The 91,001-nt window shown below is 60.6% G+C and carries 82 protein-coding genes and 3 pseudogenes (1 of these 85 only partly in view); 33 read left to right on the forward strand and 52 right to left on the reverse strand.

The features are described from left to right. On the forward strand, window positions 1-389 hold the 3' end of the coding sequence (locus tag DN388_RS00700; RefSeq protein ID WP_254996352.1) for a hypothetical protein. 499 nt of this gene lie to the left of the window's left edge; only the last 389 of its 888 coding nucleotides appear in the window; its start codon lies off the left edge, out of view; it ends in the stop codon at window positions 387-389. An 84-nt stretch (window positions 390-473) separates the two neighbouring features. On the opposite strand, the pseudogene DN388_RS00705 reads toward DN388_RS00700, so the two are convergent. From DN388_RS00705 to DN388_RS25330, 19 genes and pseudogenes are all read right to left on the reverse strand, one after another. Then, a pseudogene (locus DN388_RS00705) lies at window positions 474-608 on the reverse strand (IS256 family transposase); the annotation flags it as partial. Further along, window positions 577-1,928: pseudogene (locus tag DN388_RS00710) on the reverse strand (IS66 family transposase). The pseudogenes DN388_RS00705 and DN388_RS00710, both read right to left, overlap by 32 nt. A 48-nt stretch (window positions 1,929-1,976) precedes the next feature. Then, window positions 1,977-2,106, reverse strand: a pseudogene (locus tag DN388_RS00715) (transposase); the annotation flags it as partial. A 234-nt stretch (window positions 2,107-2,340) separates the two neighbouring features. Further along, the gene (locus tag DN388_RS00720) at window positions 2,341-3,597 is read right to left on the reverse strand and encodes an O-antigen ligase (protein ID WP_254996353.1); all 1,257 of its coding nucleotides are present in this window, start codon (window positions 3,595-3,597) and stop codon (window positions 2,341-2,343) included. 26 nt (window positions 3,598-3,623) lie between these two features. After that, complete coding sequence (locus DN388_RS00725; protein WP_100634521.1) at window positions 3,624-5,003, reverse strand: undecaprenyl-phosphate glucose phosphotransferase; 1,380 nt, start codon at window positions 5,001-5,003, stop codon at window positions 3,624-3,626. Window positions 5,004-5,141: 138 nt separating this feature from the next. Then, the gene (locus DN388_RS00730) at window positions 5,142-6,563 is read right to left on the reverse strand and encodes a mannose-1-phosphate guanylyltransferase/mannose-6-phosphate isomerase (protein WP_229590028.1); all 1,422 of its coding nucleotides are present in this window, start codon (window positions 6,561-6,563) and stop codon (window positions 5,142-5,144) included. Window positions 6,564-6,650: 87 nt separating this feature from the next. Next, window positions 6,651-7,859, reverse strand: coding sequence for a glycosyltransferase WbuB (locus DN388_RS00735; RefSeq protein ID WP_100634484.1), 1,209 nt, complete (start codon window positions 7,857-7,859; stop codon window positions 6,651-6,653). After that, a complete protein-coding gene (locus DN388_RS00740; RefSeq protein WP_254996355.1) occupies window positions 7,859-8,836 on the reverse strand; it encodes a GDP-L-fucose synthase in 978 nt (325 codons plus the stop codon). The genes DN388_RS00735 and DN388_RS00740 overlap by 1 nt, the downstream gene beginning before the upstream one ends. A gap of 2 nt (window positions 8,837-8,838) precedes the next feature. Continuing rightward, the gene (gene gmd / locus DN388_RS00745) at window positions 8,839-9,966 is read right to left on the reverse strand and encodes a GDP-mannose 4,6-dehydratase (protein WP_100634480.1); all 1,128 of its coding nucleotides are present in this window, start codon (window positions 9,964-9,966) and stop codon (window positions 8,839-8,841) included. Next, window positions 9,966-10,520: a WcaF family extracellular polysaccharide biosynthesis acetyltransferase gene (locus DN388_RS00750; protein WP_100634478.1), complete on the reverse strand. Its 555-nt coding sequence runs from the start codon at window positions 10,518-10,520 to the stop codon at window positions 9,966-9,968. The genes gmd and DN388_RS00750 overlap by 1 nt, the downstream gene beginning before the upstream one ends. After that, window positions 10,517-11,584, reverse strand: coding sequence for a hypothetical protein (locus tag DN388_RS00755; protein WP_157811461.1), 1,068 nt, complete (start codon window positions 11,582-11,584; stop codon window positions 10,517-10,519). Before DN388_RS00755 ends, DN388_RS00750 begins: the two co-directional genes overlap by 4 nt. A gap of 104 nt (window positions 11,585-11,688) precedes the next feature. After that, complete coding sequence (locus DN388_RS00760) at window positions 11,689-12,867, reverse strand: hypothetical protein (RefSeq protein WP_157811460.1); 1,179 nt, start codon at window positions 12,865-12,867, stop codon at window positions 11,689-11,691. Further along, window positions 12,867-14,000, reverse strand: coding sequence for a hypothetical protein (locus DN388_RS00765; RefSeq protein WP_157811459.1), 1,134 nt, complete (start codon window positions 13,998-14,000; stop codon window positions 12,867-12,869). Before DN388_RS00765 ends, DN388_RS00760 begins: the two co-directional genes overlap by 1 nt. Before the next feature lie 190 nt (window positions 14,001-14,190). After that, window positions 14,191-16,464 carry an N-acetylneuraminate synthase family protein gene (locus DN388_RS00770; RefSeq protein WP_254996363.1) on the reverse strand — a complete coding sequence of 758 codons (2,274 nt, stop codon included), beginning with the start codon at window positions 16,462-16,464 and terminating at the stop codon, window positions 14,191-14,193. A gap of 2 nt (window positions 16,465-16,466) precedes the next feature. Then, on the reverse strand, window positions 16,467-17,153 hold the full coding sequence (locus DN388_RS00775; protein WP_254996365.1) for an acylneuraminate cytidylyltransferase family protein: 687 nt from the start codon (window positions 17,151-17,153) through the stop codon (window positions 16,467-16,469). 177 nt (window positions 17,154-17,330) lie between these two features. After that, window positions 17,331-17,819 (reverse strand): transcription/translation regulatory transformer protein RfaH, encoded by a 489-nt coding sequence (rfaH, locus tag DN388_RS00780; protein WP_254996368.1) that lies wholly within the window; start codon window positions 17,817-17,819, stop codon window positions 17,331-17,333. A 405-nt stretch (window positions 17,820-18,224) separates the two neighbouring features. Next, window positions 18,225-19,568 carry a Wzz/FepE/Etk N-terminal domain-containing protein gene (locus tag DN388_RS00785; protein WP_254996370.1) on the reverse strand — a complete coding sequence of 448 codons (1,344 nt, stop codon included), beginning with the start codon at window positions 19,566-19,568 and terminating at the stop codon, window positions 18,225-18,227. 182 nt (window positions 19,569-19,750) lie between these two features. Then, complete coding sequence (locus DN388_RS00790) at window positions 19,751-20,821, reverse strand: LPS O-antigen chain length determinant protein WzzB (RefSeq protein ID WP_058541039.1); 1,071 nt, start codon at window positions 20,819-20,821, stop codon at window positions 19,751-19,753. A gap of 348 nt (window positions 20,822-21,169) precedes the next feature. Beyond that, on the reverse strand, window positions 21,170-21,748 hold the full coding sequence (locus tag DN388_RS25330; protein ID WP_303626972.1) for an MBL fold metallo-hydrolase RNA specificity domain-containing protein: 579 nt from the start codon (window positions 21,746-21,748) through the stop codon (window positions 21,170-21,172). Between the two features lie 67 nt (window positions 21,749-21,815). On the opposite strand from DN388_RS25330, the gene DN388_RS25335 reads away from it, so the two are divergent. Further along, complete coding sequence (locus tag DN388_RS25335; RefSeq protein ID WP_303626973.1) at window positions 21,816-22,721, forward strand: hypothetical protein; 906 nt, start codon at window positions 21,816-21,818, stop codon at window positions 22,719-22,721. Window positions 22,722-22,734: 13 nt separating this feature from the next. Here DN388_RS25335 and DN388_RS00800 read toward each other — a convergent pair whose 3' ends face one another. The 9 genes from DN388_RS00800 to mtnA all read right to left on the reverse strand — a co-directional run bounded on the left by DN388_RS00800 (window position 22,735) and on the right by mtnA (window position 34,626). After that, a complete protein-coding gene (locus DN388_RS00800) occupies window positions 22,735-22,977 on the reverse strand; it encodes a lipopolysaccharide assembly protein LapA domain-containing protein (protein WP_058541036.1) in 243 nt (80 codons plus the stop codon). Between the two features lie 24 nt (window positions 22,978-23,001). After that, a complete protein-coding gene (gene ihfB / locus DN388_RS00805; RefSeq protein WP_043862681.1) occupies window positions 23,002-23,295 on the reverse strand; it encodes an integration host factor subunit beta in 294 nt (97 codons plus the stop codon). Between the two features lie 316 nt (window positions 23,296-23,611). Next, window positions 23,612-25,288 carry a 30S ribosomal protein S1 gene (rpsA, locus tag DN388_RS00810; protein ID WP_043862680.1) on the reverse strand — a complete coding sequence of 559 codons (1,677 nt, stop codon included), beginning with the start codon at window positions 25,286-25,288 and terminating at the stop codon, window positions 23,612-23,614. Between the two features lie 124 nt (window positions 25,289-25,412). After that, the gene (cmk, locus tag DN388_RS00815; protein ID WP_078479772.1) at window positions 25,413-26,099 is read right to left on the reverse strand and encodes a (d)CMP kinase; all 687 of its coding nucleotides are present in this window, start codon (window positions 26,097-26,099) and stop codon (window positions 25,413-25,415) included. Next, a complete protein-coding gene (locus tag DN388_RS00820; protein ID WP_043862678.1) occupies window positions 26,096-28,333 on the reverse strand; it encodes a bifunctional prephenate dehydrogenase/3-phosphoshikimate 1-carboxyvinyltransferase in 2,238 nt (745 codons plus the stop codon). Before DN388_RS00820 ends, cmk begins: the two co-directional genes overlap by 4 nt. Window positions 28,334-28,373: 40 nt before the next feature. Beyond that, window positions 28,374-29,468 (reverse strand): prephenate dehydratase, encoded by a 1,095-nt coding sequence (gene pheA, locus DN388_RS00825; RefSeq protein ID WP_043862677.1) that lies wholly within the window; start codon window positions 29,466-29,468, stop codon window positions 28,374-28,376. Further along, on the reverse strand, window positions 29,468-30,553 hold the full coding sequence (serC, locus tag DN388_RS00830; RefSeq protein ID WP_043862751.1) for a 3-phosphoserine/phosphohydroxythreonine transaminase: 1,086 nt from the start codon (window positions 30,551-30,553) through the stop codon (window positions 29,468-29,470). Before serC ends, pheA begins: the two co-directional genes overlap by 1 nt. A gap of 99 nt (window positions 30,554-30,652) precedes the next feature. Then, window positions 30,653-33,292: a DNA gyrase subunit A gene (gene gyrA, locus DN388_RS00835; protein WP_054915857.1), complete on the reverse strand. Its 2,640-nt coding sequence runs from the start codon at window positions 33,290-33,292 to the stop codon at window positions 30,653-30,655. 257 nt (window positions 33,293-33,549) lie between these two features. Beyond that, on the reverse strand, window positions 33,550-34,626 hold the full coding sequence (gene mtnA, locus DN388_RS00840) for an S-methyl-5-thioribose-1-phosphate isomerase (protein WP_254996385.1): 1,077 nt from the start codon (window positions 34,624-34,626) through the stop codon (window positions 33,550-33,552). A 109-nt stretch (window positions 34,627-34,735) separates the two neighbouring features. Here mtnA and DN388_RS00845 point away from each other — a divergent pair, with 109 nt between their 5' ends. The 4 genes from DN388_RS00845 (at window position 34,736) to DN388_RS00860 (ending at window position 38,355) form a co-directional block, all read left to right on the forward strand. After that, entirely contained in the window at window positions 34,736-36,067 is a 1,332-nt protein-coding gene (locus DN388_RS00845; protein WP_254996388.1) for a TRZ/ATZ family hydrolase, read from the forward strand. A 61-nt stretch (window positions 36,068-36,128) separates the two neighbouring features. Next, window positions 36,129-36,827: a bifunctional 2-polyprenyl-6-hydroxyphenol methylase/3-demethylubiquinol 3-O-methyltransferase UbiG gene (ubiG, locus tag DN388_RS00850; RefSeq protein ID WP_254996390.1), complete on the forward strand. Its 699-nt coding sequence runs from the start codon at window positions 36,129-36,131 to the stop codon at window positions 36,825-36,827. Window positions 36,828-36,829: 2 nt separating this feature from the next. Further along, window positions 36,830-37,501: an N-acetylmuramic acid 6-phosphate phosphatase MupP gene (mupP, locus tag DN388_RS00855; RefSeq protein ID WP_043862672.1), complete on the forward strand. Its 672-nt coding sequence runs from the start codon at window positions 36,830-36,832 to the stop codon at window positions 37,499-37,501. A 113-nt stretch (window positions 37,502-37,614) separates the two neighbouring features. Next, complete coding sequence (locus DN388_RS00860; RefSeq protein ID WP_054915860.1) at window positions 37,615-38,355, forward strand: YciK family oxidoreductase; 741 nt, start codon at window positions 37,615-37,617, stop codon at window positions 38,353-38,355. Window positions 38,356-38,358: 3 nt separating this feature from the next. Here DN388_RS00860 and DN388_RS00865 read toward each other — a convergent pair whose 3' ends face one another. From DN388_RS00865 to DN388_RS00895, 7 genes are all read right to left on the reverse strand, one after another. Continuing rightward, the gene (locus tag DN388_RS00865; RefSeq protein WP_254996394.1) at window positions 38,359-39,162 is read right to left on the reverse strand and encodes an iron-containing redox enzyme family protein; all 804 of its coding nucleotides are present in this window, start codon (window positions 39,160-39,162) and stop codon (window positions 38,359-38,361) included. 38 nt (window positions 39,163-39,200) lie between these two features. Beyond that, the gene (locus tag DN388_RS00870; RefSeq protein WP_043862670.1) at window positions 39,201-41,660 is read right to left on the reverse strand and encodes an EAL domain-containing protein; all 2,460 of its coding nucleotides are present in this window, start codon (window positions 41,658-41,660) and stop codon (window positions 39,201-39,203) included. A 122-nt stretch (window positions 41,661-41,782) separates the two neighbouring features. Beyond that, a complete protein-coding gene (locus DN388_RS00875; RefSeq protein WP_043862669.1) occupies window positions 41,783-43,615 on the reverse strand; it encodes an ABC transporter ATP-binding protein in 1,833 nt (610 codons plus the stop codon). Further along, window positions 43,608-44,240: a DsbA family protein gene (locus DN388_RS00880; protein ID WP_043862668.1), complete on the reverse strand. Its 633-nt coding sequence runs from the start codon at window positions 44,238-44,240 to the stop codon at window positions 43,608-43,610. The genes DN388_RS00875 and DN388_RS00880 overlap by 8 nt, the downstream gene beginning before the upstream one ends. 3 nt (window positions 44,241-44,243) lie before the next feature. Then, the gene (locus DN388_RS00885; protein ID WP_043862667.1) at window positions 44,244-45,179 is read right to left on the reverse strand and encodes a rhodanese-related sulfurtransferase; all 936 of its coding nucleotides are present in this window, start codon (window positions 45,177-45,179) and stop codon (window positions 44,244-44,246) included. A gap of 109 nt (window positions 45,180-45,288) precedes the next feature. Beyond that, window positions 45,289-45,588 carry a BolA family transcriptional regulator gene (locus DN388_RS00890; protein ID WP_043862666.1) on the reverse strand — a complete coding sequence of 100 codons (300 nt, stop codon included), beginning with the start codon at window positions 45,586-45,588 and terminating at the stop codon, window positions 45,289-45,291. Window positions 45,589-45,600: 12 nt separating this feature from the next. Next, window positions 45,601-46,128: a DUF2059 domain-containing protein gene (locus DN388_RS00895; protein ID WP_043862665.1), complete on the reverse strand. Its 528-nt coding sequence runs from the start codon at window positions 46,126-46,128 to the stop codon at window positions 45,601-45,603. 154 nt (window positions 46,129-46,282) lie between these two features. Between DN388_RS00895 and DN388_RS00900 the strand changes: the two genes are divergently transcribed. Beyond that, entirely contained in the window at window positions 46,283-47,677 is a 1,395-nt protein-coding gene (locus DN388_RS00900) for a class II fumarate hydratase (RefSeq protein WP_043862664.1), read from the forward strand. A gap of 98 nt (window positions 47,678-47,775) precedes the next feature. On the opposite strand, the gene pap is transcribed toward DN388_RS00900, so the two are convergent. Then, window positions 47,776-49,266, reverse strand: coding sequence for a polyphosphate:AMP phosphotransferase (gene pap / locus DN388_RS00905; protein ID WP_054915862.1), 1,491 nt, complete (start codon window positions 49,264-49,266; stop codon window positions 47,776-47,778). A gap of 100 nt (window positions 49,267-49,366) precedes the next feature. Here pap and mnmC point away from each other — a divergent pair, with 100 nt between their 5' ends. The 5 genes from mnmC (at window position 49,367) to DN388_RS00930 (ending at window position 56,524) form a co-directional block, all read left to right on the forward strand. Then, on the forward strand, window positions 49,367-51,370 hold the full coding sequence (gene mnmC / locus DN388_RS00910; RefSeq protein ID WP_196932754.1) for a bifunctional tRNA (5-methylaminomethyl-2-thiouridine)(34)-methyltransferase MnmD/FAD-dependent 5-carboxymethylaminomethyl-2-thiouridine(34) oxidoreductase MnmC: 2,004 nt from the start codon (window positions 49,367-49,369) through the stop codon (window positions 51,368-51,370). Between the two features lie 104 nt (window positions 51,371-51,474). Next, a complete protein-coding gene (locus DN388_RS00915) occupies window positions 51,475-53,262 on the forward strand; it encodes an N-acetylglutaminylglutamine amidotransferase (RefSeq protein WP_043862661.1) in 1,788 nt (595 codons plus the stop codon). Window positions 53,263-53,265: 3 nt separating this feature from the next. Continuing rightward, window positions 53,266-55,011 (forward strand): N-acetylglutaminylglutamine synthetase, encoded by a 1,746-nt coding sequence (gene ngg / locus DN388_RS00920; RefSeq protein WP_058541030.1) that lies wholly within the window; start codon window positions 53,266-53,268, stop codon window positions 55,009-55,011. Between the two features lie 22 nt (window positions 55,012-55,033). Then, window positions 55,034-56,218, forward strand: a complete 1,185-nt coding sequence (locus DN388_RS00925; RefSeq protein WP_043862659.1) for an osmoprotectant NAGGN system M42 family peptidase — start codon at window positions 55,034-55,036, stop codon at window positions 56,216-56,218. Window positions 56,219-56,290: 72 nt separating this feature from the next. Beyond that, on the forward strand, window positions 56,291-56,524 hold the full coding sequence (locus tag DN388_RS00930; protein ID WP_043862658.1) for a YheU family protein: 234 nt from the start codon (window positions 56,291-56,293) through the stop codon (window positions 56,522-56,524). Here DN388_RS00930 and csrA read toward each other — a convergent pair whose 3' ends face one another. The 3 genes from csrA to DN388_RS00945 all read right to left on the reverse strand — a co-directional run bounded on the left by csrA (window position 56,525) and on the right by DN388_RS00945 (window position 58,035). Next, window positions 56,525-56,713 carry a carbon storage regulator CsrA gene (gene csrA, locus DN388_RS00935; protein ID WP_043862657.1) on the reverse strand — a complete coding sequence of 63 codons (189 nt, stop codon included), beginning with the start codon at window positions 56,711-56,713 and terminating at the stop codon, window positions 56,525-56,527. It abuts the gene before it with no gap. A 125-nt stretch (window positions 56,714-56,838) separates the two neighbouring features. Next, window positions 56,839-57,171, reverse strand: a complete 333-nt coding sequence (locus tag DN388_RS00940; protein WP_054915866.1) for a YnfA family protein — start codon at window positions 57,169-57,171, stop codon at window positions 56,839-56,841. 48 nt (window positions 57,172-57,219) lie between these two features. Further along, window positions 57,220-58,035, reverse strand: coding sequence for an SDR family oxidoreductase (locus DN388_RS00945; protein WP_213606106.1), 816 nt, complete (start codon window positions 58,033-58,035; stop codon window positions 57,220-57,222). 221 nt (window positions 58,036-58,256) lie between these two features. Between DN388_RS00945 and DN388_RS00950 the strand changes: the two genes are divergently transcribed. Further along, window positions 58,257-58,409, forward strand: coding sequence for a DUF3309 family protein (locus DN388_RS00950; RefSeq protein WP_010224169.1), 153 nt, complete (start codon window positions 58,257-58,259; stop codon window positions 58,407-58,409). A 68-nt stretch (window positions 58,410-58,477) separates the two neighbouring features. On the opposite strand, the gene DN388_RS00955 is transcribed toward DN388_RS00950, so the two are convergent. The 3 genes from DN388_RS00955 to DN388_RS00965 form a co-directional block, all read right to left on the reverse strand. Further along, the gene (locus DN388_RS00955) at window positions 58,478-60,136 is read right to left on the reverse strand and encodes a cation acetate symporter (RefSeq protein WP_043862654.1); all 1,659 of its coding nucleotides are present in this window, start codon (window positions 60,134-60,136) and stop codon (window positions 58,478-58,480) included. Continuing rightward, window positions 60,133-60,444 carry a DUF485 domain-containing protein gene (locus DN388_RS00960; RefSeq protein ID WP_043862653.1) on the reverse strand — a complete coding sequence of 104 codons (312 nt, stop codon included), beginning with the start codon at window positions 60,442-60,444 and terminating at the stop codon, window positions 60,133-60,135. The genes DN388_RS00955 and DN388_RS00960 overlap by 4 nt, the downstream gene beginning before the upstream one ends. 191 nt (window positions 60,445-60,635) lie before the next feature. Then, window positions 60,636-61,484: a glycine betaine ABC transporter substrate-binding protein gene (locus tag DN388_RS00965; RefSeq protein ID WP_054915868.1), complete on the reverse strand. Its 849-nt coding sequence runs from the start codon at window positions 61,482-61,484 to the stop codon at window positions 60,636-60,638. Between the two features lie 176 nt (window positions 61,485-61,660). Between DN388_RS00965 and DN388_RS00970 the strand changes: the two genes are divergently transcribed. Next, complete coding sequence (locus DN388_RS00970) at window positions 61,661-63,214, forward strand: beta (1-6) glucans synthase (protein ID WP_254996422.1); 1,554 nt, start codon at window positions 61,661-61,663, stop codon at window positions 63,212-63,214. Window positions 63,215-63,305: 91 nt separating this feature from the next. Here the strand turns inward: DN388_RS00970 and DN388_RS00975 are convergent, their stop codons facing one another. Then, on the reverse strand, window positions 63,306-63,668 hold the full coding sequence (locus DN388_RS00975) for a hypothetical protein (RefSeq protein ID WP_254996424.1): 363 nt from the start codon (window positions 63,666-63,668) through the stop codon (window positions 63,306-63,308). Window positions 63,669-63,908: 240 nt separating this feature from the next. Here DN388_RS00975 and DN388_RS00980 point away from each other — a divergent pair, with 240 nt between their 5' ends. Both DN388_RS00980 and DN388_RS00985 read left to right on the forward strand, forming a co-directional pair. Then, a complete protein-coding gene (locus tag DN388_RS00980; protein WP_043862649.1) occupies window positions 63,909-65,207 on the forward strand; it encodes a serine/threonine protein kinase in 1,299 nt (432 codons plus the stop codon). Next, window positions 65,200-65,985: a VacJ family lipoprotein gene (locus DN388_RS00985; protein WP_054915870.1), complete on the forward strand. Its 786-nt coding sequence runs from the start codon at window positions 65,200-65,202 to the stop codon at window positions 65,983-65,985. Before DN388_RS00980 ends, DN388_RS00985 begins: the two co-directional genes overlap by 8 nt. Window positions 65,986-65,988: 3 nt before the next feature. Here DN388_RS00985 and DN388_RS00990 read toward each other — a convergent pair whose 3' ends face one another. Both DN388_RS00990 and DN388_RS00995 read right to left on the reverse strand, forming a co-directional pair. Then, window positions 65,989-67,155, reverse strand: coding sequence for a patatin-like phospholipase family protein (locus DN388_RS00990; RefSeq protein ID WP_043862647.1), 1,167 nt, complete (start codon window positions 67,153-67,155; stop codon window positions 65,989-65,991). A gap of 114 nt (window positions 67,156-67,269) precedes the next feature. After that, window positions 67,270-68,190 carry a lipid A biosynthesis lauroyl acyltransferase gene (locus DN388_RS00995; protein WP_043862646.1) on the reverse strand — a complete coding sequence of 307 codons (921 nt, stop codon included), beginning with the start codon at window positions 68,188-68,190 and terminating at the stop codon, window positions 67,270-67,272. Window positions 68,191-68,301: 111 nt separating this feature from the next. Between DN388_RS00995 and minC the strand changes: the two genes are divergently transcribed. The 7 genes from minC (at window position 68,302) to DN388_RS01030 (ending at window position 74,956) form a co-directional block, all read left to right on the forward strand. Next, window positions 68,302-69,069 carry a septum site-determining protein MinC gene (minC, locus tag DN388_RS01000; protein ID WP_054915872.1) on the forward strand — a complete coding sequence of 256 codons (768 nt, stop codon included), beginning with the start codon at window positions 68,302-68,304 and terminating at the stop codon, window positions 69,067-69,069. A 98-nt stretch (window positions 69,070-69,167) separates the two neighbouring features. Continuing rightward, a complete protein-coding gene (gene minD / locus DN388_RS01005) occupies window positions 69,168-69,980 on the forward strand; it encodes a septum site-determining protein MinD (RefSeq protein ID WP_043862644.1) in 813 nt (270 codons plus the stop codon). Window positions 69,981-69,983: 3 nt separating this feature from the next. After that, window positions 69,984-70,238: a cell division topological specificity factor MinE gene (gene minE, locus DN388_RS01010; protein WP_019693048.1), complete on the forward strand. Its 255-nt coding sequence runs from the start codon at window positions 69,984-69,986 to the stop codon at window positions 70,236-70,238. Between the two features lie 96 nt (window positions 70,239-70,334). Continuing rightward, complete coding sequence (locus DN388_RS01015; protein WP_054914663.1) at window positions 70,335-70,970, forward strand: RluA family pseudouridine synthase; 636 nt, start codon at window positions 70,335-70,337, stop codon at window positions 70,968-70,970. 145 nt (window positions 70,971-71,115) lie between these two features. Next, window positions 71,116-72,405: a M18 family aminopeptidase gene (locus DN388_RS01020; RefSeq protein ID WP_054914664.1), complete on the forward strand. Its 1,290-nt coding sequence runs from the start codon at window positions 71,116-71,118 to the stop codon at window positions 72,403-72,405. Window positions 72,406-72,575: 170 nt separating this feature from the next. Next, the gene (locus DN388_RS01025) at window positions 72,576-72,740 is read left to right on the forward strand and encodes a hypothetical protein (RefSeq protein WP_167400231.1); all 165 of its coding nucleotides are present in this window, start codon (window positions 72,576-72,578) and stop codon (window positions 72,738-72,740) included. Between the two features lie 47 nt (window positions 72,741-72,787). Further along, on the forward strand, window positions 72,788-74,956 hold the full coding sequence (locus tag DN388_RS01030) for a mechanosensitive ion channel family protein (protein WP_054914665.1): 2,169 nt from the start codon (window positions 72,788-72,790) through the stop codon (window positions 74,954-74,956). On the opposite strand, the gene DN388_RS01035 is transcribed toward DN388_RS01030, so the two are convergent. Beyond that, a complete protein-coding gene (locus DN388_RS01035) occupies window positions 74,953-75,666 on the reverse strand; it encodes a UTRA domain-containing protein (protein WP_043859984.1) in 714 nt (237 codons plus the stop codon). The genes DN388_RS01030 and DN388_RS01035 overlap by 4 nt on opposite strands. Before the next feature lie 346 nt (window positions 75,667-76,012). On the opposite strand from DN388_RS01035, the gene DN388_RS01040 reads away from it, so the two are divergent. The 6 genes from DN388_RS01040 (at window position 76,013) to DN388_RS01065 (ending at window position 81,255) form a co-directional block, all read left to right on the forward strand. Further along, complete coding sequence (locus DN388_RS01040) at window positions 76,013-77,077, forward strand: ABC transporter substrate-binding protein (protein WP_043859983.1); 1,065 nt, start codon at window positions 76,013-76,015, stop codon at window positions 77,075-77,077. A 79-nt stretch (window positions 77,078-77,156) separates the two neighbouring features. Next, entirely contained in the window at window positions 77,157-77,963 is an 807-nt protein-coding gene (locus DN388_RS01045) for an alkaline phosphatase family protein (RefSeq protein ID WP_104572067.1), read from the forward strand. Then, window positions 77,942-78,802, forward strand: coding sequence for an ABC transporter permease subunit (locus DN388_RS01050; RefSeq protein ID WP_177332933.1), 861 nt, complete (start codon window positions 77,942-77,944; stop codon window positions 78,800-78,802). Before DN388_RS01045 ends, DN388_RS01050 begins: the two co-directional genes overlap by 22 nt. After that, window positions 78,789-79,586, forward strand: coding sequence for an ABC transporter permease (locus DN388_RS01055; RefSeq protein WP_054914667.1), 798 nt, complete (start codon window positions 78,789-78,791; stop codon window positions 79,584-79,586). The genes DN388_RS01050 and DN388_RS01055 overlap by 14 nt, the downstream gene beginning before the upstream one ends. A gap of 1 nt (window position 79,587) precedes the next feature. Next, window positions 79,588-80,577: an ABC transporter ATP-binding protein gene (locus tag DN388_RS01060; RefSeq protein ID WP_043859980.1), complete on the forward strand. Its 990-nt coding sequence runs from the start codon at window positions 79,588-79,590 to the stop codon at window positions 80,575-80,577. Window positions 80,578-80,601: 24 nt separating this feature from the next. Continuing rightward, window positions 80,602-81,255 (forward strand): HAD family phosphatase, encoded by a 654-nt coding sequence (locus DN388_RS01065; RefSeq protein WP_043859979.1) that lies wholly within the window; start codon window positions 80,602-80,604, stop codon window positions 81,253-81,255. Window positions 81,256-81,314: 59 nt separating this feature from the next. Here the strand turns inward: DN388_RS01065 and DN388_RS01070 are convergent, their stop codons facing one another. After that, the gene (locus DN388_RS01070; RefSeq protein WP_043859978.1) at window positions 81,315-82,277 is read right to left on the reverse strand and encodes an NAD(P)H-quinone oxidoreductase; all 963 of its coding nucleotides are present in this window, start codon (window positions 82,275-82,277) and stop codon (window positions 81,315-81,317) included. A 139-nt stretch (window positions 82,278-82,416) separates the two neighbouring features. Here DN388_RS01070 and DN388_RS01075 point away from each other — a divergent pair, with 139 nt between their 5' ends. Then, the gene (locus tag DN388_RS01075) at window positions 82,417-84,498 is read left to right on the forward strand and encodes a carboxy terminal-processing peptidase (RefSeq protein WP_167400229.1); all 2,082 of its coding nucleotides are present in this window, start codon (window positions 82,417-82,419) and stop codon (window positions 84,496-84,498) included. Between the two features lie 123 nt (window positions 84,499-84,621). Next, complete coding sequence (locus DN388_RS01080) at window positions 84,622-86,397, forward strand: bifunctional diguanylate cyclase/phosphodiesterase (RefSeq protein WP_104572065.1); 1,776 nt, start codon at window positions 84,622-84,624, stop codon at window positions 86,395-86,397. Here the strand turns inward: DN388_RS01080 and DN388_RS01085 are convergent. The 5 genes from DN388_RS01085 to pcaQ all read right to left on the reverse strand — a co-directional run bounded on the left by DN388_RS01085 (window position 86,379) and on the right by pcaQ (window position 89,751). Beyond that, window positions 86,379-86,747, reverse strand: coding sequence for a hypothetical protein (locus DN388_RS01085; protein WP_043859975.1), 369 nt, complete (start codon window positions 86,745-86,747; stop codon window positions 86,379-86,381). The genes DN388_RS01080 and DN388_RS01085 overlap by 19 nt on opposite strands. Continuing rightward, entirely contained in the window at window positions 86,744-87,091 is a 348-nt protein-coding gene (locus DN388_RS01090; protein WP_058541022.1) for a helix-turn-helix transcriptional regulator, read from the reverse strand. Before DN388_RS01090 ends, DN388_RS01085 begins: the two co-directional genes overlap by 4 nt. 99 nt (window positions 87,092-87,190) lie before the next feature. Beyond that, the gene (locus DN388_RS01095; protein ID WP_043859973.1) at window positions 87,191-87,631 is read right to left on the reverse strand and encodes a YkvA family protein; all 441 of its coding nucleotides are present in this window, start codon (window positions 87,629-87,631) and stop codon (window positions 87,191-87,193) included. 276 nt (window positions 87,632-87,907) lie between these two features. Beyond that, window positions 87,908-88,630 carry an FKBP-type peptidyl-prolyl cis-trans isomerase gene (locus DN388_RS01100; protein WP_054914671.1) on the reverse strand — a complete coding sequence of 241 codons (723 nt, stop codon included), beginning with the start codon at window positions 88,628-88,630 and terminating at the stop codon, window positions 87,908-87,910. 188 nt (window positions 88,631-88,818) lie between these two features. Continuing rightward, window positions 88,819-89,751 carry a pca operon transcription factor PcaQ gene (gene pcaQ / locus DN388_RS01105; protein WP_043859971.1) on the reverse strand — a complete coding sequence of 311 codons (933 nt, stop codon included), beginning with the start codon at window positions 89,749-89,751 and terminating at the stop codon, window positions 88,819-88,821. A 102-nt stretch (window positions 89,752-89,853) separates the two neighbouring features. On the opposite strand from pcaQ, the gene DN388_RS01110 reads away from it, so the two are divergent. Further along, window positions 89,854-90,057, forward strand: coding sequence for a ParD-like family protein (locus tag DN388_RS01110; RefSeq protein WP_043859970.1), 204 nt, complete (start codon window positions 89,854-89,856; stop codon window positions 90,055-90,057). Beyond that, entirely contained in the window at window positions 90,054-90,836 is a 783-nt protein-coding gene (gene map / locus DN388_RS01115; RefSeq protein WP_043859969.1) for a type I methionyl aminopeptidase, read from the forward strand. Before DN388_RS01110 ends, map begins: the two co-directional genes overlap by 4 nt. Window positions 90,837-91,001: the final 165 nt, after the last annotated feature.

Raw genomic sequence — 91,001 nt, forward strand, 5'->3', positions numbered from 1 at the left:
TGGAGCGGGTGATCGGTGCGGCGTTCGAGTTGTTGCTTTCGCTGAACAGCAGCGGGATCTATCACATGGATCTATGGGCGGCGAATGTGATGATGTGTAACGACGGGGTGGGGGCAACGCATGCGATCGATTTAGAGAATTGCTTTGCCGCCGCACCACGGTTTTTGAGTGAAACCCTGGGCTTTCAACTGGGGTTCTTCTATCGCAGAGAGGTAGGGGGGCTGGTTGGGGAGTCGGCGTACGACGCTTTAGTAGCGCGAGCCCTGGAAACCTGCGAGGGGATTAATCGGGAACGATTTGATGCTGTGTACCAAATGGCCAAGCACCATCACATTGGTCGCAAGGAACGACGGGATATTTTTTCGAGTGGGCGAGTGGTATTGGGGTGACGACAAGAGGAAACGTATGGGGCGGCACTGTTTTTTTGTGAGGGCCGATAACGGCTAGCCGTCAGACAGGCCAAGCATATGGGGCACGAAAAATGTAATGACTCGTTCCCCGATCCGCCGCCCGGCAGTCGTTACCGCTGGATACTGTTAACCCCAAGGCCCGCTCTCAAAGATATACAGCGCCTGTTCAGCCGCTTCGGCATTGACGGCCTGATAGATCGTAAGCACTCCATAAACCCCACCTTGTCAAAGATGGTGCGGTGCGTTGCCGATACACTTGAGGCACGCACCTCCACGGCAGCAGGGCTTCGTAAGCCTCAACTGAGGACGCCTGTGGCAGGCGTTCCAGTGCGCAATAGGGCTTTTGGTCGTTAGCTTTGGCGGTTTCGACCAATCTGTAAAGTTGACCACTGGCCACCGCGCCGTTAGGCGTGTCGCTAAACAACCGGTTATTTCGTCCCATCACGAAGGGGGGATCGCGCGCTCTGCGACGTAGTTGTCGATCGGTAGGTAGCCTTTCTCCACCTACCGTTCAAGTCTGCTCCAGTTGCTTGCCAGATAACTAATGGCTTTTCCGAACGCGTTCTGAGCGCTAACTCGTGGTTGTGTCTTTTCGCTCCAGCTTTTCAATTGAGCAACTATCGGCAGGCTTTGTTCGTGAGGACCGGTTTTACGCTCAGCGTCGCTGCCGCCCTTCAAGTCGCGTTCGATCCCATAAAGCTTGTTGATCAAATTCAGCGCGATGTCGGCATTACCCGTCTTGCTTTTGGGCTGCACTTTTTGTGCTTTCACGAATTTGCGACGTGCGTCCGCCCAGCATCCCAAGCGCTCACTCTTGCTTGGGCGCCCAGTGCGTTGTAACCGGCATAATCATCGGTCATGACGTAGCCACGATAGCCATCGAACAGGCGTGTAGACACTTCCTGCGCTCGGCTGGTGGAGTAATCAAAAAGGATGACCTGCTTATTCGGTGGACCGCCGCTTTGCACCCACATCCACGACTGGTTGTTTGGCTCGCGGTCAGGTTCTTTCAACACCTGCACCCGCGTTTCATCGCAGTAGATGATGCGACTGGCTAGCAGGCGGTCGAGCATCAGCTTCAGCAGCGGCTGGAAGTGCTCGCTGCACTGGATAACCCACCTTGCCAAGGTTTGGCGCGGGATATCAATGCCGTGGCGACCCAGCACTGTTTCAAAGCGGTATGGCGGCAAACCGTCTACATATTTGGTGGTCAGCATCATCGCCAGTACGCTGGGGCTAGCTATGTTTTTTTCAATCACCTGAGTCGGTTTGTCCGCCGTGGCCGGTGCAGCCTCGCAGTCGCGGCAACTGTAGACTTTACGAACGTTTTTGATTACCCGTATCGGCTTCTGCGTCTTCGTCGGCAACGTCGGCAATGCTTTCTGCGTTATCGAAAAGGGCTAGCTGGGGTGTAGCAGGGTCAGCTGTCTGCTCGGACTTGCGCCCGAACAAGCGCTGACGCAGCAGCGCGTTTTCCTCTTCGAGAAAACCGACCCGTGACTGCGTCTTCGCAAGCATCTGCTTGAGTAGCTAAAGATAGAACGTGCCTCACCGAAACCGGGCCTACACAGTTGACCAGGGACCGAAGTGCTCTGGCATATCTCGCCATGCGGCACCCGCGAACAGCCCCCAGAGTAAGCCATCAAGCCTCAAACAGTCGCCTGGAGGGGGGCCGGCCCCCGCCATGGTTTTCGATAAAGAGATCGGCAACTACATCCCAGGCCTCATCCGAGAGTTCATAACGCTTTCACATCACAGAACTACTTTCCGTAGATGGCTGGAAACTCTACAAAATCGCAGCTTTCGAGGGGCGGTGATTAAATTTCTCGACATTTCGTACAGAGCCTAACCTATACACTGCAGGTATATATTGGTCAACAACAGCAAGATAAGACTGCTTCGCTGGGATTCGCTGACCATTATCGGGAAACTAGCTTGACGGCGCTGCTTGATCAGCTTGTTTAGACCGCATCGGCACCGCCAACAAAATCGCCACTGGCAACCAGAACAACGTCCAGTAGTCACCAGGTCGAGTAAAGACTCGCTCAACATCCGTCAGCATGGCGATCAGCGCAAAGACCAGTGCAGGAAATGCAAGGCGCACCCAATAGTTGCTGCGCAGTTTCCACGCTTTATGTGCCAACGCCAGCAGACCCGCACCGAGCAAGGCAAGCGAAACGATACCACTATCGTAGACCTGTTGGAGGTACAAGCTATGGGCATGAGGCGATTGGTGAACGCCATCTGGCCATATATATAAAAACTCAGTTCCTAGCCCGTGTCCGAAAATCCAATGACCGGACATTACTTCAAAATAATAAACCCAAATCGACCCGCGCCCAGACAACTGCTTTGTCTCAAATTCAACAACGAGTTGTGGCCACATAATCACAAACACACTAGTGACAGCAATGCTACTTATGAGTAACAGCCACCAACCACGCTTAGAGTTCTGAAAACAAACAGCAGCAATAAAGCCACCTAACAAAGCAAACCAAGCGCCTCGCGTATAAGTCAACAAAACATATACTGCCAGCACCGCAAAAACTGCCAACCAGAGCAGAGACTGCCTAGATGTATTTTTTCTATACAAGGCAAATGCTAATGCCCATGTAGCAACAGCACCATGAAAAATGCCAGACGCCACCGGATGACCATAGTTTATAAAATTACCTATACCTAGCTCTTTCATTCGATAAGCGCGATACGCAAATGAACGCCCTACATAACCGTACTGATAAATCAGACTAATCAAAGCACCTAACGCAACAACCACAACACCAGCAACTAGTGCACCACGCAAAAAAACCTCATCATACTTCAGTAAAAAAAATATGGCCATAAGATACAACCAAACCAAAAGCCCTCGCTTTGCAATTGAAACTGATGGGCTCTCAGAATTTGTAGCCCACAGTGTACTCAAAGCCACCCAAACTAAAAATGCCGCCCAGATTATATACTGTCGATTTAGACCAATACGAAGACGCGCGACAGCACTAACACAAAGACACACAAGCGCAGGCAGTAAAAGCCAGATATACACCTGTGCATTCCGCGCACTGCCAGACTCGATCCAAACCTTTCCACTCACCTGAATAAAAAGACCAATAGCCAGCATCCAAACCAAAACATAGCGCCACTTCATGTTTTGAGAAAAATCACACCGTAAAATTTCTATCCATCTCATAACTACGACTACTTCCTCAAGCAAAATCAAAATGCGTTTTTATTAATAAAGCCTTTAAAAACAGTAAGAAGTATAATTTTCAGATCGACCCAGAGTGACCAGTTATCGATATACCAGAGATCGTATTCAACACGCTTTTGCATTTTTTCAAGCGTATCCGTCTCTCCGCGGTAGCCACTGACCTGAGCCCAGCCGGTGATACCTGGCTTGACCTTATGCCGCTGCATGTAAGACTCGACCAAATCCTTGTAGTACTCGTTGTGCGCCAAAGCATGGGGGCGAGGCCCAACAATCGACATACGCCCTTGGAGCACATTGAAAAATTGCGGTAGTTCATCAAGGCTGGTACGCCTTAAAAACGCCCCGACTTTGGTCACTCGTACATCGTCGCGCGTGGCCTGGGTAACGCCACCTTCGCTATGCACTACCATTGAGCGAAATTTGTACACTTTGAAATGTTTGCCGTTGATGCCCGTTCGATACTGTTTAAACAAAATCGGCCCAGGGGACGACACCCTGATTGCAACAGCAATCACCAGGCAAGCCGGGAGTATCATAAGGCTGATCAAGCCTCCGATAATCAAGTCCTCAAGGCGCTTGACCACCAACGCCGAGCCATCCATCGGGCTGCAGCTAAGGTCCAATGAATACAAGCCAGCAATATGGCTCACCTTGTGATTCAGCAAGCGGATATCACCCCATTCCGGAATGAAGCGAACGGCAACGGTGTGGTGGCGAAGCGCATACATAATGGAGCGAATGACGCCCCCTTCACTGAGCGGCAGGCACAGCCATACTTCATGCACGCCTAACTCATCAACTTTGGCGACCAGGCTGTCCACCCAGTCGTCGTTTTGACTAAACGCAAGGCTTGTGGAAATACGAAAACCGTCTTCTTCCAAGGTGCGGCCACTGTTTAGCTGGCTGGCGGACTGCCCTCCGGAATCAACCAGCAGTACGCTCTTCAGGTTCAGTCCAGAGCCGCGTATGCGACGTAATATCAAAAATACGGAAAAGCGTAGCAACAAACACAGTGCCCCTCCCGTAAACAACATTACGCTGAACCAGATGCGGGAATAGTTATCTGAAATCTTCAGGAAAAACGTCAACGATAAAAGAACGCCTGCAGCAGACAGCCAGCAAACCACCAGGACACCGAGTTGGCGCCAGAAGGACTGACCTCGTTGCGAGCCATAAACACCGCCCAACGCCAGGCAGATCACGACCACAATGGCCGTAATCATCGTTGCGGTGTTGTAACGCCCCGTCATTTCAAAGTGCTGAAAACGGTAATGGAAGGCAAACAAGCCCGCCACCAAGACGATGACCATGTCCGTTAACGCGACAAAAAAAGGAACGGGATACCGTTCTGCAAATGTTGGTTGATACCGATGAGTGACTTGCATGTCTTTGAACAGGCCCCAATCTCTATAAAACACTGGTTAGCGTGCAATGCAGCCAGGCACCGCCCCGCAGCCAAAACCCCCAACCCTACGCAGCAACTCAGAGGCGCCAGCACCGCCTGAGTCACTATCAGTCATGCTTTACTTTTTGGGTTTGACACGCCCGTACTTGTCTTCAAAGCGAACGATATCGTCTTCACCCAGGTACGTACCTGATTGAACCTCGATGAGCTCCAACGGGATAACACCTGGATTTTCCAAAGCATGAACCTGGCCGATAGGGATGTAGGTGGATTGGTTCTCCGTGACCAGATAGGTTTTGTCGCCATTGGTGACACTCGCCGTACCACTCACCACAATCCAGTGCTCGGCTCGGTGATGGTGCATCTGAACGGATAGCTTGGCTCCGGGTTTTACGGTGATACGCTTGACCTGATAACGATGCCCACTGTCGATCGAATCGTACACACCCCAAGGACGATACACTTCACGGTGATTGGCATGCTCATGGCGCTGGTCCTGCTTGAGCTGCTCAACAATCTTTTTGACGTCTTGCACATGACTCTTGTGGGCAACCAGGACGGCGTCCTTGGTCTCGACAATAACAAGGTCCTCGACCCCTACCGTCGTCACCAGGCGATGCTCGGCATGCACATAGCTATGACGAGTAGCGTGTTGAAGAACATCCCCCTTCAAGACATTCCCGTTGATGTCCTTTTCGCTGACATCCCACAGTGCAGACCATGACCCGATGTCACTCCATCCAGCATCCAGCGGCACCATGGCGGCATCGGCCGTTTTTTCCATCACCGCATAATCGATCGAGTCGTCCGGGCACTCGCTAAATGCTTTTGCATCAATACGGGTGAAGTACAGGTCCTGCTCTGCACCTGCCAATGCCTGCTGGCACGCCTTGAGAATGTCGGGCTGGAACGCCTCCAGCTCTGCCAAATAGCGGCTGGCACGAAACATGAACATGCCACTGTTCCAAAAATAGTCCCCAGAAGCAACATAATGCTGGGCAGTGGACAAGTCCGGCTTCTCCACGAAACGGTTGACCTTGAACCCTTCACTACCAAGCACTTCGCCCTTCTGGATGTAGCCATAACCGGTTTCAGGGTAGGCCGGTACGATGCCAAAGGTCACAAGTTTGCCTGCTGTGGCTAACACCATGGCAGCCTCAATACTGGCATGGAACGCAGGCACGTCTTGAATCAAGTGATCGGCAGCCAAAACCAGCAGCAACGGATCCTGACCTTCCTCTATGGCCTGTAATGCCGCCAGAGCAATGGCAGGTGCCGTATTACGCCCCATTGGCTCCAGCAGAATGTTGGCCTGCTCCAGGCCAATCTGACGTAGCTGCTCTGCTGCAAGAAACCGATGCTGCTCGTTGCAAATCAAGCGCGGCGCTTGGGCGTCCAGCCCCTGCAGGCGCTCAATCGTTGCCTGCAGCATGGACTGATTTTGGTCGACCATCGGCAAAAATTGCTTAGGGTTAAGTTGACGCGAAAGCGGCCAGAGACGCGAGCCGGAACCGCCAGCCATGATTACCGGAAGCAACATGTGTTTTTGTCCTTTGAAGTCGTACTACCAAAAAATGAATTCTGCATGCCGTGCAGCACGCCCAACACATTACAACAAGAAAGAAAATTAAACCTCATCGATAAACCGAGCCAGAATCCGATCCTTGTCGAGAAAATCATGGGCATATGCTGTAGCAATCAGGTTAGGCAAGGGCATAGTCAGGCAACCCTCAATCCCCCTAAGCAATGCCTCGACAGACTCGGGCTCTACCCGTTCTGCAATGCCTGGATGGTCCAGACACAACAAGCCCAGACTGGTCTCAGGGTCTGCGGTTATTACTGCATTGCCGCCTACTGCAAGGATGTTGGTCAGTTTTGATGGCAGTACCGCATCTGCAGCCCCGCGTTTCTGAATGACCAAATGGCAATCGGCGCTGGCGAGCAGCGCGGGCAAGTCCTCATAGGGTTGCAAAGGTGCAAAGACCACATTCGACAGTTGCTTCGATGCTGCCAACGCTTGCAATCGGGCCTTACCTGCGCCTTCGCCAACGATCAGGAACACAAGCTCTGCCAGGCCCTTAAGGCGATCCGCAGCTTCGATTACACTTTCCAGCCCCTGCTTTTCGCCTATGTTACCGGAGTAAAGCAGCACCTTCTTGGCTGGATCAATGCCCAGCCGCGCAAGCAATGCATCATTACGCGCAACATTGGCAAACCGTGCGGTTTCAGACCAGTTCGGAAAAAAACGCAACTGCTCAACGCTGACACCTTTGCTTTGGGCGCGCCGCAGCATGGCCGCAGAAATGCTTGAAACACGGTCAAATGCACGCAAAATGAGCCGTTCTGCGCCATAAGCAATACGTTTTAACACGCCGCTGTTGGCAATCCCCAGACCAAACAATGCATCGACTTCAAAATCCTGAATGTGCAGAACGGACTTAGCGCCCGTCAGCTTAGCCAGCAGGAGCGTCTGAGGTGCACAAAATAGCGTCGGGACCACCAAAATGACCAGCTCTGGCTTCCACCTCAGCTGTGCCAGCATTGCCAACGAAGATGAGATAGAAAAACTTGCCAGGTGCAACAAGCGCGTTAGTGCCGCCGGTTTAGCCGGCACATAGAGCGGGCACCGGTAAATACTGACGCCCTCCTCTTGAGTACATTTGAAACGCCAGGACGAAAACGCAGGCCATACTTTCCAATCCGGATAGTACGGTGGTGCGGTAACAACCCGCACCTCATGGCCTTGCTCAGCAAGCCAGCGGGCCATTTCTCCGCTGTATTTACCGATTCCAGTCAGCTCTGGGCTGTAATTGATGCCATAAAGCAGAATTTTCATCAGTGAGCCCGAGCGTTTTGCACATTGTCGACGTACCACTGATAGGCACTCTGCAAGCCTTGTTCAAGGCCAATACTGGCTGTCCAGCCCAACGCGGCCAAACGCGAAACGTCCATCAGCTTGCGCGGAGCACCGTCAGGCTTCGTCGCATCGAACCTCAGCTCGCCCTGAAATCCGGTTACTTTGGCAACCGTGTTCGCCAACTCAGCAATCGTGCAATCGACGCCCGTACCAACGTTGATGTGAGAAAGCATTGGCTGTGTGTGTGCCTGATGTAGCTGGGGCTCGAGCTCCATGACATGCACGCAGGCAGCAGCCATATCGTCGACATGCAGAAATTCGCGCATTGGCTTGCCACTGCCCCAGATCACAACCTCGGTATCACCTCGCTGAGTAGCCTCGTGGAAGCGACGCAGTAACGCTGGAATAACATGGCTGTTTTCAGGGTGATAATTATCGTGCGGGCCATAGAGGTTAGTTGGCATCACACTACGATAATCGCGGCCATGTTGACGGTTGTAGCTTTCACAGAGCTTGATACCAGCAATTTTGGCCAATGCATAAGGCTCGTTCGTTGGTTCAAGCACACCTGTCAGCAACGCAGCCTCCGTCATAGGCTGCACTGCCAGCTTTGGATAGATGCAGGAAGAACCGAGAAATAGCAGCCTTTGAACACCACTCAGGTGGGCAGCCTGAATGATGTTGGCCTCAAGCATCAGGTTGTCAAAAATAAAATCGGCCGGATAGGTGTTATTCGCATGAATACCACCCACTTTGGCTGCGGCAAGATAAACCTGGTCAATGGCATGAGTTTGGAAAAATTGCCGAACCGCCGCCTGGTCGAGCAAATCCAACTCCTCCCGCGTTGCGGTGAGGATGTTCGAGTAGCCAAGCGTCTTGAGCCTGCGAACGATGGCTGAGCCAACCATTCCACGATGGCCGGCCACAAAAATCGACTGTTCCAGATTACGGGCCACAATCAGTTCTCCACAGATACAGGCAAGTCATGGCCGTGGGACTTCAGAAGCGCATGGCGCTGAGCTGCTTTCAAGTCCTCGCGCACCATCTCTTCGCACATTTGCTGTACGGTAATTTCCGGTACCCAACCCAATTTTTCTTTAGCCTTGGTTGGATCGCCCAACAAGGTTTCCACCTCTGCAGGTCGGAAATAACGTGCATCCACACGCACAACGACATCACCTACCTTCAGTGCCGGTGCCTTGTCACCTTCAATGTGTTCTACAATCGCATGTTCTTCGATGCCTTTACCTTCAAAGCGCAGTGTAAGACCAAGCTCAGCAGCCGACCACCGCACGAACTCACGCACCGAATATTGTACGCCGGTTGCAATCACGAAGTCTTCAGGTTGTTCTTGCTGCAACATCATCCATTGCATGCGGACGTAGTCCTTGGCATGACCCCAGTCACGTAGGGCATCCATATTACCGAGGAACAAACACTTTTCCAGGCCTTGGGCGATGTTAGCCAAGGCGCGTGTAATCTTACGTGTTACGAATGTTTCACCACGACGTGGCGACTCATGGTTGAACAAAATGCCGTTGCAGGCATACATACCGTAAGCTTCACGATAGTTTACTGTAATCCAGTAGGCATAAAGTTTGGCCACCGCATAAGGGGAGCGAGGGTAGAACGGTGTCGTTTCCTTTTGAGGAATCTCTTGCACCAGTCCATAGAGCTCAGACGTCGACGCTTGATAGAAACGTGTTTTTTTCTCCAGGCCCAACAAACGGATAGCTTCAAGAATACGCAGTGTGCCCATGGCATCAACGTCTGCGGTGTACTCCGGGGACTCAAAACTCACTGCAACATGGGACTGTGCCCCCAAGTTGTACACCTCATCAGGCTGTACTTCCTGAATAATACGGGTGAGGTTAGAAGAGTCACTCAAATCGCCATAGTGCAAAACAAAATTACGATTATCTACGTGCGGGTCCTGGTAGATATGGTCAACACGCTGAGTATTAAAAGACGAAGCACGGCGCTTAATACCGTGTACTTCATAGCCTTTCTCCAAGAGAAACTCTGCCAAGTAGGAACCATCTTGACCAGTAACACCCGTAATTAACGCAACTTTTTTTGACGACATTATTCCACCTTCCTCTTTGCAGGAGTTCCGAAGTACACGCCTGCCTCCTTAATGCTTTTAAACACTGAGCTTCTAGCGCCAACAATACTATTGGAAACAATTTCCACACCCGGTGCGACAAAAACGTCTGTAGCCAACCAGCAGGAGTCGCCTATCCTTATAGGTATCAACGTCAGATCGAAACTGGACTTGGTATAGTCATGCGCTCCAGCAGACAGATAGCAACGCTGAGAAATAACTGTATTTGATCCAATCACTATAGTGTCTAAGCTATAGAGCGAGGCGTCGTCTCCAATCCAACTATAATCACCTATATAAAGCTTCCATGGGTAGACCACTTTGACAGAGGGACGAATTAACACCCCCCTACCTATGTGCGCGCCAAATGCACGCAAAAGAAAACGTCTAAACCCATACATCGGCTGTGGCGACCAAGCGAATACGGTTGCTTGGCAGAGCCACCACAGAAGAACAACCAAGTGGGAACGGCCACGATAATGGTTAGGTGACGAAAAGGAAGACAAGTCAAAATCAACCTTTTTTGACTCACTCATAAAATGCTCCGTAATTGTTCAAGCGAATAGACCACCTTAAACTGATTCCCCTCTGAGTCAAAAGCACAAACTTGGTCATGCTGAGCAACAAAAACTCCTTTTACACCGAGAGAGCTATAGTCCAGCACGAGAGAAGAATACCGGGAAACGACTACATCAATGTTCAAATGCCGCTCCTTTAGAAAGACCTGCAGCCCTGGAAACCTCCAAGTTATCGTACGTAAGATTTTCTTAGGTGTAGCTGGATGTAGGTAAAGAGCAATGTAAGCCGCCGGCTTAAGATTTTGCAAATATTGGATATTTAAAAAATCTTCTTCATAGCAGTCATTTTGCAGCGCATATGCAATTTTCTCACTCTTATTACAGTCAAGCAACATTGCATTCGGTTTAAAAGTTGATTCTGCAAAAATTATTTTAACAGCAGGATTAGCATTCATATCGGAAAGAAAATATTTTTTCGACTGAACGTACCGCAAAACATAAGAATCTGAGAAAAAACGCCTTAGCATTTTCCCGGCCAGAAACTTTTCATACAACCCATGCTGATAGAGTCGCACGAATGCCAAAGCACCCTGCTCCCGCACAAGCGAAATCAAACCTGTGTACACATCAAAATGGCCGGCAGACTCTACATGAACAACATTTAAAAGCGCTGCATGAGCCAGGTTTAGTTCTAGATATCTAAAATAACCGAAGCCAACCATTTTTTTAAAATCGTTAGCACACACACCATAACTATCACACGAAGCTTTCAGAGCCTCACAAGCTTTATTGTAAGAACACAATGAAAGCAAAGCTATTTTAAATAACTGGACCCTGCCAATGAGCTGATAAACACTAAAAAATGAGGATCGAAAAAAAAGATGTGGGCCAACCCTAAAAGTTGGCAAACCAGATACATTATAGGAACTAAGCCGCGGATCTAATACAATAAAAATTTTCTTCTCGCAGACCCTACGACGAAACAAAGAGGAGAACATACCCAACGCAAGAAATAAATTATATACTACGACATAACAAAACTCGAAAACACAAGAGCCACGTTCATTCACCAAAACTGACATACCAGTGAGTCTAGGAGACCACCGGTGGTTACGCCGCTGACAATTAATCTTTACCGCATATTCATTAAAAAAAATACTAAATAACTGAGATTTTGATAGCATAACTAGCAAACACCTTTTCGAAAGCGCAAAACAAAAATATAAAAAAAGAAAAATATCACGACCAGTAATGCTCTCAACGAATAATAATAATTCAAAAACACATCAAGGCTTTTTGTCATGACAAGTCCTGCCAGAACCAAGCAAAGCGCTCCGTACAAAACAAGCAATAATACGGGTGAAAAAAACCTAACCGTCAATGTTCTAAAAGAAAGAAAAATTATATTGAAGAACACAACAAAAAAAACTGTAAATGAAGAAAACCCAATCGTCTTACCGTATAAAAAAAACTCAACATAGCCAAACAAAGCAGCAGCAGTGACAGAAATAAAGGCAGATAAAAACAGGACAACGGATAGAACCTTGAAAAAAACAATCAAATCAAAATCAACCTTTTGATTCACAAGAAGACTTAACAAGCCTGCCCCCGTAACAAGCGCCACTGGATTACAAAAGAAATTGACAACGGACATAAGCATTGCAAAGTCTGCATAATCAGCAGATGAATAAAAATATCCTATACCAGTAAAATCACCACGTTGCGAAAAACTTATAAAAATGTACGCAATGCAAAAAACCATTAACGCTTTTGAATTCAAACCGGAGGTTACTAAACTAGCACCACGCTCATATGCCGCTGTGATCCTAGAAAGCCTAAAAGAGTAGCACACCTCCGAGGCACTCAAACACAGACAGAAAAATGCGACCACCCAATAAGACTCAACCCAAACAATCATGAACAGCGAAAAATATGGGAAAATCCTATAAACGATATAATAATAGTTCTCCAGATAATCAAGCTTATTAAAGACAAGCTTAAGATTTAAAGCATTCCTACCTGAAAAAACAAAAAACGGAAACAACAAAAAAGAAAATAAAACATCAACCCCGAAAAACGGCAAGCAAAAGCAGATAATCGAGCCAAAATTATTCAAATACAACAAACGAGAAATTAGAGGAGTATTAACCTCACCACCACTGGAATTTTTAGCATAAAAATCTGGAAATGCGCCAATGAGCAGATACAGAAGGGCCTCAAACGTAAATACCAGAAATGTCACTTGAGAAAACGTGTCTACGTACTCACGAGCAAGCCAAGGAAAAACCAATAATTGCCTAACGACAGAAAATAATATCACTGCACCGGCAAACTGAATCATTTTCCTAAAAAAAAGAGCTTTCATTATGCGCCCCGCGTTTCCATTCCAAGCATCTCTCTTCTCTTGAGCGCATACCCCGCTCCTAGGTAAAACCAGGCGAAATATAGCGATATGTCTGGAATTAGAAACCCCATTACCGCCCAAAAAAACAAATAAGCCGCGACAAAACCATTCCAAATAAATAGAAATGATGCTGTAAGCAAAAGCGTGCCAATAGTACCCACTGAAATCAGCAAATTAAAAAATAACGTAGTAGGACGGTCAGAACCGAAAGCAAAGCCAAACCAAGGAGATTTTGAAATATTTTCTAAAGGCAATACTACACCGTAATACAATCGCTCATCCAACGAAGCGCTTTTCTGTGCAAAAAGCTCACTAAGAAGATCGAAATTCATCAATGAAAACATGACAACAACTGGAATTAGAAAAAATACTCCACAACCGACCAAGATCAACTTAGTTCTTTTACCAGCCCCCAAGAATACAAAAAGGCTCAGCAGCGCGACACCAATGTAAAAAGATCCTGACAAAGAGAAAAGCCCAACAACTAGAGCTAATAAAACTCTTCGACTTTTGAAAACAGCAACACCTTCAAGCAAATAAGCAACAAACACGCTTAGCGCAATATAAAAACCATAAACAGAGGGCTCAGTAAATGTGGCGTTTATTCTTTTTACACCCGCCAACTCATGGTATGCAAGGCGATTATATTCGGCTGCAGAAAAATTATAAAAAACATTTATATAAAACTGATAAAAATCGGAATAATAGCAAGCGACCTGGAGTATACCCACTACGCTAACAATAAAAATAGACCACTTCAGCGCGTTAACAAAGCGCTCACTGGTCATCCAGTTCCCAATATGAGCCCCCATAAAAAAAACCAGCAACGAAAACACCACATACAAAAACTGCGTGAAATTTGTCGAGGTGAGGCCATCTTTAAATGCAAGTTTATCCCACCAGTTCACCCTCTGTTCAGCGTTGATTTCCCAAACAAAAATTGGTTCAAAATTGACTAAATTTTTAATAATCGACAACAAGAAAGGAAGAATAAAAATCAAAACAAATATCAGAGATCGCCCATCGACCCTCTTTAATACCGAAAGAGCGAACAATGGGAAAACAAAAACGAAAAATAACTCTGGTGCTTTCAAATAGAACCCTCCTAAGGAAAGTTCTAATAAAGAAACCGTGCAAAAAGACATAGACAACACAAACAACGGATATGCACTGCGAAGCCCATGCCGCAAACTGAATAGCAACACGCAACTTGTCGCCAAAAGATGCCAATAATTTATCATAAAAAAGCGCTCATTACTGGCACCCTAAAGCGACGCAAAAAATTTATAAAAAACCTCTTCCGGGGGTCATAACCCCTTGAAGAAAGTCCAATGCCAACCAAAAACCCTCACCGCCGTTTTTATGCCCCTGCCAAACTTCAGGAATAAACTGAACACCTGGGTTCTTTTCTGCAAGCAATTTAGACAGCGCAGTAAAATCAACATCACCCTTACCAATCTCAATGCCTTCACCGTCAACGCCTTTGGCATCAACAATATGCATGTGGACATTGTATGGAGCTATGATTTCTACGAACTTCATGAGATCCCAACCATAGTAATTGCAGGACATCATTGAGTGAGAAACGTCCAAGCAAATCTTAATCTCAGGATTTTCTTCACAGAATGCTCTTATTTCCTCAGCGCAGACAAACAGATTATGGTAGCTCTGACCGCCAAAATGCCACGGATAAGGAGGCATGGTCTGCACAGCGATCTGAACACCGCTCAAGTCCATACAGTTGAACGCATCAGCAATCTTCTTATACATTGCCGGCTTCAGCGCTGGATCAATAAACCCTTTATTATCCCAACCACCCGCATTAACTACAATTACCGGCCGATCAGTTTTCGGGAAAATCTTCTTTAGTTCACGGGTAATGCCAACCACTCGCTCGAGTTCTCGAATTGAGTGCTGGCGATATTCCTCATCATCGGCGCATAGATCAAGAATATGGTCACCGGCAAACAGCTCAGGGCTATGTACTGCAAAGCCAATCGGCTCCTGGCCATCGAAGAAATCGCTCAGGTTCACTTCAAGGTCTTTGTAAGACAAGTGAAACTCGACAAAATCGAGGTTAGAGTCCGTCACGATTTTGCGATAATCGTGGTATCGAACTGGTACACCAAACGGGCGATCAAATTTATAATCCGCGCGTTTCTGCACTACGCCATTAATATCTGAGTCGTAAAAGAAACCACCGGCATCAATATCACGGTTGGCAACCTTGCCGACCAGTTCATCAATACGGTTTGGTTGAATACCTTGGCCAGGGCTCTTGATAGCCACCATTGACCGCGTGATGATAGCGCCCTGCTTGATGGGCGCATTTGCAACTAAGCTCTTCGCCAAGTTTTCCCGGTTCATGAGTTCGCCTTGTGTAATTTCTCTTGGCAACTCGTCTGATCCCAGCCCCTCTTCGACATTGCGAATCTGCCGTACCATCTCAGCAAACTCATCAGGCAGAAGACTGACTTTATGGTCAGTTCCCTCCAACCCCTGATCAACCGTCAAATGTTTTTCAATAACACAAGCACCTAATGCAATAGATGCGATAGGAACGCATATTCCACGCTCATGCCCAGAGTACCCAACGAGTTTTCCGGTAATTTTCTTCAACCGACTCAGGTACTTCAGATTTACGTCTTTGTACGGTGTCGGGTACGTAGAGTTGCAATGCAACAGTACATAATCCGCACCGAGGCGATCTAGAAACGCAACGGTACTTTTAATTTCACTTTCACTGGACATGCCAGTTGAGCACAAAAATGGTTTGCCCGTTTTAGCAATTGCTTCCAGCAACTCGTAGTTGGTGAAGTCCGCCGAGGCTACCTTGTAAGCAGGCATGCCATAGGCTTCCAGTGCTGCCAGTGAGTCATGGTCCCACGGTGTGCACAGTGGAAGTACATTCTTTTCTTTACAGTAATCAAAAACCTCATAGAGCGCTTCGTTACTCAACTGGAATTTCTCCAGCAGATCCATCGTATACTGTGCCCCCAAATCCACCGAGGCATCGTTGCTGTTACCTTCATTCTTGTAAAGCTGTTTGACGTTACGCATTTGGAATTTTGCGCAGTCCACGCCTGAAGCAACAGCGTGATCAACCAGTTGCTTAGCCAGTTTAATATCGCCTTGATGGTTGTTCCCTATCTCGGCAATGATAAAAGACGGCGACTTCTCGGAGATTTCACGAGAACCAATATAGAAGCCTTCAGACTTCTGAAATGCCAACTGCACCAGATGGCCTGCCTCATCAACAACTGGCAGGCAATCAACACCGCTGTGAAACAAAGAATTATAGGTGCTCTTCTCTTCACCTAGCACAACACGCTTGCATGCGGTGTTCATGATGCTATGTGCCGGCACGTTAAGGTCAATTTCAGTATTGTTGGTCAACCAGCGACGAACGTCTCCGTCAGAAATACTACCCATTAGGACTGCATGTTCTGAAACAACAAATGCAATTCTAGACTTGTTTTCATTAATTTTTTTTAAAACATCAACTAGGGAATCCTCAGAAAAGACAATATATTTCTGAGTGCTTTTTGTAATATACATATTTAATTCCCTTCCAACGCGGACATGATGCTTCCGCAAACGTTAAAATCTACCAAGGAGTCAATTTCATAGGACTCCTCTTCTGGTGTTATGTACATGCCGACCTTGCCACAAAGCCGGTTGCGCGTGCTAACCAGGTCATCCCAGCGGGTAATATAAAATGACCCTGTTTCCATGTATCTTCTATCAGACTCAGGAATATCCTGCCGACGAGGACGTTTCATGAAATCGTATGATGCTTCAGGCGCAGATGGATTTTTCCAGAAAAAACGATGGGACGGCGTAACCGTCAACAAGCTATTGAAATGCTCCGCTTCAAAAAACCGGATGGCATCGTCGAAACGCCCCGCTGCTCGAATGGGCGATGTTGCCTGCACCAGCAAAAAATTATCAAACTTCTCACCACGGGCACTTAGCCACTCGCAATAGTGCAGCATTGCGCTTTCAGTTGTAGCAGTATCACCCGAGATGTCAGCAGGCCTCATGTATGGCACTTCGGCACCGTACTGACGAGCACAGGCGGCGATTTCAGGGCAATCGGTAGACACAACAATCTTGTCAATCAAGCTAGCGCCTTTCGCCTGCTCAATACTCCATGCGAGGAGCGGCTTGCCAGCTATCAATTTGACATTCTTGCCAGGAACCCCTTTAGAGCCGCCACGGGCGGGTATAAATGCAACCGTTGTCATCCGAGATACTCACTAAATCATCATATTCATCAGGATTGGAACGCTGGAGACACTGCCTACCTAGATGCGCGATGCAGAAACCATAATTTAGGCACGCTACCGCCCCAGGATTTTTCGTCTGTTTCCTGAAAACGTTGCCACACCATTTCTAGCTCCAGCCTTCTGGCCAGATGCAACTCAATACGCTGAAACACTCGCCAACGGTAAACTCACCTGCTGCTGGCGGCTCAAAAGGTCAATCAACAACACGACACGCTCTTCTCCATCCATTGCCATGAATATGGCATCAAGCGCTGAAAAACTGCCTTCTATGATCCGAACATTTTCGCCTATTTGGAAATTCGCAAAACTATGACCCCCTGCTTGCTCTTGAAGGCGGGCAACCAGTTCATCCCCAACGGCCAGCGGCCGGCCTCCAAAACTGACAACACGGCTAACACCACGCGTTGAACGCAAAGGTGCCCAAGAAGACTCATCCGCCATTTGAATGAACAGATAGCCAGGGAACAATGACTCAGCCAGTGTATGACGCTTTCCACGGCTAATACGTTCGCGGGTACAGATTGGGCGAGCACAGACATAGCCTTGACGTGCCAAATTTTCTTCTGCCCTTTCGTCCTGGCGCGGCTTGCAATGCACCAGATACCAATTTTTTTGAGGAATCATGCAGTACCGTTTTTAGGCAGTGAATCAACACCGATAAACTCGATCCCGTTCAAGCTGCATACGCTCGTTGGATGATGCTGTATGACATCAAAATAACAGCGTCGCGACAGGCTTCTTCAGGCAAGGCTCAACCAAACCGCCTCAAACCTCTGCGGCATTGGTGGCATTCATCCCTTACCGTGGCACATCTCGACCCATCAAAAAGACATGTCAGCATAACAGAAGCGTGAGCGCGCTTGGACTGCCGGTGGCTACTCTGACCAAGCCCTATTGCCTCACGCCAGCGTCACTTCATCCAAGGCATACCAGAAAACAAAGCTCCGCACCACCAAACCGGTGCGTCTGATCTGAAATCACCACGCTAAGATGCCGCTCATACTCCTAATAATTCAACCATGCGGCGCATTATCGCAACGGGCTATCTGGCTGGATGGCAGCCCCGGTCATTTGAGACAATGCTGCAGGGCTGGAACGGAGTAGGTGCATATGGCGAACCACCAACAAATGGCGGAGGACAGCCATCAAAACGCCTAGCAAGCAACCCACTACCATCCCCAATGCAATGATCAGAGCTTTCTTGGGCTTGACTGGATCGGCTGGCTCGACTGCGAGCCGGTCAACATAAACCAGACTCAATCCACGCATATCGGTGCTGATACTCGACAAGCGCACACGCTCAGCTTTAAGTGGCGCGATATCACTCAAAAACACTTCTTCATTTGTCCGCTGGTTGAGCACCTCAACCTCGCGGTTTGTGTTCAACAACAAGAGTTCCTTGCGAATTTGCGCTACCCGCGGGTCGGCAAAATCGTCAGACGTACGTTGACGCAAAGCTTTACGCTCTGCTTCGAGGGCGTCGGTGCCCATGAAGTACAGGGGGATTTGCTGGTTGTTGACTTCGGTTCGAATGATATTGCTGCCCAACTCACCTTCACTGGCCATGGACGATGGCGTTGACGGCTTTTTCAGGCCGAGCGAACGCGCAATACTGATGGCTTCATCCAATTGGGCGATGCGGTCTTCACGGCGTACTTTTAGCTGCACGCGCAGCGCCTTAAGCTCGTCCTGCAGCTGCGCACGCTTGAGGTTATCGGCTTCTAGCAAGGTCGCAATCTTGCCTTCTTTCGCGGCATCATAGGCAGCACGGGCGGCGTTCAGCTTGGTGTCCACTTCGCTCAAGCGGTTACTGATGATGACCTTCAGGTCGTCAGCGATCTGTTTACGTTCATTTTCAATGGCGTATTGAACAAACCCATTGAGAATTTCATCACCCTCTACCCCTTTGGGGTAGCGCATCTCCAAGCCGATATAGGCGCTCAGCAGGTCGGCCTTTTGGGGGGCTGGCTGTACCAGCTTGAGTGAGTCGCGGTTGAACTCGTCAAACACCTGCTCGGGCGACTGCCCTGGCCTGCCAAACGCGTCAAACAGTTTGGGGTTGGCGCGAAAGTAGCTGAGGCGCGTGTCGTAGGAGTCCAGCGCTGCACCTACTCGCACCAAGGCCTTGCCAGGCGGCAGGGAATAGACCTCGGTACGGTTCAAGGCATCCAGGTCATTGAGGGCTGCAGGGCGCAGCAGCGTGCTCACTTCATATTCAGGTGTGGCCAAAAACGCATATGCGCCAGCAATGGCACCCATGACCAACGCCGTAGCCGCAATCAGCTTTTTTTGCTTCCAGATGGACTGCATCATTGCAAAAAGGTCAATTTCATCATGGGCGACAACGGAAGGTACGCGGGTAATACTGTTCACGCCAAATGCCTGTCTGATTGAGTTGAACTGACTCGCCCAAGACAGGCATAAAACGTCCATCGTCATCGCTGCCGACTACGATTCTCGAACACTCCCTGTCGTCAGACGACGCAAGGCGGCATTGTGACAGCTTCTGTAAAAGCGGACCACCCTTGAAACCCAGTAACGCTAACGACTCTCGTTCAGGTTCCCGCCAATGAGGAGGGCCTCTGCCTGAGCGCTTGCCGGAACAAGTGGCGCATCAAGGCCAACCCCACACCCACCACAACACCTGCAACCAGGCCGAGCAGCACAATCAGTAGCTTCTTGGGTTTTACCGGCTTGTCTGGCAGCTCTACCACACCGTCCTGCCGGTAAGCCGCAACCAACGCAGGGTCGATGCTCAGGTTGCGATAAAACGTCAAGGCAGCCTGTTGCTGGCGAAGATTCTGAATAAACGGGTCATCGGACTGGCGCTTCTGCAGGTTTTCAATTTCTGCCTCCAGTGCCTTGCTGCCACGCATGTAGGTCAGCGAACCTTCCATACCCGAAGATACTTCAGTAGAGAGGTTACCGAAAATGATCGGCGGCTTTTCCAGGCCAATGGACTTTGCAATCAGAAGCGCCTCTTTCAATTGCACGATGTCATCTTCGCGTTGCTTGCGCGAGGTTTCCTGCGCGGTCAGGATTTGCCGCTGCAGGTTGTTGGCCTTCACCGTGGCATCGCTTTTGATGTTCTTGAGCACTTCCTGCTTGGCGCGCTCTCCTGCCAACTGGGCATAGTTCGTCACCCATTCGGCAGCCTGCTGCGGGCTGTAAACGTTCGCGGTAATGGCAAAGCGCGTCGGGGTGTCCTTGGCGGCGACCGCCACAATCAGCAGCTTGTTGAAATCACTGTACAAGAGGTCCTGAGAACTTTTGCGCTCCTGCTCTGTGAGCGTAGGAAGGTAGGCGGTCTGGAAAAAGCTACGGCGCAGCGACTCAGACTGCAGGTGCTTCACGTAGACATCGTAGATATCCTTGACCGTAAGCGTGTCTAGCCCGGTGTCGGGGCCGCGCCCATAGTTGAAGTGTGCGATGTCATTCTGCGTCGGGGGCTGGACGAATACCTTGGCTTCATAAGCAGGCCTTGCCAGAAGCGCATAGGCAAGGGCTGACAGAAAAATCACGGCGGTCGTGACCATAATCAGCATTTTCTGCTGCCATAAGCCTTTGATCAGCTCAATTAGGTCGATGTCATCGGATGCGATCAAGCGTTCGCAGTCTTGGGCCATTTATTCTTTTTTCCTGGATCCACATTGTAAATGAGTTGTGATATCAACTCCTAAAACGTTTAGGGCACTCGCGAGCTGGAAATGACAGGAATATGGCAATAAGCCATGACTTGTAGAACTGCCTTTTACCTTGCTTGTTTCTGACCTTAGCGCTCGGTTTTATCTCCTGGTACCACAGTAAGGCCCCGCTATTTTGCGCGCTATTTACAACTGTTCCATGTCAGAAAAATATAGATAAATACGACTCGCCAGATGAAGTGAAGTTCATTTCAACTGGCTGCCGATCGTCAAAAGAACCGCATATCATTAATGATAATATCTAGCAGTAACGCTAGTCACCTTGGGCCTTTATGCGGGTATTTCCACCGAAAGTGCCTTTCCTTGCTCGTAATGGTACGCCAATGCGTGCGCCAATGCGGCCTTGGCCCCCTTCTCTCCGTGAACCAACAGCACCCTTTCAGGCCACTGTTGCATTCCGGTGACGAAATCCACTAGGCCTTTTTGGTCGGCGTGGGCCGAGTTGATTTCGTACATCTCTCCATCAAGATCAATCATCGCAAAGCCTTCGACGCCCTCGCTGGCCTGAATGTTCGCATACGGAGCGCCCCCAGCCTGATAGCCCACGAATAGCAATTGATACCGCGGGTCGCCGAGCATGGCCTTGAGGTAGTTGTTGATTCGCCCGCCTGAGCAAATACCGTTGCCTGCAATGAAGATAGCAGGCCTGCCGGTGCTCGCCAGGTAGTTGACGGTTTTCTGGTGCTCAATATGGCTGTCGAAGGTGATCAGTTGCCTGAAGCGCGTAGGTTTTCGCCCCTTGCTATGGCGTTGTTCGGCCTTATCGTTCCAGAAGTCGTTGAGCTCACGGTAGGCCTGGGTGAATCGGCTGGCCAGGGGCGAGTCAAGGTGATGCGCAGTTGTGGCCAATCGATGTACAGCTCTTACGGCGCTACCGCTCGCCCGTGCAAGGCTCGGCAGGCAGTAGCGCCTTGCGATGGAGGATGTCTTCGATTTCGTAGAGCAGTTCTTGGGTACGGCCGGCACTGAATGCCGGAATGAGGAAGGTGCCATGGTCAGCCAAGGCCTGATCTGTTGCCTGCTCGAGCCGTTGCTGGCGGTGAGTGTGGTCTTCATGCAGGCGGTCGCCGTAGATACTTTCCAGCACCAGGATGTCGGCGCGCTCTGGCGATTTAGGCGGATGCAACAACGGTGTGTGGGCCGCACCAAGGTCTCCGGAGAACACAACGCGCTTGCTGGTCGCGGCTTTCGGGTAGTCGATATCACACTCGATGCAAGCAGCCCCCTGCACATGCCCCGCACGCTGAAGGCAGATATTGCAGAGCAGCTCCGGGGAACTGATGAGCGCATGCCATTGGTCGTAAGCCACGGCAATGATGGCTTCCTCTACGTGCTTGAGGCAGTGGTCTACCGTGTTCTGGTCAAGTGTAACGCCGAGTTTGAATGTATCTTCCAACACCAGCGGCAACTGCCTGGCAGAAGGCTGGCTGCAGATGATCAGGCCATTGAAACCCGGGGCGAGCAGTTAGGGAATACACCCTACATGGTCGATGTGAACATGGCTGATCAACAGGGCCTCGATGCCCTCGACCGGGAAGTCGACTTCAAGGCTGGCGGCAGGGCTCGGCTTGTCACCCTGAAACAGGCCGCAATGGATCAGCAGGCTGTGGGCAACATTAAGATGAAGCTGGTGACAGGAGCCGGTTACGCCTTGGGTGGCGCCGCGGTGTGTAATAGCGGGAAAAACCATACGAGCCCGTTCAATGCGTGTTTATGGAGCGCTATTACTCCACAGAATCGTGCGGGCACGTTGCCAGAATCTGAGGGGACAGTTGTAGGAAAAGTCCTATTTTTTAGTGCTCTCCATTACTCCGCTAGCTGAAATCGGGCTGACCTCAGACACTGGAGCGGCGAACACGGCCTTTGACGCGCAGGGCAATGTACATTCCCAACAGTGGGCCTACAGCGAGCCCCATCAATAGCGCAACCAGCACAATCACCGCAACGGGCAACGCCGGCGCAGCCCACCCAAACAGCACCAATGCCACCGACTGCTGGTTCTCCAGCACAAACAGCAGCACCACCGCCGCAACGGCCAGCACCACCAGCGCCAGCACTACACGCTTGAGGTTACGCATGACTTGCTCCTTGCTCAGCGGCCATCATGCGCCCTCCTCCTCATCGTTGACCCGATCACGCAACTCTTTACCGGGCTTGAAATGCGGCACGAACTTGCCGTCCAGACTCACCGACTGCCCCGTCTTCGGGTTACGACCCAGGCGCGGCGCCCGGTAATGCAGCGAGAAGCTGCCAAAGCCGCGGATCTCGATTCGATCCCCTGTAGCCAGGCACTGGGACATCTGCTCAAGCATGGTCTTGATGGCCAACTCCACATCCTTCGATGAAAGCAGCCCTTGATGGGTGACAATACGTTCGATCAGCTCCGACTTCGTCATATTTTTCCCTTCTTTATCAAGCAGCTAGATCATTGCTTACTCTGTTTGTAGCACGCCCTAGCTGATTTGAACAGGGTGGTTCTTGACTTAATAAAATTTTCAAGATTTGCACACAAGGGTGACAAGTGAGTGCCGCTGCCCGCAGGTGAGGCGGGGCAAGGGATTGGCGCATTTGCTTCGCCCTGACGTGGACGAATCCGCCCTGGCGGAACACAGGAAGGCATGGGACCCCCTGCAGACTCATCCGCAAACAGACATGAATCGCAGGCACAAAAAAGGGCGACCGAAGTCGCCCTTTTTAATGATCAAGCAGAACTCAGTTCTGTTTGGCCATTGCTTCGCGCAGCAGTGCAGCCATGGTGGTATCGGCGGCAGCTTCCGGAGCGGCTTTCAGGCTCTGGATTGCTTCTTTCTCTTCAGCATCGTCTTTCGACTTGATGGAGAGGTTGATTACGCGGCTCTTGCGGTCAACGCTGATGATCTTGGCTTCAACTTCTTCGCCTTCCTTCAGGACGTTACGCGCGTCTTCAACGCGGTCACGGCTGATTTCGGAAGCTTTCAGAGTGGCTTCGATATCGTCGGCCAGGGTGATGATAGCGCCCTTGGCGTCAACTTCTTTAACGATACCTTTTACGATAGCGCCTTTGTCGTTGACAGCAACGTAGTTGGAGAACGGATCGTCTTCCAGCTGCTTGATACCCAGGGAGATACGCTCGCGCTCTGGGTCAACCGACAGGATGACGGTGTCCAGCTCGTCGCCCTTCTTGAAGCGACGTACGGCTTCTTCGCCAACTTCGTTCCAGGAGATGTCGGACAGGTGAACCAGACCGTCGATGCCGCCGTCCAGACCAATGAAGATACCGAAATCGGTGATCGACTTGATGGTGCCGGAGATCTTGTCGCCCTTGTTGAACTGGCCAGAGAAGTCTTCCCATGGGTTCGACTTGCACTGCTTGATGCCCAGGGAGATACGACGACGCTCTTCGTCGATGTCCAGAACCATGACTTCCACTTCGTCGCCGACTTGTACGACTTTCGAAGGGTGGATGTTCTTGTTGGTCCAGTCCATTTCGGAAACGTGTACCAGGCCTTCCACGCCTTCTTCCAGCTCTGCGAAGCAGCCGTAGTCGGTCAGGTTGGTGACGCGCGCCATGACGCGGGTGCTTTCTGGGTAACGTGCCTTGATAGCAACCCATGGGTCTTCGCCCAGTTGCTTCAGGCCCAGCGAAACGCGGTTACGCTCACGATCGTACTTCAGTACCTTGACGTCGATCTCGTCGCCAACGTTGACGATTTCCGACGGGTGCTTGATACGCTTCCAGGCCATGTCGGTGATGTGCAGCAGGCCATCAACGCCGCCCAGGTCAACGAATGCGCCGTAGTCGGTGAGGTTCTTGACGATACCTTTGACTTGCTGGCCTTCCTGCAGCGATTCCAGCAGAGCTTCGCGCTCGGCGCTGTTTTCGGCTTCCAGGACACTGCGACGGGAAACGACAACGTTGTTGCGCTTCTGGTCCAGCTTGATGACCTTGAATTCCAGCTCTTTGCCTTCGAGGTGGGTGGTGTCGCGCACAGGGCGGACATCAACCAGGGAGCCCGGCAGGAACGCACGGATACCGTTAACGTCGACAGTGAAGCCGCCTTTAACCTTACCGTTGATAACGCCCTTGACCACTTCTTCGGCGGCGAAAGCTGCTTCCAGAACAATCCAGCACTCGGCGCGCTTGGCTTTTTCACGGGACAGCTTGGTTTCGCCAAAGCCGTCTTCGACCGCGTCCAGCGCAACGTGAACTTCGTCACCGACCTTGATGGTCAGCTCGCCAGCTTCGTTGTAGAACTGCTCGAGCGGGATGACGCCCTCGGACTTCAGACCGGCGTGGACAGTAACCCAGTCACCGTCGATATCGACAACGATACCGGTGATGATCGCACCTGGTTGAAGGTTGAGGGTTTTCAGGCTTTCTTCAAAGAGTTCTGCAAAGCTTTCGCTCATTTTAATTCCTGTAGATTAGGGCGAGACATACGCCCATCAGCCACATTCCAGACAATGTGGGTTTCGTTCATATAAAGGGAAAGCCTGCAGGACGTTGACTGGTGCCCCTGCATGCCGCCCTGTATCAGGCGATATCGCGAAGTGCGATCTCGCTTCTGATGCGTTGCAACACCTGTTCGATGGACAATTCCGTGGAATCCAGCTGGATTGCATCGGCCGCCGGCTTGAGCGGGGCCACTGCGCGCTGGGTGTCGCGCTCATCACGCGCACGTATCTCATCTAGCAGACTCGACAGACTAACATCATCGCCCTTGCCCTTCAACTGCAAGTAACGACGACGCGCCCGTTCCTCGGCGCTGGCCGTGAGGAAAATCTTCAAGGGCGCGCCTGGAAACACCACCGTCCCCATGTCGCGCCCATCAGCGATCAGGCCGGGCGACTCCTGAAACGCCCGCTGGCGCTGCAGCAGCGCATCACGCACCGCCGGCAGCGAAGCCACCATCGATGCGCCAGCGCCCACGGTTTCGGTACGGATCACATTGCTCACATCATCCCCCTCGAGGATGATCTGCTGCAACTTGCCCGGCTCGGCGGCGATGAATTGCACGTCCAGATGGGCGGCCAGCTTGACCAGCAGTTCTTCATTGGTCAGGTCGACACCGTGGTTGCCGGCGGCGAATGCCAGGAGGCGGTACAGAGCCCCGGAATCCAGCAGCTTCCAGCCCAGCTCGCGGGCCAGCATGCCGGCAACGGTACCCTTGCCAGAACCGCTAGGCCCGTCGATGGTGATGACCGGTGCCAGCGCGTTCACGACTTGCCCTCTTCAGCTACGCGGATGCCGACTTCGGCACACAGCGCGAGGAAGTTGGGGAACGAGGTGGCGACGTTGGCACAGTCATGGATGCGAATCGGCGCGCAAGCGCGCAGCGAGGCGACGCTGAAGGCCATGGAGATACGGTGGTCGCCATGCCCATGCACTTCGCCACCACCGATGCTGCCGCCGTCGATGATGATGCCGTCCGGGGTAGGTTCGCACTTCACGCCCAGCGCCAGCAGGCCGTCGGCCATGACCTGGATGCGATCCGACTCCTTCACCCGCAGCTCTTCGGCGCCGCGCAGCACGGTACGCCCTTCGGCACAGGCCGCAGCCACGAACAGCACCGGGAACTCGTCGATCGCCAGGGGCACCAGGTGCTCCGGAATCTCGATACCCTTGAGCCTGGCGCCGCGCACTCGCAGGTCGGCCACCGGCTCGCCGCCGACTTCACGCTGGTTTTCCAGGGTGATATCGCCGCCCATCAGCTGCAGAATGTCGATGACACCAGTGCGGGTCGGGTTGATGCCGACGTGCTCCAGTACCAGCTCCGAACCCTCGGCAATCGAGGCCGCGACCAGGAAGAAGGCCGCCGAGGAGATATCGGCCGGCACCTCGATGTGGGTGGCGGTCAGCTTGCCACCGGACTCCAGCGAGGCGGTAGGGCCATCGACGCTCACGCTGTAGCCAAAACCGCGCAGCATGCGCTCGGTATGGTCACGGGTAGGCGCAGGCTCGGTGACAGTAGTCTTGCCCTGGGCATACAGGCCGGCCAGCAACAGGCAGGATTTGACCTGGGCACTGGCCATCGGCAGTTTGTAATCCAGCGCCTTGAGCGTATGGCCACCGCGGATGGTCATCGGCGGGCGGCCCTCGGCGGCGGTCTCGATGACCGCACCCATTTCGCGCAGCGGGTTGGCCACACGGTTCATCGGGCGCTTGGACAGCGAAGCATCGCCGGTCAGCACGGTGTCGAACGGCTGCGCGGCCAGCAGGCCGGACAGCAGGCGCATCGAGGTACCCGAGTTGCCCAGGTAGATCGGGCCAGGCGGCGGCTTGAGGCCATTGAGCCCCACCCCGTGAATGGTCACGCGACCATGGTGCGGGCCTTCGATGACCACGCCCATGTCGCGGAACGCCTGCAGGGTCGCCAGCGCATCCTCACCCTCGAGGAAGCCTTCCACCTCGGTGGTGCCTTCGGCCAGGGAGCCGAGCATGATCGAGCGGTGGGAAATCGATTTGTCGCCTGGTACGCGAATACGGCCGGACAGGCGGCCACCAGGTTGTGCCAGGAAAATCAGGTCGTTGGAGTTCATAGCGTCCACATAGGCCCGACGGGCCAGGATTTTACTGAAATGCTCGCGGGCAACCCGGGCGCGGGTGAAAACGCCCAGCAGCTGGTGCCCATCCCCTGCATCGACCGCGTCGCGCAAGGCGTCGAGGTCGCTGCGAAATGTATCCAGTGTGCGCAGGACAGCCTCGCGATTGGCGAGGAAGATGTCATGCCACATGACCGGGTCGCTTCCGGCGATTCTTGTGAAATCGCGGAACCCACCGGCAGCGTAACGGAAGATATCGAGGTTTTCATTGCGCTTGGCCAGCGAATCGACCAGGCCGAAAGCCAGCAGATGCGGCAGATGACTGGTTGCCGCCAGCACTTCGTCGTGGCGCTCCACCTGCATGTGCTCGACATCGGCATCCAGTGCACGCCACAGGCGATCGACCAGCGCCAGGGCGGCCGGGTCGGTTTCTGCCAGCGGCGTGAGAATCACCTTGTGACGACGGAACAGGGCGGCATTGGAGGCCTCCACCCCACTCTGCTCGGAGCCCGCGATCGGATGGCCAGGCACGAAACGCGGCAGTTTCTCGGCAAAGGCTTCGCGCGCAGCACGCACCACGTTGCCCTTGGCGCTGCCCACATCAGTCAGCACCGCCGCACCCAGGTCAAGCTGCGCCAGGCGCGCCAGGAGCTTTTCCATGGCCAGGATCGGCACCGCCAGCTGGATCACGTCAGCCCCGACACAGGCCGCAGCCAGGTCCTCTTCACAACGGTCGACCACACCCAGCTCGACCGCCAGCTTGCGCGACTGCGGGTCCAGGTCGACACCGACCACCTCGCGGCACAGGCCACTTTCGCGCAGGCCCTTGGCGAACGAGCCGCCAATCAGGCCCAGGCCCACCACCACCAGCCGGCCAATGACGGGCCCGCCTTGCTTTACGACTTCAACCACGGAGCAGGACCCTGTTCAGAACATCACGCATTGGCATACCTCAGAGCACCGCCTTCGGATACGAGCCCAGTACCTTCAGGGCCACCGCCTCCTGGCTGATCTGCTCCAGCACCGCCTTGATCAACGGGTCACGATGGTGGCCGACGAAGTCGATGAAGAACACGTAGGTCCACTTGCCGCTGCGCGACGGACGGGTCTCGATGCGGGTCAGGTCGATGCCGTTCTCGTGGAACGGTACCAGCAGTTCGTGCAGCGCACCCGGCTTGTTGCTCATCGAAACGATGATCGAGGTCTTGTCATCACCGGTCGGCGGCACTTCCTGGTTGCCGATCATCAGGAAGCGCGTGGCATTGTCCGGACGGTCTTCGATTTTCTCCGCCAGGCGTGTCAGACCGTACAGGCCGGCCGCCATGTCACCGGCGATCGCCGCCGAATTCCACTCGCCCTTGACCCGCTTGGCAGCTTCGGCATTGCTCGATACCGCCACCCGCTCGACGTTCGGATAATGAGCATCCAGCCACTTGCGGCACTGGGCCAGCGACTGGGCGTGGGAGTAGATACGGCTGATGCTGTCGGTCTTGGTATTCTCGCCCACCAGCAGGTGGTGGTGAATGCGCAGCTCGACTTCGCCGCAGATCACCATGTCGTGCTCGAGGAAGCTGTCCAGGGTGTGGTTGACCGCACCTTCGGTGGAGTTTTCCACAGGCACCACGCCGAAATTGACCGCGCCGGCGACCACTTCGCGGAATACCTCGTCGATGGCCGCCATCGGCTTGCTGATCACGGCATGGCCAAAGTGCTTCATGGCTGCGGCCTGGGTAAAGGTGCCCTCAGGCCCCAGGTAGGCGACCTTGAGCGGTTGCTCCAGGGCCAGGCACGACGACATGATTTCACGGAACAGCCGGGCCATTTCCTCGTTGCCCAGCGGGCCCTTGTTGCGCTCCATCACGCGCTTGAGCACCTGCGCCTCGCGCTCGGGCCGGTAGAACACCGGCACCTCGCCTTCTGCCAGGGTCGCAGTCTTGACCCGGGCGACTTCCTGGGCGCAGCGCGCACGGTCGCTGATCAACTCGAGGATCTTCTCGTCGAGGCTGTCGATGCGCACGCGCAGGGCCTTGAGTTCCTGTTCGGACATCAGGCGTGTTCCTTCTCGAATTCACCCATGTAGGCCACCAGTGCCTCCACGGCATCCAGGCCCAGGGCGTTGTAGATCGAGGCACGCATGCCGCCCACCGAACGGTGACCCTTGAGGTTGAGCAGGCCACGCTCGTCGGCGCCCGCCAGGAACGCCTTGTCCAGGCGCTCGTCGGCCAGGCGGAACGGCACGTTCATCCAGGAACGGGCATTGCTGCTGATCGGGTTGGTATAGAAGTCGCTCTTGTCGATGAAGCCGTACAGGCGGTCCTTCTTGGCGCGGTTGCGCTGCTCCATGGCAGCGACACCGCCCTGCTCCTTGAGCCACTCGAACACCAGGCCCGAGAGGTACCAGGAATAGGTTGCCGGGGTGTTGTACATCGAGCCGTTGTCGGCCGCGACCTTGTAGTCGAGCATGGTCGGGCAACTGCTGCGGGCACGGCCCAGCAGGTCTTCACGCACGATCACCACCACCAGGCCGCTGGGGCCGATGTTCTTCTGCGCACCGGCGTAGATCAGACCGAACTGCGACACGTCGACCGGACGCGAGAGGATGTCCGAGGACATGTCCACCACCAGCGGCACGTCACCGGTCTGCGGCACCCAGTCGAATTCCAGACCACCGATGGTCTCGTTCGAGGCGTAATGCAGGTAGGCGGCGTCCTTGGTCAGGTTCCACTCGTTCTGACCCGGGATGGCCAGGTAATCGTAAGGCTTGGCGCTGGCGGCGACATTGATGTTGCCATAGCGACGCGCTTCCTCGATCGCCTTTTTCGACCAGATGCCGGTCTCGATGTAGTCGGCCGTACCGCCCTCGGGCAGCAGGTTCAACGGGATCTCGGCAAACTGCTGGCTGGCGCCGCCCTGCAGGAACAGCACCTTGTAGTTGGAGGGGATGGACATCAGGTCGCGCAGGTCCTGCTCGGCCTTCTCGGCAATGGCCACGTAGTCGTCGCTACGGTGGCTCATCTCCATGACCGACAGGCCTTTGCCGCGCCAGTTCAGCATTTCTGCCTGGGCACGCTGTAGCACAGCTTCAGGAAGCGCAGCAGGGCCTGCGCAGAAGTTAAAGGCTCGTTTGCTCACATCCACTCTCGCTCTGCTCTTGATGTCTGTGGGAGCAGACACCGCAGTGGCGGGCCTGCCCGCCCCCACAGCCGCTCCCATAGGTTGCGCTACTACAATTTATTCCTGCGGCGTCTCTTCGTCAGCTGCAGCGTCCAGTGGCGACCCTTCGCCGGCGTCCACGTCAGCCTCGGCATCCGCCACGAAGTCTTCGTCGTCTTCCTCGTCGGACGGCTCCTGCACCCGCTCCAGACCCACCAGGGTCTCGTCGCTGGCCAGCTTGATGAGCGTCACGCCCTGGGTATTGCGGCCCAGGCTGGAGACTTCGCCGACACGGGTACGCACCAGGGTGCCCTGGTCGGAAATCAGCATGATCTCCTCGCCTTCCTGCACCTGTACCGCACCCACCAGACGGCCGTTGCGATCGTTGCTGACCATGGCGATGACGCCCTGGCCACCACGCTTGTACTCGGGGAACTCGGCGATGGCGGTACGCTTGCCGAAACCACGCTCGGAAGCGGTGAGGATCTGGCTGCCTTCTTCGGGGATGATCATCGAAATCAGCTTCTGCCCCTCGGCCAGGCGCATGCCGCGCACACCGCGGGCGGTACGCCCCATGGCACGCACGTCGGACTCCTTGAAGCGGGTGACCTTGCCGGCATCGGAGAACAGCATGACCTCGCGCTCACCATCGGTGATGGAGGCGGAAATCAGGATGTCGCCTTCGTCCAGCTCCAGCGCGATCAGGCCGACACTGCGCTGACGACTGAACTGCTCCAGCGGGGTCTTCTTCACGGTGCCGTTGGCGGTGGCCATGAAGATGAAGTGACCTTCGGTGTATTCCTCCACCGGCAGCATGGTGGTGATGACCTCGCCCTCGCCCAGCGGCAGCAGGTTCACCAGCGGACGGCCACGTGCGGCACGCGACGCCTCGGGGATTTCGTAGGTCTTGAGCCAGTACACCTTGCCCTTGCTGGAGAACAGCAGCAGCGTGGTGTGGCTGTTGGCGACCAGCAGGTGCGAGATGTAGTCCTCGTCCTTGACGCCGGTGGCCGACTTGCCCTTGCCGCCACGGCGCTGGGCCTGGTAGGCCGCCAGCGGCTGGGTCTTGGCGTAGCCGCCGTGGGAGATGGTCACCACGCGGTCCTCTTCCGGGATCATGTCACCCAGGGTCAGGTCCAGGCGTGCATCGAGAATCTCGGTGCGGCGCACGTCGCCATATTCGGCGCGGATCAGCTCCAGCTCTTCGCGGATCACTTCCATCAAGCGCTCGGCGTTGTTCAGGATGCGAATCAGCTCGCCGATCTGCTTGAGAATCTCCTGGTACTCGGCCAGCAGCTTCTCGTGCTCCAGGCCGGTCAGGCGGTGCAGGCGCAGGTCCAGGATGGCCTGGGCCTGTTCGGGCGAAAGGTAGTACTTGCCATCACGCAGGCCGTACTGCTCGTCGAGGGTTTCCGGGCGGCAGGAATCGGCGCCGGCGCGCTCGACCATCACCTGCACGGCGCTGGACTCCCACGGCGTGCCGATCAGCGCTTCCTTGGCCTCGGACGGCGTCGGCGAAGCCTTGATCAGGGCGATGACCGGGTCGATGTTGGACAGTGCGACCGCCTGGCCCTCGAGGATATGACCGCGTTCACGGGCCTTGCGCAGCTCGAACACGGTACGGCGGGTGACCACCTCGCGGCGGTGACGCACGAACGCCTCGAGCAGGTCCTTGAGGTTCAGCACCCGCGGACGGCCGTCGATCAGCGCCACGATGTTGATGCCGAACACGGCCTGCAGCTGGGTCTGGGCATAGAGGTTGTTGAGGATCACCTCCGGCACTTCGCCACGGCGCAGCTCGATGACGATGCGCATGCCGTCCTTGTCGGACTCGTCGCGCAGCTCGGTGATGCCCTCGAGTTTCTTTTCCTTGACCAGCTCGGCGATCTTCTCGATCAGCCGCGCCTTGTTCAGCTGGTACGGCAGCTCGGTGATCACGATCTGCTGGCGGCCACCGACCTTGTCGATGTCCTCGACCGTCGAGCGGGCACGCATGTAGATGCGCCCGCGACCGGTGCGGTAGGCCTCGATGATGCCCTGGCGACCGTTGATGATCGCGGCAGTCGGGAAGTCCGGCCCCGGAATGAACTGCATCAGCTCATCGACCGTGATGTCGGCGTTGTCGATCAGCGCCAGGCAACCGTCGATGACTTCACCGAGGTTGTGCGGCGGAATGTTGGTCGCCATGCCCACGGCGATACCGCTGGAGCCGTTGACCAGCAGGTTCGGGATCTTGGTCGGCATGACCGCCGGAATCTGCTCGGTGCCGTCGTAGTTGGGCACCCAGTCGACGGTTTCCTTGTGCAGGTCTGCCAGCAGCTCGTGCGCCAGCTTGGTCATGCGCACTTCGGTGTATCGCATGGCCGCGGCATTGTCGCCGTCCACCGAACCGAAGTTGCCCTGGCCGTCCACCAGCAGGTAGCGCAGCGAGAACGGCTGGGCCATACGGACGATGGTGTCGTAGACCGCAGTATCACCGTGGGGGTGATACTTACCGATCACGTCACCGACCACACGGGCGGATTTCTTGTACGGTTTGTTCCAGTCGTTACCCAGTTCACTCATCGCAAACAGAACGCGGCGATGCACGGGCTTCAAGCCATCACGCGCATCGGGCAGTGCACGCCCGACAATGACGCTCATCGCGTAGTCGAGGTAGGACTGTCTCAGTTCGTCTTCGATATTGACCGGTAGGATTTCTTTGGCCAGTTCGCCCATGAGAAGCCTGATTCCTTTTTCTGGTGAAACCTCGTCACATCCATATGGGACGAACGAAGCTCGCCGCTGCAAGCAGATGACCGGCAGCGACTTACGACAAATCAACGAGTTATGCCATGGATCTGCGCAGTAAAGACCGCCTCGGGAGGCGGTCTTGGAAACCGTCGGATGTTACCACAGTCCCGATAGGCTTGGGAGTATGGCAAACCGCCGCCGGATCTGAGGTCGGCTTGCCGGCAAAGGGCGCGGCGCGGACCTCAATGCAACCGCTTGCGGCACATCAACTGCGCCATCTTGGCCGCGTCCGGACGCTCGACGATGCCCTTTTCGGTCACGATCACGTCGATCAGGTCTGCCGGCGTCACATCGAACACCGGATTGAAGGCCTCTACCCCGGCCCCGACCCGTTCGCCGCCCACCTCCAGCAGCTCGCTGACATCCCGCTCCTCCAGCGCCACCTCCTCGCCACTGGCCAGGTTGAGGTCGATGCTCGAACTGGGCGCCACCACCATGAAGCGAACCCCATGGTGCATGGCATTGACCGCCAGCTGGTAGGTGCCGATCTTGCTGACCACGTCGCCATTGGCAGTGATGCGGTCGGCGCCGACGATCACCCAGGTGATGCCCTTGGTCTTCATCAGGTGTGCGGCGGCGGAATCGACGCCAATGGTCACCGGCACCCCTTCGCCGGCAAGCTCCCAGGCGGTCAGCCGCGACCCTTGCAGCCAGGGCCGGGTCTCGGCCACGTACACCCGCTCCACCATGCCTTCCAGGTACGCGGCGCGAATCACCCCCAGCGCAGTGCCGAACCCGCCCGTGGCCAGCGCGCCGGCATTGCAGTGGGTGAGGATGGCCTGCTCGCTGCCCTGGTGCCTGCGGATCAGCTCGGCGCCCAGTTGGGCCATGGTCAGGTTGGCTTCACGGTCGCTTTCGTGGATGGCCTCGGCTTCGGCCAGCATGATCGCCAGCACGTCATCCCCGGCCTTTATCCGCAACAGCCGCTCGCGCATGCGGTTCAGTGCCCAGAACAGGTTGACGGCGGTGGGACGGGCTTCGCCCAGCAGCTCGAAGTCCTCTTCCAGAGCCATTTCCCAGTCATCGCCATCCGCCAGGCGCTGGCGCAGCGCCATCACCAGGCCATAGGCCGCACTGATGCCGATGGCCGGGGCGCCGCGCACCACCATGGTGCGGATGGCCTCGGCCACCCCGACGGCATCGTTATACGCCAGCCAGCGCTGCTCGAACGGCAGCGCACGCTGGTCGAGCAGATACAGGGCACCATCCCGCCAATCGATGGCCGTCACCTTCTCCGCAGCCAACAGTCGATCGCGCATGCCTCACCCCGTCATTCGGACATCAAAAGCGCACGATTATAACGAGCCCCAGCCGCGGACGCTCGGGTATACTTCGCCCCCACCTTCCGCGATACCGGGATTTTCGCACATGCCCAAGCCTGCCCCTCCCCTCGACCTGTTGCTCCTGCCCTCGTGGCTGGTGCCCGTCGAACCGGCCGGGGTGGTTCTCAAGGGCCACGGCATCGGTATCCGCGACGGCCTTATCGCCTTCATCGGCCCGCGCGAAGACGCCCTGCGCCTGCAGGCCACCGAGGTGCGCGAGCTGCCCGGCTGCCTGCTCGCCCCCGGCCTGATCAACGCCCACGGCCACGCCGCGATGACGCTGTTTCGCGGCCTGGCCGACGACCTGCCGCTGATGACCTGGCTGCAGGAGCACATCTGGCCCGCCGAAGCCCGCTGGGTCGATGAAGCCTTCGTGCGTGACGGCACCAACCTGGCCATTGCCGAACAGCTCAAGGGTGGCATCACCTGCTTCTCGGACATGTACTTCTTCCCCAAGATCGCCAGCGAATGCGTGCACGACAGCGGCATGCGCGCGCAGATCGCAGTGCCGTTGCTGGACTTCCCGATTCCCGGCGCCCGCACCTTCGACGAAGGCCTGCACTTGGGCGTGGAGCTGTTCGGCGACCTGCGCCACCATCCGCGCATCACCGTGGCCCTGGGCCCGCACGCACCGTACACGGTCAGCGACGCCAACCTGGAAAAGGTCCGGGTGATCGCCGAAGAGCTGGACGCGCCGGTGCACATGCACCTGCACGAGACCGCCTTCGAGGTGCAGCAGTCCATCGACCAGTGCGGCGAGCGGCCATTGGCGCGCCTGGCACGCATCGGCCTGCTGGGCCCGCGCCTGCAGGCCGTGCACATGACCCAGGTCAGCGACGACGACCTGGCCCTGCTGGTAGAAAGCAACACCAGCGTGGTGCACTGCCCTGAATCCAACCTCAAGCTGGCCAGCGGCTTCTGCCCGGTGGAACGCCTGTGGCAGGCTGGCGTCAACGTAGCCATAGGCACCGATGGCGCCGCCAGCAACAACGACCTCGACCTGCTGGGCGAAACCCGTACCGCGGCCCTGCTGGCCAAGGCCGTGTCAGGTTCGGCCAGCGCCCTGGATGCCCATCGCGCATTGCGCATGGCAACCCTCAACGGCGCCCGCGCCCTGGGCCTGGAGGCCGTAACCGGCTCGCTGGAGCTGGGCAAGGCTGCCGACCTGGTGGCATTCGACCTGTCGGGCCTGGCCCAGCAGCCGATCTACGACCCGGTCTCGCAACTGGTGTATGCCAGCGGGCGGGACTGCGCAAGACACGTCTGGGTGGCCGGCCGGCAACTGCTCGATGAGCGCCGCCTCACCCGGCTCGACGAACAGGCCCTGCATGCCAGCGCCTGTGGCTGGGGCCAGCGTATCGGCGGCCAGCACGAATAACCCGTCGGCAGCCACGGCTGCCGACCTGTAGCGAATTATCAAAGTTTCTGAGGACCGTTCCATGAGCAACGTCGACCACGCCGAAATCGCCAAATTCGAAGCCCTGGCCCACCGCTGGTGGGACCGCGAAAGCGAATTCAAGCCACTGCACGACATCAATCCGCTGCGGGTCAACTGGGTCGACGAGCGGGTCAAGCTGGCCGGCAAGAAAGTGCTCGACGTCGGTTGCGGCGGCGGCATTCTCAGCGAGGCCATGGCCCTGCGGGGTGCCACCGTCACCGGCATCGACATGGGTGAAGCGCCGCTGGCCGTCGCCCGCCTGCACCAGCTGGAGTCCGGCGTCGAGGTGGAGTACCGGCAGATCACCGCCGAAGCCCTGGCCGAGGAAATGCCCGAGCAGTTCGACGTGGTCACCTGCCTGGAGATGCTCGAGCACGTACCCGACCCCTCCTCGGTGATCCGCGCCTGCTACCGCATGGTCAAGCCCGGCGGCCAGGTATTCTTCTCCACCATCAACCGCAACCCCAAGGCCTACCTGTTCGCCATCATCGGTGCGGAATACATCATGAAGCTGCTGCCGCGCGGCACCCATGACTTCAAGAAATTCATCCGACCGTCCGAACTGGGCGCCTGGAGCCGCGAAGCGGGCCTGAGCGTCAAGGACATCATCGGCCTGACCTACAACCCGCTGGCCAAGCACTACAAACTGGCCAGCGACGTCGACGTCAACTACATGATCCAGACCCTGCGCGAGGAATGAGCATGCGTTTGCGAGCAGTACTTTTCGACATGGACGGCACCCTGCTCGACACGGCGCCGGATTTCATCGCCATCTGCCAGGCCATGCTGGCCGACCGCAGCCTGCCGGCAATCGACGATGAACGGATTCGCGAGGTGATTTCCGGTGGCGCCCGAGCCATGGTCGCCGCCGCGTTCGCGATGAGCCCCGAAGCCCCCGAGTTCGAGGCGCTGCGCCTGGAATTCCTCGAGCGCTACCAGAAGGATTGCGCGGTGCACAGCAAGCTGTTCGACGGCATGGCCGAGCTGCTGGCCGACATCGAAAAAGGCAACCTGCTGTGGGGCGTGGTCACCAACAAGCCGGTACGCTTCGCCGAGCCGATCATGCAGCAGCTGGGCCTGGCCGAGCGTTCGTCGCTGCTGATCTGTCCGGATCACGTGAAGAACAGCAAGCCCGACCCCGAGCCGCTGATCCTGGCCTGCAAGACCCTGAACCTGGACCCGGCCAGCGTGCTGTTCGTGGGTGACGACCTGCGCGACATCGAGTCGGGCCGCGACGCCGGCACCCGCACCGCAGCGGTGCGCTACGGCTATATTCATCCAGAGGACAACCCCAACAACTGGGGCGCGGACGTGGTGGTCGATCATCCGCTGGACCTGCGCAAGGTGCTCGACAGCGCCCTGTGCGGCTGCTGATCGCCGACACCCGCCAAAAGCTTCGCCGGCACAGCCGGCTCCTGCAACACCGCATCGATTTGTAGGAGCCGGCCGTGCCGGCGAATGCCTCACCACGATCTCGAGGGAATCCCATGTTCGACTACACCGCCCGCCCCGGCCTGCTCAACGGCCGGGTCATCCTGGTCACCGGCGCCGGTCGCGGCATCGGCGCCGCTGCTGCCAAGGCCTACGCCGCCCATGGCGCCACGGTACTGCTGCTGGGCAAGACCGAAGCCAACCTCAACGAGGTGCACGACCAGATCACCGCAGCCGGCCATCCGGCACCGGTGGTCGTGCCCTTCAACCTCGAAACCGCCCTGCCCCATCAGTACGATGAGCTGGCAGTGATGGTGGAAAACGAATTCGGTCGTCTCGACGGGTTGCTGCACAACGCCTCCATCATCGGCCCGCGCACCCCACTGGAGCAGTTGTCGGGCGAAAACTTCATGCGCGTCATGCACATCAACGTCAACGCCATGTTCATGCTCACCAGCACCCTGCTGCCGCTGCTCAAGCTGTCGGAGGATGCCTCGGTGGTGTTCACCTCCAGCAGCGTCGGGCGCAAGGGCCGGGCCTACTGGGGTGCCTATGGCGTATCGAAATTCGCCACCGAAGGCCTGATGCAGACCCTCGCCGACGAGCTGGAGAACGTTGCCCCCGTGCGCGCCAACAGCGTCAACCCGGGCGCCACACGCACCAGCATGCGCGCCCAGGCCTACCCTGCCGAGGCACCGGAGAACAACCCGCTGCCCGAGCAGATCATGCCGGTCTACCTCTACCTGATGGGCCCGGACAGCAAGGGCATCAACGGCCAGGCGCTCAACGCACAGTAGCCCTCAGGCACCGACCAGGGCCGAGCGCGACCGGGCAGTGGAGCCCGGCTCGGCCTGTGGGGACTGCTCCAGCTGCAGACAGCGCTCCAGAAACAGGTACATGTAGTCGTAGCTCTTGCAGATCGCACGACGCAGCTGGGTCTGCAGCGCCTGTGGTGGGTTGTTGCCCGCCAGCGTGCAGATGATCTCCAACGCCTCCCAAGGGTGCTCGTCGTCATACTGCGCGTGCATCCTCAGCCATTTCATGGCGCGTTTGCGCCCGCTTTCGGGAAAGCCGTTGGCGTAGGTATCCGTCGAACACACCAGCGCCGACCATTCCCCCACCGCGCCTTCGATCGCATAGTTGGTCGCGGCCATGGCCACGATCAGCGAATCGGCCGCACAGGTATGCCAGCACCAGTCACTCAGCGCCTGCAACTCGGTCGGCACGTTCTGCTCGTTCAGATCGTCCAGGCTGACCCCGTGCGCCTGGGCCCAGTGCACCCAGTAGTCGGCATGGTTGAGCTCGACACGGATATTGCGCATCAGCCAGCGACGCGCCATGTCTTCCCCCGGGTGGCGGGCAAAACTGGTCTTGGCCAGGTTCTGCGCCATGTGAACCGAAAACTGTTCGACTACCGGCCAGCCGCCGATCAGATACTGGCGCAGGGTGCGCTGGCTCAGCTTGCCGTCGCGCAGGCGGTGATAGATTTCATGCTCTACCACCCGCTGCTTGCTCGCACTGCAATCCTCGATCAGTTTCTGAGCCCAGCGTGGGTAACTTTGCGCGTCCATCAATGGACCCACTCGCTCAAATGCATCAATCACTGTCATATCCCTACATCCTTGTGATTTGAAGTGAACGCTCAGCGAAACGTCCCCGGCGTCCTGAACAGCAAGGGTCGCGAACGGATACGCCGGCGTTGCAAGCTTTCACAGGTGAACACCTGCGGCCGCTCGATCAGGTAGCCCTGGGCGTAATCGACACCAATTTCATGCAGCGCCTGTTCGATCAGGGGCGTCTCGACAAACTCGGCAATGGTGCGCTTGCCCATGACGTGGCCAATATGGTTGATCACTTCGACCATAGCCCGGTTAATCGGATCGTCAAGCATGTCCTTGACGAAACTCCCGTCGATTTTCAGGAAGTCCACGGGCAGGTGTTTGAGGTAGGCAAACGACGACATCCCGGCGCAGAAGTCGTCCAGCGAAAAGTGGCAACCCAGCCCTTTCAATTCGTTGATGAAACGGATGGCGCTGCCCAGGTTGGCAATCGCACTGGTTTCGGTGATCTCGAAACAGATCATTTCAGGCGGTATGGCGTACTCGACGAACTGGCGCTGCAGATAATCCAGAAACTTGTCATCGCCGATGCTGCTGCCCGACAGGTTGATGGCGCACATTGCCAATGGCCCCTTCCGCCCCTCATCCAGAGCCTGGCGAATCACCTTGAACACTCTGTTCACCACCCAGCGATCCAGGGCCGTCATGAGCCCATAGCGTTCGGCGGCCGGGATGAAGCTGTCGGGCAGGATGATGCGCCCGCTCTCATCATGCAGGCGCAGCAGTATTTCCAGATGACCGGCATCCGACTCACCGGCCGCCAGTGGCGCGATTTCCTGGGCATACAGGCAGAAGCGGTCTTCCTCCAGGGCGATGTGCAGGCGTTGGATCCAGGCCATCTCGCCAAAGCGCATGGACAGCTCGGTGTCGTCGGGGTGGTACACCTGCACCCGGTTGCGCCCCTTCTCCTTGGCCATGTAGCACGCCATGTCGGCCGCACGCAGCGAGGCCTCCAGCGTATGGGGTGCCAGTTGCAGGTGGACCAGCCCCACGCTCACGGTGGTCATGAACGGGCGCCCCTTCCACACGAAGTGCAGGCTCTGCACGGTCTGGCGCAGATTCTCGGCAATGCGCTCGGCCTGCTCGGGCAGGCAGTTCTCCAGCAGGATACCGAACTCGTCGCCGCCCAGGCGCGCCAGGGTATCGCCCTCGCGAACGCCCGCCTGCAGCACCGCGCAAATGTGACGCAGCAATTCGTCGCCCGCCGCATGGCCACAGGTGTCGTTGACCAGCTTGAACTGATCCAGGTCCAGAAACAGCAGGGTGTGGCGCGCCGCCTGGCGGCCCAAGTCGCCCAGCGCCAGCTCCAGCCGGTATTCGAATTCGCGCCGGTTGGCCAGCCCGGTGAGGGCATCATGGGTGGCCTGCCACGACAGGTTGGCGATGTACTGGCGCTCCTGGGTCATGTCGTGCAGCACCAGCACGATGCCGCTGACCTGACCGTCACTGATGATCGGCGAGCCCACCAGGGCCACCGACACCGTGCTGCCGTCCAGCCGCTGGATCAGCTTGGCGTGCTCGCTGCCGCCCTTGAGGGTACCGCTCAGAATGCGCTCGGTAAGGGACAGGCTGTCTTTTTCGGCGTTGTCGTCCAGCAGGCTGAACAGCGCCGCCAGCGGCAGGCCCTGGGCCTGTCCGGCGCTCCAGTGGGTCAACTGCTCGGCGGCAGGGTTCATGTAGGCGATACAGCCCTCGACATCGGTGGTGATCACCCCATCGCCAATCGACTGCAAGGTGATCTGCGCCCGATCCTTCTCCACCTGCAGGGCACTGGCAAAGGCCTGGCGCTGCGCCAGCAGCTTGTGCGTGCGCAGGCAGGCCAGCGCAATCAGAAACAGTGCCGTGGCCAGGTTGACCACCAGCAGCAGGCGCAACAGCATGCGCGATCCTTCGCCCAGGGCATCGCTGAACGCCATGGCGGCGGGGGTTACCGCCTCGTTGATCGCGGCGATCTCACCCTTCCAGGCTGCAACCCGCTGCGCAGTGACATTCCCGGTGACGATACCCTGGTGGATCCGGTTGGCCAGCGCATCCAGCTGCTGCAGGTAGTCGTCCCCCACCGACCAGCGTTCGATGGCGCGTTCCATGTAACTGACATGACGGAAATTCAGGTAGAGCCAGATGACGCTGTCGATGTCATCCGGGTGGTTGCCGCCCCTGAGGATGCCCTGGCGCGCAGCGGCCAGGTCCAGGGGCTTGGCATCCAGCGCGGTGCGCAGCTGGTGACCACCCTGGGGGATGGCGATGGCCTGCCGGTACTTCTGGTAGGCCGCCTCGTCGCGGCTGTCGGTATACAGGCTCAGGAAGTAGATGGCGTCCTTCTGCCCCTTGGACCACAGACTCTCGCCCGCCACGTAACCGCGCACGGCCGACAAGGCATAGAGGCTGATGCCCCCCAGCAAGGCCTGGAACAGTACGACCGCCACAAAAGGCCAGATGATGCCCAACAACCTGGGCGCTTCGAGAGTCCGTTTCTGCTTCATGAGGTCCCTTGCAGCAATGCGCAGCCCGATGAGTCTCATCCTGCACAGACACAGCCTAGGCCATTTGCCACCTGCCATCAGGCCCTTTTTCACCTGTACAACAGTTGTACAGTAGAAGGCCCTCAGCTCTGTTGCAAATGCCCATAGAGCTTGGCGTACAACCCGCCCTCGGCGATCAGCTGCTGGTGACCGCCATCCTCGGCGACATGCCCGCCGTCGAACACCAGCACGCGGTCGGCCTGCTTCACTGCCGACAGGCGGTGAGCGATGATCAGGGTGGTACGGGCGCTGAGGAAGCGGCTCAGCGCCTGATGCAGGTTGTACTCGGTGGCCGCGTCCAGCGCCGAGGTGGCCTCATCGAGAATGACGACCTTGGGCTCGGCCAGCACCATGCGCGCTATCGCCAGACGCTGGCGCTGCCCGCCGGACAGACGCACGCCCGAACGTCCCACCACACTGTCCAGGCCCTGCGGCAGCGCGGCAATGGTGGCGTCGAGCTGGGCAATGCGCAGCGCCTGCCAGCAGGCCTCATCGGTACTCTCGCGGCCCATGGTCAGGTTGGCGCGCACGGTGTCGTTGAACAGCGACGGGTGCTGCAACACCACCGCCACATGCTCGCGCAGGGTTTCCAGGCCGATCTCCTGCAAGGTCGAACCGCCGAAGCGGATGCTGCCGGCCTGGGCGCTGTACAGGCCCAGCAACAGCTGCACCAGGGTGCTCTTGCCGCCGCCGCTGGCGCCGACGATGGCCACCTTCTCGCCGGGTGCGATGGACAGGTTCAACTGGTCCAGCACCGGCTCCTCGCCATAGCCGAAACGCAGCCCGCGCACCTCGATGCCCACGGTGGTCTGCCCCGCGAAAGGGTCGATGCCGCCGGGATACTGCGGCTCGTCGCTGCGCGCCAGCAGCTCGTTGATCCGGCTCAGCGCACCACCTGCCGCGTAGTAGGCGTACTGCAGGTTGAGCAACTGCTCCACCGGGCCGATCATGAACCACAGGTAGCTGAACACCGCCAGCATCTGGCCGATGCTGAGGTCGGAGAACAGCACCGTGAGCATGGCCGCTGCGCGAAAGATGTCGATGCCGAACTGGAACAGCAAGCCACTGGCGCGGCTGCTGGCATCGCTCTTCCATTGCGAGGACACCGCATAGTTGCGCACCTCCTGGGCACGCATGCCCAGGCGCCCGAGAAAGTAGCCCTGGCGGTTACCGGCACGGATTTCCTGGATCGCATCCAGGGTTTCGGTCAGTGCCTGGGTGAAGCGCGAGGTGCTGTCGTTCTCGAGTTTCTTCAGGTGCTTGACCCGCTTGCCCAACTGCACCGTGGCAAAGATCACCAGCGGGTTGAACAGCAGGATCAGCAGCGCCAGCTGCCAGTGCATCCACAACAGGATCGCCGAGGTGCCGGCCAGCGTGAGCATGGCCACCAGAAAGCGGCTGAGGGTTTCACCGACGAACTTGTCCACGGTGTCCAGATCGGTGACCAGGTGCGTGGTCACCGTACCGCTGCCCAGGCTCTCGTACTCGCTCAGCGAGATGCGCTTGAGCCGCTCGATCAGGCGGATGCGCAGCCGGTAGACGATGTCCTTGGCCAGCCCGGCGAACAGCTTGGCCTGCACCACGTTGAAGGCCAGTGCCGCACAGCGCAGCGTCAGGGTGAAGACCAGCATCAGGCCGATGTAGCCGGCCGCCACCTGCCAGCTGGCGGGCAGCAGGTTGTTCATCCACTTGAGCGCCGCATCGCCGTGCCCCAGCAGCACTTCGTCGACCAGCAACGGCAGCAGCAGCGGAATCGGCACACTGCACAGGGCCGCCAGCACGGCCACGCCGTTGGCAGTCCACAGGGCTTTCTTGTGGTGTTGCGCCAGGCGCCGGATCTCGGCCCAGCTCAAGCGATCGACAGGTGCCGGCGTCGGCCCGGGCACCGGGTCGGGGGAGCCAGGCAGGTCAAGCATTGACCGCATGCTCCAGCCAGCGCCCCAGCAGCGGCTGCAGCGCCCCCAGGGCCTGGTAGCCGTTGGTCAGCAGGGCCAGTTGGCCATTGCGCTCGGCGAGCAGGGTCGGGAAGCCCGCGATGCCCAGGTCCTGCACCCAGGTGAAGTCGGCGGCGGTGGCGCTGCGGGTGTCGCCGCTGCTGAAGGCCTCGGCGAAGGCGGCGCGGTCGAAACCGGCCTGCTCGGCCAGCTCCACCAGCTTGACCGGCAGGGTCACGTCTTCGCTGCGCTGGTAGAACGCCTGCTGGATCATCCCCAGCAGCGTCCAGGCCCGCTGCGGGTCCAGGCTGCGTGCAGCCACCAGCGCGCGGCAGGCAGGTTCGGTGTCGTAGACAAAGCCTTCGGGCATCGCGCCCTCGAGCTGGAACGGCTGGCCGGTGGCCTGGTTGACCGCCTGCCAGTGTTCAAGAATGTAGCGCCGGGTGGAGGCATCCAGCGCACTGCTGCCCGAGCGCAGGCCGCCGGGCACCAGGTGGGTGTCCACGCCGGCCTCGCGCGCCTGCCGTATCAGGGCCTCGGCCACGGGTGCGAAACCCCAGCACCAGGAGCACATCGGGTCCATTACATACAGCAGGCGAGCGGTCATCCATCACACCTCGGCTTTGCGATAGTTGTGGCCGATCGGGTGCGGCATGTTGCGGGCCTTGGCCAACTCGATCTGCTTCTGCCGATCGATGGCACTGCGCCGGGTCTTCTCGCTCAGGCTGTCCCAGCAATGCGGGCAGCTGATGCCTGGCGAATAATGCTCGGAGGCCCGTTCTTCCACGCTGATCGGGGTACGACAGGCGTGGCACTGGTCGTAGTCGCCTTCGCTGAGGTCGTGACGCACGGTCACGCGGTTGTCGAAGACAAAGCAGTCGCCCTGCCAGCGCGTTTCTTCCTGGGGAACCTCCTCGAGGTACTTCAGGATGCCACCCTTAAGATGATAGACCGCTTCGAAACCCTCGCCGAGCATATAGCTGGAGGCTTTTTCGCAGCGGATGCCACCGGTGCAGAACATCGCCACCTTCTTGTGCCGGGCAGGGTCGAAGTTGGCCTTGATGTACTCGGGAAACTCACGAAAGGTGGTGGTCTTGGGGTCGATGGCGCCCTCGAAGGTACCAATCGCCACTTCATAGTCGTTGCGGGTGTCGATCAGCAGCACTTCGGGGTCGCTGATCAGCGCGTTCCAGTCCTTGGGCTCGACATAGGTACCGACCGTCCGGTTCGGGTCCACGCCCGGCACGCCGAGGGTCACGATCTCTTTCTTGAGCTTGACCTTGGTGCGGTAGAACGGCTGTTCGTCGCAGTACGATTCCTTGTGATCGATGTCCACCAGGCGTGCATCGCTGCGCAGCCAGGCCAGCAGGCCATCGATGCCTTCGCGGGTACCCGACACGGTGCCGTTGATACCCTCTTCGGCCAGCAGCAGGGTGCCCTTGACCCCGTTGCGCTCCATGGTCTCGAGCAGCGGCTCGCGCAGCTCGACGTAATCTTTCAGGGTGACGAACTTGTACAGCGCCGCCACGACGATAGCTTGGGTCATGCCTTGATTCTCCAGGTGGTCACCCTCGCAAAGGGCGGACCGGGTCGACAATAAAAAACGCGCCGACAGGCGGCGCGTTGCGGATTCTAGCAAAAACCTGAAAGGGATTTCAGTGTTTGCTGCCTCCGGCGCAGGTGGGCGAAGCCGGCGCGCTGCCGACTTTCTGCCATTCCTGCGGGGTGTAGGTGTGCAACGCCAGGGCATGGAACTGCCCCATCAGGTCACCCAGGGTGGCGTAGACCTTCTGGTGGCGCTTGACGCTGTTCAAGCCATCGAACTGTTCGCTGACCAGCACGGCCTTGTAGTGGGTCTGCTGGCCCCGGCTGTGCATGTGGCTCTCGTCCAGCACCTCGAGGTGCTGCGGGGCGAGCGCCGCCAGGCTCTGTTCGATCTTCTGCTGCATCGACATGCTGGGCTCCGCTTAAGGTTTCTTGGCCGGTGCGGCCGCCTTGCCGGCGGACGGGTCCAGCTCGTTGGTCATGTCGGCCAGCAGCTTGTTGACCACCGGCACGGCGCTTTCAAGCTTCTGCTGGGTCAGCTGGGCCGACTGCTGGGTAACGGCAGGCATCTTTTCCAGGACTTTCTTGCCCAGTGGCGACTGGTAGAAGGCGACCAGATCCTTGAGCTCGGATTCGCTGAAGGTGCTGGTGTACAGCTTGATCATGTCCGGCTTGAGCTTGTTCCAGCCGATGGCCTGGTCCAGGGCGGCGTTGGCCTTGGCCTGGTAGGTTTCAAGCACGGCCTTTTTGGACGCCGGCGCCTTGGTCTGCTCGAAGCGCTGGGCAAACATCTGCTGCACCTGCATGTAGACCGGGGTACCCAGTTTGTCGGCGTGCGCCATCACCAGGAATTTTTCAGCGCTGGCGTTGTGGCTGGCGGTATCGGCGAGTGCCTGGCCGCTGGCGCAGACCAGCGCGACAGCCGTGCAGAGGGCGCGAAGACGGGTCATCGAAATTCCTTAAAATAAAAAGAGGGCGTACCCAGAGTAGAGCATTCTGCGCCGACTGGGGCAGCCTGCTCAAGAGGGACGACAGGCAATGGAACCGCCATGCCGAATCAGGGCCTAAACTGCGCAAACAAGCCATTGAAGGAGTGCGTACCGCATGAGCCGTATCGAAACTGACAGCCTGGGCCCGGTTGAAGTTCCTGACGAGGCCTACTGGGGTGCCCAGACCCAGCGCTCGCTGATCAACTTTGCCATCGGCAAGGAACGCATGCCGCTGGCGGTACTGCACGCGCTGGTGCTGATCAAGAAAGCCGCAGCGCGGGTCAATGACCGCAACGGCGACCTGCCGGCCGACATCGCCCGCCTGATCGAACAGGCCGCCGACGAGGTGCTGGCCGGCGAGCATGACGACCAGTTCCCGCTGGTGGTGTGGCAGACCGGCAGCGGCACCCAGAGCAACATGAACGCCAACGAAGTGCTGGCCGGGCGCGCCAACGAGCTGGCCGGCAAGGGCCGCGGCGGAAAGGTGCCGGTACACCCCAACGACCACGTCAACCGCTCGCAGAGCTCCAACGACTGCTTCCCGACCGCCATGCACATTGCCGCCGCACAGGCGGTCAACCAGCAACTGCTGCCGGCCATCGCCGAGCTGTCGGGCGGGTTGGCCGAACTGGCCGCACGCCACATGCAACTGGTCAAGACCGGGCGAACCCACATGATGGACGCCACCCCGATCACCTTCGGCCAGGAGGTCTCGGCCTACGTGGCCCAGCTGGACTACGCCCAGCGCGCCATCCGCGCGGCGCTGCCGGCGGTGTGCGAACTGGCCCAGGGCGGTACCGCCGTGGGTACCGGGCTGAACGCACCGCACGGGTTTGCCGAGGCGATCGCCGCCGAGCTTGCCGCCTTGTCGGGACTGCCGTTCGTCACCGCGCCCAACAAGTTTGCCGCGCTGGCCGGGCACGAGCCGCTGATCACCCTGGCCGGTGCGCTGAAAACCCTGGCCGTGGCCCTGATGAAGCTGGCCAACGACCTGCGCCTGCTCGGCTCCGGGCCGCGCGCGGGGCTGGCCGAGGTGCGCCTGCCGGCCAACGAGCCGGGCAGCTCGATCATGCCCGGCAAGGTCAACCCGACCCAGTGCGAGGCACTGTCGATGCTGGCCTGCCAGGTGCTGGGCAACGACACCACCATCGGCTTTGCCGCCAGCCAGGGCCACCTGCAGCTCAACGTGTTCAAGCCGGTGATCATCCACAACCTGCTGCAGTCGATCGAACTGCTGGCCGATGGCTGCCGCAACTTCCAGCAGCACTGCGTGGCGGGCATCGAGCCAGACCCGCAGCAGATGGCCGAGCACCTGGAGCGCGGGCTGATGCTGGTGACGGCGCTCAACCCGCATATCGGTTACGACAAGTCGGCGCAGATCGCCAAGAAGGCCTACGCCGAAGGCACCACCCTGCGCGAGGCAGCGCTGGAACTGGGGTATCTGACCGATGCGCAGTTCGATGAATGGGTAAGGCCGGAGCAGATGCTCGAGGCCGGCGGCAAAGGCTGAAAAAAGCTCTGCTACGCAGCCCGTCGCGGGTCAAGCCGCTCCCACAAGGCTGTTGGAGTGCCTGTGGGAGCGGGCTTGCCCCGCGATGCGGCCAATGATCACTTCTTGTCTTTCTTGAACGCCGCCTCCAGCGCCTCGTTGATGGTGCGCAGCACCTTCACTCGCGCCCAACGCTTGTCATTGGCCTCCACCAGCGTCCAGGGCGCCACTTCGGTGCTGGTGCGGTCGACCATGTCGCCCACCGCCTCGGAGTACGCGTCCCACTTGTCGCGGTTGCGCCAGTCTTCCTCGGTGATCTTGAAGCGTTTGAACGGTATCTGCTCGCGCTCCTGAAAACGCTCCAGCTGGGTCTGCTCGTCGATCGACAGCCAGAACTTGACCACCACCACGCCAGCGTCGTGCAGTTGCTCCTCGAAATCGTTGATCTCGCCATAGGCGCGCATCCAGTCGGCCTGGCTGCAAAAACCCTCGATACGCTCCACCAGCACCCGCCCGTACCACGAGCGGTCGAACACCGTGAACTTGCCGCGCGCCGGAATGTGCCGCCAGAACCGCCACAGGTAGGGCTGCGCCCGCTCCTCCTCGGTAGGGGCGGCAATCGGCACGATGCGGTACTGACGCGGGTCCAGCGCGGCGGCCACGCGCCGAATGGCACCGCCCTTGCCCGCCGCGTCGTTGCCCTCGAACACCGCCACCAGCGCGTGGCGACGCATGCGCTTGTCACGCAGCAGGCCCGCCAGACGGGCCTGCTCGACAATCAGCTGCTCCTGGTAGTCGTTCTTGTCCAGGCGCAGGGTCATGTCCAGGCTGCCCAGCAGGCTGCGTCCGTCGATGGATTCGCCCAGCGGCGCGATGTTGGTCTGGCGCCCCAGGGTCTTGGCCTTCAAGGCGTTCTGCAGGCCCTCGAGCAGGATCTTGCCCACTGCCAGGCTGCGGTAGTTCGGGTCCACGCCCTCGATGATGTGCCAGGGTGCATAGTCACGGCTGGTGCGGCGCAGCACCCGTTCGCCGAAGCGCACGAACCGGTCATAGGTCTGCGATTGCTGCCAATCCAGCGGGCTGATCTTCCAGCTGTGCAGCGGGTCATCCTTGAGCGACTTGAGCCGCGCCTTCATCTGCTTCTTGGACAGGTGAAACCAGAACTTGAAGATCAGCGCGCCTTCGTCGCACAGCATCTTTTCCAGCCGTTCGGCACCGTTGATGGCCTGGTCGAGCACCGCGTCCTTGAACTGGCCATGCACCCGCCCCTGCAGCATCTGGCTGTACCAGTTGCCGAAGAAGACGCCCATGCGCCCCTTGCTCGGCAAGGCCCGCCAGTAGCGCCAGGCCGGCGGCCGGGCCAGCTCCTCGTCGGTCTGCTGGTCGAAGGTGCGCACCTCGATCAGGCGCGGGTCCATCCACTCGTTGAGCAGCTTGACGGTTTCGCCCTTGCCGGCCCCCTCGATGCCATTGATCAGCACGATGACCGGAAAGCGAGACTGCTGCTTGAGCTCGAACTGGGCTTCGAGCAAGGCTTCGCGCAACGCCGGCACTTCGGCGTCATAGGTTTCTTTGTCGATGGCGTGACCAATTTCGGCGGATTCGAACATACCAGGCTCCCTTCTTGGATAAGCAAGACTAGCGGATCACGCAGCCCTTTGTCGCAAGGCGATCGGCTAGAATGCACGCTTCGCTGTTGCCGAGCCGAACATGAACGACACCCCCGCCACCCCGACCCAGTACGCCCAGATCGAGTGGGATGAACAGGGCCGCCCGTATTCACGCCAGTACGACGACATCTATTTCTCCAAGGAGCAGAGCCTGGAGGAAACCCGTCATGTGTTCATCGAGCAGAACGACCTGCGCCAGCGCTTCGCCGCGATGGCCGACGGCAGTTGCCTGGTGATCGGGGAAACCGGCTTCGGCACCGGCCTGAATTTCTTCTGCGCCTGGCAGGTGTTCGCCGACTGTGCACCGGCCGGGGCACGCCTGCATTTCGTCAGCGTCGAAAAATACCCCCTCAGCCATGCCGACCTGGCCAAGGCCCTGGCCCTGTGGCCCGAGCTGACGCCGTTCAGCCAGCCACTGCTGGCGCAGTACGTGGCGGTGCACGAAGGTTTCCAGCAGTTCGTCTTCGACCAGGGTCGGGTGACCCTGACCCTGATGATCGGCGATGCGCGGGAACAGCTGCCGCAGTTGGACGCCCCCATCGACGCCTGGTTTCTCGATGGCTTTGCCCCGGCCAAGAACCCCGACATGTGGACCCCCGAGCTGTTCGCCCAGCTCGGCCGCCTGTCGGCGCCGGGTGCCACCCTTGGCACCTTCACCAGCACCGGCTGGGTGCGTCGCGGGCTGATTGCGGTGGGCTTCAAGATGAAGCGCATTCCGGGTATCGGCAAAAAATGGGAAGTGCTGCGCGGCGCATTCACCGGCTGGCCCGCCGAGCAAGCGCCGCTCGCGCCGGTTGCCCCATGGTTCGCGCGCCCCGCGCCGCTGGCCGGCCCCCGCGAGGCGCTGGTGATCGGCGCCGGCCTGGCCGGTTGCACCACCGCCGCCAGCCTGGCGGCGCGCGGCTGGCAGGTACGCCTGCTGGAGCGCCACGCCGCCCCTGCCGGTGAAGCCTCGGGCAACCCCCAGGGCGTGCTGTACCTGAAGCTGTCGGCCCACGGCACCGCGCTGTCGCGGCTGATCGTCGCCGGCTTCGGCTACACCCGCCGCCTGCTCGAACAGTTGCAGCGCGGCACCGACTGGGACGCCTGCGGGGTGCTGCAACTGGCCTTCGACGACAAGGAAGACCAGCGCCAGATCAAGCTCGACCAGGCGTTCAGCGACACCCTGCTGCGGCGCCTCGACCAGCCGCAGGCCGAAGCCGTGGCCAGGGTCGGCCTGCCCAGTGGCGGTCTGTACTACCCCGAGGGCGGCTGGGTGCATCCGCCCGCGCTGTGCCAATGGCAGGCCGGGCAACCGAACATCACCCTGCTGCCCCACCATGACGTGGTACAGCTGCGCAAGGTCGACGGCTTGTGGCAGGCATGGGACGGCGAGCGCCTGCTGGCCAGCGCGCCGCTGGTGGTGCTGGCCAGCGCAGCGGACATCCATCGTTTCGAGCCGTGCGCCGAGCTGCCGCTCAAGCGCATCCGCGGGCAGATCACCCGCCTGCCGGCCACCAACGCCAGCCGCGCGCTGGGCACCGTGGTGTGCGCCGACGGTTACGTCGCGCCGCCGCGCCTGGGCGAACACACCCTGGGGGCGAGCTTCGACTTCCACAGCACCGACCTCGCCCCCACCGCTGCCGAACATGCGAGCAACCTGGAGCTGCTGCGGGAAATCTCCGGCGACCTGGCAGAACGCCTTGGCGCTGCCGAGCTGGAACCTGCCAGCCTGCAGGGCCGCGCGGCGTTTCGCTGCACCAGCCCCGACTACCTGCCGATCGTCGGCCCGTTGGCCGACAAGGCGGCGTTCAACCAGGCGTATGCCGTGCTCGGCAAGGACGCGCGACAGCTGCCGGACAGTTCGTGCCCCTGGCTGGAGGGGCTGTATGTGAACAGCGGCCATGGTTCGCGCGGCCTGATCACCGCGCCTCTGGCGGGTGAACTGATCGCCGCCTGGGTCGACAACGCACCCTTGCCGGTGCCGCGCGACGTGGCCGAGGCCTGCCACCCGAATCGTTTCATGTTGCGCGAACTGATACGCGGCAAGGGCAAGCAAGGCTGAAGGCTTATAACAGATTGATCTAAAACTCACAGGATCCGCACCGGTCAGTTCCTATGTGCCCGAATTCAGGGCACCTTCCCCAACGGAAAAACCGGTAAGGACTTATGTGCGGATTAGCTGGAGAGTTTCGTTTCACCCCTGTAGCCAACACACCACGCCCAGCGGACCTGGCCGCGGTCGAACGGATGACCCATCACCTGGCGCCCCGCGGCCCGGATGCCTGGGGCTTCCATAGCCAGGGGCCCATCGCCCTGGGCCATCGGCGCCTGAAGATCATGGACCTGTCCGACGGCTCGGCCCAGCCCATGATCGACAGCCAGCTGGGCCTGTCGCTGGCATTCAACGGCGCCATCTACAACTTCCCCGAACTGCGCGCCGAACTCGAAAGCCTGGGCTATGCCTTCTACTCGGACGGCGACACCGAAGTGCTGCTCAAGGGCTACCACGCCTGGGGCGCCGATCTGCTGCCGCGCCTGAACGGCATGTTCGCCCTGGCGATCTGGGAACGTGACAGCCAGCAGCTGTTCCTCGCCCGCGACCGCCTGGGGGTCAAGCCGCTGTACCTGTCGCGCACCGGCGAACGCCTGCGCTTCGCATCGAGCCTGCCGGCCCTGCTCAAGGGCGGCGACATCAACCCGGTGCTCGACCCGGTGGCACTCAACCACTACCTGAACTTCCACGCCGTGGTGCCCGCCCCGCGGACCCTGCTGGCGAACATCGAAAAGCTGCCACCGGCCACCTGGATGCGCATCGACGCCCAGGGCCGCGCCGAGCAGCACGTGTGGTGGAACCTGCACTACGGCCCACGCACCGATGAACAGCACCTGACCCTGGAAGACTGGCGCGACCGCGTGCTCGACAGCACCCGCGAAGCCGTTGCAATCCGTCAGCGCGCGGCCGTGGATGTCGGCGTGCTGCTCTCGGGCGGCGTCGACTCCAGCCTGCTGGTCGGCCTGCTGCGCGAAGTCGGGGTCGAGGACCTGTCGACCTTCTCCATCGGCTTCGAAGATGCCGGCGGCGAACGTGGCGACGAGTTCCAGTATTCGGACCTGATCGCCAAGCACTACGGCACCCGCCACCACCAGTTGCGCATCGACGAGCGCGAAATCATCGAGCAACTGCCAGCCGCGTTCCGCGCCATGAGCGAGCCGATGGTCAGCCACGACTGCATCGCCTTCTACCTGCTCTCGCGGGAAGTGGCCAAGCACTGCAAGGTGGTGCAGAGCGGCCAGGGTGCCGACGAGCTGTTCGCCGGCTACCACTGGTACCCGCAGGTGGACGGCGCCAAGGACCCGTACGCGGCCTACCGCGAGGCCTTCTTCGACCGCAGCTACGACGAGTACCGCGACACCGTGCAGCCGGCCTGGCTGCTGGGCAATGACGCCGCCGGCGACTTCGTGCGCCAGCACTTCGCCCAGCCCGGCGCCAGCGCGGCAGTCGACAAGGCCCTGCGCCTGGACAGCACGGTGATGCTGGTCGACGACCCGGTCAAACGGGTCGATAACATGACCATGGCCTGGGGCCTGGAGGCTCGCACGCCGTTCCTCGACTACCGGCTGGTGGAGCTGTCGGCGCGGGTGCCGGCCCAGTTCAAGCTGCCCGATGGCGGCAAGCAGGTGCTCAAGGAAGCCGCGCGACTGGTCATCCCCAGTGAAGTCATCGACCGCAAGAAGGGCTACTTCCCGGTACCGGGCCTCAAGCACCTGCAAGGCGCCACCCTGGACTGGGTACGCGAGCTGCTGCTGGACCCGAGCCAGGACCGCGGCCTGTTCAACCCGGCCATGCTCGACCGCCTGCTCAGCGACCCGCATGGGCAACTGACGCCGCTGCGCGGCTCCAAGCTGTGGCAACTGGCCGCGCTGAACCTGTGGCTCAGCGAACAAGGAATCTGATCGATGAAAGCCCATGCCTCACCCTATGGCCAGCGCCTGCTGCGCGGCCAGGTGCCGTCCTATGAACGCCTGCAGGCGCAACTGGCCGGCGACGGCAGCGACCCGCACGACCAGCCGCGCTGGTTGCATTGCGGTTGGGGCCGGCTGCTGATCGGCCACACCTACCCCGACCCGGCCAGCCTGGCGGCGGCCCTGGCCAAGGAGCAGCCCGGCGAGCGCGATATCGCGCTGTACGTGGCCGCCCCCCAGCAGGTACTGGCCCAGGCGCCGCAACAGCTGTTTCTCGACCCCTCCGACACCTTGCGCCTGTGGTTCAGCGACTACCGCCAGGCGCAGCGAGTGTTTCGCGGCTTTCGTATCCGCCGCGCACAGAGCGACAGCGACTGGGCAGCCATCAACGAGCTGTACGTGGCCCGTGGCATGCTGCCGGTCGACCCGGCGCTGATCACTCCGCGCCACCAGGGCGGCCCGGTGTACTGGCTGGCCGAAGACGAGGACAACGGTGCGGTGATCGGCAGCGTGATGGGCCTGAATCATCAAAAGGCCTTCGACGACCCGGAGCACGGCAGCAGCCTGTGGTGCCTGGCCGTGGACCCCAACTGCACCCGGCCCGGGGTCGGCGAAGTACTGGTACGCCACCTGATCGAACACTTCATGAGCCGCGGGCTGAGCCACCTCGACCTGTCGGTGCTGCACGACAATCGCCAGGCCAAGCGGCTGTACGCCAAGCTGGGCTTTCGCACCCTGCCCACCTTCGCGGTCAAGCGCAAGAACGGCATCAACCAGCCGCTGTTCCTGGGGCCGGGGCCGGAGGCCGGGCTCAACCCCTATGCGCGGATCATCGTCGAGGAAGCCTACAAGCGCGGCATCGATGTGCAGGTGGACGATGCCACCGCCGGGCTGTTCACCCTCAACCACGGCGGACGCCGGGTGCGCTGCCGCGAGTCGCTCAGCGACCTGACCACCGCCGTGAGCATGACCCTGTGCCAGGACAAGAGCCTGACCCACAAGGTGCTCGAAGCCGCCGGCCTGAGCCTGCCGGCGCAACAGCTGGCGGGCAACGCCGCCGACAACCTGGCCTTTCTGGAAGACCACGGCGCGGTGGTGGTCAAGCCGCTGGATGGCGAACAGGGCAACGGCGTGGCGGTCAACCTGACCTGCCTGCAAGACCTGGACGCCGCCATCGAGCACGCGCGCCAGTACGACAGCCGCGTGTTGCTGGAAAGCTTTCATGAAGGGCTGGACCTGCGCATCGTGGTCATCGGCTACGAGGTGGTGGCCGCCGCGATTCGTCACCCGGCCTCGATCGTCGGCGACGGCCAGCACGCCATCGGTGCGCTGATCGAAGCCCAGAGCCGCAGGCGCCAGGCCGCCACCGGTGGCGAAAGCAAGATCCCGCTCGACGCCGAGACCCAGCGCACCCTGCACGCCGCCGGGGTCGACTACGACACCATTCTGCCCGCCGGCCAGCGCCTGGCCGTACGGCGTACCGCCAACCTGCACACCGGCGGCTGCCTGGAGGACGTCACCGCACGCCTGCACCCGACCCTGGTGGATGCCGCCGTGCGGGCCGCCCGCGCCCTGGACATTCCGGTGGTCGGCCTGGACCTGATGGTCAAGGCCGCCGACCAGCCCGACTACGTGTTCATCGAAGCCAATGAACGGGTCGGTCTGGCCAACCACGAACCCCAACCCACTGCCGAACGCTTCGTCGACCTGCTGTTCCCGCACAGCCGGCCGGTGCCGTGACAACGCCCCACGAGGAGTCCGCATGCCTGATCAATTGCCCGAACCGGACCTGACCTATCTGCAGAAGGTCCTGCTGGAAATGCTCGCCATCCCCAGCCCCACCGGCTTCACCGACACCATCGTGCGCTACGTGGCCGAGCGCCTGGAAGAACTGGGTATCCCCTTCGAGCTGACCCGGCGCGGCACCATCCGCGCCACCCTCAAGGGCCGCAAGAGCTCGCCCGACCGCGCCGTTTCGGCGCACCTGGACACCATCGGCGCCAGCGTGCGCACCTTGCAGGACAACGGCCGCCTGGGCCTGGCCCCGGTCGGCTGCTGGTCGAGCCGTTTCGCCGAGGGCAGCCGGGTCAGCGTGTTCACCGACACCGGCGTGTTTCGCGGCAGCGTGTTGCCGCTGATGGCAAGCGGGCACGCCTTCAATACCGCGGTCGACCAGATGCCGGTGAGCTGGGAGCACGTCGAGCTGCGCCTGGATGCCTACTGCACCACCCGCGCCGACTGTGAAACCCTGGGCATCGGCATCGGTGACTTCGTGGCCTTCGACCCGTTGCCCGAGTTCACCGAAAGCGGCCATATCAGCGCCCGTCACCTGGACGACAAGGCCGGCGTCGCGGCGCTGCTGGCCTCGCTCAAGGCCATCGTCGAAAGCGGCATCCAGCCACAGATCGACTGCCATCCGCTGTTCACCATCACCGAAGAAACCGGCTCGGGGGCCGCCGCCGCATTGCCGTGGGACGTCAGCGAATTCGTCGGCATCGACATCGCCCCGGTCGCCCCCGGCCAGCACTCCAGCGAACACGCGGTCAGCGTGGCCATGCAGGACTCCGCCGGCCCCTACGACTACCACCTGTCGCGCCACCTGCTGAGCCTGGGCCGCGAGCACAACCTGCCGGTGCGCCGCGACCTGTTCCGCTACTACTTCAGCGACGCGCATTCGGCGATCACCGCCGGGCATGACATCCGTACCGCGCTGCTGGCGTTCGGCTGCGACGCCACCCACGGCTACGAGCGCACCCATATCGACAGCCTGGCTGCCCTCAGCCGCCTGCTCAGCGCCTACCTGCTCAGCCCGCCGGTGTTCGCCAGCGATTCCAAGCCCACCGGCAGTTCGCTGGAAAGCTTCAGCCACCAGCTGGAACACGACGCACAAATGGAAAGTGATACCCGCGTACCGGCGGTGGACAGCCTGGTTGGCCAAAAAGGCTAGCCACTGCAGGCCACATGCAGGAAAGGTTTCGCGTAGCATGTGCGAAACCTTTCCTGATTCTGTAGCTTTTTTATGTTGATACCCTACGACCAGCTCGAAGCCGACACCCTCACCCGCCTGATCGAAGACTTCGTCACCCGCGACGGTACCGACAATGGCGACGACACCCCGCTGGAAACCCGTGTACTGCGCGTGCGCCAGGCGCTGGCCAAGGGGCAGGCGGTGATCCTGTTCGACCTGGACAGCCAGCAGTGCCAACTGCTCGCCAGGCATGAAGTGCCCCGCGAGCTGCTCGACGATCAGTGATCAGGCGCCCAGGCCGCCCTTGCCCAGTTGCTCGGCGATACGCCGATAGATTTCTGCACGGTGCACCTCCACATCGCGTGGTGCGCAGATGCCGAAACGCACCGTGTTGCCGTCTACCGACAGTACCTTGATCTTGATGTCGTCATCGATGGTGATGACCTCGCCGACTTCGCGCCCTATGACCAGCATTCTCCAATCCTCCACATCAGGGGAGAGTGAAGACTGAACCGGGTGCTGAAACGGTTCAACGCTCTGACAGGCAAATAGACAATTCCCACAACTTTGCGGGAATTTGCCTACAAGATCCTACCCGCTCAGCTGTTTTGCAGACGTGGTCCGATCACGATGATGGTGGCGCCGATCACGCACAGCAGCGCACCGAGCCAGTCGCTGCCCATCGGCCGGGCACGCTCCACCACCGCCAGCCACAGCAGCGAAGTGACGATATAGATGCCGCCATAGGCGGCGTAGGCGCGCCCGGCGTAGGCCGCCTCGACGCGGGTCAGCAGCAGGCCGAACAGGGTCAGGCTGAGCAGCGCGGGGGCGATCCACCAGCCGCTCTTGCCCAGCCGCAGCCACATGTAGAAGGCATAACAGCCGGCGATCTCGAACACCGCCGCCAGAAAGAACCACACATAATTCATCACGTCCGCTGCTACCCGCGCAAAAGCGCCTAGCATACCGTAGCGAACAGCCTACGCCTGCGTCTGACGCCCCTTGGCACGCATTCGCACGGCCATCTCGGCCATTTCGTCATACAGCGCCTGCGGGTCGCGCTGCTTGAGCTGCCAGGCCAGGCACCCCTGCTCGTGGGGCAGAATCATGAAGTCACCGCGCGCCACCCCCTCGTAGATATAGCCGGCAATGTCGCTGGCGCTGATCGGCGAGCTTTCCAGCAGTTTGCCCACCTGGGCCTTCATTGCCGGGGTGGGGCCGCGGAACGAATCCAGCAGGTTGGTCTGGAAGAACGACGGGCACACCACGTGCACCGCCACCTGCTGCTGGCGCAGCTCCACCAGCAGGCTTTCGGACAGCGCCACCACCCCGGCCTTGGCCACGTTGTAGTTGCTCATGGCCGGCCCCTGCATCAGCGCCGCCATGGACGCGATGTTGATGATGCGGCCCTTGCTGCGTTCGAGCAGCGGCAGGAACGCCTTGCAGCCCTTGACCACGCCCATCAGGTTGATCGCGATCTGCCAGTCCCAGTCTTCCAGCGACAGCTCGGCAAAAAAACCGCCCGACGCCACCCCGGCGTTGTTGACGATCACATCGATGCCGCCGAGCTTTTCTTCGCAGGCCTGGGCCAGGGCGGTGAGCTGGCTGTAGTCGCGCACGTCGCAACGCTGGACGAAGCCCTCGCCGCCCGCCTCGCGCACCAGCGCGAGGGTCTGCTGCAGGCCGGCCTCGCCGATGTCGCTCAGGGCCAGTTGCCAACCCTCGCGGGCCCAGCGTAGGGCAATCTCGCGGCCAAGGCCGGACCCGGCGCCAGTGATCATCATGCGGTTTTGCATAGCCGGATGCCTTGTTCCTGAAGTTGAAGGCCAGTGTAGCGAAGGGTGCAGCGACGCCCACGCTGTATCAGGATGCTGAATGGCGCGGGCAAACACATATCGAACTAAACTTTTAGTTGCCTGTGGGAGTCCGAATTAACAGGCGGACATGAACGTCATGACCGAAGAGATGGATCGCAACTGCACACGCTGATTACCGTACTCAACAAAAGGACTCTGCCATGGGCACCATACTTATCATCATCCTGATTTTGCTGTTGATCGGTGGCTTACCCGTTTTCCCGCACTCCAGAAGTTGGGGCTACGGCCCGTCCGGCATCATTGGTACCGTGCTGATCATCCTGTTGATCCTGTTGTTGCTCGGCAAGATATAGAAACCCGGGGGTGCAATGGCCCCCACATAAAAAAACGGCCCGAAGGCCGTTTTTTTATTGCTCAGGACTCAGTGCGAAACAGCACCGCTTGCCCCCAGGCCGGTTTGCGACCGGACAAACTGCGGGAAGAACAGCGCACGCTCGTCATCCGCTGCCTTGGACTTGTCGGTAACCGAGAAGAACCAGATACCGGCAAAGGCAATCAGCATCGAGAACAGCGCCGGGTACTCATACGGGTAGATGGCTTTCTCGTGACCCAGGATCTGCACCCAGATGGTCGGACCGAGCACCATCAGGCCCACCGCACTTACCAGCCCCATCCAGCCGCCGATCATGGCGCCACGGGTGGTCAGCTTCTTCCAGTACATCGAAAGCAGCAGTACCGGGAAGTTGCAGCTGGCCGCGATCGAGAACGCCAGGCCGACCATGAACGCGATGTTCTGGCTTTCGAACAGGATACCCAGGCCGATGGCCAGCACACCCAGTGCGACGGTGGTGATCTTCGACACGCGGATCTCGTCCTTGTCGTTGACCTTGCCCTTGCGCCATACGCTGGCATACAGGTCATGGGACACCGCCGAGGCACCGGCCAGGGTCAGGCCGGCAACCACTGCCAGGATGGTGGCGAAGGCCACTGCCGAGATGAAGCCCAGGAAGATGCTGCCGCCCACGGCGTCGGCCAGGTGCACCGCAGCCATGTTGTTGCCGCCCAGCAAGGCGCCTGCTGCGTCCTTGAAGTCCGGGTTGGTGCTGACCAGCAGGATCGCGCCGAAGCCGATGATGAAGGTCAGGATGTAGAAGTAGCCGATGAAGCCGGTTGCATACAGCACGCTCTTGCGCGCTTCCTTGGCGTCGCTCACGGTGAAGAAGCGCATCAGGATGTGCGGCAGGCCAGCGGTACCGAACATCAGCGCCAGGCCCAGCGAGAACGCGGAGATCGGGTCTTTGACCAGGCCGCCCGGGCTCATGATCGCCTCACCCTTGGGGTGAACCTTGATCGCTTCGGAGAACAGCGCATTGAAGTCGAAGTTGACGTGCTTCATCACCATCAGCGCCATGAAGCTGGCACCGGACAGCAGCAGCACCGCCTTGATGATCTGTACCCAGGTGGTTGCGAGCATGCCGCCGAACAGCACGTACATGCACATCAGGATACCCACCAGGATGACCGCCACGTGGTAGTCCAGGCCGAACAGCAGCTGGATCAGCTTGCCGGCGCCGACCATCTGCGCGATCAGGTAGAACGCCACCACCACCAGCGAGCCGGAGGCCGACAGGGTGCGGATCTGCTTTTGCCCGAGGCGATACGAGGCCACGTCGGCAAAGGTGTACTTGCCCAGGTTGCGCAGGCGTTCGGCGATCAGGAACAGAATGATCGGCCAGCCCACCAGGAAGCCGATCGAGTAGATCAGGCCATCGTAGCCGGAGGTGTATACCAGTGCGGAAATACCCAGGAAGGAGGCTGCCGACATGTAGTCGCCGGCAATCGCCAGGCCGTTCTGGAAGCCCGTGATTCGCCCGCCTGCGGCGTAGTAGTCAGAGGCCGACTTGTTGCGCTTGGAAGCCCAGTAGGTGATGCACAGGGTGGCACCGACGAAGGCGACGAACATCAGGATCGCCGAGACGTTCAGGGGTTGTTTGTGCACCTCGCCGGTCAGGGCGTCGGCGGCCCAGACGGCAGGCGCGAAAGCGCCAAAGGCCAGTGTTGCCAGTAGACGCCGGATCATTGCTGAGCCTCCTTCAGGATCGCGTTGTTCAGCTCGTCGAACTCACCGTTGGCACGACGTACGTAGATGCCGGTCAGCACGAAAGCCGAAACGATCAGACCCACACCCAGCGGGATACCCCAGGTAATCGAGGAGCCGGGGCTGAGCTTGGCACCCAGAATCTGCGGGCCGTAGGCAATCAACAGGATAAAGGCGGCGTAGAGGCCGAGCATGATCGCCGAGAGAATCCAGGCGAAGCGTTCACGTTTTGAAACCAGCTCCTTGAACCGCGGGCTGTTTTGTATCGAGAGATAAATGCTGTCGTTCATTGTTTTTGTCCTCGCAGCACAGATTGGGTAGTACCACGCCACTTTATGCTGCCTTGGGACGCACTCCAGACGACCTTAGTCTTAGATGTAAAACTCTTTTACCGGCTACGTAACAGCCGCCCATGCAAAGGGCCGCGCGGTGGCAAAACACCGCGCGGCCCTGGAAGGTGCCAGATAGAGGCCTTAGGCCATTATTTTGCGGTCCACTCGGCGACCCGCTCGGGGTGCTTGGCGACCCACTCCTTCGCCGCAGCGTCCGGCTTTGCGCCTTCCTGGATGGCCAGCATGACTTCGCCGATCTCGTCCTTGGATTGCCACGAGAACTTCTTCAGGAACGCTGCGACTTCCGGCGCCTTCGTATCGAGTTCCTTGCTGCCGATGCTGTTGACCGTCTCGGCGGCGCCGTACACGCCTTTGGGGTCTTCGAGAAAACGCAGCTTCCACTTGGCGAACATCCAGTGCGGCACCCAGCCGGTGACCACGATGGGCTGCTGCTTGGCGTAGGCGCGCCCCAGTTCAGAGGTCATGGCAGCGCCGGAGCTGGCCTGCAGCTTGTAGCCGGCAAGGTCGTAGTCCTTGATCGCCTGGTCGGTCTTGAGCATCACCCCGGACCCGGCGTCGATGCCGACGATCTTCTTCTTGAAGCCGGCATCGCTTCCGAGGTCGGCGATCGACTGCGCCTTGACGTATTCGGGCACGATCAGGCCAATCCTGGCGTCCTTGAAGTTGGGGCCGTAGTCGACCACGTTGTCCTTGTTCTTGGCCCAGTATTCGCCATGGGTCACCGGCAGCCAGGCCGACAGCATCGCATCGAGCTTTCCGGTGGCCACCCCCTGCCACATGATGCCGGTGGCCACCGGCATCAGCTTGACGTCATAACCGAGCTTCTGCTTGATCACCTCGGCCGCCACATGGGTGGTCGCCACGCTGTCGGACCACCCATCGACGTAGCCGATGCTTACTTCCTTGGCCATGGCCAGGCTGGTGCCCATGGCCAGTATCAGGGCAGTGCCCGCCCCCAGGAGTCGTCGCATTTTCATCAAGGCATCCCCTCGTCACGTCACGGAACCTGCATCATCAACCGCCACTGGCGGCCAACCTGCTCTGTCAGCGACGTCGAAACATCGAGAAACGACATCACAACGCCAGCCAGGCCCGCTACCGGCCGGCATTTGCAGGTAGTATTGGCGGCTTTGTTTCCTGACCGGTCCGCGCCATGCCCTCGACTGCCCGCTTCCCGCTGCTGCCCTACCTGTTTGCCTGCCTGCTTGGCCTGTTCGCGTTGGGCGGGCTCTGGTACGGGCTCGGCAAGCCGGTATCGCTGCCGGACGCCGCCAGCCCCACGCACAAGCTGCAATGCGTCTCCTACACGCCCTTCGACAAGGACCAGTCGCCGTTCGACCAGCCCTTCACCCTGCGCCCGGAGCGCGTGGAGGCCGACCTCGCCCTGCTTGCACAGCGCTTCGAATGCATCCGCACCTACTCGATGACGGGCCTGGAAGCGATCCCGCAGCTGGCGCGCAAGTACGGCCTGAAGGTGATGTTCGGGGCCTGGGTGAGTGCCGACCCGCTGGTCACGGCCAAGGAGATCAAGGCCCTGATCGCCACCGCCAATGCCAACCCGGACATCACCCGCGCCGTGATCGTGGGCAACGAGGTGCTGTTGCGCAAGGAAGTGACGGGCGATCACCTGGCCGATCTGATCCACCAGGTGAAAAGCCAGGTGCAGGTACCGGTGACCTACGCCGACGTGTGGGAGTTCTGGCTGCAGCACCCACAGATCGCGCCGCAGGTGGACTTCGTGACCATTCACCTGCTGCCCTACTGGGAAGATGATCCCAAGGGCATCGACGAAGCGCTGGCCCACGTTGGCGAGATCCGCCAGGTGTTCGGCAACCGCTTCGCGCCCAAGGACGTGATGATCGGCGAAACCGGCTGGCCCAGCGAAGGGCGCCAGCGCGAGACCGCCCTGCCCAGCCGGGTCAACGAAGCGCGCTTCATTCGCGGGTTCGTCGCCATGGCCGAGCAGAATGGCTGGCATTACAACCTGATCGAAGCCTTCGACCAGCCGTGGAAGCGCGCCAGCGAAGGCGCGGTGGGCGGTTACTGGGGGCTGTACGATGCCGACCGGCAGGACAAGGGCATACTCGAAGGCCCGGTGAGCAACCTGCCGTTCTGGCCGCAGTGGCTGGGCATCGGCGTGCTGCTGTTCGCCGCCACCCTGGCCCTGGCCGGGCCGGTGCGCGGCGTGCGTGGCGCCCTGGCGCTGCCCTTGCTGGCCGCACTGGGGGCCGCCAGCCTGGGGTTGTGGGGCGAGCTGGTACGGGTCAACAGCCGCTTCGTTGGCGAGTGGTTGTGGGCCGTGCTGCTGGCGGGGCTCAACCTGGTGGTACTGGCCCATGGCGCGCTGGCGCTGGCACAGCGCAGTGGCTGGCGTGAGCGCCTGTTCGCCTGGCTGCAGGCGCGTGCCGGCTGGTGGGTGATGGCGGCCGGCTTCGCGGCGGCGGTGAGCATGCTGGCGCTGGTGTTCGACCCGCGCTACCGCAGCTTCCCGAGCCCGGCGCTGGTGCTGCCGGCGGTGGTGTACCTGCTGCGACCGGTGCGGGTGGCGCGCGCCGAGGTGGCCTTGCTGACCTTCATCGTCGGCGCCGGGATTGCGCCGCAGCTGTTCATCGAGGGCTTGAGCAGCCAGCAGGCGCTGGTGTGGGCCCTGGTGAGCGCGCTGATGGCCGCGGCGCTGTGGCGCTGCCTGCGGATCAGGCAGGGCTGAGCGTCGGCTCTTCGCCGGCAAGGCCGGCTCTGCAGGGAGGCGTTGAACCCGGTAGGCGCCGGCCTTGCCGGCGAACGATACAGCGTGAGCCTCAGGCCGTGCGCCGCACCAGCCGCAACCCCGCCAGCACCAGCGCGAACGCCGCCAGGCTCACGGTGTACAGCGCCAGTGCCGGCAGCCCGAACACCAGTGACAGCACCGCCAGCCACCAGCCGGCCCGACGCGGCATCAGCGTCGCCACCACGGCCAACGCCAGGGCGACCCAGCCCGGCACCCGCAAGTGGATCATCAGGCCCAGCGTGGCGCGCAACTGGCACTCCCAGCTCACCTGGGGCGAGCTGCACACACCGACCCACCTGACATCCTCCATGAAGCCGTAACGCACCCCATAGCAGGCCGCAGCCCACAGCGACAGGCACACAAGCAAGGCAATCAGCGGCAAACGGCGGGACATGACAACTCCGGAAACAGGAAAACGGCGCCCAGCATAATCCCCCACCGGGCCTGTGCAAGGCAAAAGCGGCGGCCTGAGCTACTTTTATCAGCAAAGAAACAAAACCCGCTGTTGCCCTGGCACTGGCCCGCACGGCAACATCGGGGACGGTAAATGCCGGGGCACAAGGCAACTTTGCCGATAGCACGAGTGTCCTAGCCTGCAGTACACACTTTGCCTTGCCTTTCCTGGGGATCCGTCATGCTTCGATCACTGCGCCTTGCTGCCCTGCTGGGTGGCCTCTTGATGAGTGCGGCCGCGTCTGCGGTGGATGTCGATGCGGCCACCTATGGCTACCCGCTGACCAATCCCTTCGAGGCGACGATCGCCTCCACACCGCCCGACCTGCGCCCCGAACTGCCGACCGACGATGACATCGATCAGTCCGACTACAGCCTCAACCTGCGCCCCGAACGCGAGTTCACCCTTCCGGACAACTTCTGGGCGGTCAAGAAGCTGCGCTATCGCCTGGCCCGACAGGACCACGAGGCGCCGCTGATCTTCCTGATCGCCGGTACCGGCGCGCCCTACACCAGCAGCCTCAACGAGTACCTCAAGCGCCTCTACTACAAGGCCGGCTACCACGTGGTGCAGCTGTCATCGCCCACCAGCTTCGACTTCATCAGCGCCGCCTCGCGCTTCGCCACCCCGGGCGTGAGCGCCGAAGACGCCGAAGACCTGTACCGGGTGATGCAGGGCGTGCGCGCCCAGCACCCGCGCCTGCCTGTCAGCGAGTACTACCTCACCGGCTACAGCCTCGGTGCCCTCGACGCAGCCTTCGTCAGCCACCTGGACGAAACCCGGCGCAGCTTCAACTTCAAGCGCGTGCTGCTGCTCAACCCGCCGGTCAACCTCTACACCTCGATCAGCAACCTCGACAAGCTGGTGCAGACCGAGGTCAAGGGCGTGAACAACAGCACCACCTTCTATGAACTGGTGCTGACCAAACTCACCCGCTACTTCCAGCAAAAAGGCTACATCGACCTCAACGACGCACTGCTCTACGACTTCCAGCAGTCGCGCCAGCACCTGAGCAACGAGCAGATGGCGATGCTGATCGGCACCTCGTTCCGCTTCTCGTCCGCCGATATCGCCTTTACCTCCGACCTGATCAACCGCCGCGGCCTGATCACCCCGCCCAAGTACCCGATCACCGAAGGCAGCAGCCTCACGCCGTTCTTCAAGCGTGCGCTGCAATGCGACTTCGACTGCTACCTGACCGAGCAGGTCATTCCCATGTGGCGCGCGCGCACCGATGGCGGCAGCCTGCTGCAGCTGATCGACCAGGTGAGCCTGTATGCCCTCAAGGACTACCTGCAAAACAGCCCGAAAATCGCCGTGATGCACAACGCCGACGATGTGATCCTGGGCCCCGGCGACATCGGCTTTCTGCGCAGCACCTTTGGCGACCGCCTGACCCTGTACCCGCATGGCGGGCACTGCGGCAATATCAATTACCGCGTCAACAGCGACGCGATGCTGGAGTTTTTCCGTGGTTAAAAAACTTCTGATCGTGACGGCGTTGCTCGCCGCAGGCCTGGTACAGGCCGATGAGATCCCGGCGCGAGCCAGCGTGATCGAAGCCGACGGCTTCACCGATCCGCTCAAGGAACTCAAGTTCAACCCCGGCCTGGACCAGCGCGAGTTCGAGCGTTCGACCCTGACCGCGCTGAACGTCTACGACCCGTTCGAGTCGGTGAACCGCCGGCTGTACCACTTCAACTACCGCTTCGACCAGTGGGTGTTCCTGCCGGTGGTCAATGGCTACCGCTACATCACCCCAAGCTTCGTGCGCACCGGGGTCAGCAACTTCTTCAGCAACCTGGGCGATGTGCCCAACCTGCTCAACAGCCTGCTGCAGTTCAAGGGCAAGCGCTCGATGGAGATCACCGCGCGCCTGCTCTTCAACACCACCCTGGGCGTCGCCGGCCTGTGGGACCCGGCGACCAAGATGGGGCTACCGCACCAGAGCGAAGACTTCGGCCAGACCCTGGGCTTCTATGGCGTGCCGGACGGCCCGTACCTGATGCTGCCGATCCTGGGCCCGTCGAACCTGCGCGACACCGGCGGGCTGGTGGTGGACTACAGCGCCGAGAACTGGATCAACTTCCTCAACATGGCCGAGGTCAGCAGCGACAACCCGGAGGTCTGGGTACTGCGCGCCATCGACAAGCGCTATACCACCAGCTTTCGCTACGGCCAGCTGAACTCGCCGTTCGAGTATGAAAAGGTGCGCTACGTGTACACCGAGGCACGCCGCCTGCAGATCGCCGAGTAGCGCTCAGGGCCGGGGCAGAGGCAGGCCGAGAAAGCGGCACAGCTCGCCCTGCTTGGTCAGCGCGTCGCGCCGGCCCAGTTCGATCAGCTCGCTGCAATAGCCGGCTTCGAACAACAGGTAGCTGAGCACCCCGGCGCCGCTGGTCTTGGTCGCCCCCGGGCCGCGCAGGAACATGCGCAGCGCGGCGGGCAGTTCACGCCGATGGCGGGCGGCGATCTCGTCCAGCGGCTGGCTGGGCGCAACCACAAGCACCTCCACCGGGGCCAGGCCCAGGCGCCGGGGCTGCACGTCGCTGGGCAGCAGGTGGCTCAGGTGGTTGAGCCGCTGCAACAGCTCCAGGTCGTCTTCCAGGCTGTCGATGAACGTGCTGTTGAGCAGATGCCCGCCGATCTGCGCCAGGCTCGGCTGCTTGCCGCTGAACACCCGCTCGCGTGGATCACCCGGCGTCGGCCCCTGGGGGTTGCCGCTGACCCCCACCACCAGCACGCGGTTGGCGCCCAGGTGCAGCGCCGGGCTGATCGGCGCCGACTGGCGCACCGCACCGTCACCATAGAATTCGTGGCCCAGCCTGATCGGCGCAAACAGCAACGGGATGGCCGAACTGGCCAGCAGGTGCTCGACGCTCAGGCGGGTCGGCATGCCGATGCGTCGATGGCGCAGCCACGGGTCGATGGCGCCCTTGCCCTGGTAGAAGGTCACCGCCTGGCCCGACTCGTAGCCGAACGCGGTCACCGCCACCGCGCGCAGGTGCTGCTGGTCGATGGCATGGCCGATGCCGTCCAGGTCCAGGTGCTGGTTGAGCAGTTTGCGCAGCGGCGAGCTGTCGAGCAGCGCCACCGGTACCTGGGCCCCCAGGCCCAGCAGGCTGTGGCCGACGAAACGGCTGGCCTGGCGGATCACCCCGGGCCAGTCGCTGCGCAGTACCTGGTGGCTGCGAAAGCCCTGCCAGAAGCCGGTGAGGCGGCGGATGGCGTCGGCAAAATGCATCGCACCGCTGGCCAGGGTCACCGCATTGATGGCCCCGGCCGAGGTGCCGACGATCACCGGGAACGGGTTGCCGGCGCCGGCGGGCAGCAGGTCGGCGATGCCGGCGAGCACGCCGACCTGGTAGGCGGCACGGGCGCCACCGCCCGAGAGGATCAGGCCGGTGACCGGTTGGGGTGCTGGCATGGGGTACTCCCTGAGATCCCTATCGACTGCATCGCGGGCCAAGCCCGCTCCCACAGGTTTGTGGCTACCCTTGTGGGAGCGGGCTTGACCCGCGATAGCCACCCCACGATTGTCCTAGTACAGCTTGGGCGCCCCCGGCGGGCGCGACTTGAAGCGTCGGTGTGCCCACAGGTACTGCTCGGGGCATTCGCGCAGCACCGACTCGATCCACTGGTTGATGCGCAGGCAGTCGGCCTCTTCGCTCTCCCCCGGAAAATCCTGCAGCGGCGCATGGATCACCAGCCGGTAGCCACTGCCGTCCGCCAGGCGCTGCTGGGTGAACGGGATCACCCGCGCCCGCCCCAGGCGGGCGAACTTGGTGGTGGCGGTCACGGTAGCCGCCTCGATCCCGAACAGCGGCACGAACACGCTCTGCTTGGCGCCGTAGTCCTGGTCGGGCGCATACCAGATGGCGCGCCCCGAGCGCAACAGCTTGAGCATGCCGCGCACGTCCTCGCGCTCCACGGCCAGCGAGTCGAGGTTGTGCCGCTCGCGCCCACGGCGCTGCACGAAGTCGAACAACGGGTTCTTGTGCTCGCGGTACATGCCATCGATGGTGTGTTCCTGGCCCAGCAGCGCCGCACCGATCTCCAGCGTGGTGAAGTGCAGGGCCATCAGGATGGCCCCCTGCCCGTCACGCTGCGCCGCCTGCAGGTGCTCCAGCCCCTCGATGTGCGCCAGGCGCGCCAACCGGGCCTTTGGCCACCACCAGCTCATGGCCATTTCGAAGAAGGCGATGCCGGTGGAAGCGAAGTTTTCCTTGAGCAGACGGGTTCGTTCGACAGACGGTAATTCGGGGAAACACAGTTCCAGGTTGCGCGCAGCAATGCGTCGACGGTCACCGGCAACACGGTACATCAGCGCGCCCAGCAGGCGGCCCAGCACCAGCAAAGCCCGGTAGGGCAGCTGCACGATCAGCCACAGCAGGGCCAGGCCCAGCCACAGCGGCCAGAAGCGTGGATGAAGAAAATAAAGGCGAAAACGCGGGCGATCCATTAAACATTCCGCAAAGACGATGGCCGGGCATTCTACAACGGTTCGCTGCGGGTTGCGGCTAACCGGCGTTCTCGTTATAAGTCTGAGCACTTTTTCGTAACAAGCTGCCTTATGCCAACCATGAGCCAAACCCAGACGCCAGACCAAGCCCCCGTGTTCCAGCTCAAGGGCAGCATGCTCGCCATCACGGTGCTCGAGCTTGCGCAGAACGACCTCGAAGGCCTCGATCGGCAACTGGCGGCCAAAGTCGCCCAGGCCCCCAACTTCTTCAGCAACACCCCGCTGGTGCTGGCGCTGGACAAGCTGCCGGCCGGCGAAGGCGCGGTCGACCTGCCCGGGCTGATGCGCGTATGCCGCCACCATGGCCTGCGTACCCTGGCCATTCGCGCCAGCCGTATCGAGGACATCGCCGCCGCCATTGCCATCGACCTGCCGGTGCTGCCGCCGTCCGGTGCCCGCGAACGTGCGCTGGAGCCTGCGGTGGAGGTGCCACCGGCGCCCAAGCCCGAGCCGGCCCCGGCCCCGGCCCCGCCGCCGGAGCCTGCGGTAAAACCGACAAAAATCATCACCTCGCCGGTGCGTGGCGGCCAACAGATCTATGCTCAGGGCGGCGACCTGGTGGTACTGGCTTCGGTCAGCCCCGGTGCGGAACTTCTGGCCGATGGCAACATCCATGTTTACGGCGCGATGCGCGGTCGCGCCCTCGCCGGTATCAAGGGCAACACCAGGGCACGTATTTTCTGTCAGCAGCTGACCGCCGAAATGGTCTCGATCGCCGGGCAGTACAAGGTGGCCGAAGACCTGCGTCGCGACCCGTTGTGGGGGGCCAACGTGCAGGTCAGCCTGTCCGGTGACGTGTTGAACATCACCCGTCTTTAACGGATACTTGCCGCCATTTTCAGCGCAACTTTTCCATATGTTGCCGGTTTGGATATTTCTGGGACCTCAACGTCCTTTTTCTTTAGGGGTGATACACCTTGGCCAAGATTCTAGTGGTTACATCCGGCAAGGGTGGTGTGGGTAAGACCACCACCAGCGCCGCTATCGGTACCGGCCTCGCACTGCGCGGCCACAAGACGGTCATCGTCGACTTCGACGTCGGCCTGCGTAACCTCGATCTGATCATGGGCTGCGAACGCCGCGTGGTGTACGACTTCGTCAACGTGGTCAACGGCGAAGCCAACCTGCAGCAGGCCCTGATCAAGGACAAGCGCCTCGAGAACCTGTACGTGCTGGCCGCCAGCCAGACCCGTGACAAGGATGCCCTCACGCTCGAAGGCGTGGAGCGGGTCCTGATGGAGCTCAAGGAGCAATTCGAATACGTGGTCTGCGACTCGCCGGCCGGTATCGAGAAAGGCGCCCACCTGGCCATGTACTTCGCCGACGAAGCCATCGTGGTGACCAACCCGGAAGTCTCCTCGGTACGTGACTCGGACCGCATGCTGGGCCTGCTGGCCAGCAAGTCGCGCCGTTCCGAACGCAACGAAGACCCGATCAAGGAACACCTGCTGATCACCCGCTACCATCCAGAGCGCGTGAGCAAGGGCGAAATGCTCGGTGTCGAGGACGTCAAGGAAATCCTCGCCGTCGCGCTGCTGGGCGTGATCCCCGAATCCCAGGCGGTGCTCAAGGCATCCAACCAGGGTGTGCCGGTGATCCTCGACGACCAGAGCGATGCCGGCCAGGCCTACAGCGACACCGTCGACCGCCTGCTGGGCAAAACCGTGGAACACCGGTTCCTCGATGTACAGAAGAAGGGATTCTTCGAGCGCCTGTTTGGAGGCAACTGACCAATGAACCTTTTTGACTTCTTTCGTGCCAACAAAAAAGTAAGCACCGCGTCGGTCGCGAAAGAGCGTCTACAGATCATCGTGGCGCACGAGCGCGGCCAGCGCAGTACTCCGGACTACCTGCCAGCCTTGCAGAAGGAACTGGTCGAGGTGATCCGCAAGTACGTCAACATCGGCTCGGATGATGTGCACGTCGCTCTGGAGAACCAGGGCAGCTGCTCCATCCTGGAACTCAATATCACCCTGCCCGATCGTTGATCGGCGCACAGGGGTAACCTGCCACGGCGGCGGCCGGGCCCGGGCTCATACAGCCCGGGCCCGGCCGCCGCCGTTGGCGTTTGCAGAGAACACGCAATGCCGCTGTCCAACGTTCACATCCTTCACCAGGATGCCGCCATCCTGGTGGTCAACAAGCCGACCCTGCTGCTGTCCGTGCCGGGGCGCGCCGACGACAACAAGGATTGCCTGATCACCCGCCTGCAGGAAAACGGCTACCCCGACGCCCTGATCGTGCACCGTCTGGATTGGGAAACCTCGGGGATCATCCTGCTGGCGCGCGACGCCGACAGCCACCGCGAGCTGTCGCGCCAGTTCCATGACCGTGAAACCGAGAAGGCCTACACCGCGCTGTGCTGGGGCCAGCCTGCGCTGGACAGCGGCAGCATCGACCTGCCGTTGCGCTACGACCCGCCCACCAAGCCACGGCACGTGGTGGACCACGAGCAGGGCAAGCATGCGCTGACCTTCTGGCGCATCGTCGAGCGCTGTGGCGATCATTGCCGGGTGGAGCTCACGCCGATTACCGGGCGTTCGCACCAGTTGCGCGTGCACATGCTGTCGATCGGGCATCCGCTGCTGGGGGATCGACTGTACGCCTACCCCGAGGCCCTGGCGGCGCATGAGCGGTTGTGTCTGCATGCCAGCATGCTGAGCTTCACCCACCCGGTGAGCGGCGAACGACTGCGCTTCGAGTGCCCGGCGCCGTTCTGATACACCGCGGCGCGGCCATCGCGGGTCAGCCCGCTCCCACAACGATCACCCTGAACGCTGTGGGAGCGGGCTTGCCCCGCGATAGGGCCCACGCAAATCCGTGATCAATACGTTAAACTCGCGCCACTGCTGTCTGGAGTGACCTATGCGCGATGCACTGAACCAAGGCCTGATCGACTTTCTCAAGGCCTCCCCCACGCCGTTCCACGCCACCGCCAGCCTGTCGCAGCGCCTCGAGGCCGCCGGCTACCAGCGCCTGGACGAACGTGACAGCTGGGCCACCACGCCCGGCGGACGCTACTACCTGACCCGCAACGACTCCTCGATCATCGCCATCAAGCTCGGCCGCCATTCGCCGCTGCTCGACGGCATTCGCCTGGTCGGCGCCCACACCGACAGCCCCTGCCTGCGCGTCAAGCCACAGCCCGAACTGCAGCGCCAGGGCTTCTGGCAGCTGGGCGTGGAAGTCTACGGTGGCGCCCTGCTGGCGCCCTGGTTCGACCGCGACCTGTCGCTGGCCGGGCGCGTGACCTTCCGCCGTGACGGCAAGGTCGAAAGCCAGCTGATCGACTTCAAGCAGCCCATCGCGGTGATCCCCAACCTGGCGATCCACCTCAACCGCAGCGCCAACGAAGGCTGGGCGATCAACCCGCAGACCGAGCTGCCACCGATCCTGGCCCAGGTGGCCGGTGACGAGCGCGTCGACTTTCGCGCCCTGCTCACCGAGCAACTGGCCCGCGAACATGGCCTGAACGCCGACGTGGTGCTGGACTACGAGCTGAGCTTCTACGACACCCAGGACGCCGCCGTGGTCGGCCTGCATGGCGACTTCATCGCCGGCGCGCGGCTGGACAACCTGCTGTCGTGCTACGCCGGCCTGCAGGCCCTGCTGGCCGCCGACAGCGACGAGACCTGCGTACTGGTGTGCAACGACCACGAAGAGGTCGGCTCCAGCTCCGCCTGCGGCGCCGACGGCCCGATGCTGGAACAGACCCTGCGCCGCCTGCTGCCCGACGGTGACGATTTCGTCCGGGCCATCCAGCGCTCGCTGCTGGTGTCGGCCGACAATGCCCACGGCGTGCACCCCAACTACGCCGACCGGCACGACGGCAACCACGGGCCCAAGCTCAACGCCGGCCCGGTGATCAAGGTCAACAACAACCAGCGCTACGCCACCAACAGCGAAACCGCCGGTTTCTTCCGCCACCTGTGCATGGCCGAGGAAGTGCCGGTGCAGAGCTTCGTGGTGCGCAGCGACATGGGCTGCGGCTCGACCATCGGCCCGATCACCGCCAGCCACCTGGGTGTGCGCACGGTGGACATCGGCCTGCCGACGTTTGCCATGCACTCGATCCGCGAGCTGTGCGGCAGCCAGGACCTGGCGCACCTGGTCAAGGTGCTGACCGCGTTCTACCTGAGCCGCGATCTGCCCTGACCTGACAGGCCTGCGCCCACAGCACTGCGGTGATCGCCAAACAGGCGCCGTACCTGTGGGCGCTGGCTTGCCAGCGAAGAGGCCACGACTGACCCCCATCAACCCGCGCGCAAACATTTGGCGCTATGCTTGCCCATCATTACACCTCCTACAGCATAAGGACCTTGCGCATGTCCGAGTTTCAAACGATGTTCCTCCCGGTGATCGCCGGGTTGATCCTGCTCACCGTCGGCTTCAGCATGCGCGAGCGCAACAGCGGGGTGCTGATGATGTGGATCGGCATGCTGGGCATCCTGGGCATCATGGTGTGGAAGATCCTCGAGAAACTCACCTGACAAATGCTCTACACTCGGGCGATTGAGTGTTCGAGGTTGATCGTCCGGTGCCTGCCTTCCTGCGTTTCCTGTCCCTGCTGCTGATTCTGTTCCTGCCCCTGGGCCACGCACACGCGGCCGGCCTTCCGGGCCTGCTTGGCGGTTCGAGCAAACCCCAGCCCGAGGCGACTGAACCCCTCGCGCAATCGCTCGACGATGTCATCAAGAACCTCGAGAACGACCAGCAACGCAGCAAGCTGCTGGCCGACCTGAAGAAGCTGCGCGACGCCACCAGGCAAGCCCAGCCCAGTGCCGAGCAAGGTGTGCTGGGCCTGATCGGCACCACCTTCAATGAACTGGAAAAGCAGTTCAGCGGCGAGGCCAGCCCGTTCAACCGCTGGAGCCGCGAACTGGAGCTGGCCCAGATCGAGCTCAGTGCGCGGGTGGTGCCGGTGCATGAATGGCCGACGATCCTGTTCGGTTTCGCCGCCATCATCGCGCTCTGGAGCCTGCTGGCCTACGCGCTGAACTGGGTAAGCCACCAGGTACGCCTGCGCTTCGGCCTCACCGAAGAGCTGCCGCAACACCCGCGCACCTGGGACCTGGTGCGCTTCGCCCTGCGCAAGCTCGGGCCTTGGCTGGTGGCGCTGATCATCACCGTGTACCTGAGCTTTGCCCTGCCCTCTTCGCTGGGCAAGTCGATGGCCATGGTACTGGCCTACGCCCTGGTGGTCGGCACCTGCTTCTCGGCCATCTGCGTGATCGCCTTCTCGCTGCTCGATGGGCCGCACCGCCACCGCGCCCTGTACATCCTGCGCCACCGCGCGTTCCGTCCGCTGTGGCTGATCGGCAGCTTTGCCGCCTTCGGCGAGGCGATGAACGACCCACGCATGGCGGCCGCCCTGGGCGACCACCTGGCGCACACCCTGGCGACCCTGGCCAACATTCTGGCGGCGCTGTCCACCGGGCTGTTCATCCTGCGCTTTCGCCGCCCCATCGCGCACCTCATTCGCAACCAGCCGCTGTCTCGGCGCCTGACGCGCCGCGCCCTGAGCGACACCATCGAGATCCTCGGCACCTTCTGGTACCTGCCGGCCCTGGTGCTGGTGGGCATTTCGCTGTTTGCCACGTTCGTGTCCGCCGGCGACACCAGCACGGCCCTGCGCCAGTCGCTGATGTGCACGGTGCTGGTGGTGATGTGCATGGTGGTCAACGGCCTGGTGCGCCGCCATGCGCTCAAGCCGCAGCGGGCCAACCGGCGCCAGGCGGTCTACGCCGAACGTCTCAAGAGCTTTGGCTACACCCTGGTGCACCTGCTCATCTGGCTGGTGTTCATCGAGCTGGGCCTGCGTGTATGGGGCTTCTCGCTGATCGGTTTCACCGAGGGCGAAGGCCACGAGGTGGCGGTGCGCGTGTTCGGCCTGGCCGGTACGCTGATCGCCGCCTGGCTGGTGTGGATCCTCAGCGACACCGCCGTGCACCACGCACTGACCCGCTCGCGCAAGGGCCTGGCCAATGCCCGTGCGCAAACCATGATGCCGCTGATCCGCAACGTGCTGTTCGTGGCCATCTTCATCATCGCGGTGATCGTGGCCCTGGCCAACATGGGCATGAACGTCACGCCGCTGCTGGCCGGTGCCGGTGTGATCGGCCTGGCCATCGGCTTTGGTGCGCAATCGCTGGTGGCCGACCTGATCACCGGCCTGTTCATCATCATCGAGGACTCCCTGGCCATCGATGATTATGTGGATGTCGGCGGCCACCTGGGGACCGTCGAAGGCCTGACCATCCGTACCGTGCGCCTGCGCGACATCGACGGCATCGTGCACACCATCCCGTTCAGCGAGATCAAGAGCATCAAGAACTACTCGCGCGAATTCGGCTACGCGATCTTCCGCATCGCCATCCCCTACAACATGAGCATCGACAAGGCCATCGGCCTGGTTCGCGACGTGGGCCAGAAGATGCGCAGCGATCCGCTGCAACGGCGCAATATCTGGTCGCCGCTGGAGTTCCAGGGGGTGGAGAGCTTCGAGTCCGGCTCGGCGGTGCTGCGCGCGCGCTTCAAGACCGCGCCGATCAAGCAATGGGAGGTGTCGCGGGCATTCAACCTGGCGCTCAAGCGCCAGCTCGACGAAGCCGGGCTGGACCTGGCTACCCCGCGTCTTTCGGTGCAGGTGGTGACCGCCGGCGGTGGCCCCGCGCAGGACACCGCCCCCGCCGACAGCAACGCCTAGCCCGCCTCGGCCACGATGCGAATCGCATCGTGGCGCCAGTACTCCAGGTCGCAGTCGATCAGCCGCCCGTGCTGGTCGCTGTTGACCCGGGTGATATGCAGGCCGGCACTGCCGGCCGACACCTTCAGTGCCATCGCCGCCGCTACCGGCAACGCGGTGGGCAGCGTCTCGAAACGCACCCGGCCATAGGCGATGCCGTAGTGCAGCGCGTACAGCTCGGTCAGCGACTGGCTCAGGTCGAAATCCAGAATCCCGGCAAAGTACTCGGGGTTGAGGTAATGCTCGGCATAGAGCACCGCGCGCCCATCGATACGCCGCAGGCGGCAGATCTGGATCACGCTGGACAGCGCCGGCAATTGCAGGCGCGCACAGATCGCCGCCGGCGCCGGCTGCAGGCGGGCCGACAACAGTTCGGTAGCCGGCTGTCGACCCTGGTCGCGCACCATGGCATGGAAGTGGCTGCGCTCGATCAGGTCATAGCTCAGGCGCTGGGGCGCCACGAACCAGCCACGGCGTTCCTCGCGGTAGATCAGCCCGCAGGCCTCCAGTTGCACCAGCGCCTCGCGCAGGGTGATGCGCGTGGTATCGAACACCTCGCTGAGCTTGCGTTCGGCCGGCAACTTGCAGCCGGGCGCCAGCAGGCCATGCTCGATCTGCTCTTGCAGGGCATTGCATATGGCTGTTACTGCACGCGTGGGCAGTCGATGCATCAAGGGTTACCTATCTGGACTAGTCCAGCCTGGTGCGTGTGCCAGAACGGCGCAGCGACGATGGCCGGGCGGAGTAACCAAAGCCTAGGCAATCCACATGAACGGCACATGACAGCGCGCCGGACGGTCACGCACAGGCCCGGTCGAGCGCGGTCAAGGCGTTGCGGATCAAGCACTTGAAACTGGTCTACGCTCTATTTTCAGGGCCGCTGCACACACCTGGCGCGGCGCCTTCGACATCAAACTGTCATGCAACCGGCCTACCTTGGCTCGGGTATTGCTGACCTAGACCAACCGAATCGAAACCCTCTCAGCGTTTTGCACGGCACCCATCAAGGAGCTTCGGATGAAACAGCTTTTTCTGGCCTCACTGTTAGGCACCAGTATTGCCCTGTGCACCTCGGCCATGGCCGCGGACACCGACCTCAAGGCCCTCGAGGACGCCGCCCGCAAGGAAGGCGTCGTCAACAGCGTCGGCATGCCCGATGCCTGGGCCAACTGGAAGGGCACCTGGGCGGACCTGGCAAGCAAGTACGGCCTCAAGCACATGGACACCGACATGAGCTCGGCCCAGGAAGTGGCCAAGTTCGATGCCGAGAAAGACAACGCCAGCGCCGATATCGGCGACGTCGGCGCCGCCTTCGGCCCCATTGCGCTGGCCAAGGGCGTGACCCAGCCGTACAAGCCCAGCACCTGGGAGCAGATACCGACCTGGGCCAAGGACCAGGACGGACACTGGGCACTGGCCTATACCGGCACCATCGCCTTCATCATCAACAAGCAGCTGGTCAAGGAAGAAGACATTCCCAAGACCTGGCACGACCTGGAAAAGGGCAAGTACAAGGTCGCCATCGGTGACGTCGGCACCGCTGCCCAGGCGGCCAACGGCGTACTGGCTGCAGCCATTGCCTACAAGGGCGACGAGTCCAACATCGAGCCGGGCCTGCAACTGTTCACCAAGCTGGCCCAGCAGAAGCGCCTGTCGCTGGCCAACCCGACCATCCAGACCCTTGAGAAGGGCGAGATCGAGGTCGGCGTGGTGTGGGACTTCAACGGCCTGAGCTACCGCGAGCAGATCGACCCGAAACGCTTCGAGGTGCTGATCCCGTCCGACGGCTCGGTGATGTCCGGCTACACCACCATCATCAACAAGTACGCCAAGCATCCGAACGCCGCCAAGCTGACCCGTGAATACATCTTCAGCGATGCCGGGCAGACCAACCTGGCCATCGGCCATGCGCGGCCGATTCGTGCCGAGCACCTGAAGCTGCCGGCGGACGTGCAGGCCAAGCTGCTGCCCAACGAGCAGTACGCGCCGGCGCAGCCGATCAAGGATGCAGCGGCATGGGAAGCCACCTCCAAGGCCCTGCCGCAGAAGTGGCAGGAGCAGGTCATCATCGAGATGGAGTGAAACCATCGCGGGTCAGGCCCACTCCCACAAGGAGCGGGCTTGACCCGCGATGTGGTCATCGCTGTCACCGGAGCCACCCATGAACCACAACGTCATCCTCGTCATCCTCGACGGCCTCAACCACCAGGTGGCCCACCACGCCATGGGCCACCTGCATGCCTATGTAGAAGCAGACCGCGCCGCCCTGTACCGCCTGGAATGCGAACTGCCGGCACTGTCGCGACCACTCTACGAATGCATCCTCACCGGTGTGCCGCCGATCGACAGCGGCATCGTGCACAACAACGTCACGCGCCTGTCCACCCAACGCAGCATTTTCCACTACGCCCGCGACGCCGGGCTGAGCACCGCCGCCGCGGCCTACCACTGGGTCAGCGAGCTGTACAACCGCTCCCCTTTCGAACCGCTGCGTGACCGCCACACCCATGCGCCGAAACTGCCGATCCAGCATGGCCTGTTCTACTACGCCGACCACTACCCCGACTCGCACCTGTTCGCCGACGCCGAGTACCTGCGGCGCAAGCACGCACCGAACTTCCTGCTGGTGCATCCGATGAACATCGACGATGCCGGGCACAAGCATGGCCTGGACAGCAGCCAGTACCGCAACAGCGCACGCAGCGCCGATATCCTGCTGGCCGACTACCTCAGCACCTGGCTGCAGGACGGCTACCAGGTGCTGATCACCGCCGACCACGGCATGAACAACGACCGCTCGCACAACGGCGTGTTGCCCGAGGAGCGCGAAGTGCCGCTGTTCGTGTTCGGCGATGCGTTCAGCCTCGACCCGGCCGCCAAGCCCCTGCAGACCGAACTGTGCGGCACCGTATGCGAACTGCTCGGCATCCCCCACGACAAGCCGGTATGCCGGGAGCTGCTCTCGTGAACTCGATCACCCGTGGCAAATGGCTGGCGCTGTTGTGCCTGCTGCCCTTCGCGGTATTTTTCATCATCTTCCAGATCGCCCCGCTGACCTGGGTGGCCGTGCACAGCCTGCAGGCCGAAAGCGGCTGGGGCCTGGACAATTTCAGCAAGGTGCTCGGCTCGAAGTTCTACCGCCAGGCCATCCAGCACAGCCTGGAGATCAGCTTCTGGTCGAGTCTGTTCGGCATCCTGATCGCCATCCTGGGCAGCTATTCGCTGCGCAAGGTGGACTCGCGCCTGCGCGACTTCGTCAACGCCTTCGCCAACATGACCAGCAACTTCTCCGGCGTGCCGCTGGCCTTCGCCTTCATCATCCTGCTCGGCTTCAACGGCGCGCTGACCCTGCTGCTCAAGCAGGCCGGGATCATCGAGGACTTCAACCTCTACTCCAAGACCGGGCTGATCATCCTCTATACCTACTTCCAGATCCCGCTGGGCGTACTGCTGCTGTACCCGGCGTTCGACGCCCTGCGCGAAGACTGGCGCGAATCGGCCGCCCTGCTGGGCGCCAGCGCCTGGGACTACTGGCGCCTGATCGGCCTGCCGGTGCTGACCCCGGCGCTGCTGGGCACCTTCGTGATCCTGCTGGCCAACGCACTGGGCGCCTACGCCACGGTGTACGCACTGACCACCGGCAACTTCAACGTGCTGCCGATCCGCATCGCCGCGCTGGTGTCCGGCGACATCTCGCTGGACCCGAACCTGGCCAGCGCGCTGGCGATGATCCTGGTGGGGCTGATGACCCTGGTCACGCTGGTGCACCAGTGGCTGTTGAAGAGGAGCTACCATGTCTCGCGCTGAATCGGGCCCGGCCGGGCTCTACCACCGCGTGGTGGTGTACGTGCTGTTCGTGATCCTGCTGCTGCCGCTGGCCGGCACCCTGCTCTACTCGTTGTCCACCAGCTGGTCGGCGAGCCTGCTGCCCAGCGGGCTGACCTTCAAGTGGTACCTTGCGCTGTGGAGCGAGCCGCGTTTTCTGGCCGCCTTCGGCCAGTCGCTGCTGGTGTGCGTGGGCGCGCTGGTACTGTCGGTGCTGCTGATCCTGCCGCTGCTGTTCGTGGTGCACTACCACTTCCCCAGGCTCGACGCACTGATGAACATCCTCATCCTGCTGCCCTTCGCGGTGCCGCCGGTGGTGTCGTCGGTGGGGCTGCTGCAGCTGTATGGCTCAGGGCCGATGGCGATGGTCGGCACGCCGTGGATTTTGATCGGCTGCTATTTCACCGTCGCCCTGCCCTTCATGTACCGCGCCATCACCAACAACCTGCAGGCGATCAACCTGCGCGACCTGATGGATGCCGCCCAGTTGCTGGGGGCCAACACCTGGCAGGCCGCGTTTCTGGTGGTGCTGCCCAACCTGCGCAAGGGCCTGATGGTGGCGCTGCTGCTGTCGTTCTCGTTCCTGTTCGGCGAGTTCGTGTTTGCCAACCTGCTGGTGGGCACCCGCTACGAGACGCTGCAGGTGTACCTGAACAACATGCGCAACAGCAGCGGGCACTTCAACAGCGCGCTGGTGATTTCCTACTTCCTCTTCGTGCTGGTGCTGACCTGGGCAGCCAACCGCCTGAACAAGGACAAGACCTGAAATGAGCTTCGTCAGCATCCAGAACCTGCAAAAAAGCTACGGCGCCAGCGCGGTGTTCAACGACATCAACTGCGAGATCGGCCGCGGTGAGTTCGTCACCCTGCTCGGCCCCTCCGGCTGCGGCAAGTCCACCCTGCTGCGCTGCATCGCCGGCCTGACCGCTGTAGACAGCGGCAGGATCCTGCTCGACGGGCAGGACCTGGTACCGCAGAGCCCGCAAAAGCGCGGCATCGGCATGGTGTTCCAGAGCTACGCGCTGTTCCCCAACATGAGCGTGGAACAGAACGTCGCCTTCGGCCTGCGCATGCAGAAGATCAAGGGCCAAGACAGCCGCCCACGGGTACTCGAGGCGCTGCGCATGGTCGAGTTGCAGGACTTTGCCAGCCGCTACCCGCACCAGCTCTCCGGCGGCCAGTGCCAGCGCGTGGCCCTGGCCCGCTCGCTGGTGACCCGCCCGCGCCTGTTGCTGCTGGACGAGCCGCTGTCGGCGCTGGATGCACGCATCCGCAAGCACCTGCGCGAACAGATCCGCCAGATCCAGCGCGAGCTGGGCCTGACCACCATCTTCGTCACCCATGACCAGGAAGAAGCGCTGACCATGTCCGACCGCATCTTCCTGATGAACCAGGGCCGCATCGTGCAGAGTGGCGATGCCGAATCGCTGTACACCGCACCCGTGGATGCCTTCGCGGCCGGCTTCATCGGCAACTACAACCTGCTCGATGCCCAGAGTGCCAGCCGCCTGCTGCAACGTACGGTGAACAGCCGCCTGGCAATCCGTCCCGAAGCCATCGCGCTGAGCCTGGAAGGCGAACGCGAAGGCCTGGTGCGCAGTCACAGCCTGCTGGGCAACGTGATCCGCTACCGCATCGAAGCGCGTGGTGTGGAGCTGGTGGTGGATGTGCTCAATCGTTCAGCCGCCGATCTGCATGCGGACGGCGAGCGGGTATCCTTGTCCATCGATCCCACCGCCCTCTGCGAAGTTGCCTGAGGGCCGAACAGGAGTTTTGTTGTTATGGCTTTAGCGATTTTCGATCTGGATGAAACCCTGATCCACGGCGACTGCGCCTCGCTGTGGAGCGAGCAGATGGTGCGCCTGGGCTGGGTGGACGGTGAGTCGTTCCTGCGCAGGGACCGTGAGCTGATGGAGGCCTACGGCAAGGGGCACCTGGCGATGGAAGACTACATGGCGTTCAGCCTGGAGCCGCTGATCGGGCGCACACCAGAGGAAGTCGATCATCTGGTCGAGCCGTGGGTGGAAGACTTCATCGAGCCGATCATCTTCAGTGAGGCCACCCGCACCATTGCCGAGCACCGCAAGGCGGGGGATCGAATTCTGGTGATCTCGGCCTCGGGTGTGCATCTGGTGGGACCGATTGCCGCGCGCCTGGGGATCGACGAGTACCTGGGCATCGAGCTGGAAGTGGAAAAAGGGTTCTACACCGGCAAGACCGTGGGCACCCTGACCTACCGCGAAGGCAAGATCACCCGCTTGCTGGAGTGGCTGGACCAGCAGGAAGAGAACCTAGAAGGCGCAAGCTTCTATTCCGATTCGCGCAATGACCTGCCGTTGCTGCTGAAGGTTGACCACCCGTATGTGGTGAACCCGGACCCGGTGCTGCGCGAGCATGCCGAGAAGAATGGCTGGCCGATTCTGGCCTGGGCCTGAAAAAAGTTCGCCGGCAAGGTCGGCTCCTGCAGGAGTCGGCCTTGCCGGCGAACAGGGCCCTATACCAGGCTGTCGTCGATCACCAGCACCAACTTGCCCGATACCTGGTTGCCCGCCAGTTCGGCATACGCCGCCTCGGCGTCCTTCACCGCATAGCTGCCTACCAGTTGCGGCTTCAAGCGCCCTTCGGCGAACAGCGGCCACACCTGTTGGCCCAGGTCACTGAGCAGGTCGGCCTTGAACTGGTCATCGCGATTGCGCAGGGTCGAGCCGGTCACCTGCACCCGCTTGGCCAGTACCTGGGCCAGGTCCAGCTCGGCCTTGCGCCCGCCCATCAGGCCGATGATCACCCAGCGCCCGTCACGGGCCAGCAGCTTGAGGTTGAGCGCCGCATAGTTGGCCCCCACCGGGTCCAGGATCACATCGAACGGGGCGAAGTCGTTCAGCGCCTCTATATCGTCACCGCGCACCACGCCACCGCTGGCGCCCAGCGCCTGACAATAGGCCAGCCGCTCGGCCGAGCCCACGCTGACCCAGCTGGGGCTGCCGAACGCCTTGCACAGCTGGATGGCCGCCGACCCCACGCCGCTGGCGCCGGCGTGCAGCAACACTTTCTCGCCCGGCTTGAGGCCGCCCAGCTGGAACAGGTTGAGCCAGGCCGTGGCGTATACCTCCGGGATCGCAGCCGCCTGCTGCAGGCTCAGGCCCTCGGGCACCGGCAGCACGTGGCGCGCGTCGACCACCACCTCTTCGGCCATGCCGCCACCGGCCAGCAGTGCGCATACCCGGTCGCCCACCTGCCAGGACACCCCGGCTCCCACTTCGCTGATCACCCCGGCACATTCCAGGCCCAGGAACTCGCTGGCGCCCGGTGGCGGCGGGTACAATCCGGCACGCTGCAACAGGTCGGCGCGATTGAGCCCGGCCGCTGCCACGCGGATGCGTACTTGACCTACATCGCAAGTTGGACTTGTCGTCTCAACCCACTCCACATGTCCGTCAACGCCTTGCAATGCCTTCACAGTGCCTCCATAGTTGAGTCATGACTGAGCCTGGCTGCCTTGGCACCAGGCTTTTTGCATTATGCGTCCGGCTCCATGGAACCGGCGAATTCAAAGACGGCCTAATATGCGTGATCAATTGCCCCTACGTCGAATCAGCATGAAGCATCTCCTGCCCAGCACTGCCCTCGCCCTGATGATCGGCCTTGGCAGCTTGCCGCTGGCCGGCGCCGCTTCGGCCGCCAACAGTTGGGACAAGTTGCAACCAGACCGCGATGAAGTGGTCGCCAGCCTGAACGTGGTCGAGTTGCTCAAGCGCCACCACTACAGCAAGCCGCCACTCAATGATGCGCGCTCGGTCATCATCTACGACAGTTACATCAAACTGCTCGATCCCTCGCGCAGTTACTTCATGGCCAGCGATATTGCCGAGTTCGACAAGTGGAAGACGCAGTTCGACGACTTCCTCAAGAGCGGCAACCTGGATCCGGGCTTCACCATCTACAAACGTTATCTGGATCGCGTGAAATCGCGCCTGGACTTCGCCCTGGCCGAGCTGAACAAGGGCGTCGACAAGATCGACTTCACCACCCAGGAAACCCTGCTGGTCGACCGCAAGGACGCTCCGTGGCTGCAGAACCAGGCCGAGCTCGACGACCTGTGGCGCAAACGCGTCAAGGACGAGGTGCTGCGCCTGAAGATCGCCGGCAAGGAACCCAAGGCCATCCAGGAACTGCTGACCAAGCGCTACAAGAACCAGCTCGCGCGCCTGGACCAGACCCGCGCCGAAGATATCTTCCAGGCCTACATCAACACCTTCGCCCAGTCGTACGACCCGCACACCAACTACCTGTCGCCCGACAACGCCGAGAACTTCGACATCAACATGAGCCTGTCGCTCGAAGGTATCGGCGCGGTGCTGCAAAGCGACAACGACCAGGTCAAGATCGTGCGCCTGGTGCCGGCTGGCCCTGCCGCCAAGACCAAGCAGGTGGCCCCGGCCGACAAGATCATCGGCGTTGCCCAGGGCGACAAGGAAATGGTCGACGTGATCGGCTGGCGCCTGGACGAAGTGGTCAAGCTGATCCGCGGCCCGAAGGGCTCCGTGGTGCGCCTGGAGGTCATCCCGGCCAGCAACGCGCCTAACGACCAGACCAGCAAGATCGTCTCGATCACCCGCGAAGCGGTCAAGCTCGAAGAACAGGCCGCCAAGAAGTCGGTGCTCAAGCTCAAGCAGGACGGACGCGACTACAAGCTGGGCATCATCGAGATCCCGGCCTTCTACCTCGACTTCAAGGCGTTCCGCGCCGGGGATCCGGAGTACAAGTCCACCACCCGTGACGTGAAGAAACTGCTCACCGAACTGCAGAAGGAAAAGGTCGACGGCGTGGTCATCGACCTGCGCAACAACGGCGGCGGCTCCCTGCAGGAAGCCACCGAGCTGACCAGCCTGTTCATCGACAAGGGCCCCACCGTGCTGGTACGCAACGCCGACGGCCGTGTCGACGTGCTCGAAGACGAAAACACCGGTGCCTTCTACAAGGGCCCGCTGGCGCTGCTGGTCAATCGCCTGTCGGCCTCGGCCTCGGAGATTTTCGCCGGCGCCATGCAGGACTACCACCGTGCCCTGATCATCGGTGGCCAGACCTTCGGCAAAGGCACCGTGCAGACCATCCAGCCGCTCAACCACGGCGAGCTCAAGCTGACCCTGGCCAAGTTCTACCGGGTTTCCGGGCAGAGCACCCAGCACCAGGGCGTGTTGCCGGACATCGACTACCCGTCGATCATCGACACCAAGGAGATCGGCGAGAGCGCCCTGCCTGAAGCCATGCCGTGGGACACCATCCGCCCGGCCATCAAGCCGGCCGTCGACCCGTTCAAGCCGTTCCTTGCGCAACTCAAGGCACGCCACGAAAACCGCAGCGCCAAGGACCCGGAGTTCGTCTACATTCGCGATCGCCTGGCCCTGACCCAGCAGTTGATGAACGAGAAGACCGTCAGCCTCAACGAGGTGGAACGCCGCGCTCGCCATGCCGACATCGAAGGCAAGCAGCTGGCGCTGGAAAACATCCGGCGCAAGGCCAAGGGCGAAGAGCCGCTCAAGGAACTGAAGAAGGAAGACGAAGACGCCCTGCCGGTCGAGCCGGATGACACCAAGCCGGAAGATGACGCGTACCTCGCCGAAACCGGGCGCATCCTGCTGGACTACCTGGGGCTGAATTCCTCGGTGGCCAAGCACTGAAACGATAATGGCAAAATAATGTGACGGTGCCCTTTTCGGGTCATCAAACAGTCATCATTCTGTCGTGAAATAAGGGACTGGGCGCCGATGGCCCCAGTCCCTTTTTTTCAAGGTAGCCCTGCCATGACCGTGACCGAACAGCTCAGCGCGTTGAGCTCCATCCTGGCTCAAAGCGGCTTGCACAGCCTGTTCCAACCCATCGTCTGCCTGTCCGAGCGACGCATCCTCGGTTATGAAGCCCTCAGCCGCGGCCCGTCCAACAGCCCGCTGCACTCCCCCATCAACCTGTTCGCCGTGGCCCGCCATGCCGGCCGCCTGACCGAACTGGAGGTGGCCTGCCGCGAAAGCGCGTGCCGGCGTTTCAGCCAGCAGCAACTGGAAGGCAAGCTGTTCCTCAACGTGTCGCCCGAGTCGTTGCTCGAGCCGCAATACCAGTCCGGGCGCACGCTCAAGCTGCTGCAGAGCCTTGGCATCCCACCCAGCCGGGTGGTCATCGAGTTGACCGAACAAACCCCCACCGACGACTTCCAGCTGCTGTTCAACGCCCTGCACCACTACCGCGACATGGGCTTTTCGATTGCCCTGGACGACCTGGGCGCCGGCTATTCCAGCCTGCGCCTGTGGTCGGAACTGCGCCCGGACTACGTCAAGATCGACCGGCATTTCATCGACGGTATTCACCAGGATGCGGTCAAGCGCGAGTTCGTCGGCTCGATCCTGCAGATCGCCAAGGCGTCGCGGGCCAAGGTGATTGCCGAGGGCATCGAGCTGGCCGAGGAGCTGGCGGTGCTCACCGAGATGGGGGTCGACCTGGTACAGGGCTACCTGCTGTGCCGGCCGCAGGAGCAACCGCCCCGCGACGCTACCGCCATGCTGCCGTCAGCGACGCACAGTGGCGCGGTGGTGCTGGGTGAGGACGGCCGCGATCTGAGCGCGCTGCTCAACGAGCAACCGGCCGTGAGCGGTGATACGGCGACCCTGGAGGTACTGGCGCTGTTTCGCCGCCAGGCCAACCTCAACTCGCTGGCTGTTCTCGACCATGCACAGCGCCCCTGCGGCATCGTGCACCGCCATTCGCTGTCCGACGCGCTGCTCAAACCGTTCGCCACCGACCTGTATGCGCGCAAGCCGATCAGCCGGCTGATGAACGAGGACTTTCTGGCGGTGGAGCTCAACCAGTCGCTGCAGAAGGTCAGCCGCCTGCTGACCAGCCGCGCGCGCCAGCGCATCGAGGAAGACTTCATCATTACCCAGAGCGGTCGCTACCTGGGCCTGGGGCGGGTGATCGACGTGCTCAAGCTGATCACCGAACAGAAGCTGCAGCAGGCCCGCTATGCCAACCCGCTGACCCTGTTGCCGGGCAACGTGCCGATCCAGCAATGCCTGACCCGCTTGCTGCAGCAACAGCGCGAGGCAGCGATCTGCTATGTGGACATCGACAGTTTCAAGCCCTTCAACGACATCTATGGCTATGCCAAGGGCGACGAAGTGCTGTTGAGCCTGGCCCAGTGCCTGAGCGAACGGGTCGACCCCAGCCGGGACTTTGTCGGCCATATCGGTGGCGACGACTTCATGCTGGTACTGGGTTCGAAGGATTGGGAGCAGCGCCTGAACGTGCTGCTGGACGACTTTCAGAATGCCTGTCGGCGCTTCTACCGCACCGAGCACCTGGAGGCCGGGTGCTTCATCGCGCACAACCGCCTGGGCCAGCGCCAGGAATTCCCGTTGCTGTCACTCTCGATCGGTGTGGTGCAACTGCATGCACATACCTGCGCGCAACTGGATGCCGGCCAACTGGCCGACCTCGCCTCCCAGGCCAAGCACCATGCCAAGGATGTGCCCGGGCACAGCCTGTACCTGATCGATACGGCGCTGGCGCCTCAGGCCTGTTCGGGATAGCTGTACTCGAATACCCGTACCACTTCCGAGGCATGCCAGGATGCTGCGGCCATGCCGTCCGATGGCCCGGAAAACCGCCCCAGGCGCTCGACGCATTCGAAAAAGCCGGTACGTGGCAATCGGCTGGCCCCCTGGCTGATCACCAGCGAGCTGCGCAGTGGCTGCTCGGCGCGTGCATCGATCACCGCCAGGTACTCAAGCGCGGCGGTCAGGGTCTGCATCGCCGGGCTTGGCAGCTCCAGGCGTTCGAGCAAGGCGCGGTAGGTCAGCAGGTGGCGTTGCCGGCGTGCCACGTCCAGCTCGCCCAGCAGCCCCTCCCATTGCTGACGGCTGATCCGCACGCCGCTCACGACGGCTCGCTCCAGCCTGCCACGCCCAGCTCCCAGGCCAGGCTGCGGCGGATCGCGGCATCCGGCTCGCGCTCACCGCTTTCAATCAGCGCCAGGTACACCGGACTGATGCCCACCTTGCGCGCCAGCTGCTCGGCAGCCAGGCCCTTGGCCTCACGCAAGGCGGCCAGCTCGCCCAACGCGGGCAGGCTGGCCGGCGTGGGTGCAGCGGCGCTGGCGTTGACGCCTGCCGGCTGCGCCGTGGCGGCAGGTTGACCTGCCGCCTTCAACAACGCTTGATAGTGCTCCCAGGGCACGACCGCGTACTCGGGTTGACCGTCTCGGCTGATAACCTGAATACCCATTACAACCCCCTTGTAAGAACCTGCGCATGTAATCGCTCGGTATAGCGCTTATGCCAAATATAGTACCAGCCGGCGCAGTATTGCAGGGTGTAACCGGATTTAGCGCTTTCCCTGCTCCAGGCGCAACGCTTCGGGGGTGTCGGGCAGGCGCTCGACCACGCGCAGTTTCTCGGGAGACTGACGATTGCGCCAGGCGCGAAAAGCCGCCAGCTCGCTGTCGAACGTCTTCAGCACCCAGGCCAGTACGGCGAGATCGTCGAGCAGGCCGATGCCGGGCAGCCAGTCCGGGATCGCGTCCAGCGGGCTGACAAAGTACAGCAGGCCGGCGACGATGGTCAGTAGCGCCCTTGAGCTGATGGCACGGTACTCGCCACGCCACCACGCCACGCACAGCGCCTGCAGCAGGCGTACGTCATCCTTGAGCTTGCCCAGGCTCGGGCCCTTGCGCGCCACGGCGAAGATCAGCGCTGGCAGGCGCCCCCGGCTCAACAGGCGCTCGGCCAGCGGCAGGAAACGGGCAAAATTCCAGGGTGCTTTCATACCACCTCCAACGGCAGGGCCGGGAAGGTTATCCACAGTATTTGTGGATAACCTTGTGAACAGAGGCCATTTTCAGGCTCGGCGTGCCCGCCAGGCAAGGGCCTGGGTCAAATCGGGCGTTTTTTACACACCTGTTTCATTACGCGGTCACTTTGCGAAAGCCGTCACAGTTGCGCACGCCACCAAGGTGTGACGTCAGATCGCTCCCACGGTTCAGCCCGATCCATAAACGACAACGCCCCGTCGAGACGGGGCGTTGTGCACACAGCGGGACGCTTACTTCTCAGCAGCGTCTTCTGCTGCCTTGGCCGGGTCCTTGATGGCGATCAGTTCCAGATCAAACACCAGTACCGAGTTGGCCGGGATCATCGGGCTAGGGCTCTGTGCGCCATAGGCCAGGTCAGCCGGGATGAACAGCTTGACCTTCTCGCCCACGTGCATCAGTTGCAGGCCTTCGACCCAACCCGGAATCACGCCGCTGACCGGCAGGTCGATCGGGCTGCCGCGCTCGACGGAGCTGTCGAACACCTTGCCGTCGATCAGCTTGCCTTCGTAGTGAACAGTGACCACGTCGGTAGGCTTGGGCTGGGCGCCTTCGGCCTTCTTCACGATCTGGTACTGCAGGCCCGACGCGGTGGTGACCACGCCGTCCTTCTTGCCGTTTTCTTCAAGGAACTTCTTGCCGGCGGCGGCCGACTCTTCGCTCATCTTGACCAGGCGTTCTTCAGCACGCTTCTGCAGCGCGGCGAAGGCTTCGACCAGGTCTTCGTCCTTGATCTTCTGTTCCTTCTTGCCGACAGCGTCCTCGATGCCCTGGGCCACGGCCTTGGAGTCGAGATCGTCCATGCCTTCCTGTGCCAGGCTCTTGCCCATGTTCAGGCCGATACCGTAGGAAGCTTTCTGTGCCGGGGTCTTCAGCTCGACGCTGGTCTGCGAATCGCAACCCGCCAGTACCAGGCTAACCAGGGCAACCGCAGCCGCCAACCGATGCTGTTTCATGCTATTTCCTTGTTCATGCGCCAAAAGGGCAATCGAGTAAAGCCGCGAGCTTATCAGGCGGCCACGACCAATGGCTACCGGCATGAGAGCGACAAAAGGTCGAGAAGTTCAGCCAGGTGAAGGCTTCTTCATGCAGCCGATAAGCCAGTGGCCAGTATTGCAGCCAACGCCCCGGATCTGGATGAAATCTACGGGTAGTGTCCTTCGCGGTACTGCCCCGCCACTTCGCGCAGCACCTGGCACAACCACTGGGCCGGCAGGGCCTGTGGCAGCGCGGCATTGCTGCAGATACCCACCGAGCCACCGGGTTCGCGCACGCCCAGGTCGAGCTCGCACAGCTCGCCCCGCTGCAGGTCGACCCGCACCGCATCACGCGGGGCCACCCACACCGCATCGCTGCCCAGCACATAGCGCCGGCTCAGTGCCGGGGAAAGCGTTTCCAGACGTTGCTGCGGTTGTTCGATGGCGCATTGCACGAACAGGCTGTCGGCATGCTTGCGAATGGTGGTGCCGGCCAGGGGCAGTACCAGCGGGTACTGGCCCACCTGGTTGCGCTCGATCGGGCTGCGTGCCAGCAACGGGTGGCCGGGGCGCACCACCAGCGACATCGACTCGCTGTACAGGTGCTCGAACAGCAGGCCCTGGATCTGCGGGCTGTCGGTCATGCGCCCGATCACCAGGTCCAGCTCCCCCACATGCAGCTGCGCCAGCAGGTGCGCACTGGGGCCGGTGGCAACGCTGACCACCAGGGCCGGGTGGCGCTGGTGCAGGCGGCAGATCACTTCGGGAATGAGCAGGCTTTCGACGGTCGAGAGCACGCCGATCTTCACCTGCGGCGGCGCGTGTTCCTCGCCGCGCAGGGTACTCACCCCTTCGCGCAGGGCCTGTACGCACGGGCCGGCGTAGCGCATGAAGCGCACCCCGGCCGCAGTCAGCTCGACACCCTGCTTGCCGCGCTCGAACAATCGCGTCTGCAGCAGTTCTTCGAGCTCCTTGAGGGTCTTGGAAATCGCCGGCTGGCTGATGGCCACGGCGTCGGCGGCCTTGGCGAAACTGCCTTGACGGGCGATTTCGAGAAAGCACAGCAGGTGGCGGAACTTGATGCGGGTATCGAGGTTCATGGCCGGAGTTTATCGCAACCGCAGCCCCTTTGCGGCGCCTGCCTCGAACAACACACAAGCTATATGCTATATATACGCTTCGTATACAGAGTGAGTATTGCCATGGGTATCGTCAAGATCGATGACGCGCTGCATGAAGACCTGCGCATTGCCAGCGGCGCGGTGTCGCGCTCGATCAACGCGCAGGCCGAGTACTGGATTCGCATCGGCATGCTGGCCGAGCTCAACCCGCACATGACCTACCAGGAACTGTTGCGCCAGTTGCTGCGCCAGGAGCAGGCCAGCCTCAGGGAGCTGATCGCATGAGCGAGGTGATCCTGAAGAACCCGCAGCAGCTGGCCTTGATGCGTACCGCCGGGCAATTGCTGACGCGGGTGTTCGAGCACCTGGACGGCTTTGTCGCGCCAGGGGTCAGCACCTTGCAGATCAACGACCGTGCCGAGGCGTACATCGTCGATGTGCTCAAGGCGCGTCCGGCCAGCAAGGGGCAGTACGGGTTCAAGTATTCGCTCAACACCTCCGTCGACCATGTGGTGTGCCACGGCGTGCCAAGTGCCGACGAGGTGCTGAAGGCGGGGTCGATCATCAATGTGGACATCACCCTGGAACAGGGTGGTTACATTGCCGACTCGTCGAAGATGTATGCGGTGGGCGCCATTGCCGACGAGGCGCGGCAATTGGTCGATACCACCTATGCGGCGTTGTGGGCGGGCATTCGCCAGGTGCGGCCCGGGGCCACGCTGGGTGATGTGGGGCATGCGATACAGCGGCTTGCCGAGGGCGCGGGTTACAACGTGGTGCGTGAGTACTGCGGGCACGGCATCGGCAGGCAGATGCACGAGGCGCCGCAGGTGCTGCACTACGGACACCGCAACAGCGGGCTGGTGCTCAAGCCGGGCATGGTGTTCACCATCGAGCCGATGATCAACCAGGGTGGGCGTGGGGTGCGTACGCTCAAGGACGGGTGGACGGTGATCACCCGGGACCGCAGCCTGTCGGCACAGTGGGAGCATACGGTGGCAGTGACGGCGCAGGGGGTCGAGGTGTTGACCTTGCGTGAGGAAGAGCGGGGCATGGTCGGGTGACTGGCTCACCATCGCACTGGTGATCGGGCTTTTGATGTTCCGGTTCTTCAGGGGGGCTTGTGGGGCGCTTGGATCACCGCCCGTGCCGGATAATCTCTCGGCCCCCTTCCCGGGGAGCGACGGTTGTAAGGTTAGCGAGCTTATCCAGCATGGACAGAGACGCCG

Source organism: Pseudomonas sp. S12(2018), from assembly GCF_024355235.1.
Taxonomy (GTDB): Bacteria; Pseudomonadota; Gammaproteobacteria; order Pseudomonadales; family Pseudomonadaceae; genus Aquipseudomonas; species Aquipseudomonas palmensis.

Coding starts and splice junctions, on each gene's coding strand:
- DN388_RS00970 (WP_254996422.1), top strand. CDS start 61,661: ATGCCCTCGACTGCCCGCTTCCCGCTGCTGCCCTACCTGTTTGCCTGC.
- mtnA (WP_254996385.1), bottom strand. CDS start 34,626: ATGCGCGATCGACTGTTGGCTGCGGAGAAGGTGACGGCCATCGATTGG.
- DN388_RS00895 (WP_043862665.1), bottom strand. CDS start 46,128: ATGACCCGTCTTCGCGCCCTCTGCACGGCTGTCGCGCTGGTCTGCGCC.
- DN388_RS01100 (WP_054914671.1), bottom strand. CDS start 88,630: ATGAAACAGCATCGGTTGGCGGCTGCGGTTGCCCTGGTTAGCCTGGTA.
- DN388_RS00915 (WP_043862661.1), top strand. CDS start 51,475: ATGTGCGGATTAGCTGGAGAGTTTCGTTTCACCCCTGTAGCCAACACA.
- DN388_RS01095 (WP_043859973.1), bottom strand. CDS start 87,631: ATGAAAGCACCCTGGAATTTTGCCCGTTTCCTGCCGCTGGCCGAGCGC.
- DN388_RS00750 (WP_100634478.1), bottom strand. CDS start 10,520: ATGAGTGAGTCAAAAAAGGTTGATTTTGACTTGTCTTCCTTTTCGTCA.
- minC (WP_054915872.1), top strand. CDS start 68,302: ATGCCAACCATGAGCCAAACCCAGACGCCAGACCAAGCCCCCGTGTTC.
- ihfB (WP_043862681.1), bottom strand. CDS start 23,295: ATGACGAAGTCGGAGCTGATCGAACGTATTGTCACCCATCAAGGGCTG.
- csrA (WP_043862657.1), bottom strand. CDS start 56,713: ATGCTGGTCATAGGGCGCGAAGTCGGCGAGGTCATCACCATCGATGAC.
- pheA (WP_043862677.1), bottom strand. CDS start 29,468: ATGTCCGAACAGGAACTCAAGGCCCTGCGCGTGCGCATCGACAGCCTC.
- DN388_RS00945 (WP_213606106.1), bottom strand. CDS start 58,035: ATGCAAAACCGCATGATGATCACTGGCGCCGGGTCCGGCCTTGGCCGC.
- DN388_RS00955 (WP_043862654.1), bottom strand. CDS start 60,136: ATGATCCGGCGTCTACTGGCAACACTGGCCTTTGGCGCTTTCGCGCCT.
- DN388_RS00980 (WP_043862649.1), top strand. CDS start 63,909: ATGCTTCGATCACTGCGCCTTGCTGCCCTGCTGGGTGGCCTCTTGATG.
- DN388_RS00990 (WP_043862647.1), bottom strand. CDS start 67,155: ATGCCAGCACCCCAACCGGTCACCGGCCTGATCCTCTCGGGCGGTGGC.
- rpsA (WP_043862680.1), bottom strand. CDS start 25,288: ATGAGCGAAAGCTTTGCAGAACTCTTTGAAGAAAGCCTGAAAACCCTC.
- rfaH (WP_254996368.1), bottom strand. CDS start 17,819: ATGATTCCTCAAAAAAATTGGTATCTGGTGCATTGCAAGCCGCGCCAG.
- mnmC (WP_196932754.1), top strand. CDS start 49,367: ATGAACGACACCCCCGCCACCCCGACCCAGTACGCCCAGATCGAGTGG.
- DN388_RS25335 (WP_303626973.1), top strand. CDS start 21,816: ATGGAGGATGTCTTCGATTTCGTAGAGCAGTTCTTGGGTACGGCCGGC.
- DN388_RS00880 (WP_043862668.1), bottom strand. CDS start 44,240: ATGACCGCTCGCCTGCTGTATGTAATGGACCCGATGTGCTCCTGGTGC.
- DN388_RS01050 (WP_177332933.1), top strand. CDS start 77,942: ATGCCGGGAGCTGCTCTCGTGAACTCGATCACCCGTGGCAAATGGCTG.
- DN388_RS00960 (WP_043862653.1), bottom strand. CDS start 60,444: ATGAACGACAGCATTTATCTCTCGATACAAAACAGCCCGCGGTTCAAG.
- DN388_RS00845 (WP_254996388.1), top strand. CDS start 34,736: ATGCCCAAGCCTGCCCCTCCCCTCGACCTGTTGCTCCTGCCCTCGTGG.
- DN388_RS01045 (WP_104572067.1), top strand. CDS start 77,157: ATGAACCACAACGTCATCCTCGTCATCCTCGACGGCCTCAACCACCAG.
- DN388_RS01025 (WP_167400231.1), top strand. CDS start 72,576: ATGTCCGAGTTTCAAACGATGTTCCTCCCGGTGATCGCCGGGTTGATC.
- DN388_RS01080 (WP_104572065.1), top strand. CDS start 84,622: ATGACCGTGACCGAACAGCTCAGCGCGTTGAGCTCCATCCTGGCTCAA.
- DN388_RS01075 (WP_167400229.1), top strand. CDS start 82,417: ATGAAGCATCTCCTGCCCAGCACTGCCCTCGCCCTGATGATCGGCCTT.
- pap (WP_054915862.1), bottom strand. CDS start 49,266: ATGTTCGAATCCGCCGAAATTGGTCACGCCATCGACAAAGAAACCTAT.
- DN388_RS00965 (WP_054915868.1), bottom strand. CDS start 61,484: ATGAAAATGCGACGACTCCTGGGGGCGGGCACTGCCCTGATACTGGCC.
- DN388_RS00790 (WP_058541039.1), bottom strand. CDS start 20,821: ATGGCCCAAGACTGCGAACGCTTGATCGCATCCGATGACATCGACCTA.
- map (WP_043859969.1), top strand. CDS start 90,054: ATGAGCGAGGTGATCCTGAAGAACCCGCAGCAGCTGGCCTTGATGCGT.
- DN388_RS01065 (WP_043859979.1), top strand. CDS start 80,602: ATGGCTTTAGCGATTTTCGATCTGGATGAAACCCTGATCCACGGCGAC.
- DN388_RS00930 (WP_043862658.1), top strand. CDS start 56,291: ATGTTGATACCCTACGACCAGCTCGAAGCCGACACCCTCACCCGCCTG.
- DN388_RS00730 (WP_229590028.1), bottom strand. CDS start 6,563: ATGTTGCTTCCGGTAATCATGGCTGGCGGTTCCGGCTCGCGTCTCTGG.
- DN388_RS00725 (WP_100634521.1), bottom strand. CDS start 5,003: ATGCAAGTCACTCATCGGTATCAACCAACATTTGCAGAACGGTATCCC.
- DN388_RS01110 (WP_043859970.1), top strand. CDS start 89,854: ATGGGTATCGTCAAGATCGATGACGCGCTGCATGAAGACCTGCGCATT.
- DN388_RS01055 (WP_054914667.1), top strand. CDS start 78,789: ATGTCTCGCGCTGAATCGGGCCCGGCCGGGCTCTACCACCGCGTGGTG.
- gyrA (WP_054915857.1), bottom strand. CDS start 33,292: ATGGGCGAACTGGCCAAAGAAATCCTACCGGTCAATATCGAAGACGAA.
- DN388_RS00870 (WP_043862670.1), bottom strand. CDS start 41,660: ATGAAGCAGAAACGGACTCTCGAAGCGCCCAGGTTGTTGGGCATCATC.
- DN388_RS00755 (WP_157811461.1), bottom strand. CDS start 11,584: ATGTCAGTTTTGGTGAATGAACGTGGCTCTTGTGTTTTCGAGTTTTGT.
- ngg (WP_058541030.1), top strand. CDS start 53,266: ATGAAAGCCCATGCCTCACCCTATGGCCAGCGCCTGCTGCGCGGCCAG.
- DN388_RS00995 (WP_043862646.1), bottom strand. CDS start 68,190: ATGGATCGCCCGCGTTTTCGCCTTTATTTTCTTCATCCACGCTTCTGG.
- gmd (WP_100634480.1), bottom strand. CDS start 9,966: ATGTCGTCAAAAAAAGTTGCGTTAATTACGGGTGTTACTGGTCAAGAT.
- DN388_RS00950 (WP_010224169.1), top strand. CDS start 58,257: ATGGGCACCATACTTATCATCATCCTGATTTTGCTGTTGATCGGTGGC.
- DN388_RS00860 (WP_054915860.1), top strand. CDS start 37,615: ATGTTCGACTACACCGCCCGCCCCGGCCTGCTCAACGGCCGGGTCATC.
- minE (WP_019693048.1), top strand. CDS start 69,984: ATGAACCTTTTTGACTTCTTTCGTGCCAACAAAAAAGTAAGCACCGCG.
- DN388_RS00800 (WP_058541036.1), bottom strand. CDS start 22,977: ATGCGTAACCTCAAGCGTGTAGTGCTGGCGCTGGTGGTGCTGGCCGTT.
- DN388_RS00875 (WP_043862669.1), bottom strand. CDS start 43,615: ATGCTTGACCTGCCTGGCTCCCCCGACCCGGTGCCCGGGCCGACGCCG.
- DN388_RS00720 (WP_254996353.1), bottom strand. CDS start 3,597: ATGAGATGGATAGAAATTTTACGGTGTGATTTTTCTCAAAACATGAAG.
- DN388_RS01035 (WP_043859984.1), bottom strand. CDS start 75,666: ATGCATCGACTGCCCACGCGTGCAGTAACAGCCATATGCAATGCCCTG.
- DN388_RS00890 (WP_043862666.1), bottom strand. CDS start 45,588: ATGTCGATGCAGCAGAAGATCGAACAGAGCCTGGCGGCGCTCGCCCCG.
- DN388_RS01060 (WP_043859980.1), top strand. CDS start 79,588: ATGAGCTTCGTCAGCATCCAGAACCTGCAAAAAAGCTACGGCGCCAGC.
- pcaQ (WP_043859971.1), bottom strand. CDS start 89,751: ATGAACCTCGATACCCGCATCAAGTTCCGCCACCTGCTGTGCTTTCTC.
- DN388_RS00900 (WP_043862664.1), top strand. CDS start 46,283: ATGAGCCGTATCGAAACTGACAGCCTGGGCCCGGTTGAAGTTCCTGAC.
- DN388_RS01040 (WP_043859983.1), top strand. CDS start 76,013: ATGAAACAGCTTTTTCTGGCCTCACTGTTAGGCACCAGTATTGCCCTG.
- DN388_RS00885 (WP_043862667.1), bottom strand. CDS start 45,179: ATGACCCAAGCTATCGTCGTGGCGGCGCTGTACAAGTTCGTCACCCTG.
- DN388_RS00770 (WP_254996363.1), bottom strand. CDS start 16,464: ATGTATATTACAAAAAGCACTCAGAAATATATTGTCTTTTCTGAGGAT.
- DN388_RS01015 (WP_054914663.1), top strand. CDS start 70,335: ATGCCGCTGTCCAACGTTCACATCCTTCACCAGGATGCCGCCATCCTG.
- DN388_RS00775 (WP_254996365.1), bottom strand. CDS start 17,153: ATGACAACGGTTGCATTTATACCCGCCCGTGGCGGCTCTAAAGGGGTT.
- ubiG (WP_254996390.1), top strand. CDS start 36,129: ATGAGCAACGTCGACCACGCCGAAATCGCCAAATTCGAAGCCCTGGCC.
- mupP (WP_043862672.1), top strand. CDS start 36,830: ATGCGTTTGCGAGCAGTACTTTTCGACATGGACGGCACCCTGCTCGAC.
- DN388_RS00925 (WP_043862659.1), top strand. CDS start 55,034: ATGCCTGATCAATTGCCCGAACCGGACCTGACCTATCTGCAGAAGGTC.
- DN388_RS01090 (WP_058541022.1), bottom strand. CDS start 87,091: ATGGGTATTCAGGTTATCAGCCGAGACGGTCAACCCGAGTACGCGGTC.
- DN388_RS00735 (WP_100634484.1), bottom strand. CDS start 7,859: ATGAAAATTCTGCTTTATGGCATCAATTACAGCCCAGAGCTGACTGGA.
- DN388_RS00760 (WP_157811460.1), bottom strand. CDS start 12,867: ATGAAAGCTCTTTTTTTTAGGAAAATGATTCAGTTTGCCGGTGCAGTG.
- DN388_RS01020 (WP_054914664.1), top strand. CDS start 71,116: ATGCGCGATGCACTGAACCAAGGCCTGATCGACTTTCTCAAGGCCTCC.
- DN388_RS00975 (WP_254996424.1), bottom strand. CDS start 63,668: ATGTCCCGCCGTTTGCCGCTGATTGCCTTGCTTGTGTGCCTGTCGCTG.